Genomic DNA, 98,216 nt, shown 5'->3' on the forward strand with positions numbered 1-98,216 from the left:
GCTGGTCGACGAGTATTCGCCACTGCACCGTATCGCGCCCTCCGGTGACGCCGCCCGGAAAATACTCGAATTCTGGTGGGAAACCGATGAATCCGGCGAACCATGGTGGAGTTTCACCGGCGTCGATTCCCGATTCCTCGGCGATGTATACCAGGACCTGTCCGAGTATGCGAAGAAGACGTACGCACTGCTGCAGACCCCGGAGTTCGTTGAGGAGTTCATCCTCGATCAGACTCTGACGCCGGCTTTGGCGGAACGGCCGCTGGAAGGGTTCACCGTGATCGACCCGACCTGCGGGTCTGGGCATTTCCTGCTCGGGGCGTTCCGGCGGCTGCTGCGGGAATGGGAGCGGCAGGCACCGGCGTTGCCGGTGCGGGTGCTGGTGGGGAAAGCTCTGGGGAGCGTGTACGGGGTGGACATCAATGCGGCGGCCGTCGCGATCGCGCGGTTCCGGTTGTTGCTCGCGGCACTAGAGGCGAGTGGTGGGAGCCGGATCGAGCAGGCGGTCGACTTCGAGCTGAATTTGGCGACCGGGGATTCGTTGTTGTGGGGGGCTCGCCAGCAAGCACTGGGCGACCTGATGACTTTCGGTCTCACACAGTTCGCGTACTCTACTGAGAATGCCGAGTCACTGACAGATATCTTGCAACGGGAACACGATGTAGTAGTAGGGAATCCGCCTTATGTTACCGTCAAAGATTCTGCATTGAACTCGACGTATCGGCTGTTGTACTCTACTTGCCACCGGCAATATGCGCTGACTGTTCCGTTCATGGAGTTGTTCTTCGATCTAGGTTATACGGATCAGCGCAACCGCAAGGCGGGCTGGATGGGGCAAATCACCTCGAACTCGTTCATGAAACGCGAGTTCGGGTCGAAGCTGATCGAGGAGTTCCTTGCCAAGCGGGATCTGCGGAAGGTCATCGATACGTCTGGAGCGTACATTCCCGGCCACGGGACTCCTACTGTAGTCCTGATCGGCCGTAACAGAGCACCAATGGGAACCTCCGTACAGGCTGTGCTCGGGATCCGCGGAGAGCCCGGGCGTCCAGAAATTCCAGCTCAAGGAGTCGTATGGACATCGATAGTCGAGAATGCCTCAAAATCCCATTATGAAAGTGACTGGATCAGCGTTACCAACCTCGAACGAGCAACCCTATACACCCATCCATGGAGCATCTCAGGCGGTGGCGCAGTCCAGACACTCGCAACAATCGAGGAGAGCAGTAATTCGCTTTCTTCAATGCATGTCAACATTGGAAGCGTAGTGATACCGGGCGAAGAATCAGCATTTGTGGTACCTGACAAGAAGTCAGCCGACCGCAACAAGCTGACTGCCATTCCAATTATCGAGGGCGACCGCGTGCGGGACTACTGCACCGAGGAGCCCTCCTTGGTGACATGGCCTTACGATCAGTCTCTGTCCCCTTCGATCGAGCCCAATATCGAAAAACGCCTTTGGCCGTGCCGTAGGGTACTACAGAGAAGGAAACGATTCGGGGTACCGTTCGATGAAATTAAGGACATCGAATGGTGGGAGCTTCGAGAAGTATATCCCGAAAGGATAAGGATTCCACTTGGAATAGCGTATAGCGAGGTGGCGACACATAATCATTTCGTCCTCGATCGCGGCGGAAACGTGTTCAAGCAGACCGCGCCGGTGATAAAACTTCCAGAAGAGGCGAGTGAGGACGACCATCTGGAGCTGCTCGGTGTGCTGAACAGCTCTGTAGCGGCGTTCTGGCTAAAGCAAAATTGCCACAGCAAATCCGGAAATGGGATCGGCCGCGGGATCGCCGACGAAGCGTGGGAACAACGATATCAGTTCAACGGCACTACAGTTGGCAACTTTCCACTACCCAAAAATTTTCCTCTGCACCGGGCAAAAGTCATGGATCAGACCGCTCAGCACCTGGTCGACCACACGCCGGAAAAGATCGCGGCCCACTCAACCCTCACCACCGAGTCTCTCGACTCAGCCCACGCCGAATACCACCATCTCCTCCACCGAATGATCGCCCATCAAGAGGAACTCGACTGGGAGTGCTACCGCCTCTACGGTCTCATCGACGAGGACCTCACCTATCAAGGCGCCCTCCCCGAAATCTCCTTGGGCGAGCGGGCTTTCGAAATCCTACTGGCTCGCCGCATGAAGGACGGCGAACACACCGCCTGGTTCGAACGCCACCGTTCCACCCCCATTACCGAGATCCCGCAGCACCTCCCCGCCGACTACCAGCAACTCCTGCAACACCGCCTGGACACCATTGCCACCAGCCCGCATCTGCGCCTGTTGGAAAAACCTGAATACAAGCGCCGGTGGGCCACCGAGCCGTGGGACAAGCGCGTCACCGAGGCCCTGCGTGGCTGGCTGCTGGACAAGGTGGAAAATCGCGCACTCTGGTTCGACCGGGACAACCGCCCTACCCCGAAAAGCGTCGCCCAGCTCGCCGACGAGCTGGACCGCGACCCCGATTTCGCCCGGGTCCTGCGCATGTGGGCGCAGTCACCCGAAGCTTCCACCAGCGCTGCCCTGAAGAAACTCCTCACCGAAGAGGGTGTGCCGTTCCTCGCCACTTACCGCTACAAGCCTTCCGGTCTGGAAAAACGCAAGGCATGGGAGCACACCTGGACCGAGCAGCGGCGCGAGGATGCCGGCGAAACTCTTGACCAGCCGATTCCCGTCCCACCCAAGTACAAGCCGACCGATTTCACTAAACCCTCCTATTGGTCCCGCCGCGGCAAACTCGACCTCCCGAAGGAGCGTTTCATCTCCTACCCGAATGCCAACCGCCCCGAGGACAAGTCCGAACTCCTCGGCTGGGCCGGCTGGAACCATGCGGAGCAGGCCCTCGCCCTGGCCGGGATCATCGGCAGCCGGATCCAGGACGGTGCCACCGAGGCCACTCTCATCCCCCTGATCGCGGGCCTGGTGGAGCTGTCTCCATGGGTCCGGCAATGGCACAGCGAAATCGACCTCGAATACGGCATCAGCATGGCTGATTTGATCGACGAGCAGATCCGCGCCCGCTGCGTCGAACTCGGCATCTCCCCGGAGGACGCGGCGGCGTGGCGGCCAGAGCCGGCCGGGCGGGGCCGCCGGACCACCGGACGCACCAAGGAACCCGAGACCCTGCTATGAACGTCGTGCGGAACAAGGCAACCCGTGCCACCGCCGAGAGGGAGGGCCCAGCATGAGTATGTTCCTGCGGGATGTCATCGAGATTCCGGTTCGTGCAGGTACCGACGACTACGTGCTGAAACTGACCGATGGCACCAGCGCCGAACACCTGCGCCAGACCCTTGCCGAGTACGTACTCACCGACTCTCTGCAGCAGAACTTCGAGCAGGCGCTCGGCATGATCGCCGACGCGATCGGTCAGCGGCAGTCCAGGGCGGCGTTCCTCAACGGCTCGTTCGGTTCCGGTAAGAGCCACTTCATGGCTGTACTGTACGCCCTGCTCGGCAACGAACCGGCGCTGCGCGACGACCCGGCGCTGCGCACGACGTTCGCACCTCTGGTCGGCAAGTACGACGAACTGCTGCCCGGCCGCAAGATCCTGCGCCTCACGTATCACATGGTCGGCACGGATTCGTTGGAGGAGATGCTGTTCCGCAAGTACGTGGAGCAGATCCAGCGCCTACATCCGGGCACCACACTGCCACCGCTGTATCTGAGCGACGAACTGCTCGCCGATGCCGAGGTCGCCCGCGCAAATATGGGTGACGACTCGTTCTTCGGAGTACTCAGCGGCCCCAGCGACCAGCCACCCAGTGTCTGGGACAATGTCGACGAGCAGGCCGCCTGGACCGCCGACCGTTACCACCGTGCCCGCACCGCCGCGCCGGAGTCGACAGAACGAGCTGATCTGGTTACTGCACTAGTGAATTCGATGTGGGGTTCGTTCACAACCCAGGCGCAGTTCGTGGATCTGGACAAGGGTCTGCGGATCATTTCTGAGCACGCGAAATCCCTCGGCTACGAGGCGGTCGTGCTGTTCATCGACGAGCTCGTGCTGTGGCTGACCTTCCATGTCCGCAATCACGAGTTCTTCGCCCGGGAAAGCCAGAAATTGTCGAAACTGGTGGAAGCGTCCAGTACCAGGGCGATTCCGCTGATCTCGTTCATCCCTCGCCAGCACGATCTGCGTAAATGGCTGGCCAATGCCGGGGCATCTGGCGCCGAGCAAGAGGCGCTGGATCGTGCCTTCCATTTCCAGGAGGGACGTTTCCTGCCGATCCGGCTCGGCGACGACAACCTCGTCGAGGTGGTGCACGCCCGCGTGCTGAAGCCGAAACCAGGCATGCAGCCAGTCCTCGATCAGGCGTTCCGCAACGTCACCAGAGATCCGCTGATCTGGGATACGTTGCGCGACAGCATGAACACCGACGACGAGCATCGCGGCGCGTCAGAGGCCGAATTCGCCAAGACCTACCCGTTCTCCCCTGCCCTGGTGTCCACGCTACGCAATCTGGCCGGTGTGATGCAGCGCGAACGCACCGCGCTGAAGATCATGCAGAAAATGCTGTCCGATCGGCGGGACACCCTGACCGTGGACGATCTGATCCCGGTCGGTGACGCGTTCGACGATATCGTGGTCGGCAATACACCGCTGGATGCTGGTACCGCAGCCATGTTCCGTTCTGCGGTCGAACTGTATCGGGGCAAGCTGCGCCCGTATCTGCTGCAGCTGGCAGAAATCACCGAAGAGCAGTTGCTCAACGATCCGGCCTCGCAGCAGGCCCGCCTGTTCCTGGGTCGGGACCGGCTCGCGAAAACCCTGCTGCTGTCGGCGATCGCACCGAAGGTGCCTGCCCTGCGAGACATCACCGCCAGTCGGCTGACCGCGCTCAACCACGGCTCCATCAAGAGCCCGATGCTGAACGGCGAACGGGGGATCGCGCTGTCGGCGGTCCGCGACTGGAGCCGCAGCATCGCCCCCGAGATCAAGGTCCGCGACGGCAACGACCCGATCATCGATGTCACCCTCGCCGACGTCGACTACAAATCGGTCCTGGACCGCATCAAGGGTGAGGACAACACAGGCCGCCGCCGTGTGCTCGTCCGCCGCCTCGTGCACCGGGTCCTTGGCGTCGTCAGCGATCAGGACGATCTCACCGGTGCCACCACCAAGACCGTGATCTGGCGAGGCAGCCGACGGGAGGTGGACATCGTCTTCGGCAATGTCCGCGATGCCGCATCCCTCAACGACAACGCCTTCGATGCCCGCCCCGGCACATGGCGATTCATCATCGACTACCCATTCGACGAGCACCCGTACTCGCATGCCGACGATATGCATCGGGTCGATAGGCTGCGCAACAGCGGCGGCGACCGCAACACCATCGTGTGGCTGCCGCAGTTCTTCACCGATCAGATCAACGCAGAGCTCGCCCAGCTGGTGATACTGGACTGGCTGTTCACCGGCAGCGGCGACCGCTGGCGCACCAACTCCGACAGCCTCTCGGAAACCGAGCGTGCGCAGGCGCGCGGGATCCTGGAGAATTTGCGGCACGGGTCGCAGAATCGTATCGAACAGATGCTCCGCATGGCCTATGGCTTGGACCCGGCGGATCCGCGGTTTGTGACACCGGTGGGCGATGGTGAACTGTTGCGGTCGTTGGCCAGAGATTTCCAACCGAAGGATCCGGTCGCGGCCACTATGGGTGATGCCCTGGACCGGATGATCGATCAGGCATTCGCCGCGCTCCATCCGGCGCATCCGGAATTCGCGCCCGCCGACGAAGAGATCCGACCGCCTGTCTTCGAGCTGGTGCGGGCCGCTGTCGCCGAGGCGGTCGCCGACCCGCAGGGCCGGGTGGTGATCGAGGCAGGCCCGGCGCGCAAGGCGGTGCAGAAAATCGCCGACAAACTCCGGGTCGGCAAGGCTACGGGCGATGGTGTCTTCCTGTTCGGTGAGCAGACCTTCGCATTCTGGGCCGGGGAGCTGGACCGCGTTCCGGCTCGGCCCGATGCCGCCGCCACCGTCCGTGAACTACAAGAACACATCAAGTCCATGACCCCGTCGTGGGGTCTGCGAAATGAGGCCCTAGACCTGATCATCGCCGCCTGGGCGATGCTGCGCCGCCGCGCCTGGTACGAGGCGGGCACCGCAGTGAACCCGCCTCCACTGGGTCGGCTGCGCGAGCATCTCGAGCTGCGGCCGCAGCGTCTGCCCGCAGCCACCGCCTGGAACCGCGCCCGTGCGCTGGGCTCGGAGCTGTTCGGTTACACCTCAGCACGCACCCACCTGACCCCTGACAATGTCGCCGAGCTGGCCCAGCAGTTGCGCACCCGCGCCACCACTGCGGAATCGGCACTGCGCGCAGAACTGGACCAGCTGCAGGCCGCCTACGCCCGCCTCGGCATCCAGCCCGACGGCGGCGACCGGCTGACTATCGGGCAGCGGCTACTGGCATTCCTCGCTCAGCTCGCCGCCACCGGCGACAACGTGGCAGTAGTCGACACCGCGGCCGCTGCGGACTTCCCGATCGCACGAGCTACCCTCGCCCGGCTGCTGTCCCACGCCGGAGAGGACACCGCGTCGTTGCAAGGCTTCGACTGGCCGCTATTGAACAACGTCTCCGCCGGAACTGAGGGTTTCGGCATGCGGAAGGAGGAGGCGCGGGCCATCCTCACCCAGTTGCGCTCGGTCATCTGCGCCACAGACCCTGACCTGGCCGCGAAGCTCGCCGCGGTCAAAGCCCGCATCATCGAATGGGTGTCGGCCACTCCGACCGATCCCCGGCCTCCGACCACTCCGCCGCCTGCCGACCCGATTGCCCCGCTACCCGACTCTGCCACCCCCGCGACACGGAACCGCAACACCACGCAGAAGGCAGTGCCGGAACCACTCACCGACCCCGAGACCGTCACTCTGTCCGGGGTCGACGACATCGATACCGTCACCGCCCGCCTGCGTAGCGCCTACGAGCAGGCCGGTACCACCGGTAAACGGCTGCGTGTGAGCTGGTGGATCGAATGACCCTGCTCGTCGCGACGCGCCCGATCATCACCGCCAAGCTCGAATCGGCGATCCGCAAGCGCTACCGGCCCGGTGTGCTCGGCCTACACGCCCAGCCGGTGTGGCACGGCGGAGACTTCAGTCATCACGGGGTGCCGGTCACGGTGGCCGCCTGCCCCTCGGTGCTGGCGGTGTGGGAGGCGGTCGGGCAGCGCAAGCCGGGCGAGTGGCTGGTCATTCTCACCTCCGCGGACCAAGACGAACTCGGCATCGGCCTGCTCGCGCATCTGCACGGTGCGAAACTCGAGACCCCACTGCCATGGGAGGCGGTACGCGACAACTTCTCCGCCGCCACCCTGGAACCCGCGCTGTACCGGGTCCGCGACGGCGGCAACGACCGAGCATTGGCCGGTGGCCTGCTCGCGGTCATCGACGAGTACCGGCCCGCACCCGGCGGCGTGCTCACCCGCGACCACGCCTTCACCACCGTCGCACAGCGTGTGCTGCACATCACCGACGAGTACGACACCGAAATCGACGCCTTCACTGTGCTCGAATGGAGCCTGCACCCCAACACGGGACACGACCTGAGGATCCTGGACACCGTGGGCGGGACGGAGCTCACTGCAGCAGTCACCGACTGGCTCGCCCAGCGCTGCGGTCGCGTGCGCCGCCCGGTGGCAGCCCTGCTGACTCCGGAGCTAGTCGCCGACCTGCTACCGCTGGGACTGATCGCCGGACTGTTCGACGGCCGTAGCGGTGCCGACCGGTCCCTGGGGCATTTCGAGAGCACCTACCAGCTGCGCGGCATCACCACCGAGGAACTGCGCGCCTGGTATGACGACACCAGCGCGGTGCTGACCGGTGTCATCCACCCGAGTTACCGCGAGCAGATCTTCGCCCGCGCCGAAAAGTTGGTCCACGAACTCGCATTGAACGACCTGGCTGTCGGGTCGGAACAGCTGCGGCCCGGCCTGGAGGCTCGACTGCATGCCCTCGCCGCCGCCGTCGACACCGTCATGGAATCCGAGGGCGCGGTGCCCGGTGCAGCCATCGACGCCATGGAAACCGCCTGGCAGGACGTGCAACGGCACATCCTCGCCGACACCGATCCGACCTGCAACGCCTACCGTGCCGCCGTGCGCTTGGTCCGCTGGTTGCATACGAACGCCCACACCACGGACGGACTCACCGGCCTCACCCACCGCCATGTGCACACCGACGCCTGGGCCGACGCCGCCATCGCCGCGGCATACCGCGGCGCAGGCACCGCCCGCACCGCCGAGACCCTGCGCCGTGTCATAGAGGCCGCGCAGGCCCGCCGCCGTGAACACGACCGGCAATTCGCCACCGCACTCTCCGCAACCGCAGAACCAGAAGTGCTCGGCGTTGAGCACTTGGTACGCCGCGTGGTCGTGCCGATCATCAAGCGCGGCCAGCAGAAACAACCCGTTCTGCTGCTGGTGCTGGACGGGTTGTCGATGGCGATGGCCACCGAACTGGCCGCCGACGCGGTGGACCACGGCTGGTCGGAGGCGGCGGCTCCTGGAGTCACCACACGCACCGGCGCACTTGCCGTGCTGCCCAGCCTGACCCACCGCAGTCGTGGCTCACTGCTGTGCGGGCAGCTGACCGAGGTGAAAGCCGACGGTGAACGAGCAGGATTCCTCACCCTGCTGGCCGAGCACTCCCTGTCGGCGCCGTCCAACACGCCCCCGCCGATCTTCCACAAGGGTCAGCTCGACGCAGTGATCCCGGGGCAGCAACTGGCCACCGAGGTCCGCAACGCAATCGCCGACACGCAGGGGAAGCCGCTGGTGGCAGCCGTCCTCAACTATGTCGACGATATGCTGCACAAGGTCGGTGTGGGCGACGCCGACTGGAACGTGCGTACCATCCCGCATCTGCGGCACTTGCTCGCCGCCGCCCGCACCGCGGGCCGGATCGTGGTGATCACCGCTGACCACGGGCACGTCGTCGACCGCCGCGAAGGCATCGTGCGACACCCTCGCGTCACCTACAACCATCAGCGCGCGCACGGCGACCTGGACGCTGTCGGTGCGGGCGAAGTCCTGGTCAGTGGCCCCCGCGTGCTCACAGATTCGGGTTCGGCCGTACTGGCCGTCGACGACCGGATCCACTACGGCCCGGTCAACGCCGGCTACCACGGGGGTGGTTCCCCCGCCGAAGTAGTGGTTCCGGTCATCGTGCTGTGCCCGGGCGATCAGCCGGCCGGGCTGACCCCACTGAATCGGGTCGAACCGGACTGGTGGAGCATCCCGCTGTCTGCGGCCATGTCCCCCGGCACTGAACCGCCCACAATCAGCCGCATCCGACACCCCGCCGATGACACTCCTACTCTGTTCGAGCACGAACCGGTCACCACCGCGTCCGCCGCAGTGACCCGACCAGTACTGGTGGACGAGCTACTGGACACACCCGTGTTCGCAAACCAGCTCCAACTGGCGGGCCGCCTCGCCGTAACCACCGAACAGATCGCCGACCTGCTCACCGACCTGCTGGCCGCATCAGCGCATGAGATCACCACCGTGCAGGCCGCTACTGTGCTGACCATCGCGACCACCCGCGTGAACGGCGCACTACTGCAGATCAAACGGGTCCTCGATGTGGAAGGCTACGAGGTACTGCTGGTCGACCGTGACCACGTGCGGCTGGAGGCGCCGATGCTACGCGAACAGTTCGGACTGACCTCATGACGGCGGTATCCCCTCGCCGACGCCGCGAAATCCTCGACGCGCTGCGGCGTGGCACCGTGCCCTCGAACGGGCTCGACCAGCTCGCGGTCGGTCTCGGCCGATTCGAAGCTGAACTCACCGCTGAACTGGACGTGGTTGCGGGCGGCGGCGGTGTATTCAAAGCCGTGCGCGGCGACTACGGTGCAGGCAAGACGTTCTTCGCGCGATGGCTGGCCGATCGGGCCATGAATCGCGGGTTCGCGGTGGCCGAGGTGCAGATCAACGAGATCGACACGCCACTGCACAAATTGGAGACGGTGTACCGGCGCAGCATCGAATCGCTACGTACCCGCTCGATTCCGCCGAGTGCGTTGCGGCCGATCCTCGATTCCTGGCTCTACACCGTCGAATCCGACGCCGACACCCAGCAGACGACTGCTGATGAACTGCTGGAGCGGCGGCTAGCGGTGGTTGCCCGTCAGGCGCCGATCTTCCCGCAAGCCATTCGCGCCTACCACCGGATGCAGAACAGCGGCGAGCATGACACCGCCGACGGTCTTATCGCCTGGCTCGCCGGGCAACCGCACGTCGCCGCCACTGTCAAGCGTGAGGCCGGTATCAAGGGCGACCTGGATCACTTCCTGGCCATGGGGTTCCTGCGCGGGCTGCTGGCCATCCTCGCCGACGCCGGAAACAGCGGCCTGGTCCTGATTCTCGACGAAGTGGAGACGCTGCAGCGTATCCGCAGCGACGCCCGGTCGAAGGCGCTCAACGCCCTGCGACAACTGATCGACGAGGTGCACGACGGGCACTATCCAGGCCTGTATCTGCTGATCACCGGCACGCCAGCCTTCTTCGACGGCCGCCAAGGCGTGCAGTTGCTGCCCCCGCTGGCCGACCGATTGCACACCGACTTCTCCCGCGACCCGAGATTCGATAACCCGCGCGCACCGCAGTTGCGGCTGACCGGGTTCGACCTGAACAAACTAACCGAACTCGGCGGTCGGGTCCGGGAGCTGTACTGTGCGGGAACCGACGCCGCCGAGCGGGTCGCCGGTCTGGCCGACGACGTGTTCCTGCACCGCTTCGCGGCCGCCGTCGCCGGTCAGCTCGGAGGTCGGGTCGGCATCGCCCCCCGCTTGTTCTTGCGCAAACTAGTCGATCTGCTCGATACCATCGACATCCATCCCGATTTCGATCCCTACCGCGACTACGAGATCACCATCACCGACGTCGAACGCAATGACACTGAACGTGAGGCCCGAGCCGCCGACGACGTGGCACTGGACCTACCGTGACCGAACACAGCGAGAGCACCGAGGACACCGCCGACCCGGTGACGCTGCTGCATCCAGGCGTGCAGTACCACCTGGCGAACACATTACGCTGGAATGGCTTACGACCCACACAAGCAGCGGCGGTAGCCCCACTGCGGCACGGCGACGATGCGATCGTGCTCGCACCCACCGCAGGCGGCAAGACCGAAGCTGCTGTCCTGCCGCTGCTATCAACGATGGCAGAGCAGAACTGGCGTGGTACTTCAGTACTGTACCTATGCCCGCTGCGGGCACTGCTGAATAATCTCGGACCGCGGATCCACCGCTACGCACAGTGGCTGGGCCGCTCCGCGGCGGTATGGCACGGTGATGTGGGGTCAGGAGACCGCCGCCGGATTCTGTCCGAACGTCCCGACTTCCTGCTGACCACACCGGAATCCCTCGAAGCGATGCTGGTGTCGACCAAGGTCGACGCCCGGCTGTACTTTGCGGACCTGCATACCATTGTCATCGACGAAGTGCACGCCTTCGCAGGCGATGACCGCGGCTGGCATTTGCTGGCTGTGCTCGAGCGGCTTGCCCGTCTCAGCGGCCGCCCTCTGCAGCGCATCGGATTGTCCGCCACGGTCGGCAATCCGGCAGCTTTATTGCGTTGGCTCCAAGGAAGTTTCACCGATCGCCCTGGCAAGATCATAGCCCCTGCGATCGAAGAATCTTCCGCAGTACCAGATCTCACCGTCGACTATGTGGGTTCGCTTACCAATGCGGCAAAGCTCGTCGCCGCCCTACATGTCGGTGAGAAGCGCCTGGTCTTCGTCAACTCCCGGCGCGAGGCCGAGGAACTCGGCGCCCAACTGCAGCACCGCGGTGTCACCACGTTCCTGTCCCACGGTTCCCTATCAGCGGCCGAGCGCAGGCGCGCAGAAGCAGCATTCGCCGATGCTCGTGACACGGTCATCGTCGCTACCTCCACCCTGGAACTCGGCATCGATGTCGGTGATCTCGACCGCGTCATCCAGATCGGCCCAACCCGCACGGTCGCCTCCTTCCTACAGCGTCTAGGCCGCACCGGCCGCCGACCGGGCACCGCCCGTAACTGCCTGTTCCTGTGCACCGACCACGATCAGCTGCTGCAAACCCTCGGCATGCTGGCCTGCTGGGCCGATGACTGGGTCGAGCCGATCACTGCCCCGCCTGCACCCCGGCACATCGCGGCCCAGCAATTGATGGCACTATGCCTACAAGAGCATCGGATCGGTCGCCATCGCTGGCGGGACTGGTGGGGCACACTGCCAGTCTTCGACAACACTACCGACGACATCCTGGAATACCTTGTTGCCGAGGGTTTTTTCGAGTCCGACGGCGATTTCCTGCATATCGGCCCAGAAGCCGAGCGACGTTACGGTCGCAGATACTTCTCCGACCTCACCGCTGTATTCAGCGCGCCCCCGGAGTTCCTCGTCCTGGCCGGACGCACCGAGATCGGTACCATCGGCACCGATCTCCTCACCGAGGAGGTAGATGGGCCGCGTGTGCTGTTGCTCGGCGGGCGATCATGGCGGGTCACCCACGTCGACTGGAACCGACGGCGGTGCTTCGTCGAAGCGGCCGACGACGGTGGTAAAGCCAAGTGGTCCGGGCTGTCGGCGGGCTGGTCGCATACGATCGCCCGCGGCATGCGGACCATCCTGCTTGGCAACGTTCCAGCAGGAGTCACCCTCACTCACCGCGCGAAATCCGCACTGGCGGATGTACGCGAAACCTACACCGATGTCGTCGATCCGGATCGCCTAGTGGTCGTCCTCCCCTCCCACAGCGCAGGACGGTGGTGGACCTGGGCCGGTACGGCCACCAATCGCACCCTACACGCGTCACTACCCAGCCTTGTCGACCCGCGCCAGCGGATCGATGAGCAATCGGTGCGTCTACTGCCCGGCATCACAGCCGCCGATCTATCAGCAGCCCTTGAAGATCCAAGAGTCGGCCTGCCGCAAGTGGATCCGAAGGCGCTAGCAGGCCTGAAGTTCTCCGGATCACTACCACCGGATCTGGCCCGCAACAGCCTTGCCCAACGCCTGGCTGACACCGAATCTGCCGCCAGCGTGCTCGCCGAGCCACGCGTTATCCGGCGCCTATAGCCACTACTGCACGAGGAACAAGACCTTGTCGAACTGAGATGGTCGACCTTGTTGGGTCGAGGCGCTGCTGTAGTCACACCAGTAACGGAAACGACAACCTGCAGTGTGGCACGATTCGCCGATTGGTAGTCCGTGACCACCGATCGGCGGCGCTACCGGCACCACGCGCGTGACCGCCGCCTGCCCGCATTCCGGCACGTCCGGTGGCGGTCCCGCACCGAGGTATCGCGCCATGGAACCACTGTGGCTGGCGGTACACACTCCGACACAGCCACAAGGGCGTAGATAGCGATGCTGCAGCGTTCGAGCAGGCAGCTGGAGCGGGCTGCGTCGATAAAACCGAACCAAGGATTCGTTGTGGAACCGCTACCGGGATTCATTGCGAAACCACCACCACAGGTGAGTTACTGGATACAACAGTGTCGCGAACACATCGATATCCCTTGCAGGACAACCTCTTTTCGCTGTTCGGAGGCCGACCGATGGCACCTGTGCTCACCTCGCTCAACCCGAGTTCCGGTCCCGCAGCAGGCTTCAACACGGTACAGATCTTCGGCAGCGGATTCACCGGCGCCGGCCCACTGACCGTGCAGTTCGGTACAACAGCAACCACCTTCACCATCATCTCCGACACTCAGATCAACGCCATCGCCCCACCCGACACCGGGACAGTCGACGTCACCGTCAACGCCCCACTGCACGGCACCAGCAATCCGCTGCTCTACACCTACGGCGGTTCCGGTCTACTGTTCTTCACCGATGACCTCCCTCCCGGGAATGTGTACTCGGTGCCACAAACCGTTGGCACACCAACCCTGCTGGCGACCGGCCTGATCAATCCCATCGGTCTCGTCAGGGTCGGCAATCTCCTCTATATCTGCGAAGCCACGGTCGGTCGGGTGTCGACAGTGCCGGTCACCGGTGGCACGCCGACTCCTCTGGTGACCGGTCTGGCGGGTCCTGTAGATATCACCGCCTCGGGTGGCACCCTGTTCATCACCGACCAAGACACCGAGCAGGTGGTGTCGGCGCCGATCACCGGCACGGCGACCCCACCGTGCTCGCCAACAGCCTCACTGCCGTATCCGGGATCACGATGTGAGATCGGCCCGGCCGCTGCACTGTGTGGCAGTGACGAATGAAGTACGCGAGGGAGCGTATGGACATCATTTCCGTTTATCGAGAGGTCGAGAGCCGGTCACGGCGCGGATCAACTCTCCGATGAGGAGTCGACAACGTAATGGGGTGTCCGGCGAGATGATGTATCGACGCCATCGGCGAGTGCTGAACATGCCGTAGCCGGATATGAGTCGTGAGCCACGAAAGACCGAGCACAGGCAACCCGGGCCGACCGGGTAATGCTTATCGCGGGCCGGGAATTCCACTCCCGGCGACGCCACCGGCACCGGGCTGCCGCTCGGCGACGATAACCACCAGTTGCGCCCGTTCGGGCGAAATCGACCGGATCCGGTGCGGGGTGGTCGCGGCGAAGTAGAAACTGTCGCCCTGACGCAATGTGATCACCTCCCCCGGCACCGTGACCTCCACCGCACCGCTGTGCACGAAGATGAATTCATCGCCGGTGTGCGCCAGATGATCCTCGCCCTCGTCGGCGTTCGGTTGCCCGACGGCTGGTCGAACAAGGAAGGGCTGCATCGCTTTTCCGACCACTTTGGTCGCCAGCGCATGATAGTCCGCAGCTGGTGCGGACAGGTCTGGTGCATGTTCGTCCGCCCTGCCCACCTGCATCAGCGCGGGGTCCGGGGTGTCGGAGAAAAGTTGGCCCACATCGGTGTTCAGGGCATCGGCGATCTTCAGGGCCACTGCGATGGACGGCGTGCTCAGCCCGCGCTCGACTTTGGACAGATAGCTCTTCGTCGAACCGGTCCGCTCGGCGAGTGCCTCGAGCGTGAGACCGGCCCGGCGCCGGTGGGTTCTCAGGTATACCGCCACCCGTCCTCCTCTCATGTGCTGAGTCCAAGACTAGCTTGATGACACAAAGTGTCCTATATTCAACTTGTGTCCTCAAGGAGGTTCTGATGGCCACCACAATGACGCTCGGAAAGTCCGAGCTGATGACCATGGCGAAACGGTCCATGGAAACCGAACTCGAGCTGGGCGACTGGAGCGACCGCCAGAAGCTCGCCCTGACCTGTCGCTCGCTGTACGACGCTGGGCACGATTCCGGCCTGGCCGGGCAGATCTCCGCCAGAGGAGAGCAGCAGGGGACATTCCTGACCCAACGGCTCGGGCTGGGCTTCGACGAGATCACCGACCGGAATCTGGTGCTTGTCGACGAGGACCTGACCGTGCTGGATGGGGACGGAATGGCCAATCCGGCCAACCGCTTCCACAGTTGGATCTACCGGGCCCGTCCCGATGTCAACTGCATCGTGCATACCCATCCACTGCATTGCGCGGCGCTGTCGATGCTCGAGGTGCCATTGCAGGTCGCGCAGATGGACACCACTCCGCTCTACGACGACTGCGCGTTCCTGCGGGACTGGCCGGGTGTGCCGGTGGGCAATGAAGAGGGGGAGATCATCTCCGCCGCGCTCGGCGATAAGCGGGCGATCCTGCTGGCCCATCACGGTCAGCTCGTCGTCGGCTCGACTATCGAGGAGGCGTGCTCGCTGGCGCATCTCATCGAGCGCGCGGCCCGGCTGCAGCTTTTGGCGATGGCCGCGGGTGAGATCAAGCCGCTGCCACCGCAGCTGGCCAGGGAGGCGCACGACTGGACGCTCACGCCACGACGCAGCCAGGCGAATTTCGCGTATTACGCACGCAAAGCCCTGCGCAACCACCCGGATGCCTTCGCACAAGCCTGATCCGTCCCAACGAGAGGAACTCGAACCCATGCGGGACAACACTATTTCCGGCATCGTCGCCTATCCGGTGACGCCGTATTCCACCACAGGGCAGGTGGATGCCGATGCTCTTCGGGCATTGCTCGACCGAATGATCGATGCCGGTGTGGACGCGATCGCACCGCTCGGCAGTACCGGCGAAAGCGCCTACCTCGACCGCGCCGAATGGGAGCAGGTCGCCGCCATCTGTGTCGAGCGGACTGCCGGACGAGTACCGACGGTGGTCGGGGTATCGGATCTGACTACCGACGGCACCATCGCACGTGCCCGCTACGCCGAGGCGGCCGGCGCTAGCGCGATCATGGTTCTGCCCATCTCCTACTGGCCGCTCACCGAGCGGGAACTGCGCGAGCACTTCACCGCGGTCGCCGAATCGGTGGGTATTCCGGTGCTGGTCTACAACAATCCCGCCACCACGGGTATCGATATGTCGCCGGAATTCCTGGTCGAGCTCATCGAGCAGACACCGGCTATCCGGATGATCAAGGAATCCAGCGGCGATATCGGCCGTATGCACCGGATCAGGGAGCTGAGCGGTGGCACCATCCCCTTCTTCAACGGCAGTAACCCGTTGGCGCTGCAGGCATTCCAGGCGGGGGCGGCAGGCTGGTGCACCGCTGCGCCGTGCTTGGTGCCCGAACAGGTCGTCGACCTGTGGCGGCTGCTGCGCGCCGGTGAACCCGACCGGGCCGCGGAACTGTTCACTCGACTGCAGCCGCTGCTCACCATGCTGGTCAGCCGGGGGCTGCCCACCACGGTCAAGGCAGGCCTGCGCGCCCTCGGGGTCGAGGCAGGCGATCCCCGCAGACCATTGCTACCCCTGGAGCCGGAGGAGACGAGGGAACTGACCGCGCTGATCAGCACGGCGCGCGGCTGAGCACAGCGGGGACTCGACGCTGAGCCGCGACGCGGCGGACTCGGCGGCTACCCGCCCGACGACCGAAAGCCAGGCACCGACCGCGCCTCCACCCCACCGACTGCCGCCCGGCAGCGCTACGACCACGTGCGCGAGCGCTGCCGGGCGGCGCTTCGGCATGTCCGGTAGTGGTCCCGCGCCGGGGTGTCGCGACGCGGGGCCACTGTGGCTGTCGGTACACGCTCCGACATATTTACGGTAGTTCAAATATTTTTGTTTGGGAAGACGAACTCAAGCTACCGTGCCGGTGTCGGCCTCGATGACTCAGAAGGAAGAGCGGATGCCTGTTTACCGACTGCCCGAACTGACCTACGACTACGGCGCGCTGGAACCCGCGATCAGCGGTGAGATCATGGAGTTACATCACAGCGCGCACCACGCGTCCTATGTCAAGGGGGCGAACTCGACGCTGGAGCGGATCGGGGAAAGTCGCGAAACCCGGGACTTCACGCAGCTTCCCGGGCTGGAACGAGCTTTGACTTTCCATCTAGAGGCCGACTACGTGGAACGGTTGTGGTCGTTGGTGAACTGGGCGGATGTCGGCGCCCGCTTCGATGCGGCGCGGACAGGCCGCCTGATCGGGCTGTTCGGCACTGAGGAGGGTGAGCCGCGATGACCGGGGATCTCGTCGACCGGGTGCACGCGATCAATTGGAATCGACTGCCCGACCCCAAGGATGCCGAAGTGTGGGATCGGCTGACCGGCAATTTCTGGTTGCCGGAGCGCGTCCCGCTGTCGAACGACGTGCCGTCGTGGCAATCGCTGACCGACAAGGAGCAGCAGCTGGCGATCCGGGTGTTCACCGGGTTGACCCTGCTGGACACCGCGCAGGCGACAGTGGGAGCCGTCGCGATGATCGCCGATGCCGCCACCCCGCATGAGGAGGCGGTATTGACCAATATGGCGTTCATGGAGTCGGTGCACGCCAAGAGCTACAGCTCGATATTCTCGACGCTCTGCTCGACTCGCCAGATCGACGCGGCATTCGACTGGTCGGAGTGCAATCCGCATCTGCAACGCAAAGCGCAGATCATCGTCGATTACTACCGCGGAGACAATGCGCTCGCACGCAAGTCCGCCTCGGTGATGCTCGAATCGTTTCTTTTCTACTCGGGCTTCTATCTGCCGATGTACTGGTCGGCACGGGGCAAACTCACCAACACCGCCGACCTCATTCGTTTGATCATCCGAGACGAAGCGGTGCACGGCTACTACATCGGATACAAGTGCAGGCGTGGGCTCGCCGAGCTGACCGAAGCCGAACGCGCAGAGCACCGCGACTACACCTACGAGCTGATGCACACGCTGTACGCCAACGAGATCGACTACGCGCGGGACCTCTACGACGAGGTGGGCTGGACACCAGCGGTCCTGGCGTATATGCGCTACAACGCGAACAAGGCGCTGGCCAATCTCGGCTACGAACCCGCGTTCGACCGCGCGGAATGCCGGGTCGATCCCGAGTTACTGGCCGCACTCGATCCAGGAGCAGCCGAGAATCACGATTTCTTCTCCGGATCGGGCAGCTCCTATGTGATCGGTTCTCAGGAACCGACCGAAGACGCCGACTGGGATTTCTGAACAGTACGTGCGCCTATCGAGAGCGTGTAGCACCGACCGGTTACGAGAGCTCGTCCGCGGTCGCGGCGAACCGCACCCCGCCTTGATCGAAAGACATCACTCCGGGGTGGTTGGCGGCCATCGCGTGCACGATCTGCTGGGCGACGGCCTGTGCGTCCTCCCTGGAGGCCAGGCCGCTGACCAGCACTCGCGAGACGCGTTCATAGGAGAACACGCTGGCACTGATCTGGAAGGTTTCCGGCGCCGACGGTTGCGCCTCCCCCGTGGCCCCCTTCGTGTCGATGGCGAGGGCGATGATCTCGTCGGCACGGATCCATTCCTCGCTAGCTCGATCGATGATGCGAATCCACAGTGCACTGGACATCTGGGCGTTTCCCCTTCGGACCGGATCGATACGGCCGAAGTCTCGCATAGGTTCGACCAGGTCAGCGGTATTCCGGAGAAACCACTGGCATGTCTCGGCCGCTCCTGCCCGCCTAGTGCGGAATCACTTACCGAGCTTTGCCTCGAAGGCGATCCGGTCGCCCCGATAGAGCGCGCGGATGCGTTCGATGGGTTCGCCGTGGTCGTCCACGCTGCGCCGGTGTAACAGCAGCAGGGGTAATGCGGTGGTGCATTCCAACAGTGCCGCTTCTCGTGGCGCGGCCAGTACCGTCTCGATCCGCTCCACGGCTGAGGCGAATTCGACGCCTGAGGCGCGCACTGCGGCATAGAGCGAGGTAGTGGGGTCGTAGTTGTCCCGTAACCCCGCGAACCGTGTCAGCGGCAGGAAGGTGCTCTCCAGGCCGATGCGCTCACCGTCGGCCAGCAGTACTCGCTCCAGGTGCATTACCTGGGCTCCGGCGGGGAGGCCGAGTTCGCGGCTGGTATCGGCGTCGGCCGGGATGTCTTCCCAGGTGACCAGGATGCGGCCGGGAATACGACCCAGACTGAGCGCACCTTCGGTGTAGGAGCGCAGGGATAGCGGTTGCACCATCTTCGGGCGCGATACCACTGTGCCTCGGCCCTGCCGCCGGATGCGCCCCTCTACCAGTAGATCTCGTAGTGCCTGCCGGACGGTTTCGCGGGCGACGCCGAAGCGGACGGCCAGTTCGCGTTCGGAAGGCACCCGATCGCCCTCGTCGAGGTCGTCGAGTATTGCCTCCAGTTCGGTGCGTACCAGATATGGCTTGGACAGCCGTCCGGGAGGGGGCAGTTCTGTTCTTGCGCACTCTGTTTCGTCTTGTTGTGCCTCCCATGCCGCGCCGGACACTTCTGCTTCATCCATGGCACCAGCCTACTCACGATTGGTCTATACCAATTATTAACCTGACGTTTGCACAGGAAACACCAATCGGTCTAGACCATTGCGCACTATGGAGCCATGCGATTGGTCATCATCGGTGGCGGGATTCTCGGCACCGCACACGCGCTGGCCGCGATCGGCCGGGGACACGAGGTTGTGCAGCTGGAGCGGGAGCAGGAAGCGCGCGGCGCGACAGTGCGCAATTTCGGCCTGGTCTGGGTGTCCGGGCGCTCCGAGGGAGAGCTGGAGCTCGCGCTGCGTTCGCGGCTGCTGTGGGAGGAGATCGGCGGCAAGGTGCCCGGTATCGGATTCCGGCCCGCTGGTTCGATGACCTTGGCATGCACTCCGGAGGAACTGGCGGTCGCGGAGGCCGCCGCGGCCGGTCCCAGCGCCGAGGCTCGCGGTTTCACCGTGCTCGACCCGGACGAGGTCCGCGCTGTCAACCCCGCGCTACGCGGTAAATTCCTCGCCGGATTGCACTGCGCGAACGATGCCGCCGTCGAGTCGAGGCAGGCACTGCCCGCGCTGCGCAACTATCTCACCGCGAGCGGGCGCTACACCTTCCACTCCGGCGCCGAGGCCCGTGCTGTCACCGATACCGAGGCGGGGGTGACGGTACGTGACGACCACGGGCGTACGTTCGATGCCGATATGGCCCTGGTCTGCCCTGGCGCCGCGCACACCGGCCTGGTCAGAGAGCTGGCCGGAGTACTCCCGGTGCGGCGGGTCCGGCTGCAGATGATGCAGACAGCCCCGCTCGGCGAGCCGCTGACCACCGCTATCGCCGATGGCGACAGCTTCCGCTACTACCCCGGTTTCGCCGGTCCGGAACTGGACGTGCTGAACCGGGAACAGGCACAGACCCAGACTGCCGCCGCGCACAAGATGCAGTTGCTGTGTGTGCAGCGGCTGCACGGCGGGCTGACCATCGGCGACACCCACGAATACACCGAACCGTTCGCATTCGACGTCGACACGGCCCCTTATGAGCACCTCACCTCGGTGACCGAGGAATTGCTCGGTCGCACACTTCCGCCGATCGTGCGCCGCTGGGCCGGCGTCTACAGCCAGAGTGTCGATCCGGACGCCATCGTCACTCGCGCGAAGGCCGACCGGCATGTCTGGGTGGTCACTGGTCCCGGTGGCCGCGGTATGACACTCGGCCCAGCCATCGGCGAGGAAACCGCCGATCTGCTCAACCTCTGAGGAAATCCCATGTCCGACTCCTTGATCGACCTCGCCGTCCTCGATATGGCAGGCACCACCGTCGCTGACGGCGGCCTCGTATTGCGCGCTTTCGAAGCCGCTGCCACCGAAGCGGGTATCGAGCGGGAAGGCCCGCGCCGCGAGCAGGCCCGCGCCTACGTGCTCGACACCATGGGGCAATCCAAGATCGCGGTATTCCGCGCTCTGCTCGGCGATGAGCAGCGCGCGCAGTCGGCCAATCAGGCCTTCGAGCGGGCCTACGACCGGTTGATCGACGAGGTGGAGATAACGCCGATTCCCGGTGCCGCCGAGTCCATCTCGCGGCTGCGTGATGCGGGTGTGCGGGTCGCGCTCACCACCGGGTTCAGCCGGACCACCCAAGACCGGCTGCTGGCCGCGCTCGGCTGGACCGATATCGCCGACCTCACCCTTGCGCCCTCCGACGCAGGTCGCGGGCGCCCCTATCCGGACATGGTGCTCACCGCGGTGCTGCACCTGCGCATCGATGCCGTCGACCGGGTCGCCGTACTCGGCGATACGACAAGCGATATCGCCACCGGTCGCGCCGCGGGCGCGCGCATCGTCGCGGGCACCCTCACCGGCGCGCACGATGCCGAGCGGCTGCGCACCGCGGGCGCGACCCATGTCGTGCCTTCGGTAGTGGAGTTCACCGAACTGGTCCTCGACGAACGCAGCTGATCGGTGGCCCGGCACCAGCCGGATCACCGAATTCCGGCCCATGAGGGCCACTGTCCCTACCCCTGCTACACCTATACCGACAACGCGAAAGTTGCTTCTACCGTGCGTATTCCATCCATGCGCCTGTCTCGCGCCCTGACCACGACCGCACTGCTCGGCGCGATCGCCACCGCGGTGAGCTTCACCGCGGCCTGCGGCGGTACCGGTTCCAGCGGTTCCGATGAGCAGACCGTCACCGTCTACTCCGCCGACGGCCTCGACAACTGGTACAAGACCCAGTTCGAGAAGTTCGAAGCCGAGACCGGCATCTCCGTGAATCTGGTTGCCGCGGGCTCCGGCGAGGTGGTCAACCGGGTGGAGAAGGAACAGTCCAATCCGCAGGCCGATATCCTGGTGACGCTGCCGCCGTTCATCCAGAAGGCCGACGCTTCCGGGCTGTTGCAGCCGCTCGGTGTGGACACCTCCGCCTACCCCGCGGAGGAGAAGGACCCGAACGGCAAGTTCGTCAGCCTGGCGGGTAATTACCTGAACTTCATCGCCAATTCCTCGATCGATCCCTCCGGACTCACCTGGGACGATCTGCTGAAGCCCGAGTTCGAGGGCAAGCTGCAGTACTCCACCCCCGGTCAGGCCGGTGACGGTACCGCCGTGCTGATTCTGTTGCAGGAGCTGCGTGGCAAAGAGGGCGCGCTGGAATACCTGAAGCAGTTGCAGGCCAATAATGTCGGCCCCTCGTCGTCCACCGGGAAACTGCAGCCCAAGGTGGACAAGGGCGAACTGCTGATCGCCAACGGCGATATCCAGATGAACATGGAGTCGATCACCTCGAAAGGCTCGAAGTTCCAGATCTTCTTCCCCGAATCGGCGGACGGTAAGCAACACACCGTGTCGTTGCCGTACGTGATGGGCCTGACCAAGGGCGCCCCGAATGCCGAGGCCGCGAGCAAGCTGATGGAGTTCCTGCTCAGCAAGGAAGTACAGCGGACACTCGGCCCCGACGCCTTCGCCGTCTCCCCGCGCACCGACCTGACCGAACCGCAGGCCACCGGTTCCACGCCGACCCCGGCCTCGCTGCTGCGTGGTGTCGAGATCGTCTACCCCGACTGGAATGCGGTCGTGAACGATCTCAACAGCGATGTCGCCGCCTACGAGAAGGCCATCGGAGGCTGAGGTGACGCTCGGCGATACGCTCACTGAATCGTCCGCGGCCTCCGGATCGCTCGCCCCCGGTTCCGGGGACACCGAACCCGCCATCGTCTTCGACCGGGTCGGCGTGCGCTACGGCACCGGTCGCAAGACCACCGACGCCTTGGCCGACTTCACATTGCGTGTCGCCACAGGCGAGACGGTCGCCTTGCTCGGGCCGAGTGGTTCGGGCAAGTCGACCGCGCTCAAAGCACTAGCGGGTTTCGTCCGTCCGACTTCGGGCTCGGTCCGGCTGGCCGGACGCGATGTCACCAACCTGTCCCCGGCCAAGCGCGGCATCGGTGTCGTCGTGCAGTCCTACGCGCTGTTCCCGCATATGACCGTGCGGGACAACGTCGCCTTCGGGTTGAAGGCGCACCGAGTGCCGCGCGCGGCCAGGGGTGAGCGGGTGCGGGAAGCGCTCGATATGGTCGGGATGACCGAATACGCCAAACGGCTGCCGCGCGAACTGTCCGGCGGCCAGCAACAACGGGTGGCCATCGCTCGCGCCCTCGCCATCCGACCCAAGGTGCTGCTGCTCGACGAACCACTCGCCGCGCTCGACGCGCAGCTGCGCCATTCGATGCTGGGTGAGCTGCAACAGCTGCGTAAGGCGCTACCGGATACCGCCATGCTCTACGTGACGCATGATCAATCCGAGGCACTGGCCCTCGCCGACCGCATCGCGGTGATGCGCGATGCCAGGCTGGTCGATGTGGATACCGCGGAAAACCTCTGGCAGCGCCCGCCGAGCGAATTCACCGCCGCATTCCTCGGTGGGGCGAATTTGCTGGCCTGCACCGTGAACCGGGTATCGGGCGGCGCCGCGCTCGTCACCGCGGGCGCCCACACGCTACGGGCGGCCGCACCGCGCCCTGGGGTCGGCCGCGCGGACTTGGCCCCCGATTCGGCGGCACTGCTGTGTGTCCGGCCACATACCGTCGGCATCACCGCGCCGGGTGAGCGCGAGACCCTGCGCGGCCGGGTGCTGGCGCTCGCCTGGCGCGGTCCGATGACCCGGCTGGAACTCGAGGTGGACGGCCTGCCCGAGCCGCTCACCGCCGACCTGACCGGTCAGCCGACGACCTCCGTCGGCGCGGTGGTCGGCGTACGTTTTCCCGATCCGGCGGGTGTGCTCATTCCCGGCCCCATCGGTGCCGGGAATCGGGCCGAAGCATCAGCTCCTGGCATAGAAGAAACAAGCGTGCACAAGACAAGCACCAACGAGACGGACGAGGACGGGACAGCCGAGAACGGAGCCGGGAAATGAGTGGATCCGCTGTCTCGCGCCGCGCTGCCCGGCACACCCGTGGGGAGGTGAGCGAATGAGCACGACTCTGCTCGAACGTTCTTCCGCCGGGCCGGACTCGGCGCCTGCCCCCGCCCGGTGGCGCACCTGGATACCGGTGCTCTGGGTACTGCCACCGATACTGATCGTCCTCACCATCGCCGTCTACCCGATTCTGCGTATGCTCGCCGAGTCCACGATCACGCCGACCGGACGCGGCACCGCGGTCTGGTCCTCGGTTCTCGGCTCGGAGATGTTCCGCCACTCGCTCTGGCGCACCATCAGCATCGCCGTCGCTTCCACCGCAGGATGCGTAGTGCTCGGCACCTTCCTTGCTGTGGTGCTGGCATTCGTGCCGTTCCCCGGATCGGTGGTGGTCGGCAGGCTCATCGATACCGTGCTCACCCTGCCGTCGTTCCTGGTGACCGTGGCCTTCACCTTCCTCTACGGCACCGCGGGCGCGGTCAACGCGCTCATCAGCGAACTCACCGGCAGACAGACACCACTGATCGACTTCATCACCACCCCCTTCGGTGTGATCGCGGCCGAGATCACCTTCTTCACCCCCTTCGTGGTTCGCCCACTGCTCGCCGCGTTCGCCCAACTGCCCCGCGAACAGCTCGATATCGCCGCCAGCCTCGGCGCCTCACCGTGGCGAGTACTGCGCCGAGTGGTGCTGCCCGAGGCATGGCCAGCACTGGCCGCGGGTGGCAGCCTGGTTTTGCTGTTGACGCTCAACGAGTTCGGCATCGTGCTGTTCACCGGCGCGAAGGGCGTTATCACCTTGCCCGCGCTGATCTACACCCGCGGCATTGTCACCTTCGACCTGCCCGCAGCCGCCGTACTGGCCTCGGTACAGGTGCTGCTTTCGCTCACGCTGTATGCCGCCTATCGGTTGCTCTTCGCACGCTTGTCCGCCAGGAAAGGACACTGATCATGCTGGTGTGGACCAAATCCGGCATGGCCGTAGTGCTGACGGTGTTCGCGCTGGTCGTCACGGTCGTATTCGTCGCACCGATCGCCACTGTGATCGCCGCGGCGCTGGCGGGCAGCTGGACCGGTCCGTTGCCGTCGAACCTGGGCTTGGACAATTTTCGCCAGGCACTCTCCGAAGAGGACGCGGCCAGTTTGTCGGTAAGCCTGCAGACCGCGCTGCTGGCAGGTGGCTTCGCTCTGCTGCTCGGCACCTGGGCGGCGCTGGCCGCCGCGCAGGTACCCCCATGGTGTCGCAGGCTCACCGATGCCGTGTTCCACCTGCCGGTCGCGGTGCCGTCGGTGGCTATCGGTCTCGGCGTGCTCATCGCCTTCAACGAACGCCCGCTGCTGCTCGGCGGCACCAAATGGATCGTCATCCTCGCCCATACGGTGCTGGTGCTCGCCTACGCCTTCAGTGGCGTATCCGCTGCGCTCGATCGGCTCGATCCCGGCTATCGACAGGCCGCGCAATCACTGGGCGCAGGGCCGATCCGAGTACTGTTCCAGGTGACATTGCCGCTGTTGTTACCCGCGCTCGGGGCCGCGGCCGGGCTGTCGATCGCCCTGTCCATGGGCGAACTCGGAGCGACGATCATGGTGTATCCGGCCACGTGGCGCACCCTCCCGGTCACCATCTTCGGCCAGACCGATCGTGGTGAGCTCTTCCGAGCGGCCGCGGGCACCACCGTGCTGGTCTTGATAACACTGGTGTCGCTGGTCGTGCTCGGCCGCGTGAAGAGCAGGGCCGTACTGCGGTGAGCGACTGACCGGACACCGTGCCGGTGCGCCGCGTTCTGACAGGTACCCGATCGGCCGGATCATGGCACCTGCCCACGTCGCCTACCAGGCGAGAACGACCGGGCCAATCATTGGTGACCGCTGTGACGAACCTCCTATAAACATCCGAGCAGAGGTGAAACATCCGAGCAGAGGTGAACTCATGGGAGTCACAGTCGGGATATCGGCAGAGCAGGCCGTAGTACGCGGGGTCATGCTCTTGTTCGAGGCGAGGCAGGGAGCCGGGCCGATCGTGCTGCGGGAGATCGAGCAGCCGGTCGGGAACTCCATTGCCGCGTCGGTCGCCGCTACCCTCGATGCGCTCGTCTCCGCCGCAGGCCCCCGCGCGAAGATCGACGATGTCGCTGTCACCTATCGCACGGTGGCCGAGCGGCGGGCGATCGTATCGCAGGTATCCGGGCAATCACCATCGTTGGTATCGATCCGGACAGCGCTGCTGGCGTTACTCGACGACCTGCCAGGACCGGCGAAATACGGCACTGTGCTGGTGTTGGAGGTCAGCGCCACGCATACGTCCTATTTCGTGACCGGGCCGCAGCGTGACGCGCTGCTCGCTTCGGATTCGTGGGCATTCGGTGTTGTCGACAGCGATACCGCGGCTCAGGTGGTCAGCCGAGTACGGCCGACCCTTGATGCGGCGGGGTTGGCTCCGGCCGCAGTCGTACTGTGCGGTTCGGCCGCGGGGAATCCGGAGATCGTGTCCGCGCTGCGGCTCGGGCTCGATGTTCCGGTGATCGGAGGACCTGATTTCGTCTACGCCGCCGCGTATGGCGCCGCGCTGGTGGCCGCCACCCGCGCCGGGAACACTCCGGTAGCGCCGATCCCGGCCGAACCTCGACGGACCGGACGGGTGCTGGTGGCCACGGCCGCGGTCGCCGCCGTGCTCGGGGGAGCTGTGCTCACGATCATGCAGTTGCGTACCGAACACTCCGAGCCGAAATCGCCTACCGCGGCCTCAGCGGCGGCCTCACCATGGTCCGCCGCCACCACCGAGCCACACCCTGAGACCAGGCCACACCAGGTCAACGAACCGGTTCCAGCGCCGCCCGCGCCGCCCGCGGAGCCCATCCCGCCACCCGCGGAGCCTTATCCCTCAGAGGAAGAGCAGGAGGAAGGTATCCCGCATGAGCCCGTACCGCCGCAGGCCGCCCCGGCCGCTCCGGTAGCCCCAGCTGCTCCGGCCGCTGCGCCGCCTGCGAACAATATCGGCACCACCAATCACATCTTCCTCTTTCCCGGCGAGCCACCACCCCCGCCGTGGAATGCCGCTCCCACAGCCGTACACGACTGGTGGGACAACCACACGAGGTTGACGGAACGCTGGATACACGGCCGATAACAGTCCGCACACCCCGTACACGGGGATATGGTCGCGGCGGGTGGTCGGTCGACGAGGTCGGCCACCCGCCGAAGAATCGCTCGGCCGTCCTTGGCCTCGACTCAGCCGCAGACGGCTCCGGATGACGCCGAACCGACCAATCTGGCGTACTTCGCCAACACACCGCGGTTATAGCGGGGCGGCAAAGGGGTCCAGCCTGCGCGGCGACGGGTGAGTTCTTCAGCGTCGATCAGCAACTCGAGCGCTCCGGCGCCGATATCGAGGCGAATCGGGTCGCCATCGCGTACGAATGCGATCGGACCCCCGTCCACGGCCTCAGGGGCGATATGACCGACGCACAAGCCGGTAGTGCCGCCGGAGAATCGCCCATCGGTGAGTAGCAGCACGTCCTTGCCCAGACCGGCGCCCTTGATCGCCGCGGTGATGGCCAGCATCTCCCGCATCCCAGGCCCGCCCTTGGGGCCCTCGTACCGGATGACCACCACATCCCCCGCGCGGATCGTGCCGTCCTCCAGCGCATCCATTGCCGGCCGTTCGCGGTCGAAAACCCTTGCGGTACCAGTGAACACATCATCGGAAAAGCCCGCCGACTTCACCACAGCGCCCTGGGGAGCGAGCGTCCCCGACAAGATGGTGATACCACCGGTCCGATGGATCGGCGCGGTCATCGCCCTGATCACCCTGCCGTCGAGGTCCGGCGGGGCCGATTCGGCCAGGTTCTCCGCTACCGTCCGCCCCGTCACGGTCACGCAGTCGCCGTGCAGCAAACCCGCGTCGAGCAACGCTTTCATCACGACCGGGACGCCGCCGACCCGGTCCACATCGGTCATCACATATCTGCCGAACGGTTTGACATCGGCCAGGTGCGGCACCCGGCGCCCGATACGGGCGAAATCGTCCAGGGTCACATCGACGTTCGCCTCATGCGCGATCGCCAGCAGATGCAATACGGCATTGGTGGAGCCGCCGAATGCCATCACCACCGCGATCGCGTTCTCGAAGGCAGGCCGGGTGAGGATATCGGCGGTGGTGATCCCCTGCCGGATCAGCTCGACCACGGCCGCGCCACTACGCAGGGCGTAATCGTCCCTGCGGTGGTCGACCGCGGGCGGAGCCGCGCTGCCCGGCAGCGACATGCCGAGTGCCTCGGCCGCACTGGCCATGGTGTTGGCTGTGTACATCCCGCCGCAGGCCCCCTCGCCAGGACAGACGGCTCGCTCGATGGCATCCACATCGTCGCGGCTCATCAGGCCGCGTGCGCAGGCACCGACCGCCTCGAACGCATCGATGATGGTCACCTCGCGCGCACTGCCGTCGGACAAGGTGACGACTCCAGGCAGAGTCGACCCCGCGTACAGGAACACACTCGCCAGATTCAACCGGGCCGCCGCCATCAGCATCCCAGGAAGGGATTTATCACAGCCTGCCAGCAGCACCGAACCGTCCAGCCGCTCGGCCTGCATAACCGTCTCGACACTGTCGGCGATCACCTCACGCGAGACCAAGGAGAAATGCATCCCCTCATGTCCCATGGAGATGCCATCGGACACCGAAATGGTGCCGAACTGCAGCGGAAAACCACCGCCTGCGGAAACGCCCTTCTTACAGCCCCTGGCGAGCCGGTCGAGAGACAGATTGCACGGGGTGATCTCGTTCCAGGAGGAAGCCACTCCGATCTGTGGCTTCTCCCAATCGCCATCACCCATACCCACCGCACGCAGCATCCCGCGGGCCGCGGTCCGCTCTATGCCGTCGGTGACGGCACGACTGCGTGGCTTGAGATCGGCGAGCTTCGGATTCTCCGGCACAACTCCATCATGCTCGGCTTGCCGGAGGAACACGGCCACCACGCCACACTCATCACCGATCCATCACATACCGAGGCGGATAATCCCAGAGCAGGATACGGCTAATTCGTACGCCCACAGCGTAATAGCGCGTGGACCTGGAGCCGGGGCTGTACCCTCTGACCATGACCGAGCATCCGGGACTTCACTCGATCTCCGGTGGACGCGACGATCGGCCTCGGCGACCGGAAACACGCACATCTCCGGAACCACTCTGGCGCGAGCTGCTGGGCGAACAATTACGCACGCTTCGCATGCGGCAGAGCGAGACCCTGGCCGAAACAGCCGAACGGGCGGGCATTTCTCCGCAATATCTGTCCGAGGTGGAGCGGGGCCGCAAAGATCCGTCCAGCGAAATGATCGCCGCCGTAGCCGGCTCCCTCGGCACCTCGCTCGGCGCCCTCACCCAGCTGGTGACCAACGAATTGCACGCACAACGCGCAATCACCGTCCTGCCACGGTCCGCACCCGGCGCCGAGGCCAGGACCACTCTCCTGGCCTCGGCGGCCTGATCAGCCGCGGGCCCCCAATACCTGATCGACAAGGCCGTAGTCGATCGCTGCCTGCACGGTGAAGATTCGATCGCGATCGGTGTCGTGCCGCAACCGTTGCACCGATTGCCCGGTGTGCCGCGCCAGAATGGATTCGATTTCCGCTCGCATCCGCACCAGCTCGTCAGCCTGCAGAATAAGATCGGGAATCGCTCCCTGCCCGCGCGCGGCAGGTTGATGCAACACCACCCGCGCATGCGGCAGCATTGCACGCTGACCAGACGCACCGCCTGCGAGCAACACCGCGCCGACCGCGATGGCTTGGCCGACACACGTCGTCCGCACAGGCGATTTGATGTGCTGCATGGTGTCGTACACAGCGAGCATCGACGGCAGATCGCCGCCCTCACAATTGATATACAGGTCGATCTCCTGCTCCGGGCTTTCCGACTCCAGATGCAGCAGCTGCGCGATGAGCGCGTTGGCCACTGCCGAATCGATCGGTGTACCGAGGTAGACGATCCGCTCGGTGAGCAGATGCGAGTAGATATCGGTGATCCGCTCGCCGCCGCGCGGATGCTGCGCGATCACATTCGGGATGGTGTAAGTGCTCATGCTGTCGCCTTTCCGCCTCCGGACCCAACGCTCATGCCGTGCTGTCTTCGACATGTGCGGGGTCCTCTGTGGTCACGCACGCTGCCGCCTCCGGACCCAACGCTCATGCCGAGATCCCGAGCCGCTTGCGGTGGGGGGCGATCTGCTCGAACGAGTCGACTATGTGATCGATGAACCCGTACTGCTCGGCCTGCGCCGCAGTGAACCAGCGGTCGTGCAGCGAATCCTCGTAGATCCGCTCGAACGACTGTCCCGTGTCCTGCGCGATGATGCCGAGCACCGTGTCCACGGTGTAGCGCAGATCGTCGGCCTGGACCTCGATATCGACCGCGGTACCACCGATACCCGCAGACCCCTGATGCATCAATATCCGGGCATGCGGCAACGCATAACGCCGCCCTCGACTGCCTGCGGAGAGCAGAAACTGTCCCGCGCTACAGGCCAATCCGAGCGCCAGCGTCGAGACTTCACACGGAATCAGCCGCATGACATCGCGAATGGCGAGCATCGCCGGAACCGATCCTCCCGGAGAATGGATCCACAGGGCGATCCCTGCCTCAGGAACTTCGGCAGCGAGGGTGAGTAGCTGAGTCATCAGCAACGTCCCGTTGTCGTCGTCGAGCTGACCGTCGAGCACAACTATGCGGCGACTGAGCAGTTGCTCCCTGGCGCGCCAACTGAACATCGGAGCCTTGTCATCGTGAGCCATACCTGTACCGTGCCCCACCCGCACCGAGAAAACAGTCGCACACTGCTCTGAGCAGATCCGCTCTCAGCAGCGCTTAGCGCCATACCTCGGTGCTCGCCACGATATCTGGGGCGAGCACCGAGGTGCGGCGAAGGGCATCGGTGGCAGGCGTACCGGACAACCGAGCAGCCTGTCCGATCGGATCACGGACCGTTGGCATCGTCGCGGGAGCGACCGTCGATCAGGATTCCTGCCCCGCAGCCGAGGTCGACCGCTGCTTGCTGGTACGGGCGCGGCGGCGTTCGGCCTGCAGTTCGGCGAGTTCCTGCTCGAGAATGTCCGCGACGCGGAATGAGCCGGTGTCATAGATGTCCGGCGTCGGGGCGGCCTGTTTCTCGGCGGCATCGGAGGTGGAGCCGCTCTTGCCGTTCTTACCCCCGTTCTTCGCGGTGTTGCCCTTGGTATCGGTGGGCAGCCGCCGGGTCACCGCACCGACCTCCGGCAGCACGGCAGTGGTCGCGGTCTCGGACACCGAGGTGGGCGACTTCGCTTGCCCCTTCTCGGCATCGGCTGTTTTCGCCGCGACAGGCGACTGCGGCGCCACCCGATCCTTGCCCTCAGCCGCGGAATCCGGTTTCGGCGCGATCGGCTGACCTGCCGGAGTCTGCTGCTTACCGGTGCCTGCCGCGGTATCGGTTTTACCTGCCTGCCCGGCACCGGAACTCGTGGACAGAACTGTCGCGGCGGGCCGCGGCTCGAATGCGGCCATCGCGTCGAGTGCTTCGATGGTCTCCGGGAGCACTGGTTTCCTGGATTTTTCGGCCGGTGCGCGTTTCTTCTCCGCCTCTCCCGCGGTCATCGGAGCAGAATGCTCCCGTGCGCCTGCCACTCCGGCTTCCGCCATCGGATCGGCCTGCGGCACGACGTCATCCTGCGGCGGCTGCTGTGTTTCACGATCTCCTTGCGGATGCGGTGCGTCAAGGGGAGCAGGCGTGCGGTACCTGGGTGCCCGGTACCTGATCTGCTCGGCCGGATCGGGGAGTTCGCGAATCTGCTCGGTAGCCTTGGCGATAGCGAGACCATAGCGGGCGCTCGCGGCGTCATGGATGAGCAGCGCGACACCGATCATCACCGGCGCGATAGCGTGCACGGCGGCGTCGTACCACGCGCTCTCCCGCAGATACGGGTAGGTATTGAGCCCGATGGTCAAGGTCAGCAGCGCGATTTCGGCCGCGGCGACCTGGCGCCGGTTGTCCACCACGCCCCATTCGGCGACCTTGTTGGTGCCGATCATGATGATGATCAGGCAGACGCTGATCATGCCTTCCAGGAGGTAACTGAACCAGTACAGCGGATCGGTCACCCCACCGGGCGCGATATTGTGCTGCACATTGACCGCCGACCACAGCATGCCTGCCGCCACAACACCGGCCAGTGCGCGCAGCGACCAGGACCGATGCCGATAGAGTGAGGCAAGCTTCGCGTGCGGGCTCGATTCACGGCGCTGCGCGGCAATCGCCTTGCGGGCAAGCAGAAGATCTCGCATGTCTGCCTTCTCGATCGCTTCGGTGGTATGCCTGGCACGGTCGGATGCCGCAGCGGCTGCCTGCACCTCTTTCCACCGCTGTTCGCGTTCCTGGGTGCGGATGCGTTCGGCGAGATCACGTTCGGCATGCAGTTCGTCCTCCGACAGCGCCTCGGTCAGCGCGGGATCGAACTGGTAGGCGAGCCTGCCACGGGCCTTCTCGACCCGTCTCGCCAGCTGGGTAACCTCATCCTCGATGGGATGCTCGACGACCATCAGTGCTCTCCGTACGGGAGATTCGACGGCAGAGAAATAATCGCGTATGGGAACGACACCCCCCATTCATAGTCGATGCACCGCGTGCGGCGAAACCGCACATTTACTACGGCGGTGTGTTATTCATCCGTACCACGAACGATGTCGGCGCCACGGCGCGTTTTCTTCGTCGACCCTGCCCGATTCGGCGCTATCGACTGCCCATCCGACACATATCCGCTTCGCTGTGTTCCCCGACACATCTAGTCATGATCCGCGCTGGTTACACCGTCCCAGCAACTGTCAAGGACAGAGCACACGCTCATGCGGAGCATTCGGATAACCGACGTCTCCGAGATTCGCCGAACCCATCAGTGGCGCTTCGGGCGCCCAGAAGTAAAGGGGCCATGGAGGCATGGAATCGAACCAGCGACCTCCGCCTTGTCGAGTCGGTGCTCTACCAACTGAGCTACTCCATGGCCGATCGGATCATAACAACCGAACAAGCATCTGTGACAATTATTTTCGCGCAACGGCCAGAGGCAGGGAGCCGCATACCGGATACCGCCTAGCGCAGTGCCGCAAGGAAGTCCGTCGATGTGGCGACAGCACCGAAAACTCCGCCCTGCATAGTGATCATTTTGAGGGCGGCCTCGTGGTTCCCCTTGTCGGTCGCGCCTGTGCAGTCGGAGAGCAGCAGACACTCATAGCCTCGGTCGTTCGCCTCGCGCATAGTCGTGTGCACACACACGTCGGTGGTGATACCTGTCAACACCAGATGCGTGATCCCACGAGTACGCAGCACCAGGTCCAAGTCGGTCGCGTAGAAGGATCCCTTGCCCGGCTTATCGAGGATGATCTCTCCCGGCTCCGGGGCGAGTTCGGGTATGACTTCCCAGCCCGCTTCACCGCGTACGAGAATGCGACCGCACGGCCCCTCGGACCCTATTTCGGCACCTATCCGCCGAGAACGCCACCTCTTGTTGGCCGGGAGATCCGAGAGGTCGGGCCGATGCCCTTCGCGGGTGAACACCACGGTCATACCGGCCGCGCGTGCCGCGGCCAGAACGGTGGATGTCGGCTCTATACCTGCCCGAGTCAACGCGATGTCGTAGCCCATCTTGTCCGTGTAGCCGCCGGGACTGCAGAAATCGGCCTGCCAGTCGATACAGAAAAGGGCTGTCCGGTCCGTCGCGATGTCGCCGTCGAAGGGCCATCGGTAAGGGACGGCGTCGACCTGGTTCATGGCTTGCCCTTCCATGATCAACTGCGGTGATGCTCCTGACGGGAGGCCCACATCCGTGGAGCGGGGCTTCGCATGTATCTCACCCGAACCGGACGATGAACCAGTCGGGCAAGGGACCTGCAATGCGACTGTCACTACTCATGGTCATCCACTACTCATCGTCATCGCCGGACTCGACGCTTCGGCAGCGGACCGACTCCTCATCCTGCCTTTTCTCCTGCCGGGCCAGGACGACTCTCGACCGAGATCACCAATAGCGTCGTCGCCGACCGGATCAGCTGTGTTCTACCGGGTATCCAGCAAATATCGATACAAACAGATGAATAGCCGCCACTCCCGCACTCCACATACGAGAGCGGTAACCCGAGCGGCGGCACGGCCACCGCCGCCCTCGACCCGGATAGCGAATCCGGGGAATAGCGACGAGCACGGTCGATGAAGCCGAATCGACCGGGAGCACCCGGCAGCACTGATCGACTCCGCGCAGAATTTCCGAGCCGATCAGTGCTGCCGCGCCGGAAATTCGGCGGCTGCCGAGTCGAGCACCCGAGACAACGTTTCGAACAGCAGCGAGTCCAGTTGGTCCTGATCCACATCGTCACGGCCCAGCCACTGCACCGTCAATTCTTCGGCCATCGCCCACCACGACCGGACCAATAAGCGCTCACCAGGCGATGCGGCGACTCGGCCGAGGGCGGTGAATACCCGGTCGGTCAGCTCGTCGTGCATCTGATCGATGATCGACTCGAGCACCGGGTCTTGTCCGGCCGCGCGGAGCAATCCCACCAGTGGCCCGCTACGCCTGCGCATATAGCGAACGAAGTTGGCGATCATGGACTCGAGCGGATCGGCCTCGGGATCGGGGCCGGTGGCGCGCAGGAATCGCTTGGCGGCGGCACCGACGAGTTGGGCGTAATAGTCCTGTTTGGTCGGAAAGTAATGGAACAGCAGCCCACGCGAGATACCTGCCTGCTTGGCGACCGCGTCAACGGTGATCTGATGCCAGGGCCGGTCGATGAGCATGCCGAGCCCGATCCCGATCAGCTGTCTGCGGCGGTCGTCTGCCGAACGGCGACCGCGGGCCTGCGCGGCGCCCTCGGTCATTCGATCTCCTCTATCGAAGCTCCTCTATTGAGCAATGCTCAACGATATGCTACCAATGACCGGACCGGAAGTTGAGCAGCGCTCAGCGAACCCCGAGGATGGGTATGGACTTCACACATTCCGACCGAGCCGTTCGCCTCACCGAGCAGGTGCGGCAATTCGTCCGCGACGAGATCGAGCCCCGCGATCAGGAGCACACCGATTTCCTGCGGGAATCACCGTGGGCGGTGCCCCCGGTGGTCGAAGAGCTCAAACAGAAGGCGCGGGCGGCGGGGCTGTGGAACCTCTTCCTCCCCGATCCGGAGTTCGGTGCCGGTCTGAGCAATGTCGACTACGCGCCGATGGCCGAGGCGATGGGCGGGTACGGCTGGGCTCCTGAGGTGTTCAATTGCAACGCCCCCGATACCGGTAATGCCGAGGTCCTGCTGCACTACGGCAGCGCGGAACAGCAGCGGGAATGGCTGCGGCCGCTGCTCGACGGCACGATTCGCTCGGCGTTCTGTATGACCGAACCCGAAGTCGCCTCCTCCGACGCCACCAATATGGCCGCGACAGCTGTGGTCGACGGCGAGGAGATCGTGCTCAACGGCCGCAAGTGGTGGAGCACCGGTATCGGCCATCCCAACTGCAAGTTCGTCATCTTCATGGGGCTCACCGCCCCTGAGGCACCTGCCTATCAGCGCCACTCCATGGTGCTCGTCCCGCTCGATACGCCCGGCGTTCGGGTCGAACGCATGCTCACGACCTTCGGCTATCTGGACGAGCCACACGGGCATGGCGAGGTGACCTTCACCGATGTGCGACTTCCGCTGGATGCGGTGATCGCCGGGCCGGGACGTGGCTTCGAGATCGCACAGGGTCGCCTCGGCCCCGGCCGCATCCACCATTGCATGCGCGCCATCGGCCTGGCCGAGCGGGCGCTGGAGCTGGCCTGCCGACGGAGCCTGTCGCGTACCGCGTTCGGCAAGCCGCTGGCCAATCTCGGCGGTAACCGGGAGCGCATCGCGGGCGCGCGCGTCGCGATCGACCAGGCCAGGCTGCTGGTCCTGCATACAGCATGGCTGCTGGACACCAAGGGCCTGGCAGGCGCGCGCAGCGAGGTCTCCCAGATCAAGGCGGTCGTACCTCGGATGACGCAGGAGGTGATCGATATGGCGATCCAAGTGCACGGCGGCGCCGGGCTTTCCGATGATTTCCCGCTGGCCAAGGCCTTCGCCGGTATTCGTTCGCTGCGCTTCGCCGACGGTCCGGACGAGGTACACCTCGGGGTGATCGCCCGGCAAGAACTGCGCAAATACGGAACCGATCGATGAGCGCTTCCGAGGCCACCGCCGTTCGCGCCGAGGACGCCTTCGATATCGCCGCGATGCACGCGTGGCTCACCGAGCGGGTACCCGACCTCACCGGTCCGCCGCAGGTACGCCAATTCTCCGGTGGCGCATCCAATCTCACCTATCTGCTGCGCTATCCGGACCGCGACCTGATACTGCGCCGTCCGCCCGGCGGCACCAAGGCCGCTTCCGCGCACGATATGGGCCGGGAGTTCCTGGTACAGCAGCGGTTGCGTCCGCACTACCGGTATGTACCGAGGATGATCGCCCACTGCACTGATCCCGATGTGCTCGGCAGCGAGTTCTATGTGATGGAGCGCGTGGCGGGGACGATCCTGCGCGGTGATCTACCGGAGGGGATGAGCCTTTCCGCCGAACAGGCACGGCGGCTTTCCACCACCGCGTTCGACTGCTTGATCGAATTGCACGGGGTGGATCCCGCGGCGGCCGGGCTCACCGATATCGGTAAGGGAACAGGCTACGTCGGCAGACAGGTCGCAGGCTGGTCGCGTCGTTTCACCAATGCGCGTACCGATAATGTCAGCGATTTCGCCGCGGTGCTGGCCTGGTTGGAACGCAATCAGCCCGCTGATGTCGCGAACACCGTCATCCACAACGACTTCCGGCTGGACAATCTGGTGCTCGACCCATCGGGGTCCGGCGCGATCGTCGGCGTACTCGATTGGGAGATGGCGACTCTCGGCGATCCGTTGATGGACCTCGGTGGCGCGCTCGCCTACTGGGTGCAAGCCGACGACGACGAGGTCATCCGAGCCTTCCGCCGCCAGCCCAGTCACCTGCCCGGCATGCTCACCCGCGCACAGATCGTCGAGCACTACTGCGACCGCACCGGATATTCCGCCGAGAACTGGCCCTTCTATGAGGTTTTCGGACTTTTCCGCCTCGCGGTCATCGCCCAGCAGATCTACTACCGCTACCACCACGGCCAGACCACCAACCCGGCGTTCAAAGACTTCTGGATGATGGTCAACTACCTGGACTGGCGCTGCAAGCAGGTCGCCGGAATCGAATAGGGACACTCACGCGGGAGACTTCCTACGAAAGGATCACCTACCGGCACAGGATATTCGGAGGTGCCTAGTAGCGCTTTGTTAGATGCGACGACCAAAGCATCACCGACCCAGTCGAGGCCTGTTTCCTTGGTTTTGAGACGGTGTTTCGTACCCGTTGAATGCCTGACGCCCCAGCGGCCTGCGTATGGGAGTCCGGAAGCCTGTCCCGGCCGATCAGGGAAGGAGGTCGAAGTACTGCGGGCGGGCCCTCATCGCATGAATGAGAAGCTCGTTGCCGCTGTCGAAGCGCAGAACGACCAGTTCCAGGAGGCGGCCGTTCGGGTCGAACCCGAGCCGGAACTCGCGTGCGGGGTTTTCGTCATCGAGGTCGGCGACATAGACGTGGCGCAGCGCGGCGTAGATACCGTCGTCTTCACTGATCCCGTGTTCGAGAGCGGATTTGTGCGCCCTTCACGCGACCTGGGTCCAGGCCCGTACCGCTTCTCGAATCGCCTCTGACCTAGACACATGTTCTTGCTCGGCGCGAGCGTTCAGCGCTTGCAGCAGGGCCGCGTCCATCCGAACGGGCACCACAGCCCCTGGCCCGTCCCCGATCGTCGGTCGGCCGCGCTTGCGTAGCGCCTCTACGTCGTAGCCGGCTTCGGCCTCGTCGGCCCAGCCCTGGACCATCTCGTCAGTGACGGGTGCTGCGTTGATCGTCTCGTCAGCCATACTCATTAGTGTAATACGAAACTCTCTCCACCGGCCACAGCTCGGCACCTACGCCGATCGGCTGGACGCGAGCCGGACGAATTATCGACCAAGCCACCCACCGCTGCCGAGACCGGACTGACCCGCATCGGCAACGACTACCCGCTCTGCCAGGCATTCCTCAACCACACAAGACTTCACCTATAAACACCGTCACCCAAATACCGAAAGATCGTTAATTGCTTCCGTGGCGCTCGCAGAGCTGTGCAGACACAGAAAGTCACTCGCCCCCCGTTGAGGTTGGGACCTAATCTGCTCATGTGTACGAACACTCCGAGGCGGGCGTCGCCTATGCCGATGACGCGCTGGTTCTCGATTTGACACCAACTGTGCAACATCGGTTGCGTACGGAAATCGGCGCTGAAAACGCCGATGAAGTGATCCGTTGCCTACGGACTGCCCAGACCTTTCTCGGGCGACTGGAAGCCGACTCGCACGGGCTCCGGTTTGCAGCCAGCGCCGCCTACAATCTACGAGAAGCGCTGAATCGTATTGTCGAGAGCCATGATCCGGCCGATGGTGGGCTACCACTTGTACTGACCGCCTGGGCGACTTACGAAGCGCAGGTCGCGGTGCCGGACTCGGACCACAGGGCAGCGCGGGAGACGTTCGATTCTGTAATGCGGACCGTGGCTTCAGGAAAATCCCGTGCTACCAGCTATGCGCGCAAGCTGATCGCCCATCTGCGGCAACGTACCGGTATCGAACCTCTGGATGGTCTCGCGGACCCTGTTCGAGAGTTCCAGGACCTGCTCGATGATGCAAACAAGGGCCTGCACGGGGACTTGTCAGACCGAGAGGCAGAACAACTGTTCGAGCGGATTCTCGACTGGTTTGGCCGAGTCTTCGCCCCGCCGGACGAAGTTGCCGATCGGATCCTGGATCTGGCAGCTCAGCGATGGAGTTCGGATGCACAGACCCGAGAGTTAGCGCGCATCGCGGCGAACAGTCACCACCTGCGGCTCTTCTTCAGTGCGGTACAAGACCCGGCATGGCTGCCTGCGCTGTACTCGGCGGGCATTGTTGGAGTACCTCCACGGGACGCGGGTTGGCCAGCCGCCGCCTTGACCGTCAGCCTCGGCCGCACTGCTCCCGCGCGGGTCGTCGAGCTACTCCAACTAGTACTGCGCGACATCGCGCCCTTGCCCAAAGAGCAGTGGTTGCCCCTGCGATTCGAAGTACTGCGAGTTGCAGTGCATCTGGGTTCGGAGGGCCGATCCGTGGTGGCCGACGTCACCCGCGAGCACGGAAACGATGGGGGAGTTCAATCTCTTGCCGTTCACGCAGCACTCGGCACCGAGCCCGATGATCCGTTCGTTGAGGAAATTGCGGACGCGGTGCTGAACTACTGCAGCCCGTTCCCGTACCGAGCCCACTACGAAACTGTCAAGATCCTGTCCCATCTGATTGATGGACTGACCGCAGCGAACTTTGTTGCTCGTGGACAGATCCTGGCGGGCAAGACCAGACGACTGACCAAGAAGGACGAGGAGAAAGCAGCGTCACGCTGGCTCGGTCCCGAAGCTCTCAGCCTGGATATGGCAGATGATCCACAGACGCTGCCGCTGTTTGCGCACCATCTTTCTCGGTTGATCTCTGCTGCAACGCAATACAACGTCTCATTCGACGAATTGTGGACATGGGTGAAGAAGATGGACGGGGAGATCGGCGAGCGGCTGCGCGCTTTGGTCCTCTCAGTCGCAACAGATCACCACCTCACGGATGCGATCGCTCACGTGGCAGCCCGGATCGCGCGCTCGCTCCCAACAGCTGAGGACGTGCTTCTCGTCAACAGCATAATGAAGCACGAACCCGCCGAGGGTGACCTACGAGCATGGGTCAGCGCATGCGGGACGCCTTCGCCCACGCCCATCGATGAACATTCTGTGCCCGCAGATTGGCGCCGGATCTGGCAATGGGCTGGGATTCTGCCCGAAAGCGTTCTGCTCACGTGGGCGGAGCCAATCGACCACCTGTCGAAAGACCGCGGTCGACCTTCCGCTGCTCTGCTCACCGTAGAGCAGAGGCCGCAGATCGTATTCAAGGCTGACGACTCCCCATTCGATCTGTCGACGCGATCCCCCTCGGAAGTCCTTGCGATTCTCGCCTCGCCCGAATCCCATGCCCCCACCGACATCACATCGCGTAGGTCCTACGAGGTCGCACGCGCGGTGGAGAAGGCAGTCAAGGCCGATCCAGTCGCATGGGGCGCTTCTGCCTGTGACGTCTTCGGCAGCCTGCAATCGGACGAGTTTGTCGAGGCCTATATACGTGGGCTAATAGACAGCATCCAGGACGTCGTTCCCTATGCGTGCGACATTATTGACGCCGCCGTCCCTCAGCTCCTGAAGACGATCGACCCATCATGCCTGACACCACCGATCGAATTAGAGGCTGACCTCAGCGAGCTCCAGCAAGTGCTACTCGAACTGGTTCGAGCGCTGGCAAACCACGATGGCGATATTGCGGCACAGTTGGACTCATTATGGGATGCCTGTGTGCGTTTGATCGCCGGCGCACCCACAACCGGCACAGTCAGCTCGTCGCCGCCTGAACACGCAATCAACGCCCCGTGGGGCAACAGCCTGCTCACCCTGCTGGCACTTGCGCGCTGGGAACACCGCAATCGTGGTGGTACTCGTGAAGAATTTACAGACGAGCTTGACACTCTGATCGGCCTATCCACCGCCTCCGGGCTCGAACTGCGCGCCATACTGGCGGCACAACGCCCGATCCTCGAGTCACTCGTCGAGGAGTGGCTCGAGAGCCGCCTGTCATCGATGTTCAGGGAGGGCCCCTTCGGTCGACAGACTTTCGACCTCACAGTGGAGCGGAGTCACCCCACCTCATGGTTTCTTGCCAATTGTCGCGACGATCTGTTCGATGCGGCGGTACGCAATGTGAACAATGCTGCCAAGATCGTCGCGATAGGCTTGCTGTACGCCGAACCAGGCTACGACATCGAGGGCATCCTCGACCGCCTTGCTACGAAGCCGGTGGTTTTGGCCGAGGTAGTCGAGAGCATTGCCTATTTCGTACAAGGTGCCGACCCGGACTCTCCCGAACTGGCACGCGCCATCCAGGCGTGGGAAGACCTCATCAGCTCCAATGTAGTCACCGATACGGCTGTGGCACTGGCTGGAGTTGGGCGGTGGGCGTATGTGAAGAGCATCGCTGATGACCGATGGCTGCAGATGACTGCAGCCACCTTGGAGGTCACACAGAAACGAATCGCATATCAGATATCAGTCGCGGACAGGGTCGCTCGCATCCCTGCAACTGACGACAGTTGCACCATTTTCCTCGCACTACTCGACCATCCTGAGAAAGCGTGGTCCCGTCAGTACGTCGCTGAAAAGGCGATCGAAATGCTGCGTTCTTGGTCGCGTGCAGTAACCGCGGCGGCCGAGAGGCTCCTCGTCCGGCTGATCGACCTCGGCTACTACGAAGCCCACACCATCGTGCTGCCCACCGACGGGCCGAAATAATCAGAATGCTTACGAACCGTCACGAGTAAGGGACCGGCTTCGGTTTCAGGCCGACACCGGTCGGTGTAAGGGCATCGGAAGATCGACGGGCAGAACGTCGTATAGCTGGCGGCAGTGCTCGCTCATGCTGATGCCCGATCAGTTGTGGTACAGGACATCCGGAGTGTCAAGGTCGTCTGCAAACTCTCCACGAGTACCACCACGATTGGGGTGTTCCCAGCTCGCAAGTGCCAGTGGTCGAAAGCGGCTTGGTCGCAGCGGTGCAGCGGTGCAGCAAAAGGTCGGACTCGCTGAACCAGATCAGGAATTCGGTGGCCGCATGATCTGGGCGCCTGTGTTGCGGCGTCTGGCCGGTATCAGGGGCCCGGGCCACGAGCTGACCAACCAGGTCGGCAGCCAGGCTCGCCGACTGAATCACTGTGCGTCACAAGTTCACACGAAGGCGGAAGGCAGGGCAGCCAACAGGCGCGTGAACCAGTTCCGATTCAGTGGAACCGATCGCAACCATCCTGCGTCCAATTTGCAGTGAGGGGTAAAAGCGGTGTCGCATCGTCGACATTGGATGTTCGCCCCGGCCAGTGGCCGCACCGATATAGCGGCCAAGACCGATAACCGGGAGTGTTCGATGAACATACGTAAGCTGGTCCTGTCCGTGTGCGCCACGATCGCCGCAGCGGTACCCGTGGGCGTGGGTGTACCCACCGCCGAGGCTGCTCCGCAGGTGTGGGCCGCCTGCGGGATTAGATCACCCGAGAACAAAGTTGTCGCCACCTACAGCAAGGCGATCCTGGACTGCGGAGATCGCGAGTCGGGGTACCGGCACATCAAGGATCGTCACATGGTTGAATGGCAGCAACTAGCTGCTATCGAGAACCGAAACTGGCGTGACATCGTCGACATGGCTATTGCGAAAGCCTTGGATAACCCGGAGGTCATAGTGCAGCAGGACAGGGGGGCGGTCTGCTACTCAGCTCAGATCTACCTGGTTAATTTCGCCACCGGCGCAATTGTCAAGACCATCTATCCGAGCATAATCGTCGGATCGGGACGAATCGTTACAGCGTTTTCGGGAGGAAAATGTGCCTGACCTTCCATCAGTGACCGAACTGGTGAACTCAGTTGTCACCGCCGGGCGAGGCTTAAACCTCGATATCGCCCTCGACGAGCAGGGCGGCCTGTGGATCACAAGCCGTAGCGGTTCACCGGTCAGCCCGCCGGTAGCGATACGGTTCACCGACGAATCACTGACCGAGTACTACCGCAGAATTGCCAGAAAAACTTACCCCGAAAGAAGTTCGGATTGGGATTTGTGGATGATGCTGATGTCAACCCATCTGTATGAGTCACTGTACGAGATGGGCAAAATCAGCGGACCCTGCGCCGTAGTCATCGGCGAGACCGGTTTCACCGCCGTAGCCGAAGAGATAGGCACAGAGTAGTTTTCGACAGCCCCGTGAGTGGTGGATACGCCGCCCACGGGGCTGCGGCCTGCACAGTAGACGCTCCGCCTATCAAGCAATCTAGGCGCGTGAGCGAAATCTTGACGTGTCGCTGCTGATTCAACGCCAGCACGTCACCGAGCCGGAACACGGTGCCACTGCCAGCAGAAAACCCGCCGTGCGGACCGCGCCTACGGTCGGCCGCGGGCCCCACCCCCACATTCTGTTACACCGCTCTACCGTCCCCGGCGACTATACCGGCGTGCGACAAGCGGAAGCGCTGGGATGGGCTGCGGGCTGAGCGGGCGGGACGCGGTCCGGATCGTGCACAAGGTTCGGTATTCATCTACTCACTCGGCCGCTGCGGATTCGGATGTCCTTGCGCCGGAACGGTTCCTGCCTGCCGATCTCAGCGCATGAGCGCGATCGAGCCGATATTCCTTGTCGTACAACCGTTCTCCACGGGTATCCCAGCGAATCGGTCGCGCAACCAGGCAACCACCTGATGCTGGGCGAGGGTGTTCAGCGTGAGATGCTCACTCGCGTGATCGCGGAGGTAGGTGATCCGCGCGGCGGGGTCCTGACAGTAAGCGGCGACGAGTGCGTCGGCCGGGCCGATCGGGACGAGCCAGTCCGCGGCCGCGTGGTAGAAGAGAACCGGAGCATCGGGAACCGACTTCCCCATCCTGGTGCGCTCGAATACTTCACGGAGCACCGGGGCCTGCAGCAGGCCACCTCGCACCAAGCTGTCGATATCGAGGAATGGCTCTATCGCGGCGTGTTTCAGCGCACAGATCCGATCCTTCGCCGCAAGTAACCGCTGCCCGCGCGGTGTGGCATTTTCCCGCAGGAATGTCTCCAGCGCCGGTTCCTCCCGCGCGAGCCCGATGATGATGGCGGCGACCAGGCCTGCGCCCGGCCCTCGGTTGGCCTCGCGCGCCAGCACCTCTAGATCTACATCGGTGCCACCGGAGACCACACCGACGAGGTTCACTTCCGGTGCGTACTCTGCGCGCAGCTCCGCACCGTGCACCGTGGGAATCGAACCGCCGGAATATCCCCACATCGCCACCTCGGTGGCGGCACCTGGCAGGCCGAGCGGGGCGAAATTCTCCGCGGCGCGGATACCGTCCAAGGCGATGCGGGCGGCCAGCGGACCGTGCGCGAATGCCGAATCCGGGCCCTGATGGTCCGGCACCACCACAGTCCAGCCTTGTGCCAGCAGCGCTTGCGCACCGAGCAAAGGATCGAGCTGACCGTCCAGCAAACCCGCCTGCGGTGGCCGGCGCACCATATACGATGGTGCGCAGTACTGCCCCGTCGAGTCCTCCGCGGGATGTAAGGACACCAGCTTCCCGGTTCCGGTACGCGGCGCCAATACCGTCGCGACCGCGGCTATCGGCCGGTCGGCGCTATCGTTCGAGCGGTAGGACAGCTGCCATGCCGCGGCGGCAGGCAATGTGCCGAGCCGGTTGGCGATCTCGATCGGCCGTTCGGCGAGGATTTCGCCCGGCTGCCGTGATGCCACCAGGTCGGCGGGTGGACGATAGAACGCGTCCTGTTCCGGCCGTACCGGCTCGGCCGCCACCACGGTCTCCGGTGTCGCCGATGACGGCACACCCGAGATAGCGAACAGCACCGAAACCACCGCTGCCGCGATACTGCCGTACCGTGCGAATCCCACCGACGACCTCCCCTGAAATCGATCCGCCATGTCTCGCATCCACCGATCGACCACTTCGGCAGTGGCATCGTAGCGAATTCATAGCAAACATCAGGGGTAACACGCGACGCGCCGGGCGATCGACGCGGATCAGTTCGGTGGGGTGATGGTACTGATGATGGATTCACCGCCGCGGGTGACCACGGTGACGAATTGCCGGTGGGTGCGATACGTTGCGTCGGGCCGCATTTCGGTGACAACTACGTCGTACTGGCCGTCCGGCAGCGGGATGACCAGTACACAGTGCCGTGTCCCCGCGGGGACGGAAGCGATGCTCGCATCGATATCGGCCACAGCAGGTACCGCGGCGTCCGGTGTGGTCAGCCCGCGGGCGAGTGTCCCGGAACGAGCCACATAGTAGGCATGCTGAAAGGCCAGGATCACATCCGGACCAGAATTCAGCGAACCCGTACCGTTGCCGCGAACCAAGTGACCACTGCGGCTCGGCGCACAGCCTGGCCCCCCACCGAGCACCGGATCGGCGATGCTCGCCGCTTGCCTCGGCGCAGGCATCACATCCGTATACGCCAGCACCAGCCCGGCAGAAGCGAACGAGGCCAGCACACTTACTCCGCTGACCAGCCAGGCGCGACGGACACGCTGCCGCGCACGGCGTCGTGCGCGCGACGGCTGGTGCCGATGTCGGTGGCGAGCACCACGCGGCGGTGGCGGTGGCTGCGGCGCGATCATCCCGGGCCACAGTGGCATACGGCCGGTATCGGCCGAGCCGGAGCGGTCTCGCGAGCCACCTGGCTCGGACGTGTTCGACGACATGATCTCGTCGCACCCCCTTCACCGGCACCTCTTCGGCTACCGTGGGTCCTTCTCAACGCTGTTGCGCAGTAACAACATTTCATATCGCGGTGATTCATGTCCGCGAAATGGACAGGAAACACCGGCGAACTGCGCATCCGCCCTGATCATCACCCCGGCCGAGCGCCGCCGTTCAACACTGGGCCGGGCTCGGCCGGGTAGCCGGATTCGAGCGGATCAGCGTTCGCGCCTGCCGTGCTTATGATCGCCGAACGGTTCGTCGCGCTCCCGGACGGTCTCGCGGAAACCTACCGTGGCGGCCCGCTCCTGGAAGTCGTACCCCTCCCTTGTATGCCGGGATATACCGTCGAAAACCGTGCTGACCATGCCGGAGGTGGTGACGCCCTGCGCGTACAGCGCCGAGTTGAGCGCCAGCTTGGCCATCATGAGCTGATTGATCGGCATACGCGCGATCCGCTCGACGAATTCCTCGGTGCGCGCGTCCAGTTCGTCGGCGGGCCAGGACTCGACCGCCAGTCCCCATTCCACAGCCTGGGCGCCGGTCAGGCAATCACCGGTGAACAGCAAACGCTTGGCACGCTGATCGCCGAGCCGATGCGCCCACATCCCCGCCGCGGGGATGCCCCAGACCCGAGTGGGCGGATAGCCGATCTTGGTGTCGTCGGCGCAGATGATCTGGTCGGCGAACAAAGCGATATCGCTGCCACCCGCAACGGCGAAACCGTGCAGCTTGGCCACGGTCGGCTTATTCGCCTGCATCAGGCTGGCGAAACCGCGATTGAATCGGCTCATCATCGCGTAGTCGATCATCGGATCCCAGTCCCGGCGCCGATCGTGGTTGCGGCCCTGCACTACCGGATCCACGACCGTGCCCACCGCCTCGTCTGGACCGTCGGCTGCCGCGAAACCCCGCTCGGCGAACATGCTCAGGTCATATCCGCCGCAGAACCCCTTGCCGCGCCCGGACAGCAGAATCACGTGCACTCGCGGATCCAGATCGGCGCGTTCGACCGCATGCGCCAAATCGTGTGGGGTGTCCGGGGTGATCGCATTACCCTGCTCCGGCCGATTGAAGGTGATCCTGGCGATCCGGCCGTCTCGCTCATAGGTCAAGGTCCGATACCCCCGCGCGCTGTCCGGCTCCGGCCGGCCCTCCCACGGCGAGTCCGGCCGCTCGGTCCAGTTGTGGTACCACGTGGCCGCACCGACATCGGCCTGGATCGCACCGTCAGTCATCGTTTTCCCTTCCACTTGCCGGAACCCCGGACATTCGCAGTCTGACCTACTCACCATTTGACAGTCAATACTGACTGTGAAAATACTGACTGAGATAATGCCGCCAGCGACGAAGGGAGCCGGATGGCCGGGCTACGCGAAAAACAGAAACAGGCAACCCGGGTCCGCATCCTCGACGCCGCGGTGGAACTGCTGGCCGAGCGAGGCTACTGCGCGCTGTCCACACTGTCGGTGCAGCGCGCCGCTGGACTCAGCCGCGGCGCGCTACTGCACCACTTCCCGACCTTCGACACGTTGGTATCCGAGCTGGTCGCCCACCTGGTCGCACGCAACGAAGCGGCCGTCGACGAGGCGGCGGCTCGGCTCGGTGACAGTTCCGACCCGATCGTGCGCGCCCTGAGCGCGTTGTACGAATCCATGACCCGGCCCGCGGCGCAGGCCGAATTCGAATTGTGGGCGGCCGCGCGCACCGACCCGGCGCTCGCCGAGACATTACGCACGGCAGAACGGCAGGCCGGGCGCGATCTCCATCGCGTAGCCGACACCCTGTTCGGTCCCGCCCTCGTCGCTCATCCGCGCTATCCCGCCGTCCGCGATCTCACTGTCGCGATATTGCGCGGCACCGCGCTGTCACGATCACTGCGCACCACCGAACGCGCGGCCGCGACCACTATCGACCGGTGGGCACAGGCCATTGCGATACTGCTCGCCCCCGACCGATAACCGCGCGACCCCGCCGCGGACCACCTCAACGAATGCGCAAGGCCGTCAACCGCCAGCCCGCCGCACGAGTACGAGCGATCCGCGCCGCCAGCGCGAAACAGCGACCGCCACGGCCGTACCTGGCGTACACCTCGGCAGTCTTACCATTCACCAGCACGACACTCACCCGGATCGGCACCGCGGTCCCCAGATCGCGCCCCGGCACCAGATCGGCGTCGATCAGCGTACGCACCGCGGCGATCACAGTGCCCTCGGCGAGGACAACCAGTTGCGCCACCGGCCTCCTGCGATCCAACACCTCCAACACGATCCGCACCGTGGACTCGGCGAAACGACGAGCTGCCGACAAAGCCGCCTCATCGGCCCCCGTCACACCAGCACCCCGCGCCGCACCCCTGGCTCGCGCTTCGGACGGATGACCACGATGCCGGGCGCCGCGCGCGCCCGCGCCCGGCAGCGCGGACAAAACCCCTGGACGTGAGCAATACGGTGACACCAGAGCCACTGCCGGATCTCGGGTCATCCCACCCGCCCCGGCCCGACGCCTGCTGTCCAACGGCGGCTCCGGATTCGGCGCTGGCACCAACCAATCACGATATGCAGTCATCCGGATTCCTCCCCCTTGTGACGACCTGCCGAGCTGCCAACGGACTCCGTACGCGATAGGCAAGCCGGAATTCGACCACACCACCCGAATACCGAGCGGCATCGCACCGAGCATAGGCCGGAGTCCTCCTACAGTGGGGCGAAAGGGAGAAAACGGATCACGATGCAGGCGCAGCACCAGTCAGACGATCCCCCGGCGCGTTCCCCGTGCGCACGCGCGTTGAACCCGAATCACAGCTCCAGACTGCCGGAATCGCACTGAATACCGCGCTCCTTATCGCCGACTGAAAACCGAAACCCGCCGCGCGGAATAACAGGACACAGCTCACCGTTAGAGTAGTTGCCACATCCACCAAACTGCGGCCGCATCGAGGCGGACAGCCAATGCCGACGGCGCGCTCGACCAGCCAAGTAGTTTAAATTTAAACCAAATGAGGAGAACGTCATGACGACCGGCATCACCCCCACCTTGGCCACTGGCACCTGGGCTATCGACCCAGCCCACTCCACTCTCGGCTTCTCGGTCCGCCATCTGATGGTCAGTAAAGTGCGCGGCCGCTTCACCGACTTCGCTGGCGCCCTGGTCATCGCCGAAGACGGCAGCGCCTCGGCCGAAGCACAGATCCGAGTCGACTCGGTCACCACCGACAATGCTCAGCGTGATGCGCACCTGCGCACCGCGGACTTCTTCCAGGTCGAGGAATTCCCGGTAGCCACCTTCACATCGACCGGGTTCCGCGTCGACGGCGACGAATTCCTGGTAGACGGCGAATTCACCCTCCGCGGCGTCACCGCACCGGTCACGCTGGAAGTCGAATTCCTCGGCACGAACCCCGGTATGGGGCAGGGTCCGGTCGCCGGCTTCGCGGCCAAGACCGTGCTCAACCGCCGCGACTTCGGTATCACCATCGACATGCCGCTGGCCGACGGTGGCGCGGTAATCGGCGACAAGATCACACTCACCATCGAGGTCGAGGTCGGTTTGCAGTCCTGAACCACCGGGGCGGACGAAAGGGTGCGCTCCTTTCGTCCGCCCCGCTATCGCGACTCGCCCGTGCGCACGACAGCCATACCGCGACTCACCGGTCCGCTTTCGGCTTAGCGCGCACCCAGCCGGAAGCCAGTTCGACCGCGCGCTGCCAATTGCCGTACTCGTCGGCACGGTGTACCGGGTCCATTCGCGGCATCCATTGCGCGGCAAGGCGCCAATGCGTGCGCAAACCCTCCGGATCCGGCCAATATCCGACGGCGAGGCCCGCGGCGTATGCCGCACCGAGCGAGACGGTCTCGGCGACGAACGGGCGCAGCACCGGGACATCGATGACATCGGCGACAATCTGCATGAGCAGGTTGTTCGATGTCATACCACCGTCTACGCGCAACGCATCGGCCCGCAGACCGGAGTCGGCGTTCATCGCCTCGACCACATCGCGGGTCTGCCACGCGGTGGCTTCCAGCACGGCCCGCGCGAGATGTCCCTTGGTAATGTAGGAGGTCAGTCCGACGATGAGGCCACGGGCGTCACCACGCCAATGCGGTGCGTACAGCCCGGAGAAGGCGGGCACGATATAACAGCCGCCGTTGTCGGTAACGGTGCGCGCGAGCGTTTCGATCTCCGGCGCGCTGGTGACCAATCCGATATTGTCCCTGACCCATTGCACGAGCGAGCCGGTGACCGCGATCGGTCCTTCCAGGGCATACACCGGCTCCTCGCCGATCTGGTAGCCGATTGTGGTGAGCAGACCGTGCTCGGAGCGCACCAATTCGCTGCCGGTATTCATCATCAGGAATCCACCGGTGCCATAGGTGCATTTGAGCTCACCCCGCGCGAAACAGGTTTGGCCGAACAGCGCGGCATGCTGATCGCCGAGCGCCGCGGCGATCCGAATACCTGGCACGATACGGCGAGTGACGCCGTACGACGCGGTAGAGGGCTGGATCCGCGGCAACATCGCGGCGGGAATACCGAAGAACTCCAGGAGTTCGTCGTCCCAGTCGAGCGTACGGAGGTTCATCAGCATGGTCCGACCGGCATTCGTGACATCGGTCAGGTGCAGACCACCCTCGGCCCCGCCGGTGAGATTCCAGATCAGCCAGGTCTCCATAGTGCCGAAAAGCACCTCACCGCGCTCGGCGCGTTCGCGCAGGCCCGCGACGGCGTCCAGCATCCAGCGCAGGCGTGGTGCCGCGAAATAGGTGGCCAGTGGCAGACCGCACCGCGCGCGGATCCGGTCTGCCTCAGGGCGCTCCTGCAACGTGCCGACCAATTCTTCGGTCCGCACGTCCTGCCAGACGATGGCCCGCCCGATCGGCATCCCGGTACGGCGATCCCACACCACGGTGGTCTCGCGCTGGTTGGCAATGCCGATAGCGGCGATCTGCTCGGCGGCGATACCGGAGTCCCGCAGCACGCGCGGCACGATCCGCTCGACATTGCGCCAGATCTCCAGCGCGTCCTGCTCGGCCCACCCCGGCCGCGGGTAATGCTGCTGATGCGGCCGCTGCGCGACGCCGGCCAGCCGGGCACGCTGATCGAACAGGATGCAGCGCGTCGAGGTGGTGCCCTGGTCGATGGCCAGTACATACCGTTGCGTCATCCTCGGCCGCTCTCTGTGGTAGTCCGCCGCACGAAGGCCCGACGGAGCTCAGTGTCCCGCACCCAGATCCCTCGATATCGCCCGCGCCGCATCGAGCACCTGGCCGATCAGTGTCCGCCGCGGCCGCGACTGCGCGTCACAGAGCCGGTCTACTGCACCGGTGATACCGATGGCCCCGACCGCGAGCCCCCCGTGTGCTCGGATCGGCGCCGCGATGCCTGCCTCACCGAGCCGGAATTCCTCGATATCGCAGGCCCATCCGGCGTGCCGCACCTCAGCCAGCGCCCGGCCGAGCGCGACCCGGTCCACCAGGGTGCGGTAGGTGAGCGGGGCAGGCTCGCCCGCACGCACCGTGGCGGCCACATCGGTATCGAAGGCGAGCAGGATTTTCCCCAGTGCGGTGGCGTGCGGCGGCAGCAGCTCGCCGAGTTCGAGCGCCTGCTCGCTGTTGTCCGGCCGGAATACGTGATGGACCACCACCACCTCGCCGTCTACCGGCGCACCGATCCGTACCGACTCGCCGGTACGCGCCGCCAGCGCATCGGCCCAGTTGATCGCCATGGAGCGCAGCTCATTGGTATCGAGGTAGCTGCGGTCGAGCTGGAGCAGCGCCGGGCCGAGCTGGTACTTGCCGCTCGCCGGGTCCTGCACAACGAAACCGACCCCCTGCAAGGTACGCACAATGCCGTGCGCAGTCGGCTTGGCCAGACCGAGCGCACCAGCGATATCGCCGATACCGAGACGGCCGGAGCCACGGGCCAGCAGCCGCAATACGGCAGCGGCCCGTTCGATTGATTGGATCGGCCCCGGCATACCGGAAAACCTATCCCGCCTATTCGACATTGTCGAACGCAAGCTATACCCCCCGCCGGATTCCCGTCGTAGTTTCCGTATCAGCACAGTCTCGTCCGCATCCAGCGAGACGAACGGAGACTCGTTTCTCCGCATCAACGCGGCAGGCACCGCAACGAAAGGAGCACGATGAGCCAGTTCGTCGGCGCCATCGACCAGGGCACCACGAGCACCCGCTTCATGGTGTTCGACCACAACGGCACCGAAGTCGCCCGCCATCAGCTCGAACACGAACAGATCCTGCCGCAGCCGGGATGGGTGGAACACAACCCGACCGAGATCTGGGAACGCGCCCGCGTGGTGATCCAAAGCGCACTGACCAAGGCCGATCTCAGCGCGAGCGATCTGGCCGCGGTCGGCGTCACCAACCAGCGCGAAACCACCGTGGTATGGAACCGCAAGACCGGCAGACCGTACTGCAATGCCATCGTCTGGCAGGACACCCGCACCGATCGGATCGTCGCCGAGCTGGAGCGGGCCGGACACGGCGAAACCATCCGTCACAAAACCGGCCTGCCGCCCGCCACGTACTTCTCCGGCGGCAAACTGCGCTGGATCCTGGACAATATCCCTGGTGTGGCCGCGGACGCCGAACGCGGCGACGCGCTCTTCGGCACCACCGATACCTGGCTGCTGTGGCACCTCACCGGCGGTGTCGACGGTGGTGCGCATGTCACCGATCCGACCAATGCCAGCCGCACCATGCTGATGAACCTGGAAACCTTGGACTGGGACGACGAGCTGCTGACCCTGTTCGGAATTCCGCGCGCGATGCTGCCCGAGATCGCTCCTTCGGCCAACCCCGATCTGTTCGGCACCACCCGCGCGGACGGCCCGTTCGGTGGCGCGGTCGCGCTGGCGGGTGTGCTCGGCGATCAGCAGGCAGCCACCGTCGGGCAGGTCTGCTTCCAGCCCGGTACGGCCAAGAACACCTACGGCACCGGAAACTTCCTGCTGCTCAATACCGGGACGGAGATCGTGCGCTCGCAGCATGGTCTGCTCACCACGGTCGCCTATCAGTTCGGCTCGGCGAAGCCGGTGTACGCACTGGAGGGTTCGATCGCGGTCACCGGCTCGGCCGTGCAGTGGCTGCGCGATCAGCTCGGCATCATCTCCGGTGCCGCACAGAGCGAAGCGCTGGCCCGGCAAGCGGAGGACAACGGCGGGGTGTACTTCGTGCCCGCGTTCTCGGGGCTGTTCGCGCCGTACTGGCGCTCGGACGCGCGCGGTGCCATCGTCGGCTTGTCCCGCTACAGCACCAACGCCCACCTCGCCAGAGCAACACTGGAAGCAATCTGCTATCAGACCCGTGATGTGGTCGAAGCCATGCAAGCCGACTCGGGGATAGAGCTGGATGTGCTGCGCGTGGACGGTGGCGTCACCGCGAACGAGCTGTGCATGCAGATCCAGGCCGATTTCCTCGGCGTACCGGTATCCCGGCCCGAGGTCGCCGAGACCACCGCACTCGGCGCCGCCTACGCGGCAGGTCTTGCCGTCGGCTTCTGGCGCGATACCGCCGAACTAGAGCGCAATTGGCACGAGGCCAAGCGCTGGCATCCCACCTGGACAACAGAGCAACGCGAACACGGCTACGCACGCTGGCAGAAGGCAGTCGCGCGCACCCTCGACTGGGTGGACGTCGACGACTGAGCCGACCGAACCGCGCCGTTCCGAAAACCGCGAGCACTGTTGTTCCCGGCTACCGCAGACCCCTATCCCTGAAACAAGGAGACATACCACCGTGTCCGCACGATTGGATCCCCAGTACCGCGCCAACGCGGTGAACTCACTCGCCGACACCGAGATCGATGTGCTCGTCATCGGTGGCGGCGTAGTCGGCGCAGGCGCGGCGCTCGACGCCGCCTCGCGCGGCCTCACCGTGACCCTGGTCGAGGCCAGGGATTTCGCCGCGGGCACCTCCAGCCGTTCCAGCAAACTCATCCACGGCGGATTGCGCTATCTGGAACAGCTGGACTTCTGGCTGGTGCGGGAGGCATTGAAGGAACGTGGGCTGCTGCTGAACCGGCTGGCACCGCACCTGGTTCGCCCGGTGTCGTTCCTGCTCCCCCTGCAGCATCGGGTATGGGAGCGGGCCTATATCGGCGCAGGCGTGGCGCTCTACGACACCATCGGCGGTGCCAGGGCGCTGCCCATGCACCGGCACCTGTCCCGCACCCGTGCGCTCGACCTGGCACCCGCACTGCGCCCGGACGCATTGACCGGGGCGATCCGGTATTTCGACGCTCAGGTCGACGATGCCCGTCACACCATGATGATCGCCCGCACCGCGGCCCAGCACGGCGCCACCGTGCTCACCAGGACCAAGGTGACCGGACTGCTCCGTGATGGGGAGCGGGTCGTCGGGGCGGAAGTCACCGACCGGGAAACCGGCCGGGTGCATACCATCCGCGCGCGCCGGGTGATCAGCGCGACCGGTGTATGGACCGACGAAATGAACCAGCTGACCGGCGTCGAATTCCCGTTCCATGTCCGCATGTCCAAGGGTGTGCACATTCTGGTGCCGCGCCATCGGCTGAACCTGGACACCGGGCTGATCATGCGTACCGAGAAAAGCGTTCTGTTCGTCATTCCGTGGCACCAGCACTGGATCATCGGTACCACCGACACGGATTGGTCATTGGACAAGGACCATCCGGCCGCCAGCAATGCCGACGTGCAATACCTGCTCGATCACGTCAACGGAGTGCTGCGCGAGCCGCTCACCCGGGACGATATCGTCGGCACCTATGCGGGGCTGCGCCCGCTGCTGTCAGGTGCGTCGGCGGATACCGCGACCCTCTCGCGGGAACACGCGGTTGCCGAACCAGCCCCCGGCCTGTTCGTGATCGCGGGCGGCAAATACACCACCTACCGGGTGATGGCCGCCGACGTCGTAGACGCGGCGGTGGCCGGGCTCGGCCGCGCGGTCGCCCCGTCGGTCACCGAGCATCTGCCGATCCTCGGTGCGGTGGGCTACCACGAACTCGCCGCCGATCTCGACAGCCTCGCGCAACGTGCCGGACTGCCGAGGACGACAGTCGAACGCTTGCTCAGCCGCTACGGTTCCGCGATCACCGATGTGTTCGACCTGATCACCCGCGAACCCGAACTGGGCACACCGCTGACCGGCGCACCGGAGTATCTCGGCGCGGAGGTGGTGTACGCGGTGACCCATGAGGGCGCCCTGCATTTGGACGATGTGCTCACCCGCCGCACCAGGATCTCCATCGAAACCGCCGACCGCGGGCTTGCCGCCGCCCCTGAGATCGCCTGGTTGATCAGCGGTCACCTCGGCTGGGACGCCATGAGTATCGAAGGCGAGGTCACCCGGTACCGCGATCGGGTACACGCCGAACTGGCTGCCAACCAGGCAGCCGACGACGCATCCGCCAACGCGGCCCGGCTGGCTGTCGTCGCCTGAACCGGAGCGGAACACACACATAGCCCAGCGGATCGCGACTCCTGCCCCGGTGGGGAGGGCAGGCCATCGGCTGGGCTATGTGGCGGAACGCCAGCCTGCTCCCGAGCGCATCCGGGTCGATACCGGCGGGCGAAGCGGCGGTTAACGCTTGAGTGTAGCGAGAGCGGCGACGGCCGCATCCTGCAAAGTCGACGCCAGCATCCGCGGCGGCACCGAGGTGCGCCCACGCACCCACTGCCTGCAGTACTCTTGCGCTGGCCCGACACAGATCGCGTACGCCACCGGATAACCGTGCTCACCGGCGTTCGTGACGCCTACCAGTTCGAGGTACCGACGCTCCAAAGCGATATGGAACACTTGATTATGCTGTGCCAGCTCGGTTTCCGAGGCATAGGCGACCTCGTCCGGCAGCGCGTCGAACAAGAAACGAGCGAGATCGGGATGATCTTCCACCCAGCCGAGATGCGCATCGAGCATCGTGCGAATCGCCTGCTCGGCGCTCACCTCGGGCGCGGTGAAACGGTCGAGCACGGTGCGTTGATAGTCGAGCATGCCGGAGACGTATACCGCGGCCACCAGTTCGACTTTGGAGCCGAAGGCATGGAACATACTGCCGCTGGACAGGCCGAGCCGATCACGCACGCCTGCCACAGTGAACGCCGGATAGCCTTTGTCCAGAAGTTGCTTCGTTGCCTCGATCAGAATTCGCTCGCGGGTATCCGCGGCCATCTACGCCCCGAATTCGGAATCGATACCGGTCCGTACCGCCGCGCATACCTGGGCACGAACCCGCAGCTTGGTCTGAGTATGTGCCCCGAAATCGATTCCGGTCAGACGATGCGCTTCGGCTGTCGCACGAACATGCAATTCGTCCGCATCGGCGACGAGTACATCGAGAAAGCCCATGTCCCGCGCCTCCGCGGGATCGACCAGGATTCCGGTGTTCATGGCCCGGTCGAATCCCGGCGCGGTGAGCCGATGCCGCGCCACCTCGACCCCGTAGTGCGGAACGGTCAATCCGATCGCGACCTCATTGAGCCCTAGTTTGAAATCCCCAGCGATCCCGAAACGCACATCCGTGGCCAATAAGGTGAACGCACCCTGCGCGATCGCATGGCCAGGACACGCGGCGACCACGGGGAACGGAAACTCGAGCAGCCGGTGGATCAGGTCCCCACCCGCGCGCATAGTCCGGCGAATATCCTCCGGGGACCGGGAGAAGGTCGCCAGATCATAACCAGCGGAGAACATCCGCGAGCGACCGGTGAGCAGGACGACAGCCCGATCGGCCTCCGCACGGTCGAGCGCGCCCGCGATAGCGCTGATCATGCTCTCGGACATCACATTCGCTTTACCGTCGTCCAGCGTGATCGTGGCGACGCCGTTGTCGAGCCGGTAAGCGACGAGTTCGGTCATGACAACCTCCATTAGAGGAGAGCTCTAGATTATCGCTCTAGACCATACCTACACTCAGGGAGTTCCGACCGAGCGACTGCTCTCGGGCACGGTGTCGTTGGAGCAACGACCAGAAACAGCATCTCCACATTCTCCGATACAGGATAGAGGCGAAGATGCCGCTAGCCTGGCGCGTCCGGGTATCGGGCCTGCCTCGGGGACAGGCTAGGTGAAGGAAGCGACATGACCGCAGCAACCGTCATCCGTCCGCTGGCGCCGAGCGAAGCGATCTTCGCCAATAGCGAAGTCCTCGTTGGCTATTCGATTCGGGTTGCCGGTCGGCTCGACCTCGCCGCACTGTCGGCGGCGTTTACGGCGGTGGTTGCCGCGCACCCGATCCTCGGCGCCCGGCTGGAACCGGATGGGCCCGGTAGACATCTGCTGCTCGAATCTCCTGGCGCACCACCGGAGATCTCGATCGCCGAAGGTGATCCCGAGCTGTTACTCACCGGCGCCCAGCTCGACCAGCGCAGAGCACTCGGCACACTGTGCGTGGTGCGCGATGGCGACACTGCCGGCGTCACGCTGGTGACACACCACAGTATCGCGGACGCCTCCCATTCCTTGGCGCTGCTCGCCGAACTGTGTTCTTGCTATACCGATCTCGTCCAAGGCCGGGCACCCGAACTGGAGCCGCATGGATTCCCCAGTTCGGTGGAAGACCTGCTGCCGGCGCGCGGCATCGAAAAGATCGATATCCCGGCGATGCCACCGCGCTCCCCTGGTATCGCCAGAATCGATTCCGCTCCAAGCGATCCCGACTATCTCATCCCACGGACCGCCCGCTGCAGGCTGACCACGGCACAGACCGCGGCACTGATCGAGCTGGGACATCGGGAGAACACCACGATCAACGCACTCGCCTCCGCCGCGATTCTGCTCACCGAGGCCGAGCTACGCGATCTGCCGTTGACCGAACTGAGATACACCTACTCGGTCGACCTGCGCAACCGGGTGACGCCGCCGATCGGTCTGACCGAAGGCACCAATGTGCTCGGCTTCGCGAACTTCGTCCCGGCGACCGGCGACAGCGCGACACTGACCGGTCTGGCCCGAGGCATCAGCGGCACCCTGCGGCACGAACTCGGCAATGGTTTCGTACAGCAGACTCCGTTGCACATCCCCGAGATCGCCGCGGGCCCCCCACCACGCGAACCGGGTATCGTGCTCACCACCAATTGGGGCCGGGTGCATCGGCCCAGGATGCCAGACGAACTGCACATCACCGACTTCCGTTCGATCATGCTCGGCAAGCCGGATAAAACCGGGCATCGACTACAGCAACCGAGCGGCACCATAATCATCAGCACCTTCGACAACCGGCTGAGCATCGAAATCCATCACCCCGATGAGACAACGGCCGAACAGCGAGTGCGCGTGCGGCTACTCGCCGCGCACCTGTCGGCGTTCAGCGCGGCGAACGCCGAGCCACCGTCCCCCTGAGCGCGGCGTCAGCCGCCGGCGTGGCAGCGAGCGGTCACCACCCCACGCTGCCACAGCGATTCCAGGGAACGGCACCAGCCGATTCGAGCGCACAACCCCCATCGGGGCAGTACCCTTGGCAATGAATCATGGTGCGACATACTGGGATCCGGGAGGGGAACAGTGGACACGCTCAGACTCGATCCGGCGGCGGCCGCCGCCTACACCGCAATCGCGAACGCGGTGTCCGAACAATTGTCCGCAGCGGCAACGATCGTCTCCGGCGCGGTGCGTCCGGACCAGCTGGCTACCGATCTCGGGCTCGTCGGCGCGGAATTCACGGCACGGTTCACAGCGGCCGTTACCGAATACGCGCAGGCGTTGTCTACCGCGGGACAACTTGTCGGCGCCTACGGCGAGGTCATGGACAATTACCGGGAGCGGGCCGGCGACGTCGACACAGCCACGGCAGCGGCGATCGACCAGGCCGGCGAGACACGGCCATGAGAACACTGCTCGGACCGCGAAAACGGACACAGACCGCCCCACCTGCCGCGGAAACCGCCGGACCGCCCGATACCGGAGCGGACGCCGACCCACCGATCATCGCCGTACTGGTAAATCCGCTGTTGTCGCTGCGTTCCGCACTCGGCTCCGGTACCTACCTGCCGAATACGACAACGACCGATGCCTTTTCCGCGGCCACCACGCAGGCGGCCGATACCGAGGGGCCACATCGCGAAGGTGTGCACGCGCTGGAATCGACCTGGATCTCACGCGCCGCCGACGCCGCGGTGCCCGTGTTGCGCACAGCGCAGAGCCAGATCGGCGATATCTCCGATCGGGGCCCGGCCTATCTGTCGATCCTCGCCGACGCACACAGCACATCCGGGCGCGCGGCCCGGCGCGTCGAAGAGATCATCGCCGAGTTCCGGCGGGACGCGCGCGCGATCCTGGCCACCGCGACCACAGCGCCGGAAACCGACGCGATCATCGCCCGCGCCACCCAGGCACTACATGCCGCCCTCACCGCGGTGACCACCGCGCGCTCCGAGATGGACGACCACATCAGAAAGCTCGACGAGCTGGGACCACCGCTGGTCAGCACACCACAGGGCGGCGCCTACGGCCGAGCCCCCCAGCCCGGCACCACCCGAGAATTCCGGCCAGGCACCGCTGGAGAATTCGGTCCCGAAACCACGATCTCCACCCCCACACCGTCGTGGGACCCCGCACTGGCCGCACAACTGCAATTACAGCAGCGACTCATCGCCGCGGGAGTTCAGCTGGGTACCGCGGCCATCACCGCCGGTGTCGACATCGGCACCCATCTCATCGATAAGATCGCCGAGGTCGCCATCCACACCATCGACACCGTGGCGGCCTCGGCGGACGAGGTGATTCCGGAACTGATCGACCCGGGTTCCCATCCTCCTTCCGGCCCGGACGGCGATAACGCGCAGAGCTCAACCGCACTGTTCGACTTCGGCGACCGATCACCGGAACACACGCCGTCGACCAGCGCGGGTGCGACACCTCCGCCCGGTGATCCAGCACAGGCCTCGAAACCGGAGAGCAAACCCACACCCACCGGCCCACCCCCGATCACAAGTCCACCACCGACTATCGGCCCACCCCCGACTATCGGCTCCGCTCCGCCCCCCTCCGCACCCCCGGCCGATCCCTCCGGTAAACAAGGCCCTACCGGTGGCATGGTGCTGCCACCCGCTCCACCCCCTGGCGGCAACGACCAGCAGCACAAGCCGCGCGAGGGTCAGCTGGGCGTAACCATCCCCGTCGTAATGACAGCGGTGCCGCCTGTACTCGGCACATTCGACGATGACGCCCCCTGACCGAGAGCCACCGGATCAAAGCACCCCCCGCGACAATCCGTTCGACACAGGTCTACCGATGCTGCGCGCCCCTACCGGTACGCCGCCCCCGTGGCGGCGACGGCCGCGAGGGCGGCGCCGCAAGCAGATGTGGCGGCGCGGTCCGGAATCCGGCGCCGCGCAGCAGGCCCGGACACCGGAGGAACAATCACTGCGGCCTGGGCTGGAGGAATGGCAACACTGGCTGGAACCGACCCCCTCGGACGAACAATCGGCACAGCAGGCCGCCGACCGGCAACTGAGCATCCCTATCGAACCGGAGCCTGCCACCACACCCACGATCACTGCCCACCGGGCTCAGGCGCCGATGATCGTCAACAGATCAGGCCCCCACCAGGGCACTCCGGTGCGCAGACCGAGGCGACCCACGCAGCAATCCAACAGCAAACGAGTGCTGACGGTACTGATCGTGCTCGGTATCGTGGTCGTGACCGGATCGATCGTCCTGACCATCATCTACGGGTCCGATACGAGAACACGCACTACTGCCGCTCCCTCTGCCACCGATACCGTGCCGATCACCTCGACTCCCCCCGCAGTGGCCACTGCCCCTGCGGCCATCGCGACACCGGGATGTGTGCAACAACAGACCGTCGAGGCCGTTTCCGGCACCGACCCCGGCGGTACCGGTAGCGGTCCCGAGGCCATCCTCGCCTTCGAATACGCCTATTACGCCGAACGTTCCGGGTATCGGGCCCGCACTGTGGTTGCCCCGGACGCGGCGGTGCCGCCCGCCGATCAGATACAGCGCGGCATCGACCGAGTCCCCATCGGCACCAGATACTGCGTCCTGATCACCCCGGCCGGGGATACTCCCGATGGGCAAGCCCGCTGGAAAGTCCGGCTGACTCAGCAATTACCCGGCGTGGAGCCGAATGTCTTCGCACAGGTCATCACGACCCGAACCGGTACCGACCGAACCCTGATCACCGGAATCGCGGCAGGCTGACCACATCATGCGCGACAGATACCCTGCCGCACAATGCGTTCGATATCGCGGCAATCACAGCCCGGCCCGGCTGCCCCGCCGAGAACAATGACATAACCTGCGCTTTATGGAGCGCACGCTCGGCCCGCTCGGCCCACATCCGCATGAACCGCACGGCAACGGTTTCGCAGCCAAACTGAACTGGCTGCGGGCGGGTGTACTCGGCGCGAACGATGGCATCGTCTCTACCGCGGGGCTTGTCGTCGGCGTCGCCGCGGCTACGACCGATACCACGGCGTTGTTCACCGCGGGCATCGCAGGCCTGTCGGCAGGCGCGATCTCGATGGCGGTGGGCGAATACGTCTCGGTCAGCACCCAGCGCGATTCGGAGCGCGCGCTGCTGGCAAGAGAGCGCAAAGAGTTACGTGAGCAACCGGAATCCGAATTGGTCGAGCTCACGGGCATCTATCAAGCCAAAGGCCTGACACCGGAAACCGCGCGCAAAGTCGCCGAGGAGCTCACCGCACACGATGCGTTCACCGCGCACGCCGAAGCCGAGCTCGGCTTGAACCCGGCCGAGCTGACCAACCCATGGCTGGCGGCGCTGGCCTCGGCGGGCGCGTTCCTTCTCGGCGCATTGCTTCCGCTGCTCGCCATCCTGTTGCCGCCGGCGAGCGCGCGCATTCCGGTGACCTTCGTGGCTGTTCTGGTGGCACTCGCGATCACCGGTTCGGTCAGCGCCCGTCTGGGCGGAAGCCCCCGTGGACGAGCAGTAGTCCGGGTGGTGCTCGGTGGCGCGCTGGCCATGGCGATCACCTATGGCATCGGCGGGCTCGCCGGGGTCGCTGGAGTCTGAGCCCTCTCGACCGGGGCCGCCGGGAGCACTCACCCCCAACACTTAGTGCATTAATTATTCATGCACTAATATGGTCGGAGAACGAGGAGGAGACATGCCGACAGAGAACGACGATCCACTGCGACTGGACCGGCAGGTGTGCTTCGCGTTGGCAGTGGCCAATCGCTCGGTACTGGCCGTCTATCGACCACTATTGGAGCCGCTTGGGCTCACCCACCCGCAATACCTGGTGATGCTCGCGCTCTGGGGCGAGGCACCGATGTCGGTCAAGGCGATCGCCGACGCTGTCCAGCTCGATTCCCCCACACTGTCACCACTGCTCAAACGCTTGGAAAGCGCGGGATTGATCACCAGAGAACGAGACAGCAGAGACGAGCGCAATCTGGTGGTGAACCTGACCGAGGCCGGGGCCGAGCTACGCGAACAGGCCGAGCAGATCCCGCCTGCCGTCGTGCGACAGCTCGGCGTGACAGTAGCCGACCTCGAAGAGCTCCGCGACGTGCTCACCCGAGTCAACAACGCGGCCCGCCGGGCAACGCATATCACCCCAGAAAACACCCTGACCCACTCCACCTTCCGAGGAGCCGAGGTATGACCCCGAAGCCGCAACGGCCCAATCCCATCCAATGGATCGGCTATGTCTTCGGACGCCGCCTACCAGATTCCATGCTCGATTGGGTACGCAACGACCTCACCGGCAGGTATGCCGCTGCCAGGCATGTGCTACGCGGAGTGGTGCCGTTCCTTCCGGTGTTCGTTGTGATTCTGCTGCTTCCCGGCGAGCTGTGGCTGCGCACCGCGGCAGCGACGCTGGTGCTGCTACTGCTGCTGTTCTATACGGTCGCCTTCATGCCGATGAATCGCGCACACCGCCTGATCAAACACGGATTGCCCGCGGATCTGGAGAACCCGCGACGGGCGCAGCGACGAGCGCGGGAACGCGCCATATACGAGGCACAGCATCCACGCTGAGCGGAGGAACCCGCCGGGAGCGTATGGATCGAACCGACCACGCTCTTCCCCGGCTAAGGACTGGCGGCGAGGAATAGGAAAGCCGCGAACAGCGCCAGATGAACGCCTCCTTGCAAGAGAGTCGCCCGTCCCGGCACGACCGTGAGAGCACCCACGATGACGGTCAGGGCCAGTAGAACCATTTGGGTCGCCCCCAAACCGAGTACCAGCGGCCCATCCAGCCAGATGCTCGCCACGGCGATCGCCGGAATGGTCAGGCCGATACTCGCCATGGCCGAACCCAGCGCCAGGTTGAGGCTGATCTGAACTCGGCCCCGGCGAGCGGCCCGCACCGCGGCCAGCGTCTCGGGGAGCAACACCAGCAGCGCGATCACTACACCGACCGCCGACTGCGGCAGACCCACCGATTCGACCATCGACTCGACAGTGGGCGAGGTGACCTTGGCCAGCCCGACAACGCAGACCAAGGCGACCAGCAACAGAGTGAAGCTGAGCAGGGCGGTACGAGCGCTCGGCAAGTGCGCGTGCTCGTCCTCCTCCGCGACGACGCTCGTGGTCTCGACCGGAAGGAAGTCGTCCGGGTGACGAACCGTCTGCACCATGATGAACAAGCCGTACAGCGCGAGCGAAGCCACCGCGGCGAAGGCCAGCTGCCCCGCGGAGAACTCCGGACCCGGCTTACTGGTGGTGAAGGTCGGCAATACGAGGCTGAGAGTGGCCAGCGTAGCGACAGTGGCCAGCGCCGCGACAGTGCCCTCGGCATTGAATACCGCTATCCGCCTGCGCAGCGCCCCGGCCAAGAGTGAAAGCCCGACAATGCCGTTGCAGGTGATCATGACCGCGGCGAAGACCGTATCGCGAGCCAATGTGAAGGTCTTGTTTTCGCCCGAGGTCATCAAAGCAAGGATGAGCGCGACTTCGATCACGGTGACCGAGACCGCGAGCACCAGTGAGCCGAACGGCTCCCCGACCCGGTGTGCGACCACTTCCGCGTGATGCACCGCCGAGAGCACCACCCCGATCAGCACAACCATCACGATCCCCACCACAACGCCGGACAAACTCTGGCTCCAGACGCCCGCGAGGACCAGCAACGCGAGTAGTGGCAGGAGAACAGTCCAGCGAGCGAGCAGCACACGGATCATGGTCACCATCGTCTCAGTGAATTGCGCAGTCGTAGCGAATTGCGCGCATTCAATGACCGAGAACACATTCGACGACCGCGTCAGAGCTCATCGGGCACTGTGGAATCAGATGACGGCAACAGTGTGCCGGAAAGATGCTCCTGCGCCAGACGACGCAGTGCGGAAAGCACGGTGTCACCCAAAATCGTTCCGACGATCGCGGTTTCGGTCATCCGCTCCAGATCGGGTTCTTTGCGGACCAAGGCGATATCGGTGGCAGCGATGGCTTCGCTGGCAGCTGCGTACTCGTCCAATACCGCAACCACATCGGCATGCCCCAACAGGCGCAGCGCGGCGCAGACATCGATCAGGGCGCCGCGAGCGGGGCTGTCGGCGTCGATACGCCAGCCGCGCCGGTCGAACAACGCCGCGATATCTTCGGCGGCGCCGGATCGCTGCTCGTCACCGAGTAATGACCTGCGCCCGCCCAGGGCGTACTGCACACGGCCGAGCGAGTCGCGTGCGGACAGGCCACCACTGTCGAGCACCCCGAGTAGTTCTTTCGCCGCCTCGATAGACAGACCGCCGATATCGACCAGCGCCCGGATCAGCCGCAGGCGGCTGACATGCTCATCCTGGTATTCGGCCTGGTTGCGGTGGGTTCGCACACCGGGAGGCAACAACCCCTCGCGCACGTAGTACTTGATCGTCGCGGCGGGAACACCACTTCTGCGGCTGAGTTCGGCGATCCGCATCGGACTCCTCGGACTCGATCGACGTCTTGACAGCGGGAAGTACAGCTATCCATAATTCTTGTCGATAGTACAACTATCGATAGTTAGAGTTTCATAAAGGCGGTGTGCGGTACCCACCGATCAGCGCCCCGCGGCACCCACCGCTGCGGCTCACCACATCACCAGCTCCGACCGACGCATCCCATGGAGACCTGATGGAAACCCTCATCGTCCTGCTGATCACCCTGTTCATCCTGCGGGCCGCAGGTGCCCTCGGCGCCCGCCGGTTCACCGAATGGCCGGTCTGTGGCGCTTACGCCCTAGGCGTCATGCTGATCATGACCGGCACCACGCACTTCCTCCCGGAGACCGGTGTGCACTCCCCCGTTCCCACCCACGCGGACTTCATACCGATGGTGCCGCCAGGCGTACCGCTACCAAGCGCGCTGATCTACCTGACCGGCATTCTGGAACTACTCGGCGCGGCAGGGCTGTTCCGTGCCCGCACCCGCCGATGGGCCGGACTCGGGCTGGCCGCGCTGTTCGTCGCACTACTGCCCGCCAATATCTACATCGCAGCCTGGGACATCCCCTTCAACGGCGAACCCGCGACCCCGCTATGGGTACGCATCCCAGAACAAGCGGTATATATCGGCATCGCATTGTGGGCAGCCGGAGCACTACGTATCCCGCGCGAAAACCGCAGCGACAGCAATAGGATCGCCCACACCGGCGTGACGACCGGCCGCGACCCGAAGCGCTGAGCACCCGACCGCATACCTAGCGACCCGCTGCGCGCCGGTTCAGTCCTCCAGATCGATCCGAACAGTGAGCAGATCGGTACCGATGAGCCGGACGGCCGTACTATTGGCGCGCGGCAAGTCGGCGAGCCGGGCACGCGGGTCGTCCTCGGGCAGCAGATGCGCGGTTCCCGCTTGCCAGCGCCCACCGATACGAAGCCTAACCCGGTTGTCCGCCTTGATATTCCGGATATATTGCGACCGCTCGCCGAACTCGGAGACGAGCCAGAATTCCCGCCCGGTCCGCTGTCCACCGATCGGGGTGATCCGCGGCTGCCCACTGACCCGGCCGGTGGTCTCCAAAAGGATCTGCCCTGGAACTCTCCGAAGGATCGGGTTACCGACTCGACGCTGGAGCGTCGTCACCACCCGATGCTGAATATCGCGCATATCCGGCATAGCGTGACGATAACACCCGATACCCGGTGATAGGCCGTGCCGCGCCGTCCATCCCCCACAACGTAAGAACCCACGGTGCGAGAACACCACGGTGCGAGAACACCACACCGAAAGAACGCCGCCGAACAGCTGTGCGATGCACGGGGATAGCGACCGGATGGCAAGGGTCCGGCGATCGCGGGATGCCCTCGCGGATACGACGGTAACGCACTACCGGGTACCTTGTCGCCAGACACAATGGCTGGGGGACAACGACGTTAGGAACTTCGATGACGATCACCAAGAAACAGCGGACTGCTCTGACCGGTTTCGTCATCGCGATCGTCATCGCCCTTGGCTACTACTACCTCGATCTCGACAGTGATTCCAGCACCGGAGAGTGCGAGCCAGGCAGCCGAACATGCTCGGGTACACCGGCCGCCATCCCCAGCCGTGACGCCCTCGCACTACTGGATTCGCTGCGCGTCGCGGACCGCGCCCCCACAACCGGCTACGACCGTGATGAGTTCGGCCCGCCCTGGACCGATAAGGTCTCGGTGCCCGGTGGCAACAACGGCTGCGACACCCGCAACGACATCCTCCAACGCGACCTGACCGAGGTGACGTTCAAATCGGGTACATGCCTCGTCGCGACAGGCACCCTCGACGACCCCTACACCGGCGAGATCATTCACTTCACGCGCGGCCCGAAGTCCTCGGGGGACGTGCAGATCGACCATATCGTCGCGCTATCGGACGCCTGGCAGAAAGGCGCACAAAAACTTTCCGCCGAACGCCGCCGCGAACTGGCCAACGATCCGCTGAACCTGCAAGCGGTAGACGGCCCGGCCAACCAATCCAAAAGCGACTCCGACGCGGCGTCCTGGCTCCCGCCGAACAAAAACTACCAGTGCGCCTACCTGACCAGGCAGATCCAAGTAAAGGCTGCCTATCAGCTCTGGGTTACCCCGGCCGAGAAAGATGCCATGGTCCAGGTACTGCGTACCTGCCCCTGAACGCGGACATTTCGTAATACCGCTCGTTCGGTACCGATCGCGCCATCGACACGATCGGTACCGAACGCCGCACCCGCTACCTCGAGCCTCTCCCGAGTAGGGTCGACATATGGCGTGGAAACCTACTGAAATCCCAGACCAGTCCGGACGCACCTTCGTCGTCACCGGCGCTAACGGCGGCCTGGGCGCTATTACCACTGAAGTCCTCGCGGGCAAAGGCGCGACTGTGATCATGGCCTGTCGCAATACGACCACAGCGAAAAAAGTCGCCGACGGTATCGACGGCGATGTCCGGGTAGCCGAACTGGATTTGGCCGATCTGGCCTCGGTGCGCAAGTTCGCCGACAGTTGCGCCACGTTCGATGTACTGATCAACAACGCTGGCATGATGAACCTGCCGTTCTCCAGGACCAAAGACGGTTTCGAAATGCAGTGGGGCATCAACCATCTAGGGCACTTCGCACTCACCGGACTGTTACTGGACCGGATCTCCGATCGCGTCGTGACGCTGTCCAGCATCGCGCACCGGCAGACACCCAAACTCTGGATCGATGATCTCGACTACGAGAACCGGCGTTACCAGCGTAATCTCGCGTACGCGCAGTCCAAGCTGTGCAATCTGATGTTCGCGCGGGAATTGCAGCGCAGGCTGACCGAAGCCGGGTCGACCAAACGCTCCTACGCCGTGCACCCCGGCGTCTCGGACACCGGCCTGTTCTCACATACCGAGACCCCGCTCGATTACCTCTCCAAGCCATTCGTCCGCTTGATCGGGCACCCGCCGGCCAAGGCGGCGCACTCCACACTGTTCGCGGCGACCATGCCCGATGCCGACCCCACGATCTTCTGGGGTCCGACCAGATTCTTCGGAACCCAGGGCCCGGTGGCGGCCGCACCGTCCACCCGGCTGTCGAAGAACAAGGATCTGTGGCAGCGGGTATGGACGGAATCCGAGCGGCGGACCCAGGTCATCTACGAATTCTGAGTGATGGCGGACACTCCACGTAATGCGCGGTACCTGGCGCTACGGCCCACGCGGTGATACAGGTACCGTAGAGTTCGTGTCCGCCCCCTCTCGCCGCTCGGCGCACAACCGCCCGGCCCTCATCGCGCTGGTGATCATCGTCGCGCTGGGCTGCCTGGCGCTGGCCTGGTGGCAGTGGGAGCGGTACGAGTCCACAGGTGGCACCGGCCAGAATCTCGGGTACGCGCTGCAATGGCCGTTGTTCGCAGGCTTCGCCGTCTTCGCCTACTTCCGGTTCGTCCGGCTGGAGCGCGAAGCCGAGGAAGAAGACGAAGCCGCACCGGATAGTCCCACCAGGTCCGGACCCACCCCCCAACCGGTCGTGCTCCGGGAGATCCCAGCGGGACTGCTACCGGAGCGCCCGAAAGCCATACGGGACGAGGATCCCGTGCTCGCCGAGTACAACCGATACCTCGCCGAACTGTATGCCACCGATACCGAGGAGCAGGCCCCCGCGGCGGGCCGATACGCCCGCGAGAGGAGCGCCGGTTGACCACCAGCGAGAACCCCACCGAAACCACTGTCACTCCCGCGCGGACGGCGAACACCGCCAAAATCGGGTCGGCGCTGCTGCGCTATCGCACCTTGGCCTGGATCACCGGCCTGTGGCTGCTGCTGCTCACCGGTGAGATGATCGCCAAATACGGTTTCGGTATGCACCCCCCCACCTGGATCGCCGTGGTGCACGGCTGGGTGTACTTCGTGTACCTACTGTTCACCACCGATCTCGCGATCAAGGTCCGCTGGTCCGCGTGGCGCACCATCGGCACCCTGCTCGCAGGCACCATCCCGCTGCTGTCGTTCTACGTCGAGCACGTCAACGCCAAGCGGATCAAACAGGAATTCGGCGTCTGAGCCGACCCCGCTGATCCATCCTCGGCGTCAGTCCTCCAGGCGAGGTCGGTCCTCTAGCGACAATGCGGCCAGCGCGGGCACCAACCGGGCCAAAGCCCGGCCACGATGCGACACCGCGTCTTTCTGCGCCGGCGTCAACTGAGCCGCGGTGACCGCACCACCCTCCGGGATGAACAACGGGTCATAGCCGAAACCACCCGCACCTGCAGGCTTCCGCCCGATCGCCCCCGGCCATTCCCCACGCACCACAGTCTCGGCGCCGCCCGGCACCACCAATGCGCAGGCCGAGACGAACCGCGCGCAACGCCGCTCATCCGGAACCTCCGCGAGCTGCGCCAACAGCAGCGCGTTATTGGCGGCGTCATCACCGTGCCTACCCGACCAGCGCGCCGACAATACGCCGGGCATCCCGCGCAACGCATCCACCTCGAGGCCGGAATCATCGGCGACACAGGCCAATCCGGTGGCCGCCGCACCATCACGGGCCTTGGCCAGCGCATTCTCCTCGAACGTCGCCCCGGTCTCCGGAGCCTCCGCATAGGGGGAGACGTCGTTCAACCCGACAATCTCGACACCGACGATGCCCGCCTCGTCGAGGATGCGGCGCAGCTCGCCCAGTTTCTTGGCATTGCGGCTGGCCACCAGCACCCGGCGGGACATCACTTCTTCTTCACATCGTCCGGCTCGGGAAGCAGACCGGGATACGGTAACGCCAATGCCTCTTTCTGCACCGCGAACAACTGCTCACAGCCAGCGAGCGCGGCATCGAGCAGTTTGTCCAGAGTAGAACGCGGGAACGTGGCGCCCTCGCCGGTGCCCTGGATCTCCACCAGCGTTCCGGTATCCGTAGCGACCACATTCATATCGACTTCGGCACGCGAATCCTCTTCATACGGCAGATCCAAACGCACCCGGCCATCGACCACACCTACGCTCACCGCGGCGATCGCACACGAGATCGGCTGCGGATCGGCCAAGGCACCGGTCGCACCGAGATAGGTCACGGCATCGGCCAAAGCGACATAGGCGCCGGTGATAGCGGCCGTTCTGGTGCCACCATCGGCCTGAAGGACATCACAATCGATCGCGATGGTGTTCTCCCCGATAGCCGCCAGATCGATACAAGCACGCAACGAACGACCGACCAGACGGCTGATCTCCTGGGTCCGCCCACCGACCCTGCCCTTGACCGACTCACGGCCACTACGGGTATGGGTCGCGGCAGGCAGCATCGCGTACTCCGCGGTGAGCCAGCCCAACCCGGAATCACGGCGCCACGGAGGAACCCCCTCGGTAACGCTCGCGGTACACATCACCCGCGTCTGGCCGAATTCGACCAGCACCGAACCAGCTGGATGCGTGGTGAATCCACGCGTGATCCGGACCTCGCGGAGTTCATCATCCGCCCTGCCATCGGCTCGTCTCGACACGGGCCACAGCCTACTGTGTCTAATTTGCCGCCCCTCCGGGGCGGCGGGTTCGCGGCCCTCCGGAGTCTCGCGCCCGAGCAACCGAGACTCGCGCCTGCGGCGCATGCGCTTCGGTTACTCGGACGCGAGACGGGCCGCGAACGGTGCTCGTAAGACTCGCACCCGACGGGGCTGGGAGAGCTCGCGCAGATGCACTTGTTGTCTATGGCTTGGGTACGGGGGCGAAGCATGCTCTACTGCACGACTACCAGCCCTGTTCTGGGGTTGATTTTCTGCCACTGCGGCACTGCGGGCTCGCGGCCCTTGGGAATCTTGTGCTCGAGCGACCGAGACTCGCGCCTGCTGTGTCTGATTTGCCGCCCCTCCGGGGCGGCGGGTTCGCGGCCCTCCGGGGTCTCGCGCCCGAGCAACCGAGACTCGCGCCTGCGGCGCATGCGCTTCGGTTACTCGGACGCGAGACGGGCCGCGAACGGTGCTCGTAAGACTCGCACCGAACGGGGCTGGGAGAGCTCGCGTAGATGCACTTGTTGTCTGTGGAGTGGGCGCGAGGGGCGGGGGCACGCTCTTGTGCACGACAAGCAGCCCTGTTCTGGGGTTGCTTGTCGTGCTGGACTTGGCATGCCTGCGGTGTGGATGGGGTGTGTTTCGGGTGAGGCAGCGCGGGGCTCAGAGGTCGAAGGTCTCGCCTGGGGCTACTGCGTGTACCGGGCCGGTGAACTGTTCCTTCGCTTCCGCGATCACATCTTCGCGTGAGGTCCACGGTGGGATATGGGTGAGCAGCAGCTCCTTCACCCCGGCCTCGGCGGCGATCATGCCCGCTTCGGTGCCCGAAAGGTGAATGCCGGGCGGCCGATTCGCCGGGTCGTGGGTCCAGGACGCCTCGGCCATCAGGATGTCTGCCCCCTGGGCCAGTTCCCGGACCTGCGGGCACAACGCGGTATCACCGGTGTAGACGAAGACGCGTCCGCTCGCACTGGTGATCCGTAGGCCGTAGGACTCCGGCGGGTGATACATCCGGCGGGCGATCAGTCGGTGCCCTGGACCGAACTCGACCGGCTCACCTTCGATCCAGGGGCGCATGTCGATGACATCCGACCAGTCGTCGCACGCACCGCCGACTTCGGCGGAGGCGTTACCGATGCGTTGCGAGGTATCGGCGGGGCCACGCACGATCGCCCTCCCCACCGGTGGCACCGGATGGTAGCGCCGCCACACCAGCAGGCCGGGCAGATCGAGGCAGTGGTCCGCGTGCAGATGAGTCAAAAAAATATCGACCTCACCTGGATCGGCATAACGTTGCAGGGCACCGAGCACTCCTGGACCGAAATCCATGACTGTCGGCCGCATATCCGGGCCGGTCAGCAAATACCCCGACGCGGGAGAATCCGGGCCGGACACGCTGCCCGAGCACCCGAGAACGGTAAGGCGCATGCCCTCATGCTGCCACGCGGAATTCTCGTTCAAGAAGGGATCCCCCACATTTCCCGGTGGGCAACGCGCTTACCGCGGCAACGCGCTGACTCCAACTCTCTCCCCGCGGCGGCGTCGACGTTCATCAGCAGAGAGTACCCATCCGGCGAGAAGTCCACCCAATGCCCCGAAAAGATGCCCCTGCCACGATATTCCGGGTGGTCCGGGTAAGACGCCCCACAGCAACGACCCGTAGCAGGCCAATACGACGAGTCCGAGCAGGATATGCGTGATATTTCTGGCGAACCAGCCGCGTGAGATGAGCAGGGTCAGCCAACCGAACACCAGCGCGGAAGCGCCCAGATGCAGACTGCCCGGCGCTCCGGTGAGCCAGGTGCCGACCCCTGCCACGAACCAGATGATCGCGGTCGCGGCCAGACCACGACCGATCCCTGCCAGCAGCACCAGGAAACCGAGCACCAACGCCGGAACCGTATTGCCGATGAGATGACCCCACCCGGCGTGCAGCACCGGGGCGAACAGTATGCCGGACAGTCCATCGACCTGACGTGGCACGATACCCGCGTTGTCGAGCCGAGGGCCGATCACCGTATCGACCCCTTCGATGGCGTAGAGCAGCACGATGAATCCGCAAATCAACACCACCGACCGCAGCCACAGCCGTTTGACCGCGGCGAGACCTCTGTTCGATACCGGAGCGGAGAACCCGTGCGCACCACCGGGGCTGCCGCGCTGCGCACGGATCGCGGCGATCCGATCCGGGTCGAACGACGGGCCGAACTGCGTGCCGGTCATGGCCACCTCCTCGCCATGCGGGGGTTGCGGCCCCGCCGACCTCAGGGTACCGGCATGCCGGTACCTCAGGCCCAGAGCTGACCGTCGAGCCGATCTTCCGCCTCTTCCAGGGTGCCCTCATAGGCCCCGGTGGACAGATACTTCCAGCCGCCGTCGGCGACCACGAACGCGATATCGGCGCGCGTGCCCGCCCGTACCGCCTTGCGAGCGACACCGAGCGCGGCATGCAGAATCGCCCCGGTGGAGATCCCGGCGAAGATTCCCTCTTCACCCACCAGTTCGCGGGTTCGTTTCACCGCATCGTGCGGACCGACCGAGAAACGGGAAGTCAGCACGCTCTCGTCGTACAGCTCAGGAATGAAACCCTCGTCGATATTGCGCAGGCCGTAGACCAGCTCACCGTAGCGCGGCTCGGCGGCGATGATCTCGATGTCAGGCACCTTCTCGCGCAGGAAACGGCCGACGCCCATCAAGGTGCCTGTGGTACCGAGGCCTGCGACGAAGTGCGTGATCTCCGGCAGGTCTGCCAGTAACTCCGGGCCGGTGTGCTCATAGTGCGCCAGCGCGTTCGCCGGATTGCCGTATTGGTAGAGCATCACCCACTCCGGGTTCTGGGCCGCGATCTGCTTGGCCAGCGCCACCGCCTGATTGGAGCCGCCCGCCGCGGGAGAATCGATGATCTGCGCGCCGAACATGGTGAGCAGCTGCCGCCGCTCCACCGAAGTGTTCTCCGGCATCACACAGATCATCCGGTAACCCTTGAGTTTGGCGGCCATGGCCAGGGAAATACCGGTGTTTCCGCTGGTCGGTTCCAGAATGGTGCAGCCGGGGCGCAATAACCCCTCGGCCTCGGCCTGCTCGATCATGCGTAGCGCGGGCCGGTCCTTGATCGAGCCGGTGGGGTTACGATCCTCGAGTTTGGCCCACAACCGCACATGATTCTCGCCATCCCACTGCGGAGACAGGATGCGCAACCCGACCAGCGGTGTGTCGCCGAGTGTCGCGATCAGCGATTCATAACGCGCCACGAACCGATCAGCCTCCGGCCACGGCGGGAAGGATGGTCACGCTGGCGTCCTCGGGCACCTCGGCCGCTAGACCGCCCGCGAACCGCACATCCTCATCGTCGATGTAGATATTGACGTACCGGTTCAGCTTGCCGTCCTTGAGCAGGCGCTCGGCCAGACCGGGGTGGTTGGCCTCCAGATCGTCGATCAGCGCGGCCAGCGTGGCCCCCTCGGCGGGCACCCGCTTCTCACCTCCGGTGAGGCCGCGCATGATGGTCGGGATGGACACGGTTACCGGCATGGGTACTCCTTGATCTCACAGAAAAACATCGATCCCACGGACAAGTATCGGTCGTAGTCGCGCGGTCGTAGTCGCGCTGAGCACTAGCTCTCGTATGCTTCGACGATCCGCACCGGCTCCTCGGTGACCACGCCGTCGACGATCCGATAGCTGCGCAGCTCGTGCTGCTCCGGATCACGGGTGGAGATCAGCACATAGTGCGCGAACGGCTCGGCGGCATAGGACACATCGGTCCGGCTCGGATATGCCTCGGTGGCGGTATGTGAGTGATAGATCACCACCGGTATCTCATCGGCATCGTCCATCTCGCGCCACACCTTCAACTGTTCCCCGGAATCGAAACGGTAGAAGGTGGGTGAGCGCTCGGCATTGACCATGGCGATGAATCGCTCCGGGCGATCCGATCCCTCCGGCCCCGCGATGACACCACATGCCTCATCCGGGTGATCGGCGCGCGCGTGCGCCACCATCGACTCCACGAGATCGGCCCTGATCACCAACACGGGTAGTACACCTTTCCACAACGCCGACCCATCGCAGTCGACAACGAGCCAGGATATTCAGGTATTCCCACCGGGTTGTCGGCCGGTCCCGGTTCCGGCCGATCACGGGTACCGATTCGGTGGTTCAACCGGGGAACAGGTCGCGATAGGCGGGAATGCCCGCGACCGCGTGTGCCGAGCGGATCGCATCGACGACGGCGCGCTCGACACAGACGGCGGCCGCCGTGCAGATCTGGTCCACAACAAGCAGATCGGCGGGGAAAGCAGGGGGTAGCGGCGGGCTCGCACGTATATCGGCCGTCCCGGTGGCCAGCGCGAAGAGCGTGTCTCCGTCGAGCGGGGAATGCGCGGGACGGATCGCTCTGGCCAGGCCGTCGTGCGCGGTGACAGCCACCCGGCGGCACCCGGCCGGATCGAGCGCGGCATCCGTGGCTACGACTCCGATGGTGGTATTCAGCACTGTTCCCTTCACCGGCAGCGTGTTGGCTGCCGCCAGCTGCTCGTCGGTCGGCGCACGCAGCCCGAAGAAGTCCGGTCCGTCGGTGCCGCAGCCCCATGGCAATCCGGTGCGCGGATCGAATACCGAGCCAACCGGATTGGCCACGATCAATGCGGCGACAGTGATACCGGCGGCGGCGCCGTCGCTCAGGACGATGCTCGCGGTCCCGACACCGCCCTTGATCGATCCGGCGCGTGCGCCGACGCCTGCGCCGACCGATCCGCGGGCGAAGCCGGTCGCCGCCGCGGCGGCCGCACGATAACCGAACTCAGCGGTCGGCCGGATGTCCCATGCGCCGACGGGAAGATCGAAGATCACCGCGCCTGGGACGATGGGCACCACCCGGCCCGGATCCGCCGGATCCATCACGATGCCCGCGCCGTCCTCCTCCAGCTTGCGCATCACGCCATCAGCCGCGGCGAGACCGTAGGCACTGCCACCGGTCAGCAGAATCGCGTCGACCCGGCGGACGGTGTTACCCGGATCGAGCAGATCGGTCTCCCGCGTACCAGGCCCACCGCCGCGCACATCGACCGCCGCTGTCGCGCCACCGGGTACCCGCACGACCGTACATCCAGTCGCCGCCCCGGTACCCAACGTAGCGTCGCGGTCGAGAACATGATGATGACCGACCAGTATTCCGGAGACATCGGTGAGCGAATCTCGTTGCCCCGATATGACATTCCCCATCACCACTCCTCACGGCGCGAAGACACTGCCCAACCGGAACGATCTTCGCACCGGAACCGGTCAGGGAGCCAGTGCCTGCAGCAACGAATCCTGCATCCAGGTCAGCCAGTGGTACACGTCCAGATGCGGGGCACGCGGATCATCGGGATCGAGCTGGTCGGGCGTATCGGCATCGATGCTCAGCACCGCGCCGAGCGCGAGCCGCACATCGGTGAGCGCGGCCAGCCAGGCATCGGCCTGTTCCGGGGTGAGCGCGATCTTGCCGCCCGAGGTCGGCACCGTATCCAGCACGACCGAGCCCGCCGCCAGCTTGGCATCGATGATGTCGGGCTCGTAGAGGCCGCGCAGCGCACTGTTGAGGTCGGCGCGCTCGGCGTCCGGCGAGCCGGGTTCACTCCGATGGAAGTCCGGGAGGAGCCTGCGTAGCCGCGGATCGTCCGGCTGGGCGGTGTTCCCGGAACGCAGGCCGGTCAACGCCGCCAAATCGTCTTCCGGGGCGGACCCCGCACGCTCGGTGAGCAACCCGGAAACTGCTCCTACCAGCGACCTGAGCACATTGGCCTCACGTGCGTCCATCTCGGAACGCAGTTTGAGACCGCTCAGCGAGTTCTTCCTGCTCCATTTACGCACGGCGTCAGGGTAGTCGTCCCGATCAGTCATCCCGCTGCATGGTGGCCCAGAGGCCCGCCGCGTGTAGTCGTTGGACATCATGTTCCATCTTGTCCCTCGAGCCGGACGAAACCACAGCTTTGCCCTCGTTGTGCACCTTCAACATCAGTTCGGTCGCCTTCGCTTTGCTGTAGCCGAACAGCTTCTGGAAGATATAGGTCACATAGTGCATGAGATTGACCGGATCGTCCCAGACCACAGTGACCCAGGGACGGTCCTCCGCTTCCAGGATCTCGGTGTACTCGACTGCCTCCGGGGTCGCCTGTGCCGCTGATAATGTCGGGTTCGCGGCGCCAGCGACAGCACAGGCGACAGAGCCCATGATGACGTCGCCCCGGACTACGTTGCACAAGGCCATAACGTCAAGAGTACGACGTGAGCCCAGAGAAACAACACCCACACAGCCTCGATTCGCGCATTTCGGAGTTCACCGGCGCGATGCCGAAGGCCGCACTCCAACCATGGTATCCAGCCATGATATCTACAGTGGCTTCGTGAACCCGCACGACGGTGTCGACAGCACAGCACTGCTGACCGACCAGTACGAACTGACCATGCTCGCCGCGGCACTCACCGACGGTTCCGCGACGCGCCGGTGCACATTCGAGGCGTTTGCCAGAAATTTGCCTCATGGGCGTCGTTACGGCGTGACCGGGGGTACCGGACGACTACTCGACGAGCTGTCGCGGTTCCGGTTCGGCGAGACGGACCTGGCCGTCGCCGCGTCGTTCTCGGATCGGCGCACCCTCGAATGGTTGCGCGACTATCGATTCACCGGCGATATCGACGGCTATGCCGAGGGCGAACTCTATTTTCCCGGCTCCCCGATCCTCTCGGTACGCGGCAGCTTCGCCGAATGCGTGGTGCTGGAGACGCTGATCCTGTCGATTCTCAACCACGACAGCGCCATCGCGTCCGCTGGCGCGCGTATGGTGAGCGCCGCCGGTGGCCGCGGGATGATCGAAATGGGCTCGCGGCGCACCCACGAACGGGCCGCGCCCGACAGTGCCCGCGCCGCATACCTCGCCGGTTTCGACGCCACCTCGAATCTGGCGGCGGTGCGCCGCTACGGGATTCCTGGCGCAGGCACAAGTGCGCACGCATTCGTCCTGCTACACAGCGGCCAGGACGGGGCGCATGAGGCCGATGCCTTCCGTGCCCAGGTACGCACACTCGGGGTCGGGACGACGCTCCTGGTGGACACCTTCGATATCACCTCGGGCGTGGCGACTGCCATCGAAGTAGCGGGTACCGAACTGGGTGGCGTCCGGATCGACTCCGGTGATCTCGGCGTACTGGCCCGGCAGGTGCGCGGCCAACTCGACGCCCTCGGCGCCACCGAGACCCGCATCGTGGTCTCCGGCGACCTCGATGAGTATGCCATCGCCGCGCTGCGGGCCGAACCGGTCGATGCGTACGGTGTCGGAACGGCGCTTGTCACCGGGTCGGGGGCGCCGACCGCCGGAATGGTCTACAAGCTGGTCGAGGTGGATGGGGTACCGGTCGCCAAGCGCAGCAGTCATAAGCAGTCGCGTGGCGGCACCAAGAAGGCGATCCGCCTGGCCCGTGACACCGGCACGATCGTCGAGGAGATCATCTATCCGGCGACAGGGCCGGTGCCACCCACACCGGGCTTGTATACCCGCGCGCTGCTCAGGCCCCTGATCCGTGGTGGCGAACACGTTGCGGACCTGCCGACCCTGGCACAGAGCCGCGAACTGGTCGCCCGCGGACTGACCAGCCTGCCGTGGGAGGGGCTGAAACTGTCGGCGGGTGAACCGGCCATCACGACCACCTTCGTCTAGAAGACCACCGCCTGAGGACCACGCGTGCTCGGCACGGCCGCGTACCCGCCGCGAACAGCACATACCGAGCCCGTTTCGTCGCGTATGTACCGGGAATTTCCCACGCGTCGGGTGAAGTATTCCGCCGGCCGACCAGAAGAATCGGGATAGGTCACCTTATAGATCCTGCGGGAGGTCACCATGCTCCGAGCATTGATCATCGTCGACGTCCAGAACGATTTCTGCGAGGGTGGGGCGCTCGCGGTCGCCGGGGGCACCACGGTAGCCACTCGTATCAGCGCGCACCTCACCGTGCGGAACTACAGTGCGGTCGTCGCGACCCGCGACTACCACATCGATCCCGGTTCCCATTTCTCCGACGATCCCGACTACGCCGACAGCTGGCCGCCACACTGCCGAGCCGGAACCCATGGCGCGAATTTCCACCCGGCCTTGACCACGCACCCCATTCAGGAGATCTTTTCGAAGGGTGCGTATTCGGCGGCCTATTCAGGGTTCGAGGGCACTACGGATGACGGCACCGACCTGGCCGACTGGCTGCGTAAACGCGATGTCGATGCCGTGGATATCGTCGGTCTCGCCACCGACCACTGCGTGCGTGCCACCGCTCTGGACGCGCGCATCGAGGGGTTCGACACCAGGGTCCTGCTCGATCTCACCGCCGGTGTCGCGCCTGCCACCGTCAGCGCCGCGATGGACCGTATGCGCGGAGCAGGCATCGATCTGGAAGGGAACATCCCTCGATAGCCCATCCGGTCGCGCCCGCCTTCTCTGTTATCACCGGCTCTGCGCTGTCACCGGCACCGAGTAGGCTGCTGACGTGCCCGAATCGCCGCCCGTTTCCAACCTTTTGGCCATTGCCGTACAAGCGCTCGGCGGCACAGAGCGCACCGGGCAGGTGGCAATGGCCGCGGCAGTGGACCACGCGATAGACACCAAGGAGCACCTCGCGGTGCAGGCCGGGACCGGCACCGGCAAGTCACTGGCGTACCTGGTGCCGAGTCTGCGGCATGCGGTGCGAACCGGCCGCACCGTCGTGGTCTCCACCGCGACCATCGCATTACAGCGACAATTGGTCGACCGCGATCTGCCCCGATTGGCCGACGCACTGCGCGCACCGCTGGAGCGCGCCCCGCAATTCGCGATCCTCAAGGGCCGCAACAACTATCTCTGTTTGAACAAGATCAACAGTGCGATCCCGGACGAACCCGCCGAGGCGGAGCTGTTCGACGCGTTCGCGATCTCGCGCCTCGGCCGTGAAGTACAGCGGCTCAACGAATGGGCCTCCGACACCGAGACCGGGGACCGCGACGAACTCGCTCCAGGGGTGAGCGACCGCGCTTGGCGACAGGTCAGCGTGTCGTCACGGGAATGCCTCGGTAAATCGCGCTGCCCATTCGGTCAGGACTGCTTCGCCGAACGCGCCAGAGCCGAGGCAGCGCAGGCCGATGTGGTGGTGACCAATCACGCGCTGCTCGCGATCGACGCGATCAGCGATATCCAGATCCTGCCGGAACACGATGTTGTGATCATCGACGAGGCGCATGAGCTGGTCGACCGGGTCACCGGTGTGGCGACTGCCGAACTCGCCCCCGCTGCGATCAGCGCGGCCGCCAAGCGCTGCGCCAAGCTGATCGACGAACGGGAGATCGACCGTTTGGACAGCGCCGCCGAGGCCTGGCATACCGCACTGGAGGAGCTGCCCGCCGCCCGGTGGGATGTCTTGCCCGACGGTATCGCCCCGGTGCTGGCCCTCATCCGCGATACCGCGTGGAATGCGCGGACCGCCCTCGCACCAAAGGCGGGCACCTCCGCATCGGGTGATCCGGAGGAGTCCATCGCCCGTACGCTCGCGCTGGCCGCGATCGACGAGGTGCACGACAGTGCGGTGCGCGCGTTGACCGCATTCGATGAACCCGATCCGGCCGCAAGGCGCGATGTCATCTGGCTGGCAGCCGACGATATCCGCGGCGTAGTGCGCCGCACCGTGCGCATGGCGCCGCTTTCGGTGGGCGGCCTGCTGCGCAGCAGGCTCTTCGGCACCGCGACCGTCGTACTGACCTCGGCCACCTTGCAGATCGGCGGGTCGTTCGACGGCCTCGCGACCACCTGGGGCCTGCCCGCGCAGTCGGGCGCTCGTATCGATCCGGCCACCGCGAACGGCGCCGAGGCGCCAGCGGATGCCGACACCATCCGCTGGAACTCGCTCGATGTCGGCTCACCGTTCGATCACGCCAAGTCCGGCATTCTCTACGTCGCGAAACATCTGCCCGCACCGGGCCGCGACGGGCTCGCACCCAGCTGCCTGAACGAGATCGAGCGGCTGATCACCGCGGCGGGTGGACGCACCCTCGGACTGTTCTCCTCGATGCGCGCGGCCCGAGCGGCTGCCGACGCGCTGCGTGACCGGTTACCGACACCGGTGCTGTGCCAGGGCGACGATGCCACGGGCGCATTGGTACGCGCTTTCGCCGACGATCCGGAAACCTCACTGTTCGGCACCCTGTCGTTGTGGCAGGGGGTCGATGTGCCAGGACCATCGTTGAGCCTGGTGATCCTCGATCGCATCCCGTTTCCACGCCCGGACGACCCGCTGCTCGCGGCACGGCAACGGGCAGTAGAAGCGCGGGGCGGGAACGGCTTCATGACCGTAGCCGCCAATCACGCCGCGCTGCTGCTCGCCCAAGGCACCGGGCGGCTGCTGCGCAGCGTCGACGACCGCGGCGTGGTCGCCATCCTCGATTCCCGCCTGGCCAACGCTCGCTACGGCGGCTATCTGCGTGCTTCGCTACCGCCCTACTGGACGACCACAGATCCGGAAGTCGTGGTCGAAGCGCTACGCAGGCTCACCGCCGCGACCGTGTGATACGCCTCCGACGGAGAGAGGTCACAAAGTCCACTTCAGGGCCAGTGTGAGCACGCCGGTGACTACCGCGAGCAGTAGCGCGCCCATCCCCCAGACGAAACCGTGGCGTCCCCATGGACGCCCGGCATCCAGCGCGAACCTACCGGGCCCGATGAAGGGAAACGCCGCACCGACCACCGCGAACATCAAGCCCATCTCGTAACCGCCGAGCAGCCCGCCACTCCATATCGCGTTGATCGCGTTGATCATGGTGCCGAGCACAATGGCCCCCGCGAGCGGCGTCAACAGACCCAGCAGAAGCAACAGCCCGCCACCGAGCTCGGTCAGGCCCGCCAGCGTCCCGAACACCTCACCCGGGTTGTAGCCCATCTGCTCGAACCCGTCGGCGTTCTCCTGCCAGCCCGGCCCGTCCCACCAGCCGAAGAGTTTCTGGGCGCCGTGCGCGGCGAGCAATCCACCGAAAACCACCCGGACGATCAGTAAACCGATATCGGCGGCGACGCCGTCCAGCTCGGCATTCGCCCTGGTACGTTCGACTACGGATTCGCTGGTCACTCCGACCCCCTTCGCTTGGCTCTGGTTGTTCCCGCACCATCTGCCCCGCCCTGACCATTACCGCGGCCGAGCCGGGATACGGCCCGTATTCTCCCACGCAGCGCCCGGCCACCCAACCCATCGCACCGCAGTCGAAGCCCCGATATCGAGCGAGTGTTACTCCGCGAGGAAGAAGAAGTAACCGAGGAAGATCACCAGCAGCCCCCACATCACCGGGTGGACTTCCTTGATCCGGCCACGGACCGCCATGATGATCGGGAAGAAGAGCATTCCCATGGCCAGGCCGTTGGCGATGGAGTAGGTCAGCGGCATCATCACGACGGTGAGGAACGCCGGAATCGCGTATTCCAGCCGATTCCACTCGATATCGCCGAGCGAACGCGCCATCAGGATGCCGACCACGATCAGCGCGGGCGCGGTGATCGCGCCAACCCCCGCGATCACCGCGAAGATCGGATAGCAGAACATCGCGAGAAAGAACCAACCCGCGGTGGTGACAGCGGTCAGGCCGGTGCGGCCGCCCGCGGAAACACCCGCGGTCGACTCCACATAGGCGGTGGTGGTCGAAGTACCGATGACAGCGCCTGCCATGGTGCCAACCGAGTCCGCCGCCAGTGCGCGTCCGGCGCGGGGCAGTTTGCCGTTCTCGTCCAGCAGCCCGGCCTGATTCGATACGCCGATCAAGGTGCCCGAGGTATCGAAGAAATCGACGAACAGCATGGTCAACACCACCACAATCATCTGCCCGGTGAATGCGTCCGGCAGGTGGGTGATCGCCTGACCGAAGGTCTGCTCCAGCCCTCTCGGTGCGTCGACTACGCCGTCGGGAAGGTCGACCAAGCCGCTGATGATGCCGACGATCGTGGTGAGCACAATGCCATAGAGCACAGCGCCGTGCTTGCCGAGCGCGAGGAAGACCACGGTCACCAGCAGCCCGAACAGTGCGAGCAGCGTCGTTCCCTTGGTGAAATCGCCGAGAGTGACCAGCGTCGCTTCGCTGCCGACCACGATCCCCGCGTTCCGCAGGCCGAGGAACGCCACGAACAAGCCGATGCCCGCGCCGACGGCGAGCTTCAATTGCATGGGGATGGCATCGAGGACACGTTCGCGCACTTTGGTGATCGCGAGCACGAAAAAGATGACGCCGGACAGGAGCGTCCCCGATAGGGCGACCTCCCACGGGATGCCCATGCCGAGGACCACCGAGAACGCGAAGAACGCATTGAGCCCCATACCGGGCGCCAGCGCGATCGGATAACGGGCCCACAATCCCATGACCAGCGTGCCGAATACCGAGGCGGCAGCGGTCGCGGTGAACACCGCCTGCATGGGGATGCCCTTATCGCCGAGCGCTCCCTGATCCCCGAGCACCGCGGGGTTCACCGCGAGGATGTAGGACATGGCCAGGAAGACGACCGTCCCCGCCATGAGTTCCCGCTTGACGGTCGAGCCCGCGGACCGGACCCCGAAATACCCGTCGAAATGCACACGGGTTCGGTTGAGTACATCGGTGACCATGGCTGACTCCAGTCGGAAACTATGCAGACGTGTGAGGGCACGGTAGCCGACCGCTCATCAACCCAGTTAACTGGACAGTGACCGCCATGTTAAATGGGCCGTGATCAGCGCCACGCCTGCTAAGCCCTCGGCGCGGAGACCAAGCCGAGTTCCACATCGGAGGCCAACAGATCGTGGTGCGGGAGTACCCGCACGGTATAGCCGACCTCACCGGACAGCGGAAGCGGGGTATCGACGGTGAACACCTCGACGCCGGAATCCGACCCGCTGTGGGTCATCGGTACCGTCGTGGTTTCGCACAGATCGTCGGTCATCGATACCCGGCCGAGCACGGCCTGCACCACCACGTCCGAGACGCTCAACCCACCGAGCCCGATGCGCGCGGTGAGCGACAGCCGCGCCCCGATAATCGGCGTATCCGGCAATCCGGCATTGTCCACCTGGAGCACCTTGACCGACGACCACGCCGACTCCACCCGGCGGTGGTACGCTGCGATAGCCCTGGCCGCGGCGAAATCATCGCCGATGGCCTGCTGATAGGCCGCCGCGGCAGGCGCGTAGTACTCCACCGCGTAGTCGCGGACCATCCGGGAGGCCAGCACCTTCGGCCCCAAGGTCTGCAAGGTGTGCCGGACCATCTCCACCCAGCGCACCGGCATCCCCGATCCGTCACGATCGTAGAAGCGCGGCGCGACGGTGCGCTCGAGCAGATCGTAGAGCGCGGCCGCCTCCAGATCGTCCCTGCGCTGCTCATCGCGGACGCCCTCCGCCGTCGGGATGGCCCAGCCGTTCTCGCCGTCGTACATCTCGTCCCACCACCCGTCCCGGATGGACAGGTTCAACCCGCCGTTGAGGGCGGATTTCATACCGGAGGTGCCACACGCCTCCAACGGGCGCAGCGGGTTGTTCAGCCAGACATCGCAGCCCCAGTACAGATAGCGGGCCATCGACATGTCGTAGTCGGGCAGGAAGACGATCCGATGCCGCACCTCTGGATCGTCCGCGAAGCGGACCACCTGCTGGATGAGCGCCTTGCCGCCGTCGTCGGCCGGGTGACTCTTGCCCGCGACAACCAATTGCAGCGGCCGGTCCGGATCCAGCAACAGCGCGCGCAGGCGCTGCGGATCGCGCAGCATAAGGGTGAGCCGCTTATAGGTCGGCACCCGGCGGGCGAACCCGATGGTCAGCACCTCCGGGTCGAAGACATCGTCCACCCAGCCGAGTTCGGCTTCCGCGGCGCCACGCTCCAGCCAGGAGGCGCGCAACCGGCGGCGTACCTCCTCGACCAACAAGCCGCGCAGGGTATTGCGGGTCGACCACAGCTCGGTCAGATCCACCTCGTTCAGCCGTTCCCAGCCGCGCGCCTCCTCCACCAGCTCGGTACCGATGTGCTCCCGTGCCTTGTCGACCCATTCCCGCGCAGCCCAGGTATTGGCGTGTACGCCATTGGTGATCGACCCGATCGGCACCTCCGCGGGATCGAACCCCGGCCACAACGAGGCGAACATGGTCCGGCTCACCGCACCGTGCAACGTGGAGACGCCATTGGCCCGTTGTGCCAGCCGCAAGCCCATATGCGCCATATTGAACACCGACGGGTCGGCTTCCCGTCCCAGCGCCACGATCCGGTCCACCGACAGGCCGGGCAACAGGACCGAGTCGGAGTGTCCGTGCGCACCGCCGAAATACCGGCGCACCATCGGCATGGGGAACCGGTCGATACCCGCGGGAACCGGGGTGTGCGTGGTGAACACCGTCCCAGCCCGCACCGTGGCGAGCGCGGAATCGAAATCGTTTCCCGCCGCGACGAATTCCCGGATACGCTCCACCCCGAGAAAACCCGCGTGACCTTCGTTCATATGGAAAACGTCGGGATCGGGGAGCCCGGCCGCCGCCGTATACGCGCGCACCGCGCGTACGCCGCCGATGCCCGCCAGGATCTCCTGCCGGATCCGGTGCTCCTGATCGCCACCGTAGAGACGATCGGTAACGGCACGCAGTTCCGGATCGTTCTCGGTGATATCGGAGTCGAGCAGCAGCAGCGGAACCCGGCCTACCTGCGCGATCCATACCCGCGCGCGCAGTACCCTGCCCTCTGGCATGGCCACGTGGACGAGTACCGGCGACCCATCGGAGGTGAGCGCCCGCAACGGAAGCCCCTGCGGATCCAGCGCCGGATAGTGCTCGGCCTGCCAACCGTCCGCCGACAACGACTGCCGGAAGTAGCCCGAACGGTACAGCAGCCCGACACCGATCAGCGGCAACCCGAGATCGGATGCCGCCTTCAAATGGTCACCGGCCAGAATGCCCAACCCACCCGAGTAATTCGGCAGGGCCTCGGTAACACCGAATTCCATCGAGAAATAGGCGATACCACGCACCCCCTCTTCGCCCGACCGGCGCTGGAACCACCCCGGCGCCGCCAAGTAGTCACGCAGATCCGCGGCCACAGAGTCGACGCGGGCGACATAATCGGGGTCGGCGGCGAGCTCATCCAGCCGCGCCGCAGGCACCTCACCCAGCAACCGAACCGGATCGTGCCCCATGTCCTGCCATCGCTGCGGATCGAGCTCGGCGAACAGGTCCTGGGTCGGCGGATGCCATGACCACCGCAGATTCGTAGCGAGCTCCCCCAGGGCCGCCAGGCGCTCGGGCAGATGAGCACGGACGGTGAAGCGACGCAATGCCTTCATGCTCAGAAACCTACACTGTCCGCCCCGGGTCCGCCGGGCGATGCAACTTCCACAATCCCCCTTCTACCAGCGGATTTCGCCAGATTACCCGCTGTGGACCACACCAGGGAATACACAGTGGAGCACTACGCGGTCCGCGATGGACACACACTGGACCGACGAAACGAAACCGGCCCTTCGACGTGGCCCACCCTCGACCTGGGCCACACCGCCGAGGCACGTCGACCCGGCATCCCTGCTCAGCGGCTGCGCACCGATTCGGGTAATCCGTCGGACGATCATTGAGCAGGCCCCTACCGTCGGCTAACGGTAGGTTGGTCACCGTGACCGGCCGCATCGCTATCGATGACACTGCCCCATCCATCGCAGGCGACAGGCCTGCCAAGGCCGTAATCGGCGAAGTTTTCCCGGTGCGAACCGTGGTATGGCGAGAAGGACACCAAGCCGTCGCCGCCACGTTGGTCGTCCGTGCTCCCGGCGCGTCCCGGCCGATTCGGATCCGGATGACACCGGACTACGAGCCCGACGTGTTCAACGCCGTATTCACCCCGAATACACCGGGTAGGTGGACCTACCGCATCGAAGGCTGGGGCGATCCGCTCACCACCTGGCGTTCGGCGATCGAAGCGAAGCTGGCCGTCGGGCAGAGCGCCGCCGATCTGGCCAACGACTTGGAGCTGGGCGCCCAATTGTTCGAGCGCGCGGCGCGGGCCGCGCCGAAGGGACAACCCGAGCGCTTACGCGCGGTCGCGGCGGCACTGCGCGGCACCGAACAACTACCCGCCAGGATGGCCTCGGCCTTCTCCGAAGAGATCGCCGAGATTCTGCGCGCCACCCCCGTGCGTGACCTGGTCACCAGGGGCCCGCAGCGCACTGTGCTGGTCGAGCGGCAACGCGCGCTCTATGGCTCGTGGTACGAGTTCTTCCCCCGTTCCACCGGTGGCCGCGACGCCACAGGTACCCCGATCCACGGCACCTTCGCGACCGCGGCCGAGGCACTCTCGCGCATTGCCGCCATGGGCTTCGATGTGGTGTACCTGCCACCGATCCATCCGATCGGCGAAGTGAACCGCAAAGGCCGTAACAACTCCCTCATCGCGGAGCCTGGCGATATCGGCTCACCGTGGGCGATCGGTTCGGCGCACGGTGGTCACGATGCCGTGCACCCCGATCTCGGTACCGAAGCCGATTTCGTGGATTTCGTCGCGGAGGCAACGCGACTCGGCCTCGAGGTCGCGCTCGATCTCGCATTGCAATGCGCGCCGGACCATCCCTGGGTGCGTGCACATCCCGAATGGTTCACCACCCTGCCGGATGGCACCATCGCCTACGCCGAGAACCCGCCGAAGAAATACCAGGACATCTATCCTGTCGATTTCGACAACGACCGCCACGGCATCTATCGCGAGGTGCTGCGCATAGTCCGGCACTGGATCAGCTTGGGTGTCAAAGTCTTCCGGGTCGACAACCCCCACACCAAACCGGCGGACCTGTGGGAATGGCTGATCGCGAATGTGCACCGCACCGACCCGGATGTGATCTTCCTATCCGAGGCATTCACCCGCCCGGCCCGGCTCTACGGTCTGGCTCGGCGAGGTTTCAGCCAGTCCTACACGTACTTCACCTGGCGGGTGACCAAATGGGAACTGACCGAGTTCGGCAACGAGCTGGCCGCCAAGGCCGATGAGGCCCGTCCCAACCTGTTCGTGAACACTCCGGATATCTTGCACGAGAGCCTCCAGCACGGCGGGCCTGGCATGTTCGCCATCCGTGCGGTTCTGGCCGCCACTCTCGCCCCGACCTGGGGCGTCTACTCCGGCTTCGAACTGTTCGAACATCAGGCAGTGCGTCCAGGCAGCGAGGAGTACCTCGATTCGGAGAAATACGAGCTACGCCCGCGTCCGTTCGCCGAAGCGCTCGCCCGCGGCGAATCGCTGGAGCCGTGGCTCACCCGGCTCAACGAAATCCGGCGAGCGCACCCCGCCCTGCAGCAGTTGCGCTGCCTGCACTTCCACCATGTGGACAATGACGCACTGCTTGCGTACTCCAAAATCGATCCTGCCGGTGGAGACGCGGTTCTGGTCGTGGTCAATCTGAATCCGTTCGGCGCGGAGTGGGGCATGCTCTCGCTCGACCTGCCCGCGATCGGCTTGGAGTGGCACGACCATCCGGTGGTGTACGACGAGGTCAGCGGTGAGGAATACCACTGGGCGCAAACCAATTACGTGCGTTTGGATCCGGCGCGCGCGGTCGCGCACATCATCACCCTGCCTCCGGTGTCCCAGCAGGCCCGTACCGAGCTCGCGTACCGCAGGACGCTGTGATGCGGCGTCGCGATCTCATGCTGCTGGCAGCTGGCACCCATGCCGATCCGCACACCGTACTCGGTGCGCATCCGGCTCCCGGTGGCACCGTGGTGCGCGTACTGCGCCCACACGCCGAGGCGGTATCGGTGCGTGTCGGCGGTACCGATCACGCGCTGGATTCGCTCGACCATGGGGTATTCGCCGCCGTGCTGCCCTACCAGGAGCTCATGGACTACCGCGTCGTGACGACGTATCCGGGTAGCCGGACAATCATCAGCGCCGACGGCTACCGCTTCCTGCCCACACTCGGAGACCTCGACCTGCATCTCATCGGGGAAGGCAGGCATGAGCGCCTCTGGGAAGTTCTCGGCGCGCACCCGCGCCGCTACACCACCCTCGATGGTGAGGTCGAGGGCACGGCGTTCGCGGTGTGGGCGCCTAATGCGCGCGGTATCACCGTCATCGGCGACTTCGACGGCTGGAGTGGTAACACCGCGCCGATGCGCTCACTCGGATCATCAGGGATCTGGGAAGTCTTCATCCCGGACATCGGGCCCGGTGCCAAATACAAATACCGTGTGCACGGCGCCGATGGGCGAACTACCGATCACGCCGACCCGCTGGCCTTCGCCACCGAGCATCCCCCGGCGACGGCATCGGTGGTCACCGAAAGCCACTACCGGTGGAGCGATCACACCTGGCTGGCGCAACGCGCGGCCACCGACCCGACCCGCGCGCCGATGAGCATCTACGAGGTGCACCTCGGCTCGTGGCGAACCGGCCTCTGCTACCGCGACCTGGCCGACCAGCTGGCCGAATACGTCCGGGAAGCCGGATTCACCCATATCGAGTTACTACCCATCGCCGAACATCCGTTCGGTGGCTCCTGGGGCTATCAGGTCACCTCCTACTACGCACCGAGCGCACGGTTCGGCTCCCCGGACGACTTCCGCGCCTTCGTCGACCGGATGCACGCGGCGGGCATCGGTGTACTGCTGGACTGGGTCCCCGCCCATTTCCCCCGCGATGAATGGGCGCTGGCCCGATTCGACGGTACCCCGCTCTACGAGCACGCCGATCCCCGGCGCGGCGAACAACGCGACTGGGGCACCTACATTTTCGATTTCGGCAGGCACGAGGTGCGCAACTTCCTCGTCGCCAACGCGAACTATTGGATCGAGGAATTCCATATCGACGGGCTGCGGGTCGACGCGGTCGCCTCCATGCTCTACCTGGACTATTCGCGTGCCGAAGGCGAGTGGGAGCCCAATGTGCACGGCGGCAGAGAGAATCTGGAAGCCGTCGGCTTCCTGCAAGAGCTCAACGACACGGTGCACCGCAAGCATCCGGGTGTGGTCACCATCGCCGAGGAGTCCACCACCTGGCCCGGCGTCACCCGCGGCACCGATGTCGGCGGGCTCGGCTTCACCATGAAATGGAATATGGGCTGGATGCACGACACCCTCGGGTTCCTCGGTCGCGACCCGGTGCACCGTACCTGGCATCACAATGAGATCACCTTCTCGTTGATGTATGCCTGGAGCGAGAACTATCTGCTGCCGATCAGCCATGACGAAGTGGTGCACGGTAAGGGCACACTGTGGACCAGGATGCCGGGTGATGATTTCGCCAAGGCAGGTGGGGTGCGGGCGCTGCTGGCCTATATGTGGGCTCATCCAGGTAAGCAACTGCTGTTCATGGGCCAGGACTTCGGCCAATTCCGGGAGTGGTCGCATGACCGCGGCCTGGACTGGCAGGAGCTGGACAATCCACTGCACCAGGGCATCGCGGCGCTGGTCCGGGACCTGAACGCGGTCTACCTGGCGCACCCCGCGCTGTGGAGCCAGGACACCGCGCCCGGTGGTTATGCGTGGATCGAAGCGAACGACCGGACCAACAACGTGCTGGCTTTCCTGCGCCACGGTGCGGATGGCTCCGTAGTCGCGTGCGTCTACAACTTCTCCGGCTCGATGCACGGCGCGTACCGCATCGGCCTTCCCCACACCGGACGCTGGCTGGAGATCCTCAACACCGATGCGGCAGGCTACGGCGGCTCCGGTATCGGCAATCTGGGCGAGGTGGTGGCCACGGACGAGCCATGGCACGGCCGTCCGGCGTCCGCCACGGTGCGGCTCGCACCGAACGGCGCACTCTGGTTGCGCCCCGCATGACCGCGAGGAAGTAACCACCCGGCCCGCGCCGCACCCAGCCGCAGGCCCGGTTCGAGAACCGCGCAGCACACAGAGCAGCTCGGTGTCGAACCCGGCCGGGCGGCAGAGTGCGATGCCGCTCAGTACAACGCGGCGGCCAGTTTGCGCCGGGCGGCGATGACGAACGGCTCGGCCTGGTCGAACAACTCGAACAGTTCCAACAGCCGGGTCCGCGCCGTGGTGCGCTCCTCACCCGAGGTGCGCTTGACCACAGCGATCAGCCGGTCGAAAGCCGCTTCTGGACGCTGCTGGAACAGTTCGAGGTCGGCGGCGGCGATCGCGGCGTCGACATTCGCCGGGTCGGCGTCCGCGGTCTCGATAGCCGATTCGGGAAGCTCCTGCGCCCTGGCGAGGAACCGCAACTGACGCAGCGCGCCCTTGGCCTCCTCATTCGCCGGTTCGGCCGCGAGAATATCCTGGTAAACCGCTTCGGCCCCGGCCAGATCACCCTGGTCCAGTGCCGCCTCCGCGGCCGCGAAACGCGGATCCGCGGCAGGCTCTTCCGGCTGGCCTTCACCTTCCAGCTTCCCTGCCACGGCCTCGATCACCGCGTTCAGCCATTGCCGTACCTGCGGCTCCGGCTGCGCGCCCTCGAAGTCGGCCAGCGGTTGTCCGGCCGCGATCGCGATCACGGTCGGAATGCCTTGTACGCGCAGCGCCTGAGCGATACGCATATTGGCCTCGGCCTCCACGGTGGCCAGGTCCCAGGTGCCGCCATCGGCGGCCACCAGGCGCTCCAGCGTCCGAACCAATTCGACGCTGCCAGGGCTGCGCTGTGAATACAGCACGACAACCACGGGCACCTGCATCGAGCGCCGCAACACCTTGGTCTCGAAATCGGCCTCGGATACCCCGTAGTCGCCACCGGTCGCACCGGCAGCGCCCCCTGCGGGCTGTTTCAGGCTGGACAGATCGACCGCACCGGACATGGCGGCGGCGACAGCGGGCGAAGGACGGCGTGCGGCTGGTCGATTCACGGCTCCTAGTTTGTCATGACATGGCTTGTCACGACATCACGGATGCGGGTGCTTCGGACTCGGCCGACCTGTTGTTGCTCAGCTCACCCAGCTGACCCGTACGTGCCGCCCAGATCTCGAACAGCACCCCGCAGAACGGCGGAAGGCTGGACAGCAAGGCCAGGATGGTGGTCTTGGCACTCCAGCTCAGTTCGCGTGCGGTCACCAGCACGGCGAGCACGAACAGGACGAAGACGATGCCGTGCGCCATACCGAATACCTTGACCGGCCACAGCACCGGTTCAGGGAGCCGCTTGTACACCATGCCGATGATCAGCAGAAACCAGGTGACCGCCTCTAGCACCGCGAGAAAGCGAAACCGTTTGGCCACTGTACTGAGGTCGAAGACATTGCCCATGCGCACCATTCTGCAGGATGAACTACATGCCGTCGTAGACGAACCGGTCACAGTGCGGACCACAGACGAAAGCGGCCGATGGCCACCCCTGGTCAAGGCGGTCATCGGCTGCTGATTCGCTGCCGGGTACCTTCGCGATCAGACCCGGACGATGAGCGCGTCGCCCTGGCCACCGCCACCGCAGAGCGCCGCCGCGCCGACTCCACCGCCACGGCGCTTCAGCTCCAACACCAGATGCAGCAGAATCCGGGCACCGGACATACCCAGTGGATGACCGATCGCGATGGCGCCACCATTGACGTTCACCTTCGCCGGGTCGATACCCAGCTTGCGCGTGGAAGCCACCCCGACCGCCGCGAATGCCTCATTGATCTCGACCAAGTCCAGATCCGCCGGTGAGATACCTTCCCGCGCACAGGCTTTGACGATCGCATTGGCCGGCTGATCCTGCAGTGTCGAGTCAGGACCCGCGACAACCCCCGCGGCGCCGATCTCGGCGATCCAGCTCAGCCCGAGCGACTCCGCTTTCTCCTTACTCATCACCACAACGGCAGCCGCGCCATCGGAGATCTGCGAGGCGGTACCCGCGGTGATGGTGCCCTCCTTGCTGAACGCCGGACGCAGCTTGGCCAGCGATTCGGCCGTGGTATCCGCCCGGATCCCCTCGTCGGCGGTCACCAGCACCGGATCACCCTTACGCTGCGGCACCGCGACCGGGACCACCTCGTCCTCGAACACGCCGTTCTTCCAGGCCGCTGCCGCACGCTGGTGTGAAGCCGCCGCAAAAGCGTCCTGGTCCGCCCTGCTGATCTCGTCGGTCTGGTTGCGCTGCTCGGTAAGCGCACCCATCGCCTGATCGGTGAAGATATCGTGCAGCCCGTCGTAGGCCATGTGGTCGCGCAGCGTCACATCGCCGTACTTGAAGCCCTCCCTGCTCTTTTCCAGCAGATGCGGTGCCCGGCTCATGGATTCCTGACCGCCCGCGACAACGATCTCGTACTCACCCGCCCGGATCAGCTGGTCGGCGAGGGCGATCGCATTGATACCGGACAAACACACCTTGTTCAGTGTCAGCGCGGGCACATCCATCGGAATACCCGCGGCGACAGCCGCCTGCCTGGCCGGGATCTGCCCCGCGCCTGCGGTGAGCACCTGCCCCATGATCACGTAGTCGACCCGACTCGGATCGACGCCGCCCTTCTCCAGCGCCGCCTTGATGGCAAAACCACCCAGATCGGAACCGCTGAAGTCCTTCAGCCCCCCGAGCAGTCTGCCGACCGGGGTGCGCGCACCGGAGACGATCACGGAAGTGGTCACGACGAGCCTCGCATTCATAGATCGGACCTGCCCGCGCTGCCCCGGGCGGCGCGACAACAGGTGTTCTACTCAACGGTAACCGGTCCGGTCTAGGCTTCAGGGGTCAGGCCGCGCTAGGTTCGACCTGTGAGCACAGTGACAGATCCATCGGCCTTCCTTCCCGCCGACTATGTGACCGCGATCGACCACGTGGGGATAGCAGTGCCCGATCTGGACGCCGCGGTCGCCTGGTACGCCGAAAGCCTCGGCATGATCGAGACTCATCGCGAGATCAACGAGGATCAAGGAGTGCACGAGGCGATGCTGTCGCTACCGAATGCGCCGGACCGCGCCACCGCCCTGCAGTTGCTGGCTCCACTCAACGCGGAGTCGACTATCGCGAAGTTCATCGACCGCAGCGGGCCCGGCCTGCAGCAACTGGCCTGCCGCGTCACCGATATCGATGCCGTATCCGCCTATCTGCGTACCAAAGGGTTGCGTTTGCTGTACGAGGCCCCTCGGCATGGAACGGCCGATTCCCGCATCAATTTCATCCACCCGAAGGATGCTGGTGGTGTGCTGATCGAATTGGTCGAACCAGGCCCCAATGTTACCGACTAGTATCGAAATCGAGTCGAGGTAACGCGGTGGAATGACATTCGCGGTCGAGTCACCATCGATTGTCCGCAGGCTGTAGTTTGTGTGCCATGTCGTCACCCGAGTCCGATCGCAACCGCTTCGTTGCGCTGCCCTTCACCGTTGTGCGCAAGGGTTATGCGCAAGATGAGGTGCGTAACTACTTCGACCGCTTCGACGCGGAACTGAGAGTCACCGCTACCGACCGCGATGCCGCTGCGGCACAGGCACGTAACCTCGCGAGCCAGCTGGAAGACGCGCGCGACGAGATCGACGAACTCCGCAAGGAGGTCGACCGACTCTCGGTACCGCCGACCACTGCCGAAGGCATGTCCGACCGCATCTCTCGCATGCTTCGCCTGGCCTCGGACGAGGCGTCCGAGGTGCGCGCCCTCGCGCAGGCCGAAGCAGCGGAAATGGTGTCGATCGCCGAGCAGCAGGCCACCGAGATGCGCGGCAAGTACGAGTCGCTGCTCGCGGAGACGAAAGAGAAGCGCGAGGCGCTCGAGGTCGAATTCGAGCAGACTCTCGCGAACGCGCGCGCCGAGTCCACGAAGATCATCGAGGCCGCCCAGGCCGAGGCCGAGCGTATCGCCAAGGAAGCCGAGGCGAAGCGTAAGGCCGCTCAGCAGGACTTCGAGGCCACCATGGCCGAGCGTCGCACCAAGCTCACCCGTGCGATGGAAGAGCTGGAGGCCACCAGCCGCGCCGAAGCCGCCCAGCGGATCAAGGACGCGACCGACGAGGCCAACCGTCTCATCACCTCCGCCACCCAGACCTCCGAGCGCAAGATCGCGCATGCGAAGGAACTGGCCGAGGAGATGCGCGTACTGCGTGGTCGCGTGCTCGCCCAGCTGCTCGGCATCCGCGGCCAGCTCGATTCGGTGCCCGCGATGCTCGCCGCGGTCAACCGGGAGAGCGAATTGCTGGACGGCGTTCCCGATACGCGCAAGTCGATCGGCGGCAATGCCAAGTCGGTCACCGACTCACGCCAGAAGGCCATCTCCGAGACCACCGATGCGGATAACGACGCCGACTCGGAAGACCGCGAGAACGCCGACGTCAGCAACTGAGCCCAGTCCAACGACGACTGCATCAATTACCGAAGGCCGTCCCGGTACGGGGCGGCCTTCGGTGCTGAAATGGCAACCCCGGGGCCACCGGGCCAACCCACAGGATGCACGTGATCGCGGTCGTAAGCGATCAGGGGCCGAGGATCGCTCGGATATGGTCCGCGGCGCGGCGCGCGGTGTTTTCGTCCACTATCGCGATGGGTCCGTCCGCGTCAGTGAACCAGCCCGGCCCGACGGTGAACGGCGCACCGGTAAGCGCGACACCCACCGGGCCGAGATCGCAGATGATGGCATCACCTGACATCGGATCGGAGACCACCTCGACGATGATGTACTGGCGCCGGATCCGGTTGTAGTCATCAGAGCTCACGATCAAGCACAGCATCCCACCGGGCAGGACAGATCCCGACGGGGCATGCCAAACCTCGCCGAACCGGGGAGCCGGCATCAGCCGGCCGGGTGCCGCTGCGCAATGAGATCGGCGGTCACCACGGTCGCGCGGTCCGGGGTGTACCCGGCCGCGTTCAATGTCGCACTGTCGGCGGCGATACGCCGGCGCAGATCGTCGCGGTGAACCAGCCCGGCCAGATATGCCGACCGGTCGAGACCGTCCTCCTGCGCCCGGCGGGCGAGGATTTCCAGGGTCTCGTCATTGAACGACACCGACGTCTTCCGTCCAGGCATACCGCCGAGCATACCGCCGGCAACGGTAGGCCGGAATAGTGATATCCGCACCATTTCCTGGCAGCGACCGATGAATCCCCCGACCAGATCGGCAGGCATCTCGACAAGCCGCCGAATGTCATCCGGCCGATCTGCTGTCGATCGGTTCAGATTCGGACCTGATCGTGGTTGCCGATGAAGTCGAGGAAACGCGGAATCGCCTGATCCGGATTCGCCCAGAGCACATCGTGCCCGATACCAGGGTAGATCTCGATATCCGCCGCTGGAATGTACTTCCAGATCCGGGCAGAGACGAGCCCGGGATCATTGGCTACTGTCTCGGCACCGAAGAGCACCAGCATCGGCGCGGTAATGGCGGCCAACTGCTCGTCGGTGAGCGGTTGCTCCCATGGCATACCCGTCCGGAACTTCAGGGCGGCCATGACCATGGCGAACTCCTGATCAGTGAGCTCGGTACCGGGATTGAGCCACTTGTTGAGCTTGCGCATCCGTTCAGGAGTCGGCCGCATGCCCGCGAGCAGGAGTTTGAGCAGCACACTCCACCGCGGCTTGACGAAGGTGCCCGCGCCCGGTTCGAACATGGTCAAGCTCGCCAGACGTTCGGAGTGCGATGCGGCGACCAGAATAGCGATCCACGAGCCGGCGGAGTTTCCGGCCAGATGGACCCGATCCACACCGAGCCCATCGAGCACCTCGATCAACCACTTCACCACATCCGCCCCGTCGCGCATGGGTGCGGTCTGGGTACAGCGACCCGGCCACCCCATGATGTCCGGCGTATACACCACGCGGTCGCGCGCGAGATCCTCGATGAACCGGAGCCACACCTGACCGTTGCCGGATACGCCCGGCAGTAACAGGATCGGCGCACCATCCCCTGTTCCCGATGCGCGTACCGGTGTTGTCCCGAAAGAGGTTTCGACAACGCGCTGGGTCGAAGGTACCGGCCACTGTGCCGCCAAGACATCGTAGGCCCGCAGAAAGGTATCCCTCGCTTCGTCGCTGGTGAATCGCCCGATCTTCGGCATGAGCCGCCCCTTCGCCAGTTTTACTGATATGCACGTACCAGGTTTTACGATATGACCGTACCATGTTTATGGTATGAACATATCAATTCTGCGGTACATACGTACCAGCTAGGCTGATGGACCTTCGATGGGAAAGGAAGGCAGCGGGCTCGTGCCACGAGTGGTCGATCATGAAGTGCGGCGACGGCAGATCACCGATGCCGTGCGGCGAGTTATCGTCCGCGGCGGGCTGGAAGCCGTGACCTTCCAAACGGTCTCCGCCGAGGCCGGGGTCTCCGTACGGCTGGTGCAGTATTACTTCGGAACCAAGAAAGACTTCCTGCTGGCGACCCACCGATCGGTGATGCAGGACGCCGGCGCCCGTTTCATGCAACGGTGGAGCGCGCTGGGCGAAGACGCCACACCCCGCGAAGCGATCCGCGCGATCCTGACCGAACTGCTCCCGCTGGACGACCGACGCCGGGAGGAAGCCATCGTGCTCGGTGCTTTCGGCTGGGCGGCGATCACCGGCCAGGGCATCACGGCGGAAGAAACCTTCGCGGCGCCACGCGCGTTGGTCGCGATCGTCGCCGACCAACTCCGACGAGCTCGTCACCTCCGCGCAGCGACAGACCGAAGCGACCCAGACCTCGACGCCGAGCTCATCACCATGGCAATCGGTGGACTCGCACAAGGCATGCTCCAGGGGTACACCACCGCCCACTCAGCAGTCGAACTCGTCGAACATCTCCTCGATCGCGTACTGGGCACGCACACCGTGTGAGCGAACGAATCCGCCCGGCGCCGATCGAACACGCACCCCCGGATAGCAATCCAATGCTCACGCACCCCGAGTCCCGACCTGTCCGCACCACCGGCCGGTCCGTTGGCGTAGACGCCGACCTCAAGACCAGCGCCGAGTGACCTTGCGCGTCAGGCGTCCGTTCCAGCAGCCACGATGCCAGTGCCTGCGATCGGCCTCACCCGCGTAACTAGGCCACGCGACGATATGCGCGACCCCAGGCCCGATCGCATGGTCGCAACCGGGGCAGCGATAGGTCTTGGTCGCACGAGCAGCCGGGATCGTACGGACCGCGTACATTTCGTCACCGTCCGGCCCTGGCTCACTCCGTCCGAACACATCCCGGAGTGGAGCGCCACCGGACCGCGCACGACCGACATGGCGGTCCGAACGTGGTTTCCGGCGGGGCATGGCGCTCAGCCTATTACTTGCCCATGCACCGCCCCCACTCCCCCCGAGGATTCAGAACAAGCGGAACTCGTTGCTCTCCGTACCGCGGAGTGCGTCGTAATCGAGCGTGAGGCAGCGGATACCGCGATCTTCGGCGAGCGTACGAGCTTGTGGTTTGATCTGCTGAGCGGCGAAGACACCCGCGACCGGAGCCAGCAACGGATCGCGGTTGAGCAGCTCGAGATACCGAGTGAGCTGTTCGACGCCGTCGATCTCGCCGCGTCGCTTGATCTCGACGGCCACAGTGCCACCATCAGCGTCCCGGCACAGTAAGTCGACCGGGCCGATCGCGGTCATGTACTCACGGCGGATGAGCGTGTAGCCCGCGCCGAGGGTCTGCACATGCTCGGCGAGCAGCTCCTGAAGATGAGCCTCCACCCCGTCCTTCACCAGACCGGGGTCTACCCCGAGTTCATGCGAGGAGTCGTGCTCGACGTCCTCGATGGTGATGCGGAGCTCCTCTCCCGCTTTATTGGTGACAACCCATAGTGCCTCCGCACCCTCCGGGAGCTGTGCATCACCGTTGCGCTCCGCCAACCAACACGGCGGGCTCATCCAGTTCAGCGGCTTATACGAGCCGCCATCGGAATGCACGAGCACCGAACCGTCCGCTTTGATCAGCAACAACCGGCGAGCCATCGGAAGGTGGGCGGTGAGCCGCCCTACATAATCGACCTGACAGCGAGCAATCACAAGGCGCACCCAAGCACTGTAGGTGAGAGCCCGGCATCCGCTGCCACCAACCCATCGCACCATCCGATACTCGATCGAGCGGAGTGGGATGATGGCTGCGGGACTGAGTCGGGAGCGCCGCCTAGCTTCGCGCCCGCAGTGCCTCGGTCAACTGTTCGATGCTCGGCAACCCGGCTAACCTGGCCTCGGTCGGGTAGACGCGGCACGCGAGCTGGGTCACCGGCTCCGCATCGTCGAATGCGTCGACACCGTCGACGAGGATCGTCGGTGAGCCCGCGAACGGTGCCGCGGCTGCCTCTGCGTCCGAAGCGATCCGTTGGTATCCGATCTCGATATCAGTACGCCCGATCGCAGTTACCGCCGCTCGGACACGGTCGGCCGCCTCCCGCCAGTTCGGGCACCCGTCGAAATACAGAATCTCCACCTTCATATCGACGATTCTGCGCTGCGGGGGGCTTATATGCCGAGCTACCGTATCCGGATAGGAAATGCCGAAGGCCCCCAACA

General features: G+C 64.8%; 92 protein-coding genes, 1 tRNA gene and 1 pseudogene (1 of these 94 only partly in view). 48 read left to right on the plus strand and 46 right to left on the minus strand.

What is annotated here, in order from left to right:
* The 6 genes from pglX to ACL02S_RS11695 all read left to right on the plus strand — a co-directional run.
* On the plus strand, window positions 1-3,142 hold the 3' portion of the coding sequence (pglX, locus tag ACL02S_RS11670; protein ID WP_412802379.1) for a BREX-2 system adenine-specific DNA-methyltransferase PglX. 434 nt of this gene lie to the left of the window's left edge; the window shows 3,142 of its 3,576 coding nt (coding positions 435-3,576); its start codon lies beyond the left edge, outside the window; the stop codon is at window positions 3,140-3,142.
* Between the two features lie 52 nt (window positions 3,143-3,194).
* Window positions 3,195-6,986 (plus strand): DUF6079 family protein, encoded by a 3,792-nt coding sequence (locus tag ACL02S_RS11675; RefSeq protein ID WP_412802380.1) that lies wholly within the window; start codon window positions 3,195-3,197, stop codon window positions 6,984-6,986.
* Window positions 6,983-9,682 (plus strand): BREX-2 system phosphatase PglZ, encoded by a 2,700-nt coding sequence (gene pglZ, locus ACL02S_RS11680; RefSeq protein WP_412802381.1) that lies wholly within the window; start codon window positions 6,983-6,985, stop codon window positions 9,680-9,682. Before ACL02S_RS11675 ends, pglZ begins: the two co-directional genes overlap by 4 nt.
* Window positions 9,679-10,959 (plus strand): BREX system ATP-binding protein BrxD, encoded by a 1,281-nt coding sequence (gene brxD, locus ACL02S_RS11685; RefSeq protein WP_412802382.1) that lies wholly within the window; start codon window positions 9,679-9,681, stop codon window positions 10,957-10,959. Before pglZ ends, brxD begins: the two co-directional genes overlap by 4 nt.
* Window positions 10,956-13,076: a DEAD/DEAH box helicase gene (locus tag ACL02S_RS11690; RefSeq protein WP_412802383.1), complete on the plus strand. Its 2,121-nt coding sequence runs from the start codon at window positions 10,956-10,958 to the stop codon at window positions 13,074-13,076. Before brxD ends, ACL02S_RS11690 begins: the two co-directional genes overlap by 4 nt.
* 482 nt (window positions 13,077-13,558) lie before the next feature.
* Complete coding sequence (locus tag ACL02S_RS11695; RefSeq protein WP_412802384.1) at window positions 13,559-14,218, plus strand: IPT/TIG domain-containing protein; 660 nt, start codon at window positions 13,559-13,561, stop codon at window positions 14,216-14,218.
* Window positions 14,219-14,438: 220 nt separating this feature from the next.
* Here the strand turns inward: ACL02S_RS11695 and ACL02S_RS11700 are convergent, their stop codons facing one another.
* The gene (locus ACL02S_RS11700) at window positions 14,439-15,029 is read right to left on the minus strand and encodes a helix-turn-helix domain-containing protein (protein ID WP_412802385.1); all 591 of its coding nucleotides are present in this window, start codon (window positions 15,027-15,029) and stop codon (window positions 14,439-14,441) included.
* An 86-nt stretch (window positions 15,030-15,115) separates the two neighbouring features.
* On the opposite strand from ACL02S_RS11700, the gene ACL02S_RS11705 reads away from it, so the two are divergent.
* From ACL02S_RS11705 to nrdF, 4 genes are all read left to right on the plus strand, one after another.
* On the plus strand, window positions 15,116-15,904 hold the full coding sequence (locus tag ACL02S_RS11705; protein ID WP_412802386.1) for an aldolase: 789 nt from the start codon (window positions 15,116-15,118) through the stop codon (window positions 15,902-15,904).
* Between the two features lie 28 nt (window positions 15,905-15,932).
* On the plus strand, window positions 15,933-16,820 hold the full coding sequence (locus ACL02S_RS11710; RefSeq protein WP_412802387.1) for a dihydrodipicolinate synthase family protein: 888 nt from the start codon (window positions 15,933-15,935) through the stop codon (window positions 16,818-16,820).
* Window positions 16,821-17,139: 319 nt separating this feature from the next.
* Window positions 17,140-17,475: a hypothetical protein gene (locus tag ACL02S_RS11715; RefSeq protein WP_412802388.1), complete on the plus strand. Its 336-nt coding sequence runs from the start codon at window positions 17,140-17,142 to the stop codon at window positions 17,473-17,475.
* A complete protein-coding gene (nrdF, locus tag ACL02S_RS11720; RefSeq protein ID WP_412802389.1) occupies window positions 17,472-18,440 on the plus strand; it encodes a class 1b ribonucleoside-diphosphate reductase subunit beta in 969 nt (322 codons plus the stop codon). Before ACL02S_RS11715 ends, nrdF begins: the two co-directional genes overlap by 4 nt.
* Window positions 18,441-18,480: 40 nt before the next feature.
* On the opposite strand, the gene ACL02S_RS11725 is transcribed toward nrdF, so the two are convergent.
* Together ACL02S_RS11725 and ACL02S_RS11730 are read right to left on the minus strand one after the other, a co-directional pair.
* A complete protein-coding gene (locus ACL02S_RS11725) occupies window positions 18,481-18,804 on the minus strand; it encodes a hypothetical protein (protein ID WP_412802390.1) in 324 nt (107 codons plus the stop codon).
* 123 nt (window positions 18,805-18,927) lie between these two features.
* On the minus strand, window positions 18,928-19,707 hold the full coding sequence (locus tag ACL02S_RS11730) for a GntR family transcriptional regulator (RefSeq protein ID WP_412802391.1): 780 nt from the start codon (window positions 19,705-19,707) through the stop codon (window positions 18,928-18,930).
* A gap of 96 nt (window positions 19,708-19,803) precedes the next feature.
* Between ACL02S_RS11730 and ACL02S_RS11735 the strand changes: the two genes are divergently transcribed.
* The 7 genes and pseudogenes from ACL02S_RS11735 to ACL02S_RS11765 all read left to right on the plus strand — a co-directional run bounded on the left by ACL02S_RS11735 (window position 19,804) and on the right by ACL02S_RS11765 (window position 27,215).
* Window positions 19,804-20,931, plus strand: a complete 1,128-nt coding sequence (locus ACL02S_RS11735; protein ID WP_412802392.1) for a TIGR03364 family FAD-dependent oxidoreductase — start codon at window positions 19,804-19,806, stop codon at window positions 20,929-20,931.
* A gap of 9 nt (window positions 20,932-20,940) precedes the next feature.
* Window positions 20,941-21,630, plus strand: coding sequence for a phosphonatase-like hydrolase (locus ACL02S_RS11740; protein ID WP_412802393.1), 690 nt, complete (start codon window positions 20,941-20,943; stop codon window positions 21,628-21,630).
* A 117-nt stretch (window positions 21,631-21,747) separates the two neighbouring features.
* Window positions 21,748-22,800, plus strand: a complete 1,053-nt coding sequence (locus ACL02S_RS11745; RefSeq protein WP_412802482.1) for a 2-aminoethylphosphonate ABC transporter substrate-binding protein — start codon at window positions 21,748-21,750, stop codon at window positions 22,798-22,800.
* A pseudogene (locus tag ACL02S_RS11750) lies at window positions 22,766-23,965 on the plus strand (ABC transporter ATP-binding protein); the annotation flags it as partial. The gene ACL02S_RS11745 and the pseudogene ACL02S_RS11750, both read left to right, overlap by 35 nt.
* Before the next feature lie 175 nt (window positions 23,966-24,140).
* The gene (locus ACL02S_RS11755; protein ID WP_412802394.1) at window positions 24,141-25,037 is read left to right on the plus strand and encodes a 2-aminoethylphosphonate ABC transporter permease subunit; all 897 of its coding nucleotides are present in this window, start codon (window positions 24,141-24,143) and stop codon (window positions 25,035-25,037) included.
* Between the two features lie 2 nt (window positions 25,038-25,039).
* Complete coding sequence (locus ACL02S_RS11760; RefSeq protein ID WP_412802395.1) at window positions 25,040-25,837, plus strand: ABC transporter permease; 798 nt, start codon at window positions 25,040-25,042, stop codon at window positions 25,835-25,837.
* A gap of 181 nt (window positions 25,838-26,018) precedes the next feature.
* Window positions 26,019-27,215 carry a hypothetical protein gene (locus ACL02S_RS11765; RefSeq protein WP_412802396.1) on the plus strand — a complete coding sequence of 399 codons (1,197 nt, stop codon included), beginning with the start codon at window positions 26,019-26,021 and terminating at the stop codon, window positions 27,213-27,215.
* A 101-nt stretch (window positions 27,216-27,316) separates the two neighbouring features.
* On the opposite strand, the gene ilvD is transcribed toward ACL02S_RS11765, so the two are convergent.
* A complete protein-coding gene (gene ilvD, locus ACL02S_RS11770; RefSeq protein WP_412802483.1) occupies window positions 27,317-29,056 on the minus strand; it encodes a dihydroxy-acid dehydratase in 1,740 nt (579 codons plus the stop codon).
* Window positions 29,057-29,187: 131 nt separating this feature from the next.
* Here ilvD and ACL02S_RS11775 point away from each other — a divergent pair, with 131 nt between their 5' ends.
* Window positions 29,188-29,574, plus strand: a complete 387-nt coding sequence (locus tag ACL02S_RS11775) for a helix-turn-helix domain-containing protein (RefSeq protein ID WP_412802397.1) — start codon at window positions 29,188-29,190, stop codon at window positions 29,572-29,574.
* Here ACL02S_RS11775 and ACL02S_RS11780 read toward each other — a convergent pair whose 3' ends face one another.
* The 7 genes from ACL02S_RS11780 to ACL02S_RS11810 all read right to left on the minus strand — a co-directional run bounded on the left by ACL02S_RS11780 (window position 29,575) and on the right by ACL02S_RS11810 (window position 34,986).
* Window positions 29,575-30,168, minus strand: coding sequence for a ClpP family protease (locus ACL02S_RS11780; RefSeq protein ID WP_412802398.1), 594 nt, complete (start codon window positions 30,166-30,168; stop codon window positions 29,575-29,577).
* A 103-nt stretch (window positions 30,169-30,271) separates the two neighbouring features.
* The gene (locus ACL02S_RS11785; protein ID WP_412802399.1) at window positions 30,272-30,877 is read right to left on the minus strand and encodes a ClpP family protease; all 606 of its coding nucleotides are present in this window, start codon (window positions 30,875-30,877) and stop codon (window positions 30,272-30,274) included.
* Window positions 30,878-30,950: 73 nt separating this feature from the next.
* Window positions 30,951-31,076 (minus strand): hypothetical protein, encoded by a 126-nt coding sequence (locus tag ACL02S_RS11790; RefSeq protein ID WP_412802400.1) that lies wholly within the window; start codon window positions 31,074-31,076, stop codon window positions 30,951-30,953.
* A 21-nt stretch (window positions 31,077-31,097) separates the two neighbouring features.
* Window positions 31,098-32,657, minus strand: a complete 1,560-nt coding sequence (locus tag ACL02S_RS11795; RefSeq protein ID WP_412802401.1) for a YML083C domain-containing protein — start codon at window positions 32,655-32,657, stop codon at window positions 31,098-31,100.
* A 384-nt stretch (window positions 32,658-33,041) separates the two neighbouring features.
* Window positions 33,042-33,115 (minus strand) — tRNA-Val (locus ACL02S_RS11800).
* Between the two features lie 89 nt (window positions 33,116-33,204).
* The gene (gene biuH / locus ACL02S_RS11805; protein ID WP_412802402.1) at window positions 33,205-33,882 is read right to left on the minus strand and encodes a biuret amidohydrolase; all 678 of its coding nucleotides are present in this window, start codon (window positions 33,880-33,882) and stop codon (window positions 33,205-33,207) included.
* Between the two features lie 501 nt (window positions 33,883-34,383).
* The gene (locus tag ACL02S_RS11810; protein ID WP_412802403.1) at window positions 34,384-34,986 is read right to left on the minus strand and encodes a TetR/AcrR family transcriptional regulator; all 603 of its coding nucleotides are present in this window, start codon (window positions 34,984-34,986) and stop codon (window positions 34,384-34,386) included.
* Window positions 34,987-35,090: 104 nt separating this feature from the next.
* On the opposite strand from ACL02S_RS11810, the gene ACL02S_RS11815 reads away from it, so the two are divergent.
* Together ACL02S_RS11815 and ACL02S_RS11820 are read left to right on the plus strand one after the other, a co-directional pair.
* Window positions 35,091-36,299: an acyl-CoA dehydrogenase family protein gene (locus tag ACL02S_RS11815; protein ID WP_412802404.1), complete on the plus strand. Its 1,209-nt coding sequence runs from the start codon at window positions 35,091-35,093 to the stop codon at window positions 36,297-36,299.
* On the plus strand, window positions 36,296-37,351 hold the full coding sequence (locus ACL02S_RS11820; RefSeq protein ID WP_412802405.1) for a phosphotransferase family protein: 1,056 nt from the start codon (window positions 36,296-36,298) through the stop codon (window positions 37,349-37,351). Before ACL02S_RS11815 ends, ACL02S_RS11820 begins: the two co-directional genes overlap by 4 nt.
* 213 nt (window positions 37,352-37,564) lie before the next feature.
* Here the strand turns inward: ACL02S_RS11820 and ACL02S_RS11825 are convergent, their stop codons facing one another.
* Both ACL02S_RS11825 and ACL02S_RS11830 read right to left on the minus strand, forming a co-directional pair.
* Window positions 37,565-37,771: a toxin gene (locus ACL02S_RS11825; protein WP_412802484.1), complete on the minus strand. Its 207-nt coding sequence runs from the start codon at window positions 37,769-37,771 to the stop codon at window positions 37,565-37,567.
* A 30-nt stretch (window positions 37,772-37,801) separates the two neighbouring features.
* Entirely contained in the window at window positions 37,802-38,062 is a 261-nt protein-coding gene (locus ACL02S_RS11830; protein WP_412802406.1) for a ribbon-helix-helix domain-containing protein, read from the minus strand.
* A 299-nt stretch (window positions 38,063-38,361) separates the two neighbouring features.
* Here ACL02S_RS11830 and ACL02S_RS11835 point away from each other — a divergent pair, with 299 nt between their 5' ends.
* The 3 genes from ACL02S_RS11835 to ACL02S_RS11845 all read left to right on the plus strand — a co-directional run bounded on the left by ACL02S_RS11835 (window position 38,362) and on the right by ACL02S_RS11845 (window position 43,028).
* Window positions 38,362-41,589 carry a hypothetical protein gene (locus ACL02S_RS11835; protein ID WP_412802407.1) on the plus strand — a complete coding sequence of 1,076 codons (3,228 nt, stop codon included), beginning with the start codon at window positions 38,362-38,364 and terminating at the stop codon, window positions 41,587-41,589.
* Between the two features lie 625 nt (window positions 41,590-42,214).
* A complete protein-coding gene (locus tag ACL02S_RS11840) occupies window positions 42,215-42,676 on the plus strand; it encodes a hypothetical protein (protein WP_412802408.1) in 462 nt (153 codons plus the stop codon).
* 10 nt (window positions 42,677-42,686) lie between these two features.
* Window positions 42,687-43,028, plus strand: coding sequence for a hypothetical protein (locus ACL02S_RS11845; protein ID WP_412802409.1), 342 nt, complete (start codon window positions 42,687-42,689; stop codon window positions 43,026-43,028).
* A 409-nt stretch (window positions 43,029-43,437) separates the two neighbouring features.
* On the opposite strand, the gene ACL02S_RS11850 is transcribed toward ACL02S_RS11845, so the two are convergent.
* The 3 genes from ACL02S_RS11850 to ACL02S_RS11860 form a co-directional block, all read right to left on the minus strand.
* A complete protein-coding gene (locus ACL02S_RS11850; RefSeq protein ID WP_412802410.1) occupies window positions 43,438-44,712 on the minus strand; it encodes a lipase family protein in 1,275 nt (424 codons plus the stop codon).
* 129 nt (window positions 44,713-44,841) lie between these two features.
* Entirely contained in the window at window positions 44,842-45,315 is a 474-nt protein-coding gene (locus ACL02S_RS11855; protein ID WP_412802411.1) for a DUF8176 domain-containing protein, read from the minus strand.
* A 426-nt stretch (window positions 45,316-45,741) separates the two neighbouring features.
* Window positions 45,742-46,761, minus strand: coding sequence for a crotonase/enoyl-CoA hydratase family protein (locus ACL02S_RS11860; RefSeq protein ID WP_412802412.1), 1,020 nt, complete (start codon window positions 46,759-46,761; stop codon window positions 45,742-45,744).
* 123 nt (window positions 46,762-46,884) lie between these two features.
* On the opposite strand from ACL02S_RS11860, the gene ACL02S_RS11865 reads away from it, so the two are divergent.
* Entirely contained in the window at window positions 46,885-47,484 is a 600-nt protein-coding gene (locus ACL02S_RS11865; protein WP_412802413.1) for a TetR/AcrR family transcriptional regulator, read from the plus strand.
* Window positions 47,485-47,509: 25 nt separating this feature from the next.
* Here ACL02S_RS11865 and ACL02S_RS11870 read toward each other — a convergent pair whose 3' ends face one another.
* Window positions 47,510-48,091 (minus strand): Rv3235 family protein, encoded by a 582-nt coding sequence (locus tag ACL02S_RS11870; protein ID WP_412802414.1) that lies wholly within the window; start codon window positions 48,089-48,091, stop codon window positions 47,510-47,512.
* A gap of 444 nt (window positions 48,092-48,535) precedes the next feature.
* On the opposite strand from ACL02S_RS11870, the gene ACL02S_RS11875 reads away from it, so the two are divergent.
* Window positions 48,536-49,084, plus strand: a complete 549-nt coding sequence (locus ACL02S_RS11875; RefSeq protein ID WP_412802415.1) for a YceI family protein — start codon at window positions 48,536-48,538, stop codon at window positions 49,082-49,084.
* A gap of 85 nt (window positions 49,085-49,169) precedes the next feature.
* On the opposite strand, the gene glpK (ACL02S_RS11880) is transcribed toward ACL02S_RS11875, so the two are convergent.
* Complete coding sequence (gene glpK / locus ACL02S_RS11880; protein WP_412802416.1) at window positions 49,170-50,687, minus strand: glycerol kinase GlpK; 1,518 nt, start codon at window positions 50,685-50,687, stop codon at window positions 49,170-49,172.
* 48 nt (window positions 50,688-50,735) lie between these two features.
* Window positions 50,736-51,500 carry an IclR family transcriptional regulator gene (locus tag ACL02S_RS11885; protein WP_412802417.1) on the minus strand — a complete coding sequence of 255 codons (765 nt, stop codon included), beginning with the start codon at window positions 51,498-51,500 and terminating at the stop codon, window positions 50,736-50,738.
* A gap of 168 nt (window positions 51,501-51,668) precedes the next feature.
* Here ACL02S_RS11885 and glpK (ACL02S_RS11890) point away from each other — a divergent pair, with 168 nt between their 5' ends.
* Together glpK (ACL02S_RS11890) and glpD are read left to right on the plus strand one after the other, a co-directional pair.
* Window positions 51,669-53,189, plus strand: a complete 1,521-nt coding sequence (gene glpK, locus ACL02S_RS11890; RefSeq protein WP_412802418.1) for a glycerol kinase GlpK — start codon at window positions 51,669-51,671, stop codon at window positions 53,187-53,189.
* Window positions 53,190-53,280: 91 nt separating this feature from the next.
* On the plus strand, window positions 53,281-54,960 hold the full coding sequence (gene glpD, locus ACL02S_RS11895) for a glycerol-3-phosphate dehydrogenase (RefSeq protein WP_412802419.1): 1,680 nt from the start codon (window positions 53,281-53,283) through the stop codon (window positions 54,958-54,960).
* Between the two features lie 141 nt (window positions 54,961-55,101).
* On the opposite strand, the gene ACL02S_RS11900 is transcribed toward glpD, so the two are convergent.
* The gene (locus ACL02S_RS11900; RefSeq protein WP_412802420.1) at window positions 55,102-55,689 is read right to left on the minus strand and encodes a TetR/AcrR family transcriptional regulator; all 588 of its coding nucleotides are present in this window, start codon (window positions 55,687-55,689) and stop codon (window positions 55,102-55,104) included.
* Window positions 55,690-56,376 carry a crotonase/enoyl-CoA hydratase family protein gene (locus tag ACL02S_RS11905; protein WP_412802421.1) on the minus strand — a complete coding sequence of 229 codons (687 nt, stop codon included), beginning with the start codon at window positions 56,374-56,376 and terminating at the stop codon, window positions 55,690-55,692.
* 222 nt (window positions 56,377-56,598) lie between these two features.
* Between ACL02S_RS11905 and ACL02S_RS11910 the strand changes: the two genes are divergently transcribed.
* The 7 genes from ACL02S_RS11910 (at window position 56,599) to ACL02S_RS11940 (ending at window position 62,485) form a co-directional block, all read left to right on the plus strand.
* The gene (locus tag ACL02S_RS11910) at window positions 56,599-57,858 is read left to right on the plus strand and encodes a phthiocerol/phthiodiolone dimycocerosyl transferase family protein (protein ID WP_412802422.1); all 1,260 of its coding nucleotides are present in this window, start codon (window positions 56,599-56,601) and stop codon (window positions 57,856-57,858) included.
* Between the two features lie 162 nt (window positions 57,859-58,020).
* A complete protein-coding gene (locus tag ACL02S_RS11915) occupies window positions 58,021-58,344 on the plus strand; it encodes a hypothetical protein (RefSeq protein ID WP_412802423.1) in 324 nt (107 codons plus the stop codon).
* Window positions 58,341-59,690, plus strand: coding sequence for a hypothetical protein (locus ACL02S_RS11920; protein WP_412802424.1), 1,350 nt, complete (start codon window positions 58,341-58,343; stop codon window positions 59,688-59,690). Before ACL02S_RS11915 ends, ACL02S_RS11920 begins: the two co-directional genes overlap by 4 nt.
* Window positions 59,691-59,748: 58 nt before the next feature.
* Window positions 59,749-60,678 (plus strand): DUF8176 domain-containing protein, encoded by a 930-nt coding sequence (locus ACL02S_RS11925; protein ID WP_412802425.1) that lies wholly within the window; start codon window positions 59,749-59,751, stop codon window positions 60,676-60,678.
* A gap of 106 nt (window positions 60,679-60,784) precedes the next feature.
* Window positions 60,785-61,513: a VIT1/CCC1 transporter family protein gene (locus ACL02S_RS11930; RefSeq protein WP_412802426.1), complete on the plus strand. Its 729-nt coding sequence runs from the start codon at window positions 60,785-60,787 to the stop codon at window positions 61,511-61,513.
* Between the two features lie 94 nt (window positions 61,514-61,607).
* Window positions 61,608-62,108: a MarR family winged helix-turn-helix transcriptional regulator gene (locus tag ACL02S_RS11935; RefSeq protein ID WP_412802427.1), complete on the plus strand. Its 501-nt coding sequence runs from the start codon at window positions 61,608-61,610 to the stop codon at window positions 62,106-62,108.
* Window positions 62,105-62,485, plus strand: coding sequence for a DUF5313 family protein (locus ACL02S_RS11940; protein ID WP_412802428.1), 381 nt, complete (start codon window positions 62,105-62,107; stop codon window positions 62,483-62,485). The genes ACL02S_RS11935 and ACL02S_RS11940 overlap by 4 nt, the downstream gene beginning before the upstream one ends.
* Window positions 62,486-62,538: 53 nt before the next feature.
* Here ACL02S_RS11940 and ACL02S_RS11945 read toward each other — a convergent pair whose 3' ends face one another.
* Complete coding sequence (locus ACL02S_RS11945; protein ID WP_412802429.1) at window positions 62,539-63,639, minus strand: calcium:cation antiporter; 1,101 nt, start codon at window positions 63,637-63,639, stop codon at window positions 62,539-62,541.
* Window positions 63,640-63,710: 71 nt separating this feature from the next.
* Complete coding sequence (locus ACL02S_RS11950; RefSeq protein ID WP_412802430.1) at window positions 63,711-64,364, minus strand: MerR family transcriptional regulator; 654 nt, start codon at window positions 64,362-64,364, stop codon at window positions 63,711-63,713.
* Window positions 64,365-64,558: 194 nt separating this feature from the next.
* On the opposite strand from ACL02S_RS11950, the gene ACL02S_RS11955 reads away from it, so the two are divergent.
* Window positions 64,559-65,107: a DoxX family protein gene (locus ACL02S_RS11955; RefSeq protein WP_412802431.1), complete on the plus strand. Its 549-nt coding sequence runs from the start codon at window positions 64,559-64,561 to the stop codon at window positions 65,105-65,107.
* A 39-nt stretch (window positions 65,108-65,146) separates the two neighbouring features.
* On the opposite strand, the gene ACL02S_RS11960 is transcribed toward ACL02S_RS11955, so the two are convergent.
* Window positions 65,147-65,542 (minus strand): nitroreductase/quinone reductase family protein, encoded by a 396-nt coding sequence (locus tag ACL02S_RS11960; RefSeq protein WP_412802432.1) that lies wholly within the window; start codon window positions 65,540-65,542, stop codon window positions 65,147-65,149.
* Window positions 65,543-65,811: 269 nt separating this feature from the next.
* On the opposite strand from ACL02S_RS11960, the gene ACL02S_RS11965 reads away from it, so the two are divergent.
* The 4 genes from ACL02S_RS11965 (at window position 65,812) to ACL02S_RS11980 (ending at window position 68,416) form a co-directional block, all read left to right on the plus strand.
* The gene (locus tag ACL02S_RS11965; RefSeq protein ID WP_412802433.1) at window positions 65,812-66,537 is read left to right on the plus strand and encodes an HNH endonuclease family protein; all 726 of its coding nucleotides are present in this window, start codon (window positions 65,812-65,814) and stop codon (window positions 66,535-66,537) included.
* 109 nt (window positions 66,538-66,646) lie between these two features.
* Window positions 66,647-67,522: an oxidoreductase gene (locus tag ACL02S_RS11970; RefSeq protein WP_412802434.1), complete on the plus strand. Its 876-nt coding sequence runs from the start codon at window positions 66,647-66,649 to the stop codon at window positions 67,520-67,522.
* Window positions 67,523-67,598: 76 nt separating this feature from the next.
* Complete coding sequence (locus ACL02S_RS11975) at window positions 67,599-68,054, plus strand: transcriptional regulator (RefSeq protein ID WP_412802435.1); 456 nt, start codon at window positions 67,599-67,601, stop codon at window positions 68,052-68,054.
* Complete coding sequence (locus ACL02S_RS11980) at window positions 68,051-68,416, plus strand: DUF3817 domain-containing protein (RefSeq protein ID WP_412802436.1); 366 nt, start codon at window positions 68,051-68,053, stop codon at window positions 68,414-68,416. The genes ACL02S_RS11975 and ACL02S_RS11980 overlap by 4 nt, the downstream gene beginning before the upstream one ends.
* Window positions 68,417-68,443: 27 nt before the next feature.
* Here ACL02S_RS11980 and rdgB read toward each other — a convergent pair whose 3' ends face one another.
* From rdgB to clpS, 10 genes are all read right to left on the minus strand, one after another.
* Entirely contained in the window at window positions 68,444-69,076 is a 633-nt protein-coding gene (gene rdgB / locus ACL02S_RS11985) for an RdgB/HAM1 family non-canonical purine NTP pyrophosphatase (RefSeq protein WP_412802437.1), read from the minus strand.
* A complete protein-coding gene (rph, locus tag ACL02S_RS11990) occupies window positions 69,076-69,846 on the minus strand; it encodes a ribonuclease PH (protein ID WP_412802438.1) in 771 nt (256 codons plus the stop codon). The genes rdgB and rph overlap by 1 nt, the downstream gene beginning before the upstream one ends.
* 666 nt (window positions 69,847-70,512) lie before the next feature.
* Window positions 70,513-71,277 (minus strand): cyclic nucleotide-degrading phosphodiesterase, encoded by a 765-nt coding sequence (locus tag ACL02S_RS11995; protein ID WP_412802485.1) that lies wholly within the window; start codon window positions 71,275-71,277, stop codon window positions 70,513-70,515.
* A gap of 69 nt (window positions 71,278-71,346) precedes the next feature.
* Window positions 71,347-72,072, minus strand: a complete 726-nt coding sequence (locus tag ACL02S_RS12000; protein ID WP_412802439.1) for a rhomboid family intramembrane serine protease — start codon at window positions 72,070-72,072, stop codon at window positions 71,347-71,349.
* Window positions 72,073-72,137: 65 nt separating this feature from the next.
* Complete coding sequence (locus ACL02S_RS12005) at window positions 72,138-73,100, minus strand: PLP-dependent cysteine synthase family protein (protein WP_412802440.1); 963 nt, start codon at window positions 73,098-73,100, stop codon at window positions 72,138-72,140.
* 7 nt (window positions 73,101-73,107) lie between these two features.
* Window positions 73,108-73,380 (minus strand): MoaD/ThiS family protein, encoded by a 273-nt coding sequence (locus ACL02S_RS12010; RefSeq protein ID WP_412802441.1) that lies wholly within the window; start codon window positions 73,378-73,380, stop codon window positions 73,108-73,110.
* 83 nt (window positions 73,381-73,463) lie between these two features.
* Window positions 73,464-73,883: a M67 family metallopeptidase gene (locus tag ACL02S_RS12015; protein WP_412802442.1), complete on the minus strand. Its 420-nt coding sequence runs from the start codon at window positions 73,881-73,883 to the stop codon at window positions 73,464-73,466.
* A gap of 124 nt (window positions 73,884-74,007) precedes the next feature.
* A complete protein-coding gene (locus ACL02S_RS12020; RefSeq protein WP_412802443.1) occupies window positions 74,008-75,072 on the minus strand; it encodes a P1 family peptidase in 1,065 nt (354 codons plus the stop codon).
* Between the two features lie 60 nt (window positions 75,073-75,132).
* Complete coding sequence (gene aosR / locus ACL02S_RS12025; protein WP_412802486.1) at window positions 75,133-75,702, minus strand: oxidative stress transcriptional regulator AosR; 570 nt, start codon at window positions 75,700-75,702, stop codon at window positions 75,133-75,135.
* A gap of 22 nt (window positions 75,703-75,724) precedes the next feature.
* Complete coding sequence (clpS, locus tag ACL02S_RS12030) at window positions 75,725-76,099, minus strand: ATP-dependent Clp protease adapter ClpS (RefSeq protein WP_412802444.1); 375 nt, start codon at window positions 76,097-76,099, stop codon at window positions 75,725-75,727.
* Between the two features lie 103 nt (window positions 76,100-76,202).
* Between clpS and ACL02S_RS12035 the strand changes: the two genes are divergently transcribed.
* The 3 genes from ACL02S_RS12035 to ACL02S_RS12045 all read left to right on the plus strand — a co-directional run bounded on the left by ACL02S_RS12035 (window position 76,203) and on the right by ACL02S_RS12045 (window position 80,412).
* Complete coding sequence (locus ACL02S_RS12035) at window positions 76,203-77,546, plus strand: nicotinate phosphoribosyltransferase (protein WP_412802445.1); 1,344 nt, start codon at window positions 76,203-76,205, stop codon at window positions 77,544-77,546.
* 180 nt (window positions 77,547-77,726) lie between these two features.
* Window positions 77,727-78,293 carry a nicotinamidase gene (locus ACL02S_RS12040; RefSeq protein ID WP_412802446.1) on the plus strand — a complete coding sequence of 189 codons (567 nt, stop codon included), beginning with the start codon at window positions 77,727-77,729 and terminating at the stop codon, window positions 78,291-78,293.
* Between the two features lie 73 nt (window positions 78,294-78,366).
* Entirely contained in the window at window positions 78,367-80,412 is a 2,046-nt protein-coding gene (locus tag ACL02S_RS12045; RefSeq protein WP_412802447.1) for an ATP-dependent DNA helicase, read from the plus strand.
* Window positions 80,413-80,433: 21 nt separating this feature from the next.
* Here the strand turns inward: ACL02S_RS12045 and ACL02S_RS12050 are convergent, their stop codons facing one another.
* The 3 genes from ACL02S_RS12050 to glgP form a co-directional block, all read right to left on the minus strand.
* Window positions 80,434-80,967: a DoxX family protein gene (locus tag ACL02S_RS12050; protein ID WP_412802448.1), complete on the minus strand. Its 534-nt coding sequence runs from the start codon at window positions 80,965-80,967 to the stop codon at window positions 80,434-80,436.
* A gap of 156 nt (window positions 80,968-81,123) precedes the next feature.
* Window positions 81,124-82,485 (minus strand): NCS2 family permease, encoded by a 1,362-nt coding sequence (locus ACL02S_RS12055; RefSeq protein ID WP_412802449.1) that lies wholly within the window; start codon window positions 82,483-82,485, stop codon window positions 81,124-81,126.
* A 119-nt stretch (window positions 82,486-82,604) separates the two neighbouring features.
* On the minus strand, window positions 82,605-85,178 hold the full coding sequence (glgP, locus tag ACL02S_RS12060) for an alpha-glucan family phosphorylase (protein ID WP_412802450.1): 2,574 nt from the start codon (window positions 85,176-85,178) through the stop codon (window positions 82,605-82,607).
* A gap of 93 nt (window positions 85,179-85,271) precedes the next feature.
* On the opposite strand from glgP, the gene ACL02S_RS12065 reads away from it, so the two are divergent.
* The 3 genes from ACL02S_RS12065 to glgB are packed head-to-tail and all read left to right on the plus strand — an operon-like array spanning window position 85,272 to window position 89,655.
* Window positions 85,272-85,463, plus strand: a complete 192-nt coding sequence (locus ACL02S_RS12065; protein WP_412802451.1) for a hypothetical protein — start codon at window positions 85,272-85,274, stop codon at window positions 85,461-85,463.
* Between the two features lie 38 nt (window positions 85,464-85,501).
* Window positions 85,502-87,502, plus strand: coding sequence for an alpha-1,4-glucan--maltose-1-phosphate maltosyltransferase (locus ACL02S_RS12070; RefSeq protein WP_412802452.1), 2,001 nt, complete (start codon window positions 85,502-85,504; stop codon window positions 87,500-87,502).
* Window positions 87,502-89,655, plus strand: a complete 2,154-nt coding sequence (glgB, locus tag ACL02S_RS12075; RefSeq protein WP_412802453.1) for a 1,4-alpha-glucan branching protein GlgB — start codon at window positions 87,502-87,504, stop codon at window positions 89,653-89,655. Before ACL02S_RS12070 ends, glgB begins: the two co-directional genes overlap by 1 nt.
* A gap of 119 nt (window positions 89,656-89,774) precedes the next feature.
* Here the strand turns inward: glgB and ACL02S_RS12080 are convergent, their stop codons facing one another.
* The 3 genes from ACL02S_RS12080 to ACL02S_RS12090 form a co-directional block, all read right to left on the minus strand.
* Window positions 89,775-90,623, minus strand: a complete 849-nt coding sequence (locus tag ACL02S_RS12080) for a tetratricopeptide repeat protein (protein ID WP_412802487.1) — start codon at window positions 90,621-90,623, stop codon at window positions 89,775-89,777.
* 76 nt (window positions 90,624-90,699) lie between these two features.
* A complete protein-coding gene (locus tag ACL02S_RS12085) occupies window positions 90,700-91,077 on the minus strand; it encodes a DUF3817 domain-containing protein (RefSeq protein WP_412802454.1) in 378 nt (125 codons plus the stop codon).
* A gap of 129 nt (window positions 91,078-91,206) precedes the next feature.
* Complete coding sequence (locus tag ACL02S_RS12090; RefSeq protein ID WP_412802455.1) at window positions 91,207-92,385, minus strand: acetyl-CoA C-acetyltransferase; 1,179 nt, start codon at window positions 92,383-92,385, stop codon at window positions 91,207-91,209.
* 126 nt (window positions 92,386-92,511) lie between these two features.
* Here ACL02S_RS12090 and mce point away from each other — a divergent pair, with 126 nt between their 5' ends.
* Complete coding sequence (gene mce / locus ACL02S_RS12095) at window positions 92,512-92,985, plus strand: methylmalonyl-CoA epimerase (protein WP_412802456.1); 474 nt, start codon at window positions 92,512-92,514, stop codon at window positions 92,983-92,985.
* A gap of 86 nt (window positions 92,986-93,071) precedes the next feature.
* On the plus strand, window positions 93,072-94,073 hold the full coding sequence (locus tag ACL02S_RS12100) for a coiled-coil domain-containing protein (RefSeq protein ID WP_412802457.1): 1,002 nt from the start codon (window positions 93,072-93,074) through the stop codon (window positions 94,071-94,073).
* A 130-nt stretch (window positions 94,074-94,203) separates the two neighbouring features.
* On the opposite strand, the gene ACL02S_RS12105 is transcribed toward ACL02S_RS12100, so the two are convergent.
* From ACL02S_RS12105 to ACL02S_RS12115, 3 genes are all read right to left on the minus strand, one after another.
* Complete coding sequence (locus ACL02S_RS12105; RefSeq protein WP_412802458.1) at window positions 94,204-94,443, minus strand: hypothetical protein; 240 nt, start codon at window positions 94,441-94,443, stop codon at window positions 94,204-94,206.
* Between the two features lie 77 nt (window positions 94,444-94,520).
* Window positions 94,521-94,757, minus strand: a complete 237-nt coding sequence (locus ACL02S_RS12110; RefSeq protein ID WP_412802459.1) for a hypothetical protein — start codon at window positions 94,755-94,757, stop codon at window positions 94,521-94,523.
* A gap of 146 nt (window positions 94,758-94,903) precedes the next feature.
* Window positions 94,904-95,785 (minus strand): alpha/beta fold hydrolase, encoded by an 882-nt coding sequence (locus ACL02S_RS12115; protein ID WP_412802460.1) that lies wholly within the window; start codon window positions 95,783-95,785, stop codon window positions 94,904-94,906.
* 127 nt (window positions 95,786-95,912) lie between these two features.
* Here ACL02S_RS12115 and ACL02S_RS12120 point away from each other — a divergent pair, with 127 nt between their 5' ends.
* Window positions 95,913-96,548, plus strand: a complete 636-nt coding sequence (locus tag ACL02S_RS12120) for a TetR/AcrR family transcriptional regulator (RefSeq protein ID WP_412802461.1) — start codon at window positions 95,913-95,915, stop codon at window positions 96,546-96,548.
* A 120-nt stretch (window positions 96,549-96,668) separates the two neighbouring features.
* Here the strand turns inward: ACL02S_RS12120 and ACL02S_RS12125 are convergent, their stop codons facing one another.
* From ACL02S_RS12125 to ACL02S_RS12135, 3 genes are all read right to left on the minus strand, one after another.
* Window positions 96,669-96,977, minus strand: a complete 309-nt coding sequence (locus ACL02S_RS12125; protein WP_412802462.1) for an Rv1322 family protein — start codon at window positions 96,975-96,977, stop codon at window positions 96,669-96,671.
* A 51-nt stretch (window positions 96,978-97,028) separates the two neighbouring features.
* On the minus strand, window positions 97,029-97,718 hold the full coding sequence (gene nucS, locus ACL02S_RS12130) for an endonuclease NucS (protein ID WP_412802463.1): 690 nt from the start codon (window positions 97,716-97,718) through the stop codon (window positions 97,029-97,031).
* Between the two features lie 112 nt (window positions 97,719-97,830).
* A partial coding sequence (locus ACL02S_RS12135) for a hypothetical protein (RefSeq protein WP_412802464.1) occupies window positions 97,831-98,216 on the minus strand: 386 nt, incomplete at its 5' end.

Source organism: Nocardia spongicola, from assembly GCF_047200775.1.
Taxonomy (GTDB): domain Bacteria; phylum Actinomycetota; class Actinomycetes; order Mycobacteriales; family Mycobacteriaceae; genus Nocardia.

Coding starts and splice junctions, on each gene's coding strand:
- ACL02S_RS11675 (WP_412802380.1), top strand. CDS start 3,195: ATGAGTATGTTCCTGCGGGATGTCATCGAGATTCCGGTTCGTGCAGGT.
- pglZ (WP_412802381.1), top strand. CDS start 6,983: ATGACCCTGCTCGTCGCGACGCGCCCGATCATCACCGCCAAGCTCGAA.
- brxD (WP_412802382.1), top strand. CDS start 9,679: ATGACGGCGGTATCCCCTCGCCGACGCCGCGAAATCCTCGACGCGCTG.
- ACL02S_RS11695 (WP_412802384.1), top strand. CDS start 13,559: ATGGCACCTGTGCTCACCTCGCTCAACCCGAGTTCCGGTCCCGCAGCA.
- ACL02S_RS11705 (WP_412802386.1), top strand. CDS start 15,116: ATGGCCACCACAATGACGCTCGGAAAGTCCGAGCTGATGACCATGGCG.
- ACL02S_RS11710 (WP_412802387.1), top strand. CDS start 15,933: ATGCGGGACAACACTATTTCCGGCATCGTCGCCTATCCGGTGACGCCG.
- ACL02S_RS11715 (WP_412802388.1), top strand. CDS start 17,140: ATGCCTGTTTACCGACTGCCCGAACTGACCTACGACTACGGCGCGCTG.
- nrdF (WP_412802389.1), top strand. CDS start 17,472: ATGACCGGGGATCTCGTCGACCGGGTGCACGCGATCAATTGGAATCGA.
- ACL02S_RS11725 (WP_412802390.1), bottom strand. CDS start 18,804: ATGTCCAGTGCACTGTGGATTCGCATCATCGATCGAGCTAGCGAGGAA.
- ACL02S_RS11730 (WP_412802391.1), bottom strand. CDS start 19,707: ATGGATGAAGCAGAAGTGTCCGGCGCGGCATGGGAGGCACAACAAGAC.
- ACL02S_RS11735 (WP_412802392.1), top strand. CDS start 19,804: ATGCGATTGGTCATCATCGGTGGCGGGATTCTCGGCACCGCACACGCG.
- ACL02S_RS11740 (WP_412802393.1), top strand. CDS start 20,941: ATGTCCGACTCCTTGATCGACCTCGCCGTCCTCGATATGGCAGGCACC.
- ACL02S_RS11745 (WP_412802482.1), top strand. CDS start 21,748: ATGCGCCTGTCTCGCGCCCTGACCACGACCGCACTGCTCGGCGCGATC.
- ACL02S_RS11755 (WP_412802394.1), top strand. CDS start 24,141: ATGAGCACGACTCTGCTCGAACGTTCTTCCGCCGGGCCGGACTCGGCG.
- ACL02S_RS11760 (WP_412802395.1), top strand. CDS start 25,040: ATGCTGGTGTGGACCAAATCCGGCATGGCCGTAGTGCTGACGGTGTTC.
- ACL02S_RS11765 (WP_412802396.1), top strand. CDS start 26,019: ATGGGAGTCACAGTCGGGATATCGGCAGAGCAGGCCGTAGTACGCGGG.
- ACL02S_RS11775 (WP_412802397.1), top strand. CDS start 29,188: ATGACCGAGCATCCGGGACTTCACTCGATCTCCGGTGGACGCGACGAT.
- ACL02S_RS11780 (WP_412802398.1), bottom strand. CDS start 30,168: ATGAGCACTTACACCATCCCGAATGTGATCGCGCAGCATCCGCGCGGC.
- ACL02S_RS11785 (WP_412802399.1), bottom strand. CDS start 30,877: ATGGCTCACGATGACAAGGCTCCGATGTTCAGTTGGCGCGCCAGGGAG.
- ACL02S_RS11790 (WP_412802400.1), bottom strand. CDS start 31,076: ATGCCAACGGTCCGTGATCCGATCGGACAGGCTGCTCGGTTGTCCGGT.
- ACL02S_RS11795 (WP_412802401.1), bottom strand. CDS start 32,657: ATGGTCGTCGAGCATCCCATCGAGGATGAGGTTACCCAGCTGGCGAGA.
- biuH (WP_412802402.1), bottom strand. CDS start 33,882: ATGAACCAGGTCGACGCCGTCCCTTACCGATGGCCCTTCGACGGCGAC.
- ACL02S_RS11810 (WP_412802403.1), bottom strand. CDS start 34,986: ATGACCGAGGGCGCCGCGCAGGCCCGCGGTCGCCGTTCGGCAGACGAC.
- ACL02S_RS11815 (WP_412802404.1), top strand. CDS start 35,091: ATGGACTTCACACATTCCGACCGAGCCGTTCGCCTCACCGAGCAGGTG.
- ACL02S_RS11820 (WP_412802405.1), top strand. CDS start 36,296: ATGAGCGCTTCCGAGGCCACCGCCGTTCGCGCCGAGGACGCCTTCGAT.
- ACL02S_RS11830 (WP_412802406.1), bottom strand. CDS start 38,062: ATGGCTGACGAGACGATCAACGCAGCACCCGTCACTGACGAGATGGTC.
- ACL02S_RS11840 (WP_412802408.1), top strand. CDS start 42,215: ATGAACATACGTAAGCTGGTCCTGTCCGTGTGCGCCACGATCGCCGCA.
- ACL02S_RS11860 (WP_412802412.1), bottom strand. CDS start 46,761: ATGACTGACGGTGCGATCCAGGCCGATGTCGGTGCGGCCACGTGGTAC.
- ACL02S_RS11865 (WP_412802413.1), top strand. CDS start 46,885: ATGGCCGGGCTACGCGAAAAACAGAAACAGGCAACCCGGGTCCGCATC.
- ACL02S_RS11870 (WP_412802414.1), bottom strand. CDS start 48,091: ATGACTGCATATCGTGATTGGTTGGTGCCAGCGCCGAATCCGGAGCCG.
- ACL02S_RS11875 (WP_412802415.1), top strand. CDS start 48,536: ATGACGACCGGCATCACCCCCACCTTGGCCACTGGCACCTGGGCTATC.
- glpK (WP_412802416.1), bottom strand. CDS start 50,687: ATGACGCAACGGTATGTACTGGCCATCGACCAGGGCACCACCTCGACG.
- ACL02S_RS11885 (WP_412802417.1), bottom strand. CDS start 51,500: ATGCCGGGGCCGATCCAATCAATCGAACGGGCCGCTGCCGTATTGCGG.
- glpK (WP_412802418.1), top strand. CDS start 51,669: ATGAGCCAGTTCGTCGGCGCCATCGACCAGGGCACCACGAGCACCCGC.
- ACL02S_RS11900 (WP_412802420.1), bottom strand. CDS start 55,689: ATGGCCGCGGATACCCGCGAGCGAATTCTGATCGAGGCAACGAAGCAA.
- ACL02S_RS11905 (WP_412802421.1), bottom strand. CDS start 56,376: ATGACCGAACTCGTCGCTTACCGGCTCGACAACGGCGTCGCCACGATC.
- ACL02S_RS11910 (WP_412802422.1), top strand. CDS start 56,599: ATGACCGCAGCAACCGTCATCCGTCCGCTGGCGCCGAGCGAAGCGATC.
- ACL02S_RS11920 (WP_412802424.1), top strand. CDS start 58,341: ATGAGAACACTGCTCGGACCGCGAAAACGGACACAGACCGCCCCACCT.
- ACL02S_RS11925 (WP_412802425.1), top strand. CDS start 59,749: ATGCTGCGCGCCCCTACCGGTACGCCGCCCCCGTGGCGGCGACGGCCG.
- ACL02S_RS11930 (WP_412802426.1), top strand. CDS start 60,785: ATGGAGCGCACGCTCGGCCCGCTCGGCCCACATCCGCATGAACCGCAC.
- ACL02S_RS11935 (WP_412802427.1), top strand. CDS start 61,608: ATGCCGACAGAGAACGACGATCCACTGCGACTGGACCGGCAGGTGTGC.
- ACL02S_RS11940 (WP_412802428.1), top strand. CDS start 62,105: ATGACCCCGAAGCCGCAACGGCCCAATCCCATCCAATGGATCGGCTAT.
- ACL02S_RS11945 (WP_412802429.1), bottom strand. CDS start 63,639: ATGGTGACCATGATCCGTGTGCTGCTCGCTCGCTGGACTGTTCTCCTG.
- ACL02S_RS11950 (WP_412802430.1), bottom strand. CDS start 64,364: ATGCGGATCGCCGAACTCAGCCGCAGAAGTGGTGTTCCCGCCGCGACG.
- ACL02S_RS11955 (WP_412802431.1), top strand. CDS start 64,559: ATGGAAACCCTCATCGTCCTGCTGATCACCCTGTTCATCCTGCGGGCC.
- ACL02S_RS11960 (WP_412802432.1), bottom strand. CDS start 65,542: ATGCCGGATATGCGCGATATTCAGCATCGGGTGGTGACGACGCTCCAG.
- ACL02S_RS11965 (WP_412802433.1), top strand. CDS start 65,812: ATGACGATCACCAAGAAACAGCGGACTGCTCTGACCGGTTTCGTCATC.
- ACL02S_RS11970 (WP_412802434.1), top strand. CDS start 66,647: ATGGCGTGGAAACCTACTGAAATCCCAGACCAGTCCGGACGCACCTTC.
- rdgB (WP_412802437.1), bottom strand. CDS start 69,076: ATGTCCCGCCGGGTGCTGGTGGCCAGCCGCAATGCCAAGAAACTGGGC.
- ACL02S_RS11995 (WP_412802485.1), bottom strand. CDS start 71,277: ATGCGCCTTACCGTTCTCGGGTGCTCGGGCAGCGTGTCCGGCCCGGAT.
- ACL02S_RS12000 (WP_412802439.1), bottom strand. CDS start 72,072: ATGACCGGCACGCAGTTCGGCCCGTCGTTCGACCCGGATCGGATCGCC.
- ACL02S_RS12010 (WP_412802441.1), bottom strand. CDS start 73,380: ATGCCGGTAACCGTGTCCATCCCGACCATCATGCGCGGCCTCACCGGA.
- ACL02S_RS12020 (WP_412802443.1), bottom strand. CDS start 75,072: ATGGGGAATGTCATATCGGGGCAACGAGATTCGCTCACCGATGTCTCC.
- clpS (WP_412802444.1), bottom strand. CDS start 76,099: ATGGCCTTGTGCAACGTAGTCCGGGGCGACGTCATCATGGGCTCTGTC.
- ACL02S_RS12035 (WP_412802445.1), top strand. CDS start 76,203: ATGGTATCCAGCCATGATATCTACAGTGGCTTCGTGAACCCGCACGAC.
- ACL02S_RS12040 (WP_412802446.1), top strand. CDS start 77,727: ATGCTCCGAGCATTGATCATCGTCGACGTCCAGAACGATTTCTGCGAG.
- ACL02S_RS12055 (WP_412802449.1), bottom strand. CDS start 82,485: ATGGTCACCGATGTACTCAACCGAACCCGTGTGCATTTCGACGGGTAT.
- glgP (WP_412802450.1), bottom strand. CDS start 85,178: ATGAAGGCATTGCGTCGCTTCACCGTCCGTGCTCATCTGCCCGAGCGC.
- glgB (WP_412802453.1), top strand. CDS start 87,502: ATGCGGCGTCGCGATCTCATGCTGCTGGCAGCTGGCACCCATGCCGAT.
- ACL02S_RS12080 (WP_412802487.1), bottom strand. CDS start 90,623: ATGTCCGGTGCGGTCGATCTGTCCAGCCTGAAACAGCCCGCAGGGGGC.
- ACL02S_RS12085 (WP_412802454.1), bottom strand. CDS start 91,077: ATGGTGCGCATGGGCAATGTCTTCGACCTCAGTACAGTGGCCAAACGG.
- ACL02S_RS12100 (WP_412802457.1), top strand. CDS start 93,072: ATGTCGTCACCCGAGTCCGATCGCAACCGCTTCGTTGCGCTGCCCTTC.
- ACL02S_RS12110 (WP_412802459.1), bottom strand. CDS start 94,757: ATGCCTGGACGGAAGACGTCGGTGTCGTTCAATGACGAGACCCTGGAA.
- ACL02S_RS12115 (WP_412802460.1), bottom strand. CDS start 95,785: ATGCCGAAGATCGGGCGATTCACCAGCGACGAAGCGAGGGATACCTTT.
- ACL02S_RS12120 (WP_412802461.1), top strand. CDS start 95,913: ATGGGAAAGGAAGGCAGCGGGCTCGTGCCACGAGTGGTCGATCATGAA.
- ACL02S_RS12125 (WP_412802462.1), bottom strand. CDS start 96,977: ATGCCCCGCCGGAAACCACGTTCGGACCGCCATGTCGGTCGTGCGCGG.